The sequence below is a fragment of the Pseudomonas sp. TH07 genome, assembly GCF_016651285.1.
In the GTDB taxonomy this organism is placed as follows: domain Bacteria; phylum Pseudomonadota; class Gammaproteobacteria; order Pseudomonadales; family Pseudomonadaceae; genus Aquipseudomonas.
Genome location: NZ_JAEKED010000001.1, coordinates 3,173,944 through 3,286,392 on the forward strand (window position 1 = coordinate 3,173,944; position 112,449 = coordinate 3,286,392).

Annotated in this window: 102 protein-coding genes and 2 tRNA genes (1 of these 104 only partly in view); 59 read left to right on the forward strand and 45 right to left on the reverse strand. The window is 62.3% G+C overall.

What is annotated here, in order from left to right; all coding sequences use genetic code 11:
- The 5 genes from JFU57_RS14790 to JFU57_RS14810 form a co-directional block, all read right to left on the reverse strand.
- Positions 1–1,226 carry the beginning of a TonB-dependent receptor gene (locus JFU57_RS14790; protein ID WP_201129810.1) on the reverse strand. The gene continues 1,339 nt to the left of window position 1, outside the view, so only the first 1,226 of its 2,565 coding nucleotides appear in the window; its start codon is at positions 1,224–1,226; its stop codon lies beyond the left edge, outside the window.
- Positions 1,227–1,345: 119 nt separating this feature from the next.
- Positions 1,346–2,311: a FecR family protein gene (locus JFU57_RS14795; protein ID WP_078473127.1), complete on the reverse strand. Its 966-nt coding sequence runs from the start codon at positions 2,309–2,311 to the stop codon at positions 1,346–1,348.
- Positions 2,308–2,844 carry an RNA polymerase sigma factor gene (locus tag JFU57_RS14800; protein ID WP_078473128.1) on the reverse strand — a complete coding sequence of 179 codons (537 nt, stop codon included), beginning with the start codon at positions 2,842–2,844 and terminating at the stop codon, positions 2,308–2,310. Before JFU57_RS14800 ends, JFU57_RS14795 begins: the two co-directional genes overlap by 4 nt.
- A 175-nt stretch (positions 2,845–3,019) precedes the next feature.
- On the reverse strand, positions 3,020–4,603 hold the full coding sequence (locus tag JFU57_RS14805; protein ID WP_201129812.1) for a rhodanese-related sulfurtransferase: 1,584 nt from the start codon (positions 4,601–4,603) through the stop codon (positions 3,020–3,022).
- Positions 4,600–5,229, reverse strand: coding sequence for a cysteine dioxygenase family protein (locus JFU57_RS14810; RefSeq protein WP_201129814.1), 630 nt, complete (start codon positions 5,227–5,229; stop codon positions 4,600–4,602). Before JFU57_RS14810 ends, JFU57_RS14805 begins: the two co-directional genes overlap by 4 nt.
- A gap of 415 nt (positions 5,230–5,644) precedes the next feature.
- On the opposite strand from JFU57_RS14810, the gene JFU57_RS14815 reads away from it, so the two are divergent.
- The 5 genes from JFU57_RS14815 (at position 5,645) to JFU57_RS14835 (ending at position 11,069) form a co-directional block, all read left to right on the forward strand.
- Positions 5,645–6,862, forward strand: coding sequence for an acyl-CoA dehydrogenase family protein (locus JFU57_RS14815; protein ID WP_201129816.1), 1,218 nt, complete (start codon positions 5,645–5,647; stop codon positions 6,860–6,862).
- Positions 6,859–7,797 carry a D-isomer specific 2-hydroxyacid dehydrogenase family protein gene (locus JFU57_RS14820; RefSeq protein ID WP_201129818.1) on the forward strand — a complete coding sequence of 313 codons (939 nt, stop codon included), beginning with the start codon at positions 6,859–6,861 and terminating at the stop codon, positions 7,795–7,797. Before JFU57_RS14815 ends, JFU57_RS14820 begins: the two co-directional genes overlap by 4 nt.
- A 105-nt stretch (positions 7,798–7,902) precedes the next feature.
- Complete coding sequence (locus JFU57_RS14825; RefSeq protein ID WP_201129819.1) at positions 7,903–8,712, forward strand: class II aldolase/adducin family protein; 810 nt, start codon at positions 7,903–7,905, stop codon at positions 8,710–8,712.
- A 10-nt stretch (positions 8,713–8,722) separates the two neighbouring features.
- Positions 8,723–9,691, forward strand: coding sequence for an ABC transporter substrate-binding protein (locus JFU57_RS14830; protein ID WP_020297460.1), 969 nt, complete (start codon positions 8,723–8,725; stop codon positions 9,689–9,691).
- Between the two features lie 184 nt (positions 9,692–9,875).
- The gene (locus JFU57_RS14835; RefSeq protein ID WP_201129821.1) at positions 9,876–11,069 is read left to right on the forward strand and encodes a dipeptidase; all 1,194 of its coding nucleotides are present in this window, start codon (positions 9,876–9,878) and stop codon (positions 11,067–11,069) included.
- Between the two features lie 13 nt (positions 11,070–11,082).
- Here JFU57_RS14835 and JFU57_RS14840 read toward each other — a convergent pair whose 3' ends face one another.
- Both JFU57_RS14840 and JFU57_RS14845 read right to left on the reverse strand, forming a co-directional pair.
- Positions 11,083–11,835, reverse strand: coding sequence for a hypothetical protein (locus JFU57_RS14840; protein WP_201129823.1), 753 nt, complete (start codon positions 11,833–11,835; stop codon positions 11,083–11,085).
- On the reverse strand, positions 11,829–12,845 hold the full coding sequence (locus JFU57_RS14845) for a MarR family transcriptional regulator (protein ID WP_201129825.1): 1,017 nt from the start codon (positions 12,843–12,845) through the stop codon (positions 11,829–11,831). Before JFU57_RS14845 ends, JFU57_RS14840 begins: the two co-directional genes overlap by 7 nt.
- Positions 12,846–13,156: 311 nt before the next feature.
- Here JFU57_RS14845 and JFU57_RS14850 point away from each other — a divergent pair, with 311 nt between their 5' ends.
- From JFU57_RS14850 to JFU57_RS14895, 10 genes are all read left to right on the forward strand, one after another.
- On the forward strand, positions 13,157–14,734 hold the full coding sequence (locus JFU57_RS14850) for a flavin monoamine oxidase family protein (protein ID WP_078473135.1): 1,578 nt from the start codon (positions 13,157–13,159) through the stop codon (positions 14,732–14,734).
- A gap of 90 nt (positions 14,735–14,824) precedes the next feature.
- A complete protein-coding gene (locus JFU57_RS14855; protein WP_078473136.1) occupies positions 14,825–15,322 on the forward strand; it encodes a RidA family protein in 498 nt (165 codons plus the stop codon).
- Between the two features lie 25 nt (positions 15,323–15,347).
- Complete coding sequence (locus tag JFU57_RS14860) at positions 15,348–17,816, forward strand: TonB-dependent receptor plug domain-containing protein (RefSeq protein ID WP_078473137.1); 2,469 nt, start codon at positions 15,348–15,350, stop codon at positions 17,814–17,816.
- Between the two features lie 87 nt (positions 17,817–17,903).
- A complete protein-coding gene (locus JFU57_RS14865; protein ID WP_201132121.1) occupies positions 17,904–18,818 on the forward strand; it encodes an aliphatic sulfonate ABC transporter substrate-binding protein in 915 nt (304 codons plus the stop codon).
- A 280-nt stretch (positions 18,819–19,098) separates the two neighbouring features.
- Positions 19,099–19,875: a 2OG-Fe(II) oxygenase gene (locus tag JFU57_RS14870; RefSeq protein ID WP_020297454.1), complete on the forward strand. Its 777-nt coding sequence runs from the start codon at positions 19,099–19,101 to the stop codon at positions 19,873–19,875.
- A 3-nt stretch (positions 19,876–19,878) separates the two neighbouring features.
- Positions 19,879–20,628 (forward strand): tRNA-dependent cyclodipeptide synthase, encoded by a 750-nt coding sequence (locus JFU57_RS14875; protein WP_020297453.1) that lies wholly within the window; start codon positions 19,879–19,881, stop codon positions 20,626–20,628.
- A gap of 160 nt (positions 20,629–20,788) precedes the next feature.
- A complete protein-coding gene (locus JFU57_RS14880; protein ID WP_201129827.1) occupies positions 20,789–22,231 on the forward strand; it encodes an MFS transporter in 1,443 nt (480 codons plus the stop codon).
- A gap of 63 nt (positions 22,232–22,294) precedes the next feature.
- A complete protein-coding gene (locus JFU57_RS14885) occupies positions 22,295–22,639 on the forward strand; it encodes a YegP family protein (RefSeq protein WP_020297451.1) in 345 nt (114 codons plus the stop codon).
- A 197-nt stretch (positions 22,640–22,836) separates the two neighbouring features.
- Positions 22,837–23,481, forward strand: coding sequence for a hypothetical protein (locus JFU57_RS14890; protein ID WP_201129829.1), 645 nt, complete (start codon positions 22,837–22,839; stop codon positions 23,479–23,481).
- Positions 23,481–24,014, forward strand: coding sequence for a hypothetical protein (locus tag JFU57_RS14895; protein ID WP_201129831.1), 534 nt, complete (start codon positions 23,481–23,483; stop codon positions 24,012–24,014). The genes JFU57_RS14890 and JFU57_RS14895 overlap by 1 nt, the downstream gene beginning before the upstream one ends.
- A 68-nt stretch (positions 24,015–24,082) precedes the next feature.
- Here the strand turns inward: JFU57_RS14895 and JFU57_RS14900 are convergent, their stop codons facing one another.
- Together JFU57_RS14900 and JFU57_RS14905 are read right to left on the reverse strand one after the other, a co-directional pair.
- A complete protein-coding gene (locus tag JFU57_RS14900; protein WP_201129833.1) occupies positions 24,083–24,970 on the reverse strand; it encodes a dihydrodipicolinate synthase family protein in 888 nt (295 codons plus the stop codon).
- Positions 24,971–24,999: 29 nt separating this feature from the next.
- Complete coding sequence (locus tag JFU57_RS14905; RefSeq protein WP_078473143.1) at positions 25,000–25,782, reverse strand: aldolase; 783 nt, start codon at positions 25,780–25,782, stop codon at positions 25,000–25,002.
- Between the two features lie 159 nt (positions 25,783–25,941).
- On the opposite strand from JFU57_RS14905, the gene JFU57_RS14910 reads away from it, so the two are divergent.
- On the forward strand, positions 25,942–26,481 hold the full coding sequence (locus JFU57_RS14910) for a helix-turn-helix domain-containing protein (protein ID WP_020297446.1): 540 nt from the start codon (positions 25,942–25,944) through the stop codon (positions 26,479–26,481).
- A 184-nt stretch (positions 26,482–26,665) separates the two neighbouring features.
- On the opposite strand, the gene JFU57_RS14915 is transcribed toward JFU57_RS14910, so the two are convergent.
- The gene (locus JFU57_RS14915) at positions 26,666–27,685 is read right to left on the reverse strand and encodes a DUF4917 family protein (protein ID WP_078473144.1); all 1,020 of its coding nucleotides are present in this window, start codon (positions 27,683–27,685) and stop codon (positions 26,666–26,668) included.
- Between the two features lie 148 nt (positions 27,686–27,833).
- On the opposite strand from JFU57_RS14915, the gene yiaY reads away from it, so the two are divergent.
- The 7 genes from yiaY (at position 27,834) to JFU57_RS14950 (ending at position 34,725) form a co-directional block, all read left to right on the forward strand.
- Positions 27,834–28,982, forward strand: coding sequence for an L-threonine dehydrogenase (gene yiaY, locus JFU57_RS14920; RefSeq protein ID WP_201129834.1), 1,149 nt, complete (start codon positions 27,834–27,836; stop codon positions 28,980–28,982).
- A 149-nt stretch (positions 28,983–29,131) separates the two neighbouring features.
- On the forward strand, positions 29,132–29,866 hold the full coding sequence (locus JFU57_RS14925) for a hypothetical protein (protein ID WP_201129835.1): 735 nt from the start codon (positions 29,132–29,134) through the stop codon (positions 29,864–29,866).
- Complete coding sequence (locus JFU57_RS14930) at positions 29,859–30,629, forward strand: hypothetical protein (protein ID WP_242487387.1); 771 nt, start codon at positions 29,859–29,861, stop codon at positions 30,627–30,629. The genes JFU57_RS14925 and JFU57_RS14930 overlap by 8 nt, the downstream gene beginning before the upstream one ends.
- Positions 30,630–30,873: 244 nt before the next feature.
- A complete protein-coding gene (locus tag JFU57_RS14935) occupies positions 30,874–31,512 on the forward strand; it encodes a LysE family translocator (protein ID WP_078473148.1) in 639 nt (212 codons plus the stop codon).
- Positions 31,513–31,617: 105 nt separating this feature from the next.
- Positions 31,618–32,964 carry a sensor domain-containing protein gene (locus JFU57_RS14940; RefSeq protein WP_201129838.1) on the forward strand — a complete coding sequence of 449 codons (1,347 nt, stop codon included), beginning with the start codon at positions 31,618–31,620 and terminating at the stop codon, positions 32,962–32,964.
- 243 nt (positions 32,965–33,207) lie between these two features.
- Positions 33,208–33,711: a DUF4142 domain-containing protein gene (locus JFU57_RS14945; protein WP_020297438.1), complete on the forward strand. Its 504-nt coding sequence runs from the start codon at positions 33,208–33,210 to the stop codon at positions 33,709–33,711.
- Positions 33,712–33,816: 105 nt separating this feature from the next.
- Positions 33,817–34,725: an SDR family oxidoreductase gene (locus JFU57_RS14950; RefSeq protein WP_201129840.1), complete on the forward strand. Its 909-nt coding sequence runs from the start codon at positions 33,817–33,819 to the stop codon at positions 34,723–34,725.
- A gap of 45 nt (positions 34,726–34,770) precedes the next feature.
- Here JFU57_RS14950 and JFU57_RS14955 read toward each other — a convergent pair whose 3' ends face one another.
- Complete coding sequence (locus JFU57_RS14955; protein ID WP_020297437.1) at positions 34,771–35,181, reverse strand: low affinity iron permease family protein; 411 nt, start codon at positions 35,179–35,181, stop codon at positions 34,771–34,773.
- A 205-nt stretch (positions 35,182–35,386) separates the two neighbouring features.
- On the opposite strand from JFU57_RS14955, the gene JFU57_RS14960 reads away from it, so the two are divergent.
- Together JFU57_RS14960 and JFU57_RS14965 are read left to right on the forward strand one after the other, a co-directional pair.
- On the forward strand, positions 35,387–36,478 hold the full coding sequence (locus tag JFU57_RS14960; RefSeq protein ID WP_201129842.1) for a type I restriction endonuclease: 1,092 nt from the start codon (positions 35,387–35,389) through the stop codon (positions 36,476–36,478).
- A gap of 209 nt (positions 36,479–36,687) precedes the next feature.
- Positions 36,688–37,461, forward strand: a complete 774-nt coding sequence (locus JFU57_RS14965) for a GNAT family N-acetyltransferase (protein WP_201129844.1) — start codon at positions 36,688–36,690, stop codon at positions 37,459–37,461.
- A 21-nt stretch (positions 37,462–37,482) separates the two neighbouring features.
- Here the strand turns inward: JFU57_RS14965 and JFU57_RS14970 are convergent, their stop codons facing one another.
- From JFU57_RS14970 to JFU57_RS14990, 5 genes are all read right to left on the reverse strand, one after another.
- Positions 37,483–38,259: an AraC family transcriptional regulator gene (locus JFU57_RS14970; RefSeq protein WP_078473153.1), complete on the reverse strand. Its 777-nt coding sequence runs from the start codon at positions 38,257–38,259 to the stop codon at positions 37,483–37,485.
- A 93-nt stretch (positions 38,260–38,352) separates the two neighbouring features.
- Positions 38,353–39,597, reverse strand: a complete 1,245-nt coding sequence (locus JFU57_RS14975; RefSeq protein WP_201129846.1) for an NAD(P)/FAD-dependent oxidoreductase — start codon at positions 39,595–39,597, stop codon at positions 38,353–38,355.
- On the reverse strand, positions 39,594–39,827 hold the full coding sequence (locus tag JFU57_RS14980; protein ID WP_201129848.1) for a (2Fe-2S)-binding protein: 234 nt from the start codon (positions 39,825–39,827) through the stop codon (positions 39,594–39,596). The genes JFU57_RS14975 and JFU57_RS14980 overlap by 4 nt, the downstream gene beginning before the upstream one ends.
- On the reverse strand, positions 39,824–40,945 hold the full coding sequence (locus JFU57_RS14985; RefSeq protein ID WP_201129850.1) for an FAD-dependent oxidoreductase: 1,122 nt from the start codon (positions 40,943–40,945) through the stop codon (positions 39,824–39,826). Before JFU57_RS14985 ends, JFU57_RS14980 begins: the two co-directional genes overlap by 4 nt.
- Positions 40,942–41,874: a 4-hydroxyproline epimerase gene (locus JFU57_RS14990; protein ID WP_201129852.1), complete on the reverse strand. Its 933-nt coding sequence runs from the start codon at positions 41,872–41,874 to the stop codon at positions 40,942–40,944. The genes JFU57_RS14985 and JFU57_RS14990 overlap by 4 nt, the downstream gene beginning before the upstream one ends.
- Positions 41,875–42,173: 299 nt before the next feature.
- Between JFU57_RS14990 and JFU57_RS14995 the strand changes: the two genes are divergently transcribed.
- A complete protein-coding gene (locus JFU57_RS14995) occupies positions 42,174–43,187 on the forward strand; it encodes an Ldh family oxidoreductase (protein WP_201129853.1) in 1,014 nt (337 codons plus the stop codon).
- 159 nt (positions 43,188–43,346) lie between these two features.
- Here JFU57_RS14995 and JFU57_RS15000 read toward each other — a convergent pair whose 3' ends face one another.
- Together JFU57_RS15000 and JFU57_RS15005 are read right to left on the reverse strand one after the other, a co-directional pair.
- Entirely contained in the window at positions 43,347–45,515 is a 2,169-nt protein-coding gene (locus JFU57_RS15000; RefSeq protein WP_201129854.1) for a TonB-dependent receptor, read from the reverse strand.
- 176 nt (positions 45,516–45,691) lie between these two features.
- On the reverse strand, positions 45,692–46,072 hold the full coding sequence (locus tag JFU57_RS15005) for a hypothetical protein (protein WP_078473160.1): 381 nt from the start codon (positions 46,070–46,072) through the stop codon (positions 45,692–45,694).
- A 457-nt stretch (positions 46,073–46,529) separates the two neighbouring features.
- On the opposite strand from JFU57_RS15005, the gene JFU57_RS15010 reads away from it, so the two are divergent.
- On the forward strand, positions 46,530–46,871 hold the full coding sequence (locus JFU57_RS15010) for a YXWGXW repeat-containing protein (protein ID WP_201129855.1): 342 nt from the start codon (positions 46,530–46,532) through the stop codon (positions 46,869–46,871).
- A 78-nt stretch (positions 46,872–46,949) separates the two neighbouring features.
- Here the strand turns inward: JFU57_RS15010 and JFU57_RS15015 are convergent, their stop codons facing one another.
- Complete coding sequence (locus tag JFU57_RS15015) at positions 46,950–48,146, reverse strand: DUF1501 domain-containing protein (protein WP_201129856.1); 1,197 nt, start codon at positions 48,144–48,146, stop codon at positions 46,950–46,952.
- A gap of 33 nt (positions 48,147–48,179) precedes the next feature.
- Positions 48,180–49,718: a DUF1800 domain-containing protein gene (locus JFU57_RS15020; protein ID WP_201129857.1), complete on the reverse strand. Its 1,539-nt coding sequence runs from the start codon at positions 49,716–49,718 to the stop codon at positions 48,180–48,182.
- 491 nt (positions 49,719–50,209) lie between these two features.
- On the opposite strand from JFU57_RS15020, the gene JFU57_RS15025 reads away from it, so the two are divergent.
- Positions 50,210–51,988, forward strand: coding sequence for a sensor domain-containing phosphodiesterase (locus JFU57_RS15025; RefSeq protein ID WP_201129858.1), 1,779 nt, complete (start codon positions 50,210–50,212; stop codon positions 51,986–51,988).
- A gap of 18 nt (positions 51,989–52,006) precedes the next feature.
- Here JFU57_RS15025 and JFU57_RS15030 read toward each other — a convergent pair whose 3' ends face one another.
- From JFU57_RS15030 to JFU57_RS15070, 9 genes are all read right to left on the reverse strand, one after another.
- The gene (locus tag JFU57_RS15030; protein WP_201129860.1) at positions 52,007–52,924 is read right to left on the reverse strand and encodes an SGNH/GDSL hydrolase family protein; all 918 of its coding nucleotides are present in this window, start codon (positions 52,922–52,924) and stop codon (positions 52,007–52,009) included.
- 148 nt (positions 52,925–53,072) lie between these two features.
- Positions 53,073–53,480 (reverse strand): type II toxin-antitoxin system HicB family antitoxin, encoded by a 408-nt coding sequence (locus JFU57_RS15035; RefSeq protein WP_020300448.1) that lies wholly within the window; start codon positions 53,478–53,480, stop codon positions 53,073–53,075.
- Between the two features lie 34 nt (positions 53,481–53,514).
- Positions 53,515–53,697: a type II toxin-antitoxin system HicA family toxin gene (locus JFU57_RS15040; protein WP_078473166.1), complete on the reverse strand. Its 183-nt coding sequence runs from the start codon at positions 53,695–53,697 to the stop codon at positions 53,515–53,517.
- Between the two features lie 315 nt (positions 53,698–54,012).
- A complete protein-coding gene (locus JFU57_RS15045; RefSeq protein ID WP_201129862.1) occupies positions 54,013–54,555 on the reverse strand; it encodes a hypothetical protein in 543 nt (180 codons plus the stop codon).
- 495 nt (positions 54,556–55,050) lie between these two features.
- Positions 55,051–55,124, reverse strand: a tRNA-Gly gene (locus tag JFU57_RS15050).
- 165 nt (positions 55,125–55,289) lie between these two features.
- Positions 55,290–56,174: an alpha/beta fold hydrolase gene (locus JFU57_RS15055; protein ID WP_078473168.1), complete on the reverse strand. Its 885-nt coding sequence runs from the start codon at positions 56,172–56,174 to the stop codon at positions 55,290–55,292.
- Positions 56,175–56,504: 330 nt separating this feature from the next.
- Positions 56,505–57,197 (reverse strand): pseudouridine synthase, encoded by a 693-nt coding sequence (locus JFU57_RS15060; RefSeq protein ID WP_201129864.1) that lies wholly within the window; start codon positions 57,195–57,197, stop codon positions 56,505–56,507.
- A gap of 32 nt (positions 57,198–57,229) precedes the next feature.
- Positions 57,230–57,448 carry a cysteine-rich CWC family protein gene (locus JFU57_RS15065; protein WP_020300453.1) on the reverse strand — a complete coding sequence of 73 codons (219 nt, stop codon included), beginning with the start codon at positions 57,446–57,448 and terminating at the stop codon, positions 57,230–57,232.
- Positions 57,441–58,928 carry a sensor domain-containing diguanylate cyclase gene (locus tag JFU57_RS15070; protein WP_078473252.1) on the reverse strand — a complete coding sequence of 496 codons (1,488 nt, stop codon included), beginning with the start codon at positions 58,926–58,928 and terminating at the stop codon, positions 57,441–57,443. Before JFU57_RS15070 ends, JFU57_RS15065 begins: the two co-directional genes overlap by 8 nt.
- Before the next feature lie 236 nt (positions 58,929–59,164).
- On the opposite strand from JFU57_RS15070, the gene JFU57_RS15075 reads away from it, so the two are divergent.
- A complete protein-coding gene (locus JFU57_RS15075) occupies positions 59,165–59,398 on the forward strand; it encodes a hypothetical protein (protein ID WP_020300455.1) in 234 nt (77 codons plus the stop codon).
- A gap of 260 nt (positions 59,399–59,658) precedes the next feature.
- A complete protein-coding gene (locus tag JFU57_RS15080) occupies positions 59,659–60,081 on the forward strand; it encodes a hypothetical protein (RefSeq protein WP_201129866.1) in 423 nt (140 codons plus the stop codon).
- A gap of 62 nt (positions 60,082–60,143) precedes the next feature.
- Here the strand turns inward: JFU57_RS15080 and JFU57_RS15085 are convergent, their stop codons facing one another.
- Complete coding sequence (locus tag JFU57_RS15085; RefSeq protein WP_020300457.1) at positions 60,144–61,256, reverse strand: enoyl-CoA hydratase/isomerase family protein; 1,113 nt, start codon at positions 61,254–61,256, stop codon at positions 60,144–60,146.
- A gap of 133 nt (positions 61,257–61,389) precedes the next feature.
- Here JFU57_RS15085 and ung point away from each other — a divergent pair, with 133 nt between their 5' ends.
- Positions 61,390–62,082, forward strand: coding sequence for a uracil-DNA glycosylase (gene ung, locus JFU57_RS15090; RefSeq protein WP_020300458.1), 693 nt, complete (start codon positions 61,390–61,392; stop codon positions 62,080–62,082).
- A gap of 14 nt (positions 62,083–62,096) precedes the next feature.
- Here the strand turns inward: ung and JFU57_RS15095 are convergent, their stop codons facing one another.
- The 5 genes from JFU57_RS15095 to JFU57_RS15115 form a co-directional block, all read right to left on the reverse strand.
- A complete protein-coding gene (locus tag JFU57_RS15095) occupies positions 62,097–63,134 on the reverse strand; it encodes an AbrB family transcriptional regulator (protein WP_201129868.1) in 1,038 nt (345 codons plus the stop codon).
- Complete coding sequence (locus JFU57_RS15100) at positions 63,127–64,641, reverse strand: tripartite tricarboxylate transporter permease (protein ID WP_201129870.1); 1,515 nt, start codon at positions 64,639–64,641, stop codon at positions 63,127–63,129. Before JFU57_RS15100 ends, JFU57_RS15095 begins: the two co-directional genes overlap by 8 nt.
- A 1-nt stretch (position 64,642) precedes the next feature.
- Positions 64,643–65,101 carry a tripartite tricarboxylate transporter TctB family protein gene (locus tag JFU57_RS15105; RefSeq protein ID WP_078473176.1) on the reverse strand — a complete coding sequence of 153 codons (459 nt, stop codon included), beginning with the start codon at positions 65,099–65,101 and terminating at the stop codon, positions 64,643–64,645.
- Positions 65,102–65,159: 58 nt separating this feature from the next.
- The gene (locus JFU57_RS15110) at positions 65,160–66,146 is read right to left on the reverse strand and encodes a Bug family tripartite tricarboxylate transporter substrate binding protein (protein WP_201129872.1); all 987 of its coding nucleotides are present in this window, start codon (positions 66,144–66,146) and stop codon (positions 65,160–65,162) included.
- Positions 66,147–66,219: 73 nt separating this feature from the next.
- Entirely contained in the window at positions 66,220–67,512 is a 1,293-nt protein-coding gene (locus tag JFU57_RS15115) for an OprD family porin (RefSeq protein ID WP_201129874.1), read from the reverse strand.
- Between the two features lie 233 nt (positions 67,513–67,745).
- On the opposite strand from JFU57_RS15115, the gene JFU57_RS15120 reads away from it, so the two are divergent.
- On the forward strand, positions 67,746–68,417 hold the full coding sequence (locus JFU57_RS15120; RefSeq protein ID WP_201129876.1) for a response regulator: 672 nt from the start codon (positions 67,746–67,748) through the stop codon (positions 68,415–68,417).
- The gene (locus JFU57_RS15125) at positions 68,410–69,795 is read left to right on the forward strand and encodes a sensor histidine kinase (RefSeq protein WP_078473179.1); all 1,386 of its coding nucleotides are present in this window, start codon (positions 68,410–68,412) and stop codon (positions 69,793–69,795) included. The genes JFU57_RS15120 and JFU57_RS15125 overlap by 8 nt, the downstream gene beginning before the upstream one ends.
- A 28-nt stretch (positions 69,796–69,823) precedes the next feature.
- Here JFU57_RS15125 and JFU57_RS15130 read toward each other — a convergent pair whose 3' ends face one another.
- Both JFU57_RS15130 and ygfZ read right to left on the reverse strand, forming a co-directional pair.
- Positions 69,824–70,645 (reverse strand): HDOD domain-containing protein, encoded by an 822-nt coding sequence (locus JFU57_RS15130; RefSeq protein WP_201129878.1) that lies wholly within the window; start codon positions 70,643–70,645, stop codon positions 69,824–69,826.
- 37 nt (positions 70,646–70,682) lie between these two features.
- Entirely contained in the window at positions 70,683–71,624 is a 942-nt protein-coding gene (ygfZ, locus tag JFU57_RS15135; protein WP_201129880.1) for a CAF17-like 4Fe-4S cluster assembly/insertion protein YgfZ, read from the reverse strand.
- 150 nt (positions 71,625–71,774) lie between these two features.
- Between ygfZ and JFU57_RS15140 the strand changes: the two genes are divergently transcribed.
- Both JFU57_RS15140 and JFU57_RS15145 read left to right on the forward strand, forming a co-directional pair.
- Positions 71,775–72,029 (forward strand): FAD assembly factor SdhE, encoded by a 255-nt coding sequence (locus JFU57_RS15140; RefSeq protein WP_017127583.1) that lies wholly within the window; start codon positions 71,775–71,777, stop codon positions 72,027–72,029.
- Positions 72,013–72,465 carry a protein YgfX gene (locus tag JFU57_RS15145; protein ID WP_201129883.1) on the forward strand — a complete coding sequence of 151 codons (453 nt, stop codon included), beginning with the start codon at positions 72,013–72,015 and terminating at the stop codon, positions 72,463–72,465. The genes JFU57_RS15140 and JFU57_RS15145 overlap by 17 nt, the downstream gene beginning before the upstream one ends.
- Here JFU57_RS15145 and nadB read toward each other — a convergent pair.
- Positions 72,434–74,050, reverse strand: a complete 1,617-nt coding sequence (gene nadB, locus JFU57_RS15150; protein ID WP_078473183.1) for an L-aspartate oxidase — start codon at positions 74,048–74,050, stop codon at positions 72,434–72,436. The genes JFU57_RS15145 and nadB overlap by 32 nt on opposite strands.
- Before the next feature lie 570 nt (positions 74,051–74,620).
- Here nadB and rpoE point away from each other — a divergent pair.
- The 4 genes from rpoE to JFU57_RS15170 all read left to right on the forward strand — a co-directional run bounded on the left by rpoE (position 74,621) and on the right by JFU57_RS15170 (position 78,464).
- On the forward strand, positions 74,621–75,202 hold the full coding sequence (gene rpoE / locus JFU57_RS15155) for an RNA polymerase sigma factor RpoE (protein WP_019692537.1): 582 nt from the start codon (positions 74,621–74,623) through the stop codon (positions 75,200–75,202).
- Positions 75,203–75,233: 31 nt separating this feature from the next.
- Positions 75,234–75,821 (forward strand): anti sigma-E factor RseA C-terminal domain-containing protein, encoded by a 588-nt coding sequence (locus tag JFU57_RS15160; RefSeq protein ID WP_078473184.1) that lies wholly within the window; start codon positions 75,234–75,236, stop codon positions 75,819–75,821.
- Positions 75,822–75,829: 8 nt separating this feature from the next.
- Positions 75,830–76,789, forward strand: a complete 960-nt coding sequence (locus JFU57_RS15165) for a MucB/RseB C-terminal domain-containing protein (RefSeq protein WP_201129885.1) — start codon at positions 75,830–75,832, stop codon at positions 76,787–76,789.
- A 247-nt stretch (positions 76,790–77,036) separates the two neighbouring features.
- The gene (locus tag JFU57_RS15170) at positions 77,037–78,464 is read left to right on the forward strand and encodes a DegQ family serine endoprotease (protein WP_043230965.1); all 1,428 of its coding nucleotides are present in this window, start codon (positions 77,037–77,039) and stop codon (positions 78,462–78,464) included.
- Between the two features lie 76 nt (positions 78,465–78,540).
- Here the strand turns inward: JFU57_RS15170 and JFU57_RS15175 are convergent, their stop codons facing one another.
- On the reverse strand, positions 78,541–79,974 hold the full coding sequence (locus JFU57_RS15175; RefSeq protein ID WP_078473188.1) for a M48 family metalloprotease: 1,434 nt from the start codon (positions 79,972–79,974) through the stop codon (positions 78,541–78,543).
- Between the two features lie 97 nt (positions 79,975–80,071).
- Here JFU57_RS15175 and JFU57_RS15180 point away from each other — a divergent pair, with 97 nt between their 5' ends.
- A complete protein-coding gene (locus tag JFU57_RS15180; RefSeq protein WP_078473189.1) occupies positions 80,072–80,311 on the forward strand; it encodes a sulfurtransferase TusA family protein in 240 nt (79 codons plus the stop codon).
- A 41-nt stretch (positions 80,312–80,352) separates the two neighbouring features.
- Positions 80,353–81,423 carry an AI-2E family transporter gene (locus JFU57_RS15185; RefSeq protein WP_201129887.1) on the forward strand — a complete coding sequence of 357 codons (1,071 nt, stop codon included), beginning with the start codon at positions 80,353–80,355 and terminating at the stop codon, positions 81,421–81,423.
- A 54-nt stretch (positions 81,424–81,477) separates the two neighbouring features.
- Here JFU57_RS15185 and JFU57_RS15190 read toward each other — a convergent pair whose 3' ends face one another.
- Both JFU57_RS15190 and JFU57_RS15195 read right to left on the reverse strand, forming a co-directional pair.
- Complete coding sequence (locus JFU57_RS15190; RefSeq protein ID WP_201129898.1) at positions 81,478–81,951, reverse strand: peroxiredoxin; 474 nt, start codon at positions 81,949–81,951, stop codon at positions 81,478–81,480.
- A 10-nt stretch (positions 81,952–81,961) separates the two neighbouring features.
- Positions 81,962–82,522 (reverse strand): glycine cleavage system protein R, encoded by a 561-nt coding sequence (locus tag JFU57_RS15195; protein WP_020300479.1) that lies wholly within the window; start codon positions 82,520–82,522, stop codon positions 81,962–81,964.
- A gap of 327 nt (positions 82,523–82,849) precedes the next feature.
- On the opposite strand from JFU57_RS15195, the gene dapA reads away from it, so the two are divergent.
- The 6 genes from dapA to JFU57_RS15225 all read left to right on the forward strand — a co-directional run bounded on the left by dapA (position 82,850) and on the right by JFU57_RS15225 (position 87,580).
- Positions 82,850–83,728, forward strand: a complete 879-nt coding sequence (gene dapA, locus JFU57_RS15200; protein ID WP_078473192.1) for a 4-hydroxy-tetrahydrodipicolinate synthase — start codon at positions 82,850–82,852, stop codon at positions 83,726–83,728.
- A gap of 17 nt (positions 83,729–83,745) precedes the next feature.
- The gene (gene bamC / locus JFU57_RS15205) at positions 83,746–84,861 is read left to right on the forward strand and encodes an outer membrane protein assembly factor BamC (RefSeq protein ID WP_078473193.1); all 1,116 of its coding nucleotides are present in this window, start codon (positions 83,746–83,748) and stop codon (positions 84,859–84,861) included.
- Between the two features lie 4 nt (positions 84,862–84,865).
- The gene (locus JFU57_RS15210) at positions 84,866–85,624 is read left to right on the forward strand and encodes an MBL fold metallo-hydrolase (protein ID WP_020300482.1); all 759 of its coding nucleotides are present in this window, start codon (positions 84,866–84,868) and stop codon (positions 85,622–85,624) included.
- A 28-nt stretch (positions 85,625–85,652) separates the two neighbouring features.
- On the forward strand, positions 85,653–86,366 hold the full coding sequence (gene purC / locus JFU57_RS15215; RefSeq protein WP_078473194.1) for a phosphoribosylaminoimidazolesuccinocarboxamide synthase: 714 nt from the start codon (positions 85,653–85,655) through the stop codon (positions 86,364–86,366).
- Positions 86,367–86,449: 83 nt separating this feature from the next.
- Positions 86,450–86,539, forward strand: a tRNA-Ser gene (locus JFU57_RS15220).
- 144 nt (positions 86,540–86,683) lie between these two features.
- A complete protein-coding gene (locus JFU57_RS15225) occupies positions 86,684–87,580 on the forward strand; it encodes a LysR family transcriptional regulator (protein ID WP_201129900.1) in 897 nt (298 codons plus the stop codon).
- On the opposite strand, the gene JFU57_RS15230 is transcribed toward JFU57_RS15225, so the two are convergent.
- Positions 87,577–88,992, reverse strand: a complete 1,416-nt coding sequence (locus tag JFU57_RS15230) for an amino acid permease (RefSeq protein WP_201129902.1) — start codon at positions 88,990–88,992, stop codon at positions 87,577–87,579. The genes JFU57_RS15225 and JFU57_RS15230 overlap by 4 nt on opposite strands.
- A gap of 247 nt (positions 88,993–89,239) precedes the next feature.
- On the opposite strand from JFU57_RS15230, the gene JFU57_RS15235 reads away from it, so the two are divergent.
- The 12 genes from JFU57_RS15235 (at position 89,240) to JFU57_RS15290 (ending at position 109,022) form a co-directional block, all read left to right on the forward strand.
- Positions 89,240–90,043, forward strand: coding sequence for a phytanoyl-CoA dioxygenase family protein (locus tag JFU57_RS15235; protein ID WP_078473201.1), 804 nt, complete (start codon positions 89,240–89,242; stop codon positions 90,041–90,043).
- A 210-nt stretch (positions 90,044–90,253) separates the two neighbouring features.
- A complete protein-coding gene (locus tag JFU57_RS15240; protein ID WP_201129904.1) occupies positions 90,254–90,976 on the forward strand; it encodes a GntR family transcriptional regulator in 723 nt (240 codons plus the stop codon).
- Positions 90,973–91,761: an SDR family oxidoreductase gene (locus tag JFU57_RS15245; protein WP_201129906.1), complete on the forward strand. Its 789-nt coding sequence runs from the start codon at positions 90,973–90,975 to the stop codon at positions 91,759–91,761. The genes JFU57_RS15240 and JFU57_RS15245 overlap by 4 nt, the downstream gene beginning before the upstream one ends.
- Positions 91,762–91,856: 95 nt before the next feature.
- Positions 91,857–92,789 carry a 3-keto-5-aminohexanoate cleavage protein gene (locus JFU57_RS15250; protein WP_201129908.1) on the forward strand — a complete coding sequence of 311 codons (933 nt, stop codon included), beginning with the start codon at positions 91,857–91,859 and terminating at the stop codon, positions 92,787–92,789.
- A 74-nt stretch (positions 92,790–92,863) separates the two neighbouring features.
- Positions 92,864–94,201: an MFS transporter gene (locus JFU57_RS15255; RefSeq protein ID WP_201129909.1), complete on the forward strand. Its 1,338-nt coding sequence runs from the start codon at positions 92,864–92,866 to the stop codon at positions 94,199–94,201.
- 256 nt (positions 94,202–94,457) lie between these two features.
- Entirely contained in the window at positions 94,458–95,996 is a 1,539-nt protein-coding gene (locus JFU57_RS15260; protein ID WP_201129910.1) for a hypothetical protein, read from the forward strand.
- 81 nt (positions 95,997–96,077) lie between these two features.
- Positions 96,078–96,998, forward strand: coding sequence for a LysR substrate-binding domain-containing protein (locus tag JFU57_RS15265; RefSeq protein WP_078473203.1), 921 nt, complete (start codon positions 96,078–96,080; stop codon positions 96,996–96,998).
- 81 nt (positions 96,999–97,079) lie between these two features.
- The gene (locus tag JFU57_RS15270; protein ID WP_078473204.1) at positions 97,080–98,270 is read left to right on the forward strand and encodes a low temperature requirement protein A; all 1,191 of its coding nucleotides are present in this window, start codon (positions 97,080–97,082) and stop codon (positions 98,268–98,270) included.
- Between the two features lie 501 nt (positions 98,271–98,771).
- Positions 98,772–99,680, forward strand: a complete 909-nt coding sequence (locus tag JFU57_RS33260) for a hypothetical protein (RefSeq protein ID WP_242487385.1) — start codon at positions 98,772–98,774, stop codon at positions 99,678–99,680.
- A 1,365-nt stretch (positions 99,681–101,045) separates the two neighbouring features.
- A complete protein-coding gene (locus JFU57_RS15280; protein ID WP_207202196.1) occupies positions 101,046–102,689 on the forward strand; it encodes a ShlB/FhaC/HecB family hemolysin secretion/activation protein in 1,644 nt (547 codons plus the stop codon).
- Between the two features lie 75 nt (positions 102,690–102,764).
- Positions 102,765–105,797: a two-partner secretion domain-containing protein gene (locus tag JFU57_RS15285; protein ID WP_201129911.1), complete on the forward strand. Its 3,033-nt coding sequence runs from the start codon at positions 102,765–102,767 to the stop codon at positions 105,795–105,797.
- A 351-nt stretch (positions 105,798–106,148) separates the two neighbouring features.
- Complete coding sequence (locus tag JFU57_RS15290; RefSeq protein WP_201129912.1) at positions 106,149–109,022, forward strand: two-partner secretion domain-containing protein; 2,874 nt, start codon at positions 106,149–106,151, stop codon at positions 109,020–109,022.
- Positions 109,023–109,132: 110 nt separating this feature from the next.
- On the opposite strand, the gene JFU57_RS15295 is transcribed toward JFU57_RS15290, so the two are convergent.
- From JFU57_RS15295 to JFU57_RS15305, 3 genes are all read right to left on the reverse strand, one after another.
- Positions 109,133–110,071 carry a LysR family transcriptional regulator gene (locus JFU57_RS15295; RefSeq protein ID WP_201132125.1) on the reverse strand — a complete coding sequence of 313 codons (939 nt, stop codon included), beginning with the start codon at positions 110,069–110,071 and terminating at the stop codon, positions 109,133–109,135.
- A gap of 166 nt (positions 110,072–110,237) precedes the next feature.
- Entirely contained in the window at positions 110,238–111,149 is a 912-nt protein-coding gene (locus JFU57_RS15300) for a DMT family transporter (RefSeq protein WP_201129913.1), read from the reverse strand.
- Between the two features lie 16 nt (positions 111,150–111,165).
- Positions 111,166–112,350, reverse strand: coding sequence for a cyanate transporter (locus JFU57_RS15305; protein WP_078473209.1), 1,185 nt, complete (start codon positions 112,348–112,350; stop codon positions 111,166–111,168).
- Positions 112,351–112,449 lie beyond the last annotated feature (99 nt).

Consider the following 112,449-nt stretch of genomic DNA (forward strand, 5'->3'; position numbering starts at 1 on the left):
TCGATCCACGGGTTGTCCAGCGGGGTGTATTCGTATTTGGTTTGCCAGGTGGTATCGACCGTGTTGCGCTGGGCCAGGTAACGCTTGGTGGCACCGTCATAACCGAAGCGATTGATGTCGGACTGGCTTGGCGGCGACGGGTAACTCTTGGCCGAAAACGGCGCGAAGATATCGCTGTCGGAGCGCATGTAGGTAAAGCCCAGGCGGTGCTCGTCGGTCAGTTGCATATTGAGTTTGTACAGCTCGCCCTCCAGGTCCTGGGCGGTGTTGGGCAGGCGCTTGGGGTTGACCGGGTAGACGTTGCGCGGGTCGGCCTGGGCGCTGGCCATTTTCATGTCGTCGCCGTCGCGCTTGGTCCAGTAGGCCAGCACGTCGAACCGACGGTCCTCGGTGCGGCCATACACGGCCGAGGTGTAGGCCTGTTCATGGCTGTTGCTGCTGTAGCCGTACTTGACCATGGCCCCGACATCGCGGCCTTCCTGCAACAGGTCCGGAGCGTCCTTGGTTTCCATGCGGATGGTGCCGCCAAAGCCGCCGTTGCCGGTCTGGGGCGAGTGCGGGCCTTTTTCCACTTCGACGCGCTTGATCATTTCCGGCTCGATGAAGATCGAACCCTGCTGATAACGCTCGAAGCCGCTCTTGGTCGCACCGTCGACGCTCATCGGGACGTCTTCGGCATCCCCCAGGCCCCAGATGTTGACGGTCTGGCCACCGGGCTTGAGCGAGCCGCCGAGAGTCACGCCGGGCAGGGTGTTGATCAGGCTCGGGATGTTGTTGGCCAGGTGGCGGTCCATTTCTTCCTGGTTCAGGGTCGAGCGGCCGACGGTGGCCGCATCCACTTCCTGGCCATTGCCGATCACACTCATGGCCCCCAACTGCAACGCCGAACCGCTGGTGCTGCTGTCGTTTTCAGCGGGGCGCACGACGTAGGTGTTGTCGACCTTGACCAGGCTGAAGTTACTGTTCTTGAGCAGCGCGCCAATCGCCGCCTCGGGGCTGTAGTCGCCGTTGAGGGCCGGGGCCTTGATGTTGCGCAGCAGCTCTTCGTCGAACAGCAACTGGATCTTCGCCTGTTGCGCGATCTGGCTCAGCGAGCTGGCCAGTGCCTGTGCCGGCAGCTGGAAATGGATCGACTCGGCCTGGGCTTGCAGGCTGAACGCCATGCAGACCGCCAGCAGAGTTGGACGGGAACAAACGAACTGAAGATGCTGATGCACGCGAAACATGACTTCCCCCCGGTATGGCAACAAAGGCCAAAAGCACCGCAATGACGGCGCAGACGGGAAGAAGACGCGGCGCTGGAAAAAAACCTCATATGCGAATGCAAAATATTCGCATATGAGTTTCAGGGACGGGCTTCGATGCGAATCTTGCCATCGGCCAGGGCCACGGTGCGCACCGGTATCAGCGCTGGCAGGGCCTTGATCAAGGCGTCCGGATCGTTGATGTCGAGGTTGCCCGACACCTTGAATGCGCCCAGGGCGCCGTCTGCCAATTGCACCGGCTGGCGGCGGTAGAGGTTGAGTTCGTCCACCAGGCCGATCAGCTCGCGGTTGCGAAACGCCAGGCGTCCGTTGCGCCAGTCGGCCACGTCATCGCTGGCCAAGGTCTGGCGTTGCAAGGTGCCCTTGGCCAGGTCATAGATGGCCTGTTGCCGGGCGCCGAGCAGGGTGTTGTCGGCCGGGTTGCCGTCCGGCGTGAACGCCACCTGGCCGTGGGCGACGCTGACCACCAGCTGCCGCTGGCCACGTCGCACATCGAAGGCGGTGCCGACCACGCGCACCTTGGCCTCGCCGGCGTGCACCCACAACGGGCGTTCCTTGTCGGGAGCGACCTCCACATACAACTGGCCCTGGTCGAGGTAGATCTCCCGTTGGTGGGCGCTGAAATCGATGCGCAAGCGGGTGTTGGCGTTGACGTACAAGGTGCTGCCATCGGGCAGGTTCAGGGTGCGACTGCCCTTGGCCTGGGCCGCGACCTCCTGGGTGTACGCCGACTGCGGCGTGCCCAGGTTCAGCGCCAGTACCGCGCACACCAGGGCCGCAGCCACGGCCAGCGCCGGGCGCCAGAGCGGCGTCTTGCGCACCGGCAACGGCACCGGGCGGTTGAGTTGCTGGAGCTCGGCAAGGTCGGCCCACAGTTGTTCGAATTCGGCATAGGCCCGCGCATGCAACGGCTGTGCAACCCAGGCTTCGAAGCTGCGACGGGTGTCGCGGTCGGGGTCGTTGCGGTTGCGTGCAAACCAACTGGCGGCCTGGGCATCGATGCTGTCGCTGTCGATGTCACTGTGTGTGCCGGGAAGGCGGGTCATTCGGGCTGCTCCTTGCCGTGTGCTTGTTGAAGGCGCTGCTTGCAGTGCAACAGGGCAGAGGCGATGTGTTTTTCCACCATGCTCAATGAAATCCCCATGCGCTCGGCGATCTGCGCCTGACTCAGGCCTTCGAAGCGGTGCAGCATAAGGGCTTCTCGCCGGCGCGGCGAGAGTTCTGCCAGGACGTCTTTCAACTGTTCCAGTCTCTGCAGGCGTTGGGCGGCGGGCAGTGGCTCGTTGTGTTCATCGGCCAGCGGCTCGCTGTCGCTGCCGATTTCGCCGTGCACGCCATGGCGAACCTGCTGGCGTCGCCAGTGATCGCGCAGCAGGTTGCGTGCCATCTGAAACAGGAAGGCACGGGGTTGTTCGACTTTGGCCTGGTCGCGGTAGTCCAGCCATTGGGTGAACACGTCCTGGGTCATGTCCGCCGCGTCGCTGGCGTTGTCCGTGCGCTTGCGCAGGAAATGCAGGATGTCCGCATAAAACCCGCGAACGGTGTCAGCCGACATAGGGTCGGGCTTGAGACGAGACATGGATACCCTTCTGGACAACGCAAGGACGCGAAAGCCGCGAATGATATCGAGAATTATTATTATTTGTCATTTTTTATCAGGGCTGCCCGTCATGAGGGCATCGAGCCATGGGCAGGCGGCTCGGGGAGGAGCGCTGAACAGCCGGTCAAGCGACCGGCTGGACACAGTGTTTGTCTCAGATCACAAAAAAGCCATGGGTCGCATCACGCCCCAATTGCGCCACCAGTCCGTATTCCCAATCCAGGTAACCCTGCATGGCTTCGCGTGGGTTGTCGGTGCCCTCGTAGGGCCGGCGATAGCGGTCGATGCGTGGCGCGGCCAGATGCTGGCGGCTTTCTTCCACGGGCAGGCCGGCGGCGATCCAGGCCGTGGTGCCGCCCTTGAGCACAAATACCGGACGCCGGGTCAGGGCTTGCAGTTCGGGCACCACAAAGCGCGCCAACAGGCTGCTGCCACAGGTCAGGACAAAGCGCTGCGGTGCATCGATGCCGGCCAGGGACTCGGCCAGTTGGCTGCGCAGGGCCCACCAGGCCCCGGGAATGTGGCGCTGCACGTAGTTGGCGCTGGCGGTGAAGTCGAGCACCAGGGTCCCGGGCGTTTCCAGCCACTGGGCCAGGGTCTGCGGGCTGATTTCCTCGGCCACGGGCACGGCGGGCAAAGGGGCCTGCCAGGCTCCGGTTTCACTGAAGTCGGCCGCTTGCAGGCCATCGAGCACCGCCACCTGCCAACCCATTTGCGCCAGCCACGAAGCGCTCATGTTGGCGCGCACGCCGTCGTCATCCACCAGCACCAGCCGCGCGCCGCGCACGCTGGCGACGTGGTCGGTCTCCTGTACCAGCTGGCCGCCAGGGGTGGAGCGGGCGCCGGGTAAATGGCCATCGGCAAACTCCTCCGGGGTGCGCACATCGAACAGGTAGGTGGTGCGCTGGCTGTCGGCTTGCCACTGGTGCAACTGGGTACGGTCGATGCGCGCCACCTCGGCCTGGTCGGCCACGGCCCGTGCCGACTGTTGCGCCAGGGCCTGGTTGCCCGGGGTGGCGGCCTTGAAGCGGCGCTGCTGCCCGTGTTCCAGGCGCTGCCCGGCCAGGGTCCAGCCGATGGTGCCGTTGCGCAGGGCCGCCACCGGGTTGGGGATGCCGCCGTTGACCAGGGATTGGGTGCCGATGATGCTGCGGGTGCGCCCGGCGCAATTGACGATGACTTGGGTCTGCGGGTCGGGCGCCAGTTCGCGCACCCGCAGCAGCAATTCGGCACCGGGGACGCTGGTGCTGCCGGGGATGCTCATGGTCTGGTACTCGTCGAAACGCCGTGCATCGAGCACCACCAGGTCAGCCTTGGCGTCGAGCAGGGCCTGGACTTCCTCGGCCGCCAGCGACGGCGTGTGGCGCTGCGCATCCACCAGTTCGCCGAAGGATTTGCTCGGCACATTGACGTCCTTGAACAGCTCGCCGCCCGCCGCGTGCCAGCCGTCAAGGCCGCCCTCGAGCAGCGCCACATCGTGGTAACCCAGGGCTCGCAGGCGTTGCGCGGCCAACTGCGCCAGGCCTTCACCCTGGTCGTAGACGGTGATCGGCGTGTTGCTGCGCGGGATGCGCGCGTACACCTCCAGCTCCAGTTTCGACAGCGGGATATTGGCCGCGAACAACGGGTGGGCTTCGGCGAAGGGGGCTTCTTCACGGACGTCGAGCAGCGCCAGTTCCTGGCGGTCGAGCAGGGCCTGGCGGATCTGGGCGTGGCTGCGGGTGGGGAAATCGGTCATTGCGGGGGCTCCTTCGACAGGTCCCAGAAGTTTGGCAAAAGGCTGTTGGAGTAGCCGGAGATAAAGGGTTTTTCAGTGCCGTCCAGGCCATACACCGCCCGTTTGACCGCGCCGATATTGGCCCCGTAGACGTGGATGCTGATGGACACCTGGTCGGCATAGGCATTGGCCACCTGATGGATATCGCCGATCTGCGGCGACACCGCTTCCACCTGCCCGGGTTCCAGGCGCAGTGCTTCGCCCGCCGCTTGCAGGCGGCCATCGGCCTGGCGCGCGAAGCCCTGGGAGTACTCGGCACCGCGCAGCATGCCGATCAGCCCCCAGACCCGGTGATCGTGAATCGGCGTGCGCTGCCCCGGGCCCCAGACAAAACTGACGATGGAAAAACGCTGCAGCGCATCGGCGTGTAACAGGAACTGCTGGTAGCGCTCGGGGTCCGGCTGGGCGAAGGCTTCGGGCAGCCAATCGTCATGGCTGACCAGCTCGCGCAGCAGGCGTGCGCCGTGGTCCAGGATCTGTGCCTCGGGAGGCTGCTGTTCAAGCAGTTGCGCCAGTTGCTGGACGAACAGCCGCAGGCGTCCCAGGTTGGCCGGGGCGGGTCGGGCGGTTAATGCGTTGTGGGGCATGGGCTCCCTCCGTGGAAGCTGGAAAGTTCGAGGCGAACGACCGCTGTGCGCTAGAAGGTATTATTCTTTTTGGGTATTTTTCCAGTGATTTATTATGCTAAAAAAGAATGAATATAGATGATTTTCAAGGTTCTGCCGGAACCCCAGGGCGCCGTGCCGCGCAACGCCGGCTCATGGCCCGCAAGCGCCGGTTGATTCATCCGCTTATTGCATATCTAAAATTAGGATAAATGCATTTTTTGTATATTAAGTTAGAACCAAAACGAATTTCACGAGGGTTTTTTATGTAGTTAGCATGGGGCTCAACGCGTCGAAAAAGGGAAGTCGAGATGCCCGCGCAAGCCCCCCATTACTCAGTATTGTCCGCATTCCTGCCAGGTTCCGTGCATCGGCAGCGGTCGCGCAGGAGCCACCCATGAGCCTTTCTACCGTGGCCCAGCGCCCGCCGGCGGGGCCGCAGGTGGCGTTATCCCACGCCGGCCTCGACTCGCCTGAATTCGCCGAACTGCTGCAAAACCTGTCCAGCGAGTTTGCCGCCAGTGCCGCGCACTACGACCGGCACAGCGAGTTTCCCCATGCCAACCTGCAGCGCCTGCATGAACATGGCTTGCTGGCCCTGACCGTGCCGCGCCAGTTGGGCGGCAGCGAGGCCAGCCTGGCCCAGGCACGGCGGGTCATTAGCGCCGTGGCCCGGGGTGAGCCGTCCACTGCCCTGGTGCTGGTGATGCAATACCTGCAACACACGCGCCTGCAACACAACCAGGCCTGGCCCCTGCACCTGCGCCAGCGTGTGGCGCGGGAGGCCGTGGAGTCGGGGGCGCTGATCAATGCCCTGCGGGTCGAGCCAGACCTGGGCACCCCGGCTCGTGGCGGCTTGCCCGGGACCCTGGCACGCCGCGTTGAAGGCGGCTGGCGTATCAGCGGGCGCAAGATTTATTCCACCGGGATCCCCGGCCTGACCTGGCTCTCGGTCTGGGCCCGCAGTGACGACGCCGAGCCGCAAGTGGGCACCTGGCTGGTGCACCGCGAGACCTCGGGGATCAGCGTCGAAGAAACCTGGGATCACCTGGGCATGCGCGCCACCGGCAGCCACGACGTGATTTTCGATGAGGTGTTCGTGCCCCTGGAGCAGGCGGTGGATATCCAGCCGGCCAACGTGCCGCGCCCGTCCGAGCTCGACAGCAATGGGGTGCTGTGGCTGGCAGTGCTGCTGTCGTCGATCTATGACGGGGTGGCCCGCGCCGCGCGCGACTGGCTGGTGACCTGGCTCGCCGAGCGCACACCGGCCAACCTCGGCGCGCCGCTGGCGAGCCTGCCACGTTTTCAGGAGTTGATCGGACGCATCGACGCCCTGCTATTGAACAACCGGGTGCTGCTGGATGCCGCCGCCGAAGGGCGGATCGCCCCGGGTGAGGCGACCCAGATCAAGTACCTGGTCACCAGCAACGCCATCAGCGCCGTCGAACTGGGTATTGAAGCCATTGGCAATCCGGGGCTGGCCCGGGGCAATCCGATCGAGCGCCATTACCGCGACGTGCTCTGCAGCCGGATTCATACCCCGCAGAACGACGCGATCCTCAGCGCCGCCGGGCGTGCCGCGTTTGCCTTGCCCGCCCGGGGAGCCCAGGCATGACCCGTATCGCCAGCCAGCTGGACGCGGCCTTCAATGCCCGCCTGCGGGTGCTGCTGCCGGATGTCGAGGTGCTGGAGTTGCCCCGGGGGCTGCCCCAGGCGTTGCCGGTGGATGTGCGGGTCTTGCTGGCAGCGCCCCATGGCGATTTTCGCGATGCCGTGGAGCCGCCAGCGGGCTGGCCCTTCGGCTTGCAGTTTGTGCAACTGGTGACCTCGGGCCTGGATTATTTTCCCCGCTGGCTGTTCGACAGCCTGCCAGTGGCCAGCGCCCGGGGTAGCACCGCCGAGACCATCGCCGAGTTTGCCCTGGCCGCGATTTTCGCAGCAGCCAAGCAATTGCCCCAGGTGTGGATCGAGGCTGCCGAGCACTGGCAGCAACGTCCGCTGGCGGCGGTGGCGGGCAGCACCCTGGGCCTTTTCGGCTTTGGCAGCATCGCCCAGAGCCTGGCACCCAAGGCCCAGGCGCTGGGCATGCAGGTGCTGGCCCTGCGTCAATCGACGCGGCCGTTCGAGGTGCCGGGGGTGCAGGCGGTGGCTGATTTGCAAGAGCTGTTCGCCCGGGCCGATCACCTGGTGCTGGCGGTGCCGCTGACTGCGCAGACGCGGCACATCATCGATGCCCGGGTCCTGGCCTCGGCCAAGCCGGGTTTGCACCTGATCAATATTGCGCGCGGGGCGTTGATCCAGCAGGCGCCGTTGCTGGCGGCCCTGGATTCGGGGGCGGTCGCGCTTGCCAGCCTGGACGTCGCCGACCCTGAGCCGTTGCCGGCCGGGCATGCCTTTTATCGCCATCCGCGGGTGCGCCTGTCGCCCCATACCTCAGCCAATTCGCCTCAGGTCTATCTGAATATCGCGCAGTTGCTGGTGCGCAATATCCAGCGTTTTGACCAGGGGCTGGAGCTGGAGAATCGGGTGGAGGTGGGGCGTGGGTATTGAACTGGGCAGTTGCGGATCTTCAGCGGCCAACTGGGCCCGCGCAGCCTGGCGAGGCTCGTCAGCGGCTACGAGGGGCGTGGAATTTTTTGCAGGGGGAGAGCGGGCATGACGGCATATAAGCGCCCGGCGGTGTATGACTTGCCGCGCCAGGGGCACACGGTGTTGCGTTGGGATCAGCCGCCGCAGCAGGCGACGGTCGAGCTGGAGCGGGTGCAGCGCAAGCAAAGCCTGGCGGCGGCGTTCCGGGTGTTTGCCCGGCACGGTTTCGACATGGGTGGCGCGGGGCATATCACCGTGCGCGACCCGGGGCGGCCGGATCATTTCTGGGTCAACCCGGTGGGGGTGTATTTCGGGCATATACGGGTGTCGGACCTGCTGCTGGTCAACCCCCTGGGCGAAATTGTCGAAGGCGAGGGCGCGCTGAACCTGGCGGCCTTTGCCATCCATGCGGCGCTGCACGAAGCGCGCCCGGAAGTGGTGGCCGCGGCCCACGCCCATTCGCTGTACGGCAAGGCCTGGTCGAGCCTGGGGCGCCTGCTGGATCCGCTGACCCAGGACGCCTGCGCCTTTTATGAAAAGCACGCGTTGTTCGACCAGTTTTCCGGCGTGGTGCTCGACAGCAGCGAAGGCGCGCGCATTGCCCAGACCTTGGGCCAGCACCCGGCCTTGATCCTGCAAAACCATGGCCTGCTGACCGTGGGCCAGACCGTGGAGGCCGCGGCCTGGCGTTTTATCGCCATGGACAACGCCGCCCAGACCCAGCTGTTGGCCGAGGCTGCCGGTACGCCGCGGCCGATCCCGCCTGACGTGGCGCGCCACACCGCACGCCAGGTCGGCACCGAATTCGGTGGCTGGTTCAGTTTTCAGCCTTATCACGCGCGGATCTTGCGTGATGAGCCGGACTTTCTCGATTAAGGATGTGCCCATGCAGCGTCGTCGTTTTCTCCAACTCTCGGCCCTGGCCGGCCTGGCCAGTGTCGCCGGCGGCATGCCGCGCTTGAGCCTGGCGGCCCCGGACCTCAGTGGCGTGACCCTGAACGTGGCCACCTACAAGGGCGCGGCGCCGACCTTTTTTCCCGAGGCCGGCATCGAAACCCCGCCGTACAAGGTCAAGTACGCCGAATTCACGGGCGGCAACCTGAGCTTCGAGGCACTGGTCAGCGGCACGCTGGATATCTCGCCGATGAGTGAGATCCCGCCGATCTTCGGCATCAAGAACCACGCCCCGGTCAAGTTGATCGCGGTGCTCACCGGCGACGTCAACAACCAGGCGTTCCTGGTGCCAAAGGGTTCGACGGTACAGTCGGTGGCCGAGCTCAAGGGCAAGCGCATCGGCTATATCCGCTCCACCAGCTCGCACTACTTCCTGCTCAAGGCCCTGAAGGAACAGGGCCTGGGTTTCGACGACATCATCCCCCTGGCCCTGACTCCCCAGGACGGCTTTGCCGCGCTGCAACATGGCGCGCTGGATGCCTGGGTCAGCTTTGGCTATTTCATCCAGCTCGCCGAGTTGCGCGCCGAGGCCCGGGTGCTCAAGACCGGGCAGGGGTATTTGTCCGGCAACTACGTGATTGCGGCGAACCAGGCGAGCATCGCCGACCCGCTCAAGCACGCGGCGATCACCGATTACATCCTGCGCGAGTACCGCGCCTGGCAATGGATTGCCAGCCACCCGGAGGAGTGGGCGAGCAAGAGCGCGAAGATCCTCGGCATGCCGCGTGAAGTGTTCCTGGCCCAGTACCGGGCCCAGAGCGGGCCACGGATTTTGCAGCCGGTGGACGACGCGGCGGTCAAATCGCAGCAAGACGTGGCCGACCTGTTTTTCGAAGCCGGCGTCCTGCCCCAGGCGCTGGACGTCTCCGGCCTGTGGGACCGCAGCTTCCGCTGGAGCTGAACCCTCGCCACCGGTAGCCGCGTGCCAATGACCTGTAGCCGCTGCCGTGCCTGCGAGGCTGCGCTGTCCATCCATAACGCCGCGTATCTGTCCTGCATATTCCGGCGCTTGAGAGGGCCAGCGCAGGCTCTGCAGCGGCTACGGGAGTACGTCTATCCATTCCCCCAAGGCCACGGAGGCCTCGATGTTTGCCCACTCTCTTTTAGTGCTCGCGCTGGCCAGCCCCCTGGCCCTGGCCGCTGAAACCCCGCTGCAACTGCACCAACGCCTGACCGTCCTCGACAGCCACCTCGACACCCCGATGCAACTCGCGCGCCCGGGTTGGGACATCACTCAGCGCCACAGTTTCGCGGCCGATTTGTCCCAGGTCGACCTGCCCCGGATGCGCGAAGGTGGCCTGGACGGCGGCTTCTGGGCGGTCTTCACGCCCCAGGGCCCGCTGACTGCCGAAGGCCGGACCCTGGCCAGCGAGCACGGGCTGGCGGTAATCACGCGGATCCGCGACCTGATCGCCGCGCACCCGGCGGAGTTCGCCCTGGCCCTGCGCGCCGAAGACGTTCCAGCGATCGTCGCCCGTGGGCAGCGGGTGGTGTTTATCAGCATGGAAAACGCCGAGCCCCTGGCCGCCGACCCCCAGCGCTTGCAGACCTACCAGCGGCTGGGCCTGCGCATGCTCGGCCTGGTGCATTCGGCCAATAACGACTTCGCCGACTCGGCCACGGCCCTGCCGCAATGGCGCGGCCTCAGTCCGGCAGGGCGCGAGCTGGTGGGCGAGGCCAACCGCCTGGGGATCCTGCTGGACGTGTCCCATGCTTCGGATCAGGTGTTCGATCAGGTGCTGGCGCTGTCCACGGCGCCGATCATCGCTTCCCACTCCAGCAGTCGGGCGATTACCCCCCACCCGCGCAACCTCGATGACCGACGCCTGCGAGAGCTGGCGGCCAAAGGCGGGGTGGTGCAGGTCAACAGCTTCGGCAGTGACCTGATCCAGCGCCCGCCCAGCCCCGAGCGCGACAAGGCCCTGGGACCGCTGTACCGCGAGTTTCGCCTGGCGGCAAGCATGAGTCCGGAGCAGGTCGCCGACCTCGCCGCGCGTATCCGTGAGGTCGAGGCGCGCTACCCGCAACCCCAGGCCAGCCTGGACGACTACATGCAGCACCTGCTGCACATCCTGCAAGTGGTAGGCCCCGAGCATGTCGGCATCGGCGCCGACTGGGACGGTGGCGGTGGGGTCGAGGGCCTGGCGGACGTCACCCAACTGCCGCGGATCACCGAGCGCCTGCTGGCGGCGGGGTACGGCGAGCAGGACCTGGTCAATATCTGGGGCGGCAACCTGTTGCGGGTTTTGACGGCGGCCCAGGGCAGGGCGGTTCGGTAGAAGGGCTTCTATTTCAGGTCAAATGGAAGGCCTGTTTTATGCGCAGGATCGTTTGTGGCAGATCTTCAGCCAGTCCCAAGGCCGCCGGATCTACGTCCTGCCCGGACAACTGAAGCAGAAACTGCTGCAAGTCCTCGGCTATCTGGCCGGGAAGTATCGTGGAGCTGGGTGCAAGGAGGACTGATAGACCGAGGATATCGTTGCGGTGTTTGCGAATGCTCCTGCTGTCGACATGTTCGCCCTGGCCCTGTCGCTCGCTCATGTTCAGCCAGGCGTGGGCCTTGAGAGGAATCAGCCGATCCGCTCCGATGTGGGTGATGGCGTCGATCTGCTGCTTGCCTGCGATTAAAAAGTCGTAGTACTCATCGTCGAGCAAGATAGCGGACAAACTTGAGACGGCTTCGTCGATGGGAATAGGCGTCAGGATTGCGCCTTGCGCAAGGTCGATTCCTGTGGGGCTGCGTGAGAAGAGTTCGATCTGCGCAGGAAAGCTGCTATCCGCCGGCGTCATGAAACGGTAGAGAACCGGCTGTTGGTTGCTGCGTTGCTTGATCTGATAATCGCCCGCCCGGATGAACTCCCAGAAGCGCCTGGCAAATGCACCGTCCAAGGCTTCGATGATAAGGACAAGGTCCAGATCCTTGGTGGCTCTGAACGCCTGGCCGGCTTGCTCCATGCTCAAATAGGCGGCTACGCCTCCGATCATCACGTAGCGATCTGTGTAGTCGGCAAAATACTCACGAAAGCGGTCCAGTCCCCTTACCATTTCATGTCTCCTTCAAGTTGGCTCAAGCCGATCTGTATCCGTTCATCCTTGCTGTCCTGCAAGCTCAGGATCAGCGAGAAAGGATCGACGTAAGGAACCGCCCAAGCATAGACGGTGGGGTCGTAGGACCAGATCTGCAGGGCACAGGCGGCTTCCTCGGGAGCCACTTCGGTGATGGGCTCCGCTGCGTTTTGCAGGGCGTTCAGGGTTTCACTTGAGCAGGCATAAATGGCCAGCCAGGGTTCGACCAGCAGGGTCTGTCGGGCCAGTGCCGATTCGCCGGCGAGCAGCAGTGGCTGTCCATCCAGTAGGGGGACCCGGTTTAGCCACAGGGTCCTTTTGACCGGGGAGCGCATGTGCTTTCTGGCGTTTTGCCAGAGTTGTCGAGCTGGAACATGGATTTCGATGTGCTGCTGCTTGTCCGCCTCAACGGTAATCAACCCCAGTCCCTTCAGCTCTTTGACGGCACGGGAAATGGTCATTTTCGAGTACTTGAAAGGCTGGCCCAGCGTGGCCTGGGATAACTGTAGGGAATGCTTCCAGTCGTTCATCAACAGGTGAATCACCATGGCCTGGGTCGCCGGGCTCATGAACTCGGTCTTTTCCTGGCGGGCACGAAAATACTCGCGCAGGTCCAGACCCAGTTCCGGGATGAACAACTGATTTCCCGGCACGATGAATTGCACGCCCCGTTCGATCAGGCGCTTGCGCTCATAAGAGGCCAGGGTCTCGGTGACAAAGACCAGTGGGGACTCGGTCAATTGGCGCAGCGCATCCATGTGCTTTTTTACGTCCGGGAGGCTGACCGAACGCTGCTGGTTTTCCAGCAGGACAATGCAGGTCTGTCCCAACAGAGTCATCTGCAGAATGAAATAGCTACTGTTGAGGTAGTACGGCAGACGCGAGGTCTGGTCCCAGCCGCTGAATGTTGGGGAGTCGCCGAGCACCGTCTCGATATAAGAGGCCAGAGCAGGCAAGTAAGGGGCGGCTAGCTGCAGTTCGGGATTCATGATGCTACCTCTAACATGATTTGTGAACGGTATCATTGATGGTGTTACTGTTCAATAATTATGTTATTTGTGTCTTTCGGTCCTGCCACACTGTCTTCGAGCCGCATTCTCTCCTGGCAGGGCTCTGCATGCGCCTTTCGCAGTATTCTCTCGCCAAGATATGAAACAAAGTAATATTTGCATATGCTTAAAATGTATTTCTCTTATTAAAGTGCTCCCCCTAGGATGGCTTCCCATAGACCCAAGTGACTGATCGTAGCGCTGGGCTATAACCGAATGCACTATCCATCCGCCAGGCAGGGAGCCCTTGCATGCCGTTGACCAGAAGACAATTGATCGCCCGAGTGGCCGCCGTCGGTGGCTTGCAGGCCGCCAGTGCGGTGATGGGCATGCTCGGGGTGAGCGACGGGGCGCAGGCTGCTGAAGAGAACTACGCCGCGCTGCCGACGGCCAGTGTCGGCCACGGTGCCAGCGTGGTGGTGATCGGCGCCGGTATCGGGGGCCTGGTCAGCGCCTACGAGTTGAAGAAAGCCGGGTTCAAGGTGACCCTGCTCGAAGCCCGGGAGCGGGTAGGCGGGCGCAACTGGACGGTGCGTCGCGGCGATCGGGTCGAGTACACCGATGGCAGCGTGCAGGTGGCGGATTTTGCCGATGGCTTCTACCTCAATGCCGGCCCCGGGCGCCTGCCCAGCCACCACCAATTGATGCTCGGCTATTGCCGCGAACTGGGGGTGGAGCTGGAAGTGCTGGTCAACACCAGCCGCAACGCCTTGGTGCGGCCGGACCTGAACCAGCCGGCGCTGCAGATTCGCCAGGCGGTCAATGACAGCCGTGGGCACTTCTCCGAGCTGCTGGCAAAGGCGGTCAATCGCAATGCGCTGGATCAGGAACTCAGCCCCGCCGATCGCAGCAATCTGCTGAGTTTTCTCAAGACTTGGGGCGACCTCTCCGACAAGCTCGAATACCTGGGTTCGGCCCGTTCCGGCTATAAGGTCTGGCCCGGTGCCGGTGACCAGTTGGCGCAGAAGAATGACCCGCTGCCGTTGCAGACCCTGCTCAATCCGGCGCTGACCACCGCGCTGATGATCGACGAATACCCCGAATTCTCGCCCACCATGTTCCAGCCGGTGGGTGGCATGGACCGCATCCCCGAAGCCTTTGCCCGACAGTTGCAGGGCCAATTGCGCCTGGGCGCCGAAGTGCTTGGCATCCACAACCAGGCCGAGGGTGTCGAAGTGGCGTATCTGGACAAGCGCAGCGGCCGCCAGCAGAGCCTGCGCGCCGACTACGTGATCAGTTCCCTGCCGCTGCCGTTGCTGGCCAAGGTCGAAAACAACCTCAGCACCCCGGTGCGCCAGGCCATCGCCCAGGTGCAGTTCGGCTACGCGAACAAGGTGGCCTGGCAGTCGCGGCGCTTCTGGGAAAGCGACTACCAGATCTACGGCGGCCTGTCCTTTATCAATCAGGAAGCCTCCGGTCTGTGGTACCCCAGCGGCGGCTTCAACCAGGCCGAAGGGGTGCTGGTGGCGGCTTACAACAATGGCGAAACCGCGCGCAGATTCGGCGAACGAAGCCTGGCCGAGCAGATCGAGATTTCACGCCAGGCCGTTGAGCTGCTGCACCCCGGCCACAGCCATGAACTGCGCAAGCCCCTGGCGATTGCCTGGAGCAAGATCCCCTACAACCTCGGGCCCTGGATCAACCACGCCGTGGCCGAGCCCGATTACCAGTTGCTGAACCAGGCCCAGGGCCGGGTCTACCTGACCAGCGACGGCCTGGCCCACAGCGGCGTCGGCATCTGGCAGGAAGCCGCTGCCGGCGCAGCGCGGCGCGTAGTGCGCCATTTATTCGAGCGAGCGCAAAGCTCGCCACTCAAGCAAACGGCCTGAAAAAGCCGCGCTTTCATCAAAACAGCAGTCACTGATTTGCCAGGTAGCGGACCTCCGAGGCTGGCATTAAATAACCTTGGAGCGTCTGTCATGCCTTTTAAAAAAGCCTTGTTGGGGTTGGGGATCGTTTTTGCCGCGAGCAGCAGTTGGGCCGCGTCCATCGAGCGTGTGCCGTCGACCTATCCGAATTCGCCGATCCTGCAATCGGTGACCTTGCCCGCCGGCACCGAAGTGACCTACCTCTCCGGCCTGCTGCCGGACCCAGTCGACCCCAAGGCCGGCAAGGAGCAGATCCGCGCCGCCGGCAATACCGAAACCCAGACCCGCGAAGTGCTGCACAAGGTCGAGTCGATCCTGGCCGGCAAGGGCCTGAAGCTGGGCGATGTGGTGCAACTGCGGATCTACCTGGTGGGCGACCCGGCCCTGGGCGGCAAGCTGGATTTCGATGGCCTGCAACGGGCCTTCCGCGAGTTCTTCGGCACTGAAAAACAGCCGCTGAAACCGGCACGAACCACGGTGCAGGTAGCCGGGCTGGTATTGCCCGGGGCCTTGATCGAAGTCGAAACCGTTGCCGCCAGGTCGCACTAAGCGCCGCTCAAAAGGATCTTCAGCCATGCGTTCCAACTTGCACAAAACCCTCGTCGGCGTGGCGCCGCTCAGCTTTGGCCTGCTCGGCCTGACCTTGCCGCCCAACGTCCTGGCTGCCGATGAAACCCTCGGCACCGTAGTGGTCACCGGGGTTCGCGGCAGCCAGCAGCGCACCGTCACCGACAGCCCGGCGCCGATCGATGTGATCGACAGCGAACAACTGCGCACCATCGGCCAGAACGGCCTCAAGGAAATGCTCGCGCGGCTGCTGCCGTCGTTCAACGTGCCGACCATCAACGGCGGCGGCACGGCGTTCCTGGTGCGTGGCGTCAGCATGCGCGGCCTGGGCGGCGACCAGGTACTGGTGCTGATCAACGGCAAGCGCCGGCACAACTCGGCCCTGATCAACAACGGCGCGCGGGTCGGCAACGCTTCGGTGCCGGTGGACCTGGACCTGATTCCCACCGCCGCCATCGAGCGCATCGAAGTGCTGCGCGACGGCGCGGCGGCGCAATACGGTTCGGACGCGATTGCCGGGGTGATCAACATCATCCTCAAGCGCAATGCCGAGGGCCTGACTTCCGACACCAGCCTGGGCCAGTACTACGACGGCGACGGCACCACCGGCCATGAAGCCTTCAACTGGGGCAACAAGCTGGGGGAGAACGGGGGCTTCTTCAACCTGTCGTGGGACGCCAAGATCCAGGAACCCTACGAGCGCTCCAGCGCCGCCACAGGCCAGCTGTATTTCAACCAGGCCGATGGTTCCCCCGACCCCCGTGAAAGCAATCGCCAGGGCTGGGGCACCGAGTACGGCCTGGGCCGCGACCGCACCACCAGCGTCGCCTACAACGCCGAACTGCCGTTGCAGGACGACCTCAAGCTGTATTCGTTCTCGACCCTGAGCTACCGCAACAGCAACAAGGACCTGGGCCACCGCAAGCCCACCGACATCACCAGCCTGGCCGGCGTGCCGAACGCGCCATACCCCAATGGCGGCCAGGCGCGGCGCGAGATCCACGAGACCGACTTCCAGGTTGCCGGCGGCGCCAAGGGCCTGGCCGGCGGCTGGGACTGGGACCTGTCGAGCACCTACGGCAAGGACCGCGGCGTGCTGGACACCGCCAACAACCTGAACATTTCCAACGGCCCCTACGGCCAGCACGACTTCCACCTCGGCAACCTGGTGTTCGACCAGTGGACCAACAACCTGGACTTCTCCCGGGCCCTGGACATCGGCTGGAGCAGCCCGCTGGAAACCTCCTTCGGCCTGGAATACCGGAGGGAGAAATACGCCCTCGAAAGCGGTGAACCCAACTCCTACAACTACGGCAGCTACGTGCCCAATGTCGGCCCGTTCGCCGGGGTGCGCCCGGACCCGGGGCTGTTCTCGGTCAACGGCACCACCCCGGAGGACGCCTACAGCCTGGAGCGTCACAGCGAAGCGGCCTATGTCGATTTTGGCCTCAATATCACCCCCAACTGGTATGTCGGCGCGGCCGGGCGCTACGAGAAGTACAACCTCGGGGTCGGCGACACCACCAGTGGCAAGCTCACCACCCGTTATGAGTTCATCCCCGGGTATGCGGTGCGGGCGGCGGTGAGCAACGGCTTCCGCGCGCCGTCCCTGGCCCAGAGCGTGTTCTCCACCACCAGCACCGTGACCCAGTTCGGCGCGGGCGGCACCACCACCTCGGTGCGAACCAAGCAGATGCGCCCCAACTCGGCGGAAGCCGTGGCCCTGGGTGCCCGCGACCTGGAGCCGGAAACCTCGCGCAACTACAGCCTGGGCTTTACCGCCGAACCGGCCGAGCGCCTGCGCCTGACCGCCGACTTCTACCTGATCGACATCGACAAGCGGATTCTCCAGACCGGCCTGCTGCAAGGCACCCAGGTCTCGCAGATCCTGGTGGAAAACGGCCTGTCGCCGAACCTGGCCGGGCAGTACTACACCAATGCCGCCGACACCCGGACCAAGGGCGTGGACCTGGTGGCCGACTACAGCCAGTCGTTCGGTGAATACGGCACGGCGAAGTGGAGTGTTGCCTACAACCACAACAAGACCACCATCCGTGATCTGGCCGACACCCCGGCGGCCCTGGCGCGGCTGGGTTCGAACTATGTGCTGTTCGACCGCCAGCAGCAGATCGACCTGACCAAGTCCACGCCCAAGGACAAGTGGATCCTGTCGACGAACTACAAGGTCGGCGACTGGACCACCAACCTGCAATTGACGCGTTTTGGCGAGTACACCGAAGGATCGAACATTCCGGCCAACGACCGTACCTACAGCGCCAAGTGGATCACCGATATCGATGTGGCCTACGACGTGACCAAGAACCTCACCGTGGCCCTGGGCGCCAACAACCTGTTCGACGAGTACCCGGACAAGATCGGCCTCAAGGCGTGGGCCGGGACCTATGAGTACGGGATGTTTTCGCCGTATGGGCTGGGCGGTGGTTATTACTACAGCCGCGTCAGCCTGGCGTTTTAAGGGGTGGGTATGCAGCGGGGTGTGCGTGCTGCGTTGCGGTGCCTGGCCGGGCCGGCGCAGCCTCGCGGGCTCGGCAGCGGCTACAGGATGCTGTTGCTGATTCTGTGTTTGCTGGGCACCGCAGCCCAGGCCGACAACCGGTTGCGGGTCTCCAGCCAGAAGCAGTCGCTGAAGATTCTGCTGCAGGCCGCCGGCGAGCTGGAGCAGGTGCCGTACCCGATCGAATTCGCCTCCTTTGCCGCCGCGGCACCGACCGCCGAGGCACTGTCGGCGGGGGCGGTGGACATCGGTGCCCTGGGCGATGCGCCCTTTGTGTTTGCGGCGGCGGCCGGGGCGGCGATGAAGACCGTCGGGGTGATCAAACTCAAGGTCACGCCGACCGCGGTGGCAATCGTGGTCAACCAGGATTCGCCCCTGACCGACGCCGCCAGCCTCAAGGGCCGGCGCATCACCACTACCCGCGGTTCCATCGGCCATTTCCTGGCCCTGGCGGCCCTGCGCTCGGTGGGCCTGCATGGCACCGATGCGCAGTTTATTTTCCTCCAGCCCGGCGACTCGCGCAGCGTGCTGGCCAACGGTCAGGCCGATGCCTGGTCGACCTGGGACCCCTACACCAGCATGGTGCAGATGGCCGGTGGAACCCGGGTGATGATCAGCGGCGAGGGCTTGTTCGCCGGGCATATGTTGCTGGTGGCCAGCGATCAGGCTATCCAGGACAAGGCGCCGCAGATCGACGATTTTCTGCGGCGCCTGGCGCGGGCCTATGTCTGGGCCGACCAGCACCAGGAAGAGTTCTCCCGGATCCAGGCGGTGTACAGCGGCCTGCCGGTGGAAATCCACGAACGTTCCAATCGTTATTCACGACCGCAACGGATCGCCATCGGCCCGGCGGTGATCGAGGACGTCCAGCACACCGCCGATCTGTATCGCGAGGAGGGCATTATCCAGAGCACATTCGATGCACCGGCCTACTTTGATGACCGCTTCAATGAAGTGAAGTAAGAAGATGAAGCTTTCATTAATTAAGTTCGGGAGTTTTGCTGTTATGTGCGGCGATTGAAGTTATTTGGTCATGCGCTCTTAGTGTATTTGAAAGTACGTTGTTGCTCGGCCTGTGAAGGCTGTTGCAGGGCCTTTTGCGCTCTTTTTTCAATACATTTTTAAGTTTGGATAATAGAGGTAAAGGGTATTTCACAACGGACTTTTTGCTGACTAAGGTGGCTTTGCAACAAAATATTACGTTGTTCTCTTCGCACTACTTCCAGGGAATAAGGGAGCTTGCATGTTTACAGTCATTACTGCCGATCAACTTGAAGCACGGCATATCCTCGATGTCGTGGAGAAGCGCTCTTATGGGGTGCAGCTCAAAGGTTTCTGCCCACCGGATACCTTGCAGGTGGCGCGCGATCATCTGTACCAGCACGAGCTGCGCAGCGCCTTCAGCGAACAAAAGGAATTCGTGCGCATCGGCAAGGCCTACATCGAAATCCAGGACGAGCAGAGCCGCGCCGAGTACCACGCCCAGGCGCTGGGCAATATCCGCAAGATCCGCCAGGTGTTCCGCCCGCTGGCCTCACCCATCGACGAGTTGCGCCTGTTGCTGGACGAAGTCTGGCCCCAGGGCGCGCACCTGTTGCAGGTGGACGGGCAGAAATGCTTCGTCGGCATCGCCCGCTTCCAGGGCAGCGGCGTGGACCTGACGCCGCACACCGACAACCTCGAACGCAATGCGCCCGAGGGCCATAGCCAGCCGCTGCTGAGCCAGCTGTCGACCAACATTTACCTGGAGATACCTGAAGACGGCGGCGAGCTGGAGATCTGGGGCATCGAGCCCGACGAGGAGGAATACAACCGCCTGCGCGGCGAGCGCGCCTACGGCATCGAACGCCACCTGCTGCCGCCCCCGGATTTTGTGATCAAGCCGGAACCGGGCGACCTGATCCTGCTCAACCCACGGCTGATCCACGCGGTCCGCCCTTCGGCGAGCAGCACCCGGATCACCCTCGGCGTCTTTATCGGTTTTTACGGCGAACACCAGCCTTTGGCCTACTGGAGCTAACCCATGAGCAACGTGCAGGAAATCAACCTCAAGGCCTACTTCAACAAGGGCGGCGAAGAACATGAGTTCGAAGGCAAGCGTGTGGTGCTGGCGGTCAGCGTCGGCCAGGAATACCACGAGGACCAGAAGCTGCGTTCGACCATTCACCTGATCAATCAGTCCGGCTTCAGCCACGTCAAAGTGGTGGTGGCCGACACCTTGCAGCGCCACAACAAGCACGGCAAATCCCCGGGCGAAGCGCTGTCGGCCTCGATCCGCGACGGCGATGCCTGGCTGGCGCGCAACCAGAGCATCCTCGATGGCCTGCGGGTGCCGTACCAGATCACCCGCTGGAACCAGGAACTGGCCAGCGACCACTACGCCGAACTGCGCCAGCAACTGAACCTGGTCTACCACGAGCGCCACGAACTGCGCGAAGCGATTGAAAGCACCATCGCGGTGTTTACCGATCGCCTGCGTCTGCGGGACGAACACGCCGACATCGAGCGCGCGGCGGCCCAGTGCCGCGAATACATCCTCGAGGAAATCCCGATCATCCTGCCGCTGTGGGCGGCCGAGGGGTATGACTACGTGCTGTACCCGCAGCAGATGACCGCCGCCATGGCCACCAGCCGCGACCTGTTGATCGAGCCCCACAGCCCGGACCGGGTGCGCTGGCTGCCGCTCAAGTTCAAGAAACGCGGGATCCCGATCCCCTTCACCTTGCCCGGCGTCATCCACCCCAACTGGTCCAGTGGAGCCATCGCCATCTAGCCCCAACCTGCAACCCGCAATCTGTAGCCGCTGCCAAGGTACGAGGCTGCGCTGGCCCTCAGCCCCCGGACGATCTCGGCCCAACCGCCCATCGTCCAGCCCAGGGTCCGGCCGGCCGCAGCGGCAGCAGATTTCCATGATTTTTCGTTAAGGAGTTTCCATGAGCGTTTTTGCGCAACAGCAACGCAAATGGTGGGCACTGCTCGGAGTGAGCATTGCCAGTTTTCTCGGGTGTGTCGATTTCACCATCGTCAACACCGCGCTTCCTGCACTGCAAACCGACCTCGGCGCCTCGGTCGACAGCCTGCAATGGGTGATCAACGGTTTTATCCTCGCCCTTTCAAGTTTCATGGTGCTGGTGGGGCGCCTGGCTGATCTGCATGGGCGCAAGCGCGTGCTGTTTATCGGCCTGACGGTGTTTGGCCTGGCGTCATTGGCGGCCGGGCTGGCCAGCCGGATCGACGGCCTGATCGTCGCCCGGATCGTCCAGGGCCTGGCCTGCGCGGTGCTCTACACCGCCTCGGGGGCGATTGTCTCCAGTACCTTCGACAGCGCCGAACAGGGCAAGGCGTTTGGCGTGCTGTTCGGGGTCAACGGCGTGGGCCTGGCCATCGGGCCGGTGCTTGGCGGTGTCATCACCAGCGCCTTTGGCTGGCAGTGGATCTTCCTGATCAACGTGCCATTCGTGCTCCTGAGCCTGGCCATTTGCAGCGTCAGCGTCGACGAATCGCGGGCACCCGCCAGCGGGGCACGCCTGGATTGGCTGGGGGCGCTGCTGTTGCTGATCGGCTTGCCGAGCCTGGTGCTGGTGATTGTCCAGGGCGCGGCCTGGGGCTGGGGGTCGTCGACCACCCTGGCGCTGATCGCCATTGCCGTATTGGCCCTGGCGGCCTTTGTGGCGGTGGAGCAACGGGTCGCGGCGCCGATCATCGACCTCAAACTGTTCGCCAACCGGCGCTTTGTCGCCGGAGTCTTGGCCAGCTTTGGCCTGGCGGTGTTCTATTGCGTGGCGTTCTTTGTCATGCCGCTGTACCTGGCGTTGATCCGTGGCGAAAGCGTGCAGGCCAGCGGCTGGCTGCTGCTGCCCACCACCCTCGGCGTGGCCGTGCTCTCGCCCCTGGTGGGACGCCTGGTGGACCGCAAGGGCCCGGCGCTGCTGATCAAGACCGGGTTGCTGTTGTTTGTGCTGTCGGCGCTGTTGCAGGCCGGTTTCGATGGCCAGACCTCGCTGCCGTACCTGTTAGCCGCCTTTGTGATCATGGGCCTGGGCTGGGCGAGCATTCTCGGGCCATCGACGGTACTGGGGATTTCCTCGGTGCCCCAGGAGGTCGGCTCGGTGGCCATGGGCTCGCTGATGACCTTGCACAACGTCGGCGGCGGCCTGGGTCTGGCGTTGGGGGTGGGCCTGTATCACCACTTTTCCGCGACCCCGGTGGACGATGGGCACGCTGCCTTTCTCAACGGTTACCGCGCCGTGATGCTGTTTCTGGCCGGTGTGACCCTGGCGGTGTGGGCGGCGGTGAGTGTGCTACTGCGCCAGCGTCAACCCCAGGGTCTGGGCGTGGTGGAGGAGGGCGCGAGGGGGGTGAGGGCGGGTGGCTAAAGTTTGGCCAGGGTCTTTACTCTCAAGGCACCTTCACTGCCTGATCACCCAAGGAGCACGTTTATGTCCGGATGGTACGAGTTGAGCAAAAGCAGCAATGGCCAGTTCCGTTTTGTCCTGAAGGCGGCCAATGCCGAAACCCTGCTCACCAGCGAGCTGTATACCACCCGCAGCGCCGCCGAAAATGGCATCGCTGCGGTACGCACCAACAGCGCACTGGATGAGCGCTACGAACGCAAGACCACCAAGGACGGTCATCCGTACTTCAACCTCAAGGCCGCCAACCACCAGGTCATCGGCAACGGCGAGGCCTATTCCTCCAGCGCTGCGCTGGAAAAAGGCATCGCCAGCGTCAAGGCCAATGGCCCCGTCGGTCCGATCAAGGACAAGACCGCGCCAGCGCTGTAGGCCGCGTCCTTACAGGCTCGCCGCTCCCAGAGGCGGCGCAGCCTGGCTGTCTTCGAGATAAACCGTCAGCGGTTTGACGACCGAATTATGGCGAAATGCTATCGCTTGCTTTATCCTCCGCGCCCGTCACAGGGGAGTGGGGATGCCTGGTGCCCTGGCTGACGTTATCGATCATCGTCCAAGGGACCTGCGACCTCATGATTCGCCCTCTCGTCTTACTCTCCGCGCTGCTGGCCCTGAGCGGCTGCTACAGCCTGTCTCCCACCAAAATTGCCGACAGCATGAACCCCGACCCGCAGTCGGGCGTGGCTTATGTGGTGGGTGTGGTCGGTATCTGGCCGCAGGCTTTGTACACCGCCAACGAACAGATGCTGCTGATCCGTCCACGGGGTGGCGACGGTTTTGCCACCGCGCGTCTGTACAACCAGTTCTATGCCCGTACCCCACGTGATGTGCGCGAGACCTGGCACGGCATCGGCAGCCTGTTCGTGATGCCGCTCAAGCCCGGGCGCTATGAGATCTACAACCTGCATTTCGATCGCGGCAACGCCACCTCCTGGAGCCGTGAAGACTTCTCCATCCCCCTGGAGCTGGAAGCCGGCAAGGCCTATTACGTCGGTGATTTCCGCGCCGGGTGTCTGTCGGCTGGTGGCGCCAAATGCATCTTCCTGCACAGCGATCATCTGGAGCGCGATGCCGCCCTGGTGCGGGCCAAGTACCCGCAGGTGCCAAGCCTGCAACGGGTCGACCTGGAGAAAATGGAAGAAGCCACGCCGTTGATCGTCAAGGAGCAGGGGCCCAAGGCCTCGATGCTTAAAGCCATGCTGTCGGGAGACCTGTGATGCGCAGTACGTTTTGCTTGTGGGTGCTGCTGATGCTGGGCCTCGGCGGATGCCAGACCACTCACAGCCTCAAGCCGGCCGAGGTCGATTACCGCCAGTCGCTGCCGCCGATCAATGTCAGCGTGATCGGCCCCATCCCCGGTGCGCTGATCCGCAATGAACTGCGGCGCCGTGGCACCTTCGAACAGGTGCTCGATGGCCACAGCGCCAAGGGCTACAACGTGATCGTGGCGGCCAACAGTGATTACTTCGGCTGGCAGAATATCCCCCTGGGCCTGCTCAGCGCCCTGACCCTGTTTATCGTGCCGGCCCCGGCTACTTGGGACAGCCAGGTGGTTTTCCATGTCAGCCGTGGCGACCAGCCGCTGGCCAGATACCTGATCAGCAATCACACCAGCTCCTGGCGCGGCTGGGTCAATCTCGATGGCGGCCAGTACCCGCACGTGCAGCGCATCACCGATGACTTTATCGCGCAGATGCTCAAGGACCCGATCTTCAAGCCGATGCCGGCGGCGGCGTTGAACAGCCACTGAGCAGTGGCTGGCCATCGCCCAGGCAAAAGCCCGAGCGCAGATGCGCCCGGGTTTTTTTCGGCCTGGATTCAACCCAGGGTGTTGAGCAACTGCCGCAACTGGTGGCGCCCGGCGTCGTCCAGGGCAAACAGCGGCCGGCGCGGCTCGCCGACGGGCAGCCCGGTCAGCTCCAGGCCGGCCTTGATGGTGGTCGGCAGGCCGCCCTTGAGGATGAAGTCGAGCAACGGCAACTGGCGGTAGAACAGCGCGCGGGCCTGGTTCAGGTCGTTGGCCAGCACCGCCTGGTACAGCGCCAGGTTGAGCTCGGGGATCAGGTTCGGCGCGGCGGTGCACCAGCCGGCGGCACCGGCGGCGAAGGCTTCCAGAGCCAGGGGATTGCAACCGTTGTAGAACGGCACCTGGCCTTCACCGAGCAATTGCAGCTGGTGCATGCGCTGGATGTCGCCGGTGCTCTCCTTGACCATGGTCACGTTTTCCACGGCGTGGAAGATTTTCAGGATCAGCTCCACCGGCAGGTCGGTGCCGCTGGTGGCCGGGTTGTTGTAGAGCATGATCGGCACGCCGATGCTGGCGCCGATGGCCTGGTAGTGGGCGAGAATTTCCGCCGCGCTGAGTTTCCAGTACGACGCCGGTAGCACCATCACCACGTCGGCGCCGTGGCGCTCGGCAAAGCGCGCGCGACGCACGGCCTTGGCGGTGGTCAGGTCGGACACGCTGACGATGGTCGGTACGCGCTTGGCCACGTGGCGGATGCTGAACTCGCTGACCTGGTCCCACTCGGCGTCGCTCAGGTAGGCGCCTTCGCCGGTGCTGCCCAGGGGCGCGATGGCGTGCACGCCGCTGTCGATCAGGCGGTCGATGGAGCGACCCAGGGCGTCCAGGTCCAGTTGTTCGCCGTTGGCGCTGAAGGGGGTGATGGTGTAGCCGATGATGCCGTGAATGCGTGGGGTCGACATGGGGTCGCTCCTTTAATGTCCGGGTGGTTTCAGTTCAGGCAATCGGCGTGCTGCTTGAGGTTCTGCCGAGCGTAATAGTTGAAGGCGGCGGCGTGGCGTTTGGGCCGGGAAATCCAGTCATGGGCTTCGCGCCCCAGTTCCGGAAGGATCGGCTTGATGCGGCCGGCGGCCATTGCCAGCAGCTGCAACTTGGCCGCACGCTCGATCAACTGAGCGATCACACAGGCCTCCTCGATGCTCGCACCGCTGGACAGTTGGCCATGGTGCGAGAGCAGGATGGCGCGCTTGTCGCCCAGGGCCGAGGCGATGATTTCGCCTTCCTCATTGCCCACCGGCACCCCCGGCCAGCCTTCGAGAAACGCGCAATCTTCATACAGCGGGCAGAGGTCCATGTGCGACACCTCGAGCGGCACTTCCAGCATCGACAGCGCGGCGACGTGGGTCGGGTGCGTGTGGATGATGCAGTTCACATCCGGCCGCGCACGGTACACCCAACTGTGGAAGCGGTTGGCCGGGTTGGGCATGCCGTGGCCTTCGAGCACCTCCAGGTCTTCGTTGACCAGCAACAGATTGCCGGCGGTGATTTCGTCGAAACCCAGGCCCAATTGCTGGGTGTAGTAGGTCCCGGGTTGCGGGCCGCGGGCGGTGATCTGCCCGGCCAGGCCGGAGTCGTGGCCGTTCTCGAACAGGATGCGGCAGGTCAGGGCCAGCTTTTGCCGGTCGGTCCACGTATTATCCGCCAGGGTGTTTTGCATCTGGGTCAGCGCCTGCTTGACCAGTTGCTCTTTGGGTAGTGCTAATGTCTTGGCCATATCGGTGTCCTTTACTGAGTCTTTTGGACGTCGGATTTGCCAGCCCCCGCTGCTCGCAAGGTCGTTGGGTTAAAGCAAATGACACTAAAGAGGCTATATGACACTTTGTGTCATTGGCAAGCACAAATCGTCGCCTCCTCAATGGATTAACCGCTCTACATGTCTATCCGTTTGAAATTACTCAGAAAAAAACTTGGCGTGACTCTGGAGGCCCTGGCTGAAAAGTCCGGGATGACCAAGAGTTACCTGTCCAAGGTCGAGCGCGGGCTGAACACGCCATCGATTGCCGCGGCGCTGAAATTGGCCAAGGCATTGAACGTCAAGGTCGAGGAACTGTTCGCCGAAGACGCCGTCAGCCTCGACAGCTACAGCCTGGTACGCAGCGACCAGCGCCAGTCCCTGGCGGCCGGCGACCAGCCGGGATATGCGGTGCTGGCCCATCAGGTCAGCGAGCGCAGCCTGTTGCCGTTCATCATTTATCCGGCCAGGGAGTTCAGCGACAAGACCTTCAAGGAGCACCTGGGGGAGGAGTTTCTGTTTGTCCACGAAGGCCAGGTCGAAGTCGACTTCATGAACGAACGGGTGCTGCTCAATCGCGGCGACGCCCTGCACTTCAACGCCCAGAAACCCCACCGCATCCGCTCGGTGGGCGAGGTCCAGGCGCAGTTGCTGGTGGTGGTGCATAGCGGGGAGCAGTAGCGACCTGCATGACACACAACGCCGTCGTTGAGCGTTGTAGCCGCTGCCGAGCGTGCGAGGCTGCGCAGGCCATCTGCAACGACCTCCATTTGCCTGACGCCTCACGGCGCCGGTAAGGGCCAGCGTCCGAACGCGGCCCCGAGCCTGCGGCAGCGGCTACAGGGGTATGCGCGGGGTTACGCATTCAACGTTCGACAGGCACCGACAGTTTCGGATTGCCCAGCGCATGGCTCTTGGCATCGAAGAAACGCAGCGTCACGTCCATGCCGTCGAACAGCGTGGCGTAGTGGCGTTTCTGGTGCTGGATAAAGGCCTTGCTGCGCGGGTGGATCGAGATCGCCAGGGTCTTGCTCCCGGATTGGCGGATGGCTTGCACCAGGTGGTTGTCCTGGGGGCCGAGGTTGTGGCCGAAGATGCACAAGGCGTCGCCGTGGCCCAGCAGTTGCTCGTAGCAGAACGACAGGTAATCGCTGCTGCGAATGGTCTTGAGCTTGTCTGCCAGCGGCCCTTCGGTGACGAACAGCGGCACGTCATCCAGGGTCTTGATGGTGTTGTTGATGGCGAAGCTGCCCAGCAGCGTGCCCTCGGTGGAGGTCAGTTTGCGTGCGCTGCCGTCGACGTTGCGCACCAGGTGCAGGCCCCCGTGCAGGTACAAAAAGCGCGTGTCGCTGCTGGCGGTATCGCGCACATCGAACATCGGTTCGCTGCCGTGGAACAGGTCGTCGATACCCGGGTTGTCATGCTGGATCGCCCAGTAGTTGAGCAGGTCGTAATTGGTGGTGAACACCGTGCGATAGCGGCGCAGTTCCTGATTGATCAAGGCCAGGCTCGCCGGTTGCACCAGGCGCCAGGGGATGTGCACCGCGTGCACGGTGTTGATCAGCGCTTCCTTGATCGCGTAGTAGCGATTGCGCGGCGCTGCCGAACTCACGGCCAGGGCCTTGTTGACCCGGCTGGTGGTCTTCAGGGCGCCGAGCACCTGTTCGAAGCTGCGGGTCTGCAGGGCGTCGAACACACTCAGTTCGGACTGGCTCAAGGGTTTTTCTTCGACGGTGCGCGCGTTTTCGAACAGCGAGTCATAGGCGAAATCGTCCCAGACCGCACGGCTGGCACCATTGCCGATCAGCAGCCCGGCAATCGGCGTGCTGGCGCGCAAGGCCTCCCAGTCTTCAAGGTTGGCGTCAAATTCCTGGAAATCCATCATCGCGGGTCGTCGTCTCAAGGCACAGGGCGCCGACTTTATCACGACCGACTGTTGAGCCAGGTCAAGATCGGCGGTGACCGATGGGTCGATCCTGTAGGCATTTGCTGAATTGGCGTTTCGCAGTTCGGCCCAGCCAAGAGGATTTTCCATGAGCAGCACGTTTTTTATTCCCGCGGTCAACGTCATGGGCATTGGCTGTCTCGACGAGGCCATGAGCGCGATTCGCAACTACGGCTTTCGCAAGGCGCTGATCGTCACCGATGCCGGCCTGGCCAAAGCCGGGGTGGCGAGCATGATCGCCGAGAAGCTGGCGATGCAGGACATCGACTCGCTGGTGTTCGACGGCGCCAAGCCCAACCCGAGCATTGATAACGTCGAACAGGGCCTGCTGCGCCTGCGCGAGGGCAACTGCGATTTCGTGATTTCCCTGGGCGGCGGTTCGCCCCATGACTGCGCCAAGGGCATCGCCCTGTGCGCCACCAATGGCGGGCATATCCGCGACTACGAGGGCGTCGACCAGTCGGCCAAGCCGCAGCTGCCGCTGATCGCCATCAACACCACCGCCGGCACTGCCAGCGAGATGACCCGCTTCTGCATCATCACCGACGAAGCGCGCCACGTGAAAATGGCCATTGTCGACCGCAACGTCACGCCGCTGCTGTCGGTCAACGACCCGGCGCTGATGGTCGCCATGCCCAAGGGCCTGACTGCCGCCACCGGCATGGACGCCCTGACCCACGCGATCGAAGCCTATGTGTCGACTGCGGCCAACCCGATCACCGACGCCTGTGCGTTGAAAGCCATCGACATGATCAGCAACAACCTGCGCCAGGCGGTGCACGACGGCTCCGACCTCACGGCCCGGGAGAACATGGCATACGCCCAGTTCCTCGCCGGCATGGCCTTCAACAATGCCTCCCTGGGTTTCGTGCATGCCATGGCGCACCAGTTGGGCGGGTTCTATGACCTGCCCCACGGTGTGTGCAATGCGGTGTTGCTGCCCCATGTGCAGAGTTTCAACGCCTCGGTCTGTGCCGAACGCCTGACCGATGTGGCCCACGCCATGGGCGCCGACATTCGCGGCTTCAGCCCGGAAGAGGGCGCCCAGGCGGCCATCGCCGCGATTCGCAGCCTGGCACGGGACGTGGACATCCCGGCCGGCCTGCGCCAGTTGGGCGCCAAGTTGCCGGACATCCCGATCCTCGCCGCCAATGCCCTGAAAGACGCCTGCGGCCTGACCAACCCTCGGGCGGCGGACCAACGGCAGATCGAAGAAATCTTCCGCAGCGCCTTCTGATCCGCTGACCCCGCACCCCACGCCGGCCCCTGAACCTCAGGGGCTGGCCTGCCCTCACACTCCCTGGCCTGCACCATTGAAAGCAACCGGCTGAGCGGCGATAGTGCGCCGCCGAAACGGGCTTTTTTGGGTAACGCAGGGAGCAGGCAATGATCTTCAACCACCCTTTGCTGACAGGCCTGGCCGCCAGCGGCCTGCTGCTGTTGGCCAGCCAGAGTCACGCGCAATGCCAGGAACCGCCGCTGCCACCGGGCACCCTGGGGTACACGGCGTGCAAGGATTGGCCGGCCCAGGCCGGGGTGCAGATCCGCGCCCTGGCCACCGCGCCCGATAACGTCACGGGCGAAGCGCAGGCCGGCCTGTTCGACCTGCTCGTGACCCTGGTCGATGCGGGCAGCCAGCAGGTCAAGGCGTCTTACACGCAGACACAAGCCATCAGCTCCGATGCCGTGGCCTTCGATGGGTTGTCCGTGGACACCGCGCGTTATCAGGTGGGCGAAGGTGTTCGCGCCTTCGGCGTTCGCAGCCATTTCAGCCACGAGTCGATGTACAACCCGTTCGCCAGTGAAAACCTCTCGCTGTTCGTGGTCCAGGGACAAGCACTGCGCCCGCTGCTAAGCGACCTCAACGTGTATCAGTACGGAGGCGAAAGCGAAGGTCGCTGCCAGGGCCAATTCAGCACCCGCAAACGTACCCTGGCCATGGCCACCACCCGCAGCCACGGCTTCGCCGACCTGATCGTCAAGACCTCTGTGGTCAAGCGCCAAGCCACCCAGCGCGGGGACCAATGCCTGGAAAAAAACAGCCCGCCACAGGTCAGCCAGGTCACCCTGCGCTACGACGGCCAACGCTACGTGGTGCCCCAGGGCCTGCGTGATGAATGAACATTTTCAAGAGGTGTGGATGAACATGAAGCGGTTTTGCCTGCGTGGCGTGATCGCGCTGGGCCTGTGTGGCGTCGCCGTCCAGGCTGCGGCCGAATGCCGAGCCAGTGCCTATTCCGGGGCCGAGGTGCTGTATGAGGTGTGCAAGGACTGGCCGGCCTACCCCGGCACCCGAATCACCGGGCAGGCGCGGTTGGAGCATCCGCAACAGGCCTTGCCGCCCGAAGAGCCCGGCAGCTATGAGCTGCAGCTGGCGCTGGTGTCCAGCCGCGACGGCAGCGTCCAGGCGTCTTACTCCCTGCCTGCGGCGATTCTTTCCGACACCAGCACCTTCCGTGGCCTGGGCATCGACACGGCGCGCTATCGCTTGAACGAGCAGGTGCGGGCCTTTGGCATCCGCAGTTTTTTCGAAGGCACCTCCCGCGCCAACCCCGATGGCGAAACCTGGCTGACCCTGTACGTGCGCGATGGCAAGACGCTGCGTCCGATCCTGGAGAAGCTGGTGGTGGAGTCTTCCAGTGGCGAATGGGATACCCGCTGCAACGGGCATTTCTCCGACAGCAAAAGTACCGTGGCCGTGGCCAAGACCCGCAGCCAGGGGTACGCCGACCTGATCGTCACCACCGTGGCCACCGACAGCGAAGCCCTTGAGCAGGGCGACGATTGCACCACGGCCTCCAGCCATACCCGTACCGCCACCACCACCTTGCGTTATGACGGCCAGCGCTACAGCGTGCCCCCAGGTCTGAAGGCCTGGCGCTGAGGGCTGCGGCGAACCCATGCGTGGTGCCTGCCCGATCCACGGCCGGCTCGCGGTGGCGCTGGCGCTCGACGCCGAGGTCGGGTTGATGCCCCAGCCCGAGTCGCGAAGGAGGGCGTTGCGGTCTACCGATCGGACTTGGTCTTTTGATCGAACCGGCTGGTGATCAGCGCCAGGCTTCGTGCAGAATCCCCCCCTTGATTCTGTGCCAGGCATTGTCTGCGGGGCACATTGCGGAGTTTTGTCGATGACTGCATCACTGTTGCTGGCCGTGCTCGCTTCCGGCTTTATCTATGGCATCACCCCCGGCCCGGGCGTGCTGGCGGTGTTCGGCATTGGCGCCGCCCGGGGCCGACGGGCCGGGGCCGGGTTTCTCTGCGGCCATCTGCTGGGGGATGTGGTCTGGTGCAGCACCGCGCTGGTCGCCATTGTCGGCGCCCGTGAGATCGGCAGCAGTGCCTTTGATGTACTGGGCGTGCTCAGCGGCCTGTACCTGTTCTGGCTCGGCCTGCGTGCGATCCGCACCCGCAGTACCGGCAGCGACGCCCCCCAGGGCGCGGCGCGGCAACCGTTCTGGCACGGCATTCTGTTCGGCCTGACCAACCCCAAGGCCTACCCGGTGGCGGTGGCGACCTTTACCGCACTGCTCTCCAGCCGCGCCGAGCTCTTGACCTGGTCGATGCTGCCGTGGCTGATTCTGCTGAGTTTCCTGGGCGGTGTGGTGGCCTACGCGATCCTGATCGGCGTGGTCGGTGCCCGTCAGATACGCACCCTGTACCAGCGCCATGAGCTGGCTATTACGCGGGTTTGCGGAGTAATGTTCATCGGCTTCGCCATCAATGCCCTGGTGCATGCGCTGCCGGGGCTGATCAGCAACAAGGGATAACCGCGCTGCAAGGCTGCAGCAGCGAAGCGTCAGCGGCCGATGCCGTTTGACCAGGCCCAGGGATTGATACTCGGCGTTTCATTTGCAAGGCAGTCCCTTTCCCTGATGGCAACCAAGAATTCAGCGCCTCTGGCCAGCTTTATCGACCTGTTGCTGGATGCCGTGTGTGCGGTGGACAGCAACGGCCGCTTCGTCTTTGTCAGCGCCGCCTGCGAGCGGATTTTCGGCTACACCCCCGAAGAGCTGGTGGGCACTGCCATGATCGAACTGGTGCACCCGGCAGATCGCGAGCGCACCCTGCAGGCCGCGCGGGAGATCATGGCCGGGGTGCCGATGCCCAATTTCGAAAACCGCTACCTGCGCAAGGATGGGCGCATCGCCCATATCCTCTGGTCGGCGCGCTGGTCGGAGGTCGATCAACTGCGCATTGCCGTGGCCCGGGATATCACCGAGCGCAAGCTGGCCGAGTCCAGGCAGGCTGCGCTGTATGCGATTTCCGAAGCGGCCCAGGGCGCCGAAGACCTGCTCGGCCTGTTCCAGCGGGTGCATCGGATCATCGGTGAATGGCTGCCGGCACTGAATTTTTCAGTGGCCCTGCAGGACCCGCACTCCCAGGCCATGAGCTTTGCCTACCATGTCGACCCCAGCGAGCAGCAGCCGGAACGCACGGGCAGTTTCACCGGCCGGGTGTGTGCCGAAGTGATCCGCAGCGGCCTGCCGTTGCGCCTGACCCCAGACTCCGGCGAGCCGCTGCCGGAGTCTTTCCCACCCATGCCGGAGCCGGACAGCACGTGCTGGCTCGGGGTGCCGCTCAACTCGCAGAAAGGCACCATCGGAGCGCTGGTGGTCAGGAGCGCGCCGGGCGAACGCTATACCGAACAGGACCAGGAACTGCTGCAGTACGTCTGCGCCCAACTGACCACCGCCATCGAACGCCAGCAGTTGCAGGCCCGCCTGCAATACATGGCCGAATACGACCAGTTGACCCAGTTGCCCAACCGCGAGCTGCTCAAGGAGCGCCTGCGTCATTCACTGGCCCGGGCCCGGCGCGAATCGGGGCGCATGGCCCTGCTGTACATCGACCTCGACCAGTTCAAGCAGGTCAACGACACCTACGGCCATGCCGTCGGCGACATGCTGCTGCAGGCCGTTGCCAACCGGCTCAAGGGCTGTGTGCGTGAGTGCGATACCGTGGCGCGGATCGGCGGCGACGAGTTCGTGATTCTGCTTGAAAGCATGCAGGCGGCCGCGGACGCCGACACCGTGGCCGACAAGATCTGCCAGGTGCTGGGCGACCCACTGCGCCTGGACGGCCACTCCCTGAGCATCCGGCCCAGCATCGGCATCGGTCTGTACCCCGAGCATGGCCTGGAAGAACAGTCACTGTTCAAGCACGCCGACGACGCGATGTACCGGGCCAAGCGGGCGCGCAAGGCCCACTCCCGAGCGTGATTGCCGCCTACTGAAGCACCTTGCCCGAGGTGGCTGGCACCTGCACCTGGGGCCCATCCTGTGTCCGCGGTTCGCGTGGCGATCGGCAGGTGTTGGCCGGCGCGGCCAGGCACCGTTCGTCGCGGCAAGGGGGATTTTTCTAAACCTTTGTCGCCGCGAAATTTCACATGCCGTACAGGCGGCACTACCGAGTCGCGTTATCACACCCTGAGTTGTTCACCCCTGAGTAAGGAGGGCGAAACCATGAGCCGCATGGCCAACCCATTACGCACTGCCAGCCTGGCACTGCTGCTGAGCCTGGGCGCGACCAGCGCCTTCGCGCAGTCGCCAGCCGCATTTATCGACGACGCCTCGGCCAAGGGCATCGCCGACATTGAAGCCAGCCGCATGGCGCACCAGAAAACCTCGTCCAAGGAGGTCAAGGACTACACCATCGTGGTGATCAATGACCGCACCACAGCCAACCAGCACCTGGCCAAGATCGCCAAGCAACTGGACCTGCCGGTGGCGCCCCGTGAAGAAGTGCTGAGCAAGGCCAAAACCATGATGCCGCAGGTGCCCGAAGGCGAAGCCTTTGACGCCGCCTACGCCGCCAGCCAGGTCAAGGCCACTGAAGAAGCCATCGAGCAGATCCAGCAGCAGGCCCAGACCAGCGAGGTTCCCGAGCTCCAGGCGTTTGCCGAGGAAACCCTGCCCAAGCTGGAAAATCACCTGCAAATGGCCCGGGCCCTGCAAGCCAGCCGTTGATTTCCTGAGGCCTGCGGGTGAGCCGCCTTGGCCGCTCACCCGCGACCTGTTCCAGGCCCCCAGCCCACTGTCAGATTTTGATCAGCCCTTCCAAGGAGACCGGCGATGTCGACTCAACACGTGCGCAATCAGTACGAAATGCAAAACCCCCTGACCCAGTACCCGCAGCCGAAATTTCCCGATCAGCCACAAACCGCCCCCGGTATCGACCAGGACATGACGCCCCGGCCGGACCACGGTGAGCAGAGCTACCAGGGTTTTGGCCGACTCAAGGGACGCAAGGCGCTGATCACCGGCGGCGACTCGGGCATTGGTCGGGCGGCTGCCATTGCCTATGCCCGGGAAGGCGCGGATGTGGCGATCAACTATTTGCCCGAGGAAGAGCGGGACGCGCGCCAGGTCATCGAACTGATCCAGGCCGAGGGGCGCCAGGCAGTGGCGCTGCCCGGCGATATTCGCGACGAAGCCTTTTGCCTGGAACTGGTGCGCAGCGCCCATCAGCAACTGGGTGGCCTGGACATCCTGGTCAATGTGGCGGGCAAGCAGGTGGCGCAGCAACACATCGCCGAACTCAGCACCGAGCAGTTCGACGCCACCCTGAAAACCAACGTCTACGCCATGTTCTGGATCTGCAAGGCGGCGTTGCCGCTGATGCCGGCCGGGGCCACGGTGATCAACACCGCGTCGATCCAGTCGTATCAGCCCTCGGCCACCTTGCTCGACTACGCCACCACTAAGGCGGCGATCGTGGCCTTCACCAAGGCCCTGGCCAAACAAGTGATCGAGCAGGGGGTCCGGGTCAACGCGGTGGCACCCGGTCCGATCTGGACCGTGCTGCAGCCCAGTGGCGGCCAGCCGCGGGAGAAAATTCCCGAATTCGGCCTGCAAACCCCAATGAAACGCCCCGGCCAACCAGCAGAGTGCGCGCCGCTCTATGTGCTGCTGGCGTCCCAGGAGTCGAGCTACATCACCGGCGAAGTGTTCGGCGTCACCGGCGGCAATCCACTGCCATAAGCCCCAGCGCTTCGGGGCCGGTCGCCGGCCAGCCCCGGGGCGAATTCAGCACTGATTCAAATCGGTCTTGCGACCGTCTTCGGCGCCCGAGGCGTCGAGGTTGAGGGAATCGCCACGGCCGATTTCCTTGTACTGGCTGCGCAGTTTCTCCAACTGCTTGAGGTCCAGCCCATCGAGGCTCAGCACCGCGTTGTGCGCATCCTGGGTGGCGCGCAGCAACTCATCGATCTTGATATGCAAAATGTCGTTGTCGCGGTTCTGGGTGTTCTGGATCAGGAACACCATCAGGAACGTGATGATGGTGGTCGAGGTGTTGATGATCAGCTGCCAGGTGTCATTGAAATGGAAAATCGGCCCACTCAGCCCCCACAGCACAATCAGGCCGACCGCCACCAGAAACGTCTTCGGGCTCCCGGCCCACATCGACAACGATTGCGAGATCTTGGAAAACTTCATGAGCGGATTCCTTATCAGAATGGACCTGAGCTTCTGACCGCAGCGCGGTGGCGGAATTTCTTTTAACTGCGCGAGGCCTAGCGGCCCTAGGTTGCAGCGCTATATGAGGGGAAATCTTTCTTTGTGACGATTTGTGTCTAGTATCAGTTGGCCGGCAAATTGCCAGCATGTTCATACACGGATCGGAAAAGGTAAGAGGTCATCCATGGAATTCTTCGAAAAGTTAGCCAGTCTCGCTGCCAAGGTGCGTTTGCAAGCAGCTGCCATTCAAACTGAGGAGGCGACAAAAAATGCCTTTGTCATGCCTTTCATCAGTACGGTGCTGGGATATGACGTATTCGATCCAACGGAAGTGACCCCTGAGTTCGTGTGTGACATCGGGACCAAAAAAGGCGAAAAAATCGATTACGCCGTTATGAAGGAAGGTGAAGTCCAGATCCTGATCGAGTGCAAAAAGATCGGCGAGCCTTTGCATATCAATCATGCCTCGCAACTCTTTCGCTACTTTCACGTGACCAGTGCGCGGATATCCATTTTGACCAATGGTCAGGTCTACAAATTTTTTACGGACCTGGATGCGCCGAACAAGATGGACGAGAAACCGTTTCTCGAACTCGACCTGTTGGATATCGATGAGTACGCGGTGCCGGAACTGACAAAACTCACCAAGTCAGCCTTTGATGTCGAGTCGATCATCAATGCAGCGGGGGAGTTGAAGTATGTCAGTCAGATTAAAAAGGTCATCGCTTCGCAGGTCAGCAAACCCGACGACGACTTTGTCAAAGTCTTTGCTTCGCGGGTCTATGACGGGGTGATTACCCAGAAGGTTCGCGAGCAGTTTTATGAGCTGACGAGAAAGGCCCTGGGGCAATTTCTCAATGACCAGATCAACGATCGGCTCAAGTCGGCAATGAGTGGCGCGATTCAACCGCCGATTGCTGTCATGGCCACTACCGGGAGGGCTGCTGGGGGCGCGGAGGAAGAGGAACTCGACCAGATCGAGGACAAGGTGTTTACCACCTTGGAGGAACTGGAGGGTTACCACATCGTGCGTGCAGTAGTGCGTTCTGTGGTCGATGCCAAGCGCATTGTGCAGCGAGATACCCAGAGCTACTTCGGCATATTGCTCGATGACAACAACCGCAAACCCATCTGCCGCCTGCATTTCAATCGCTCACAAAAGTACATCGGGATTTTCGACCAAGACAAAAATGAAACCCGCCATCCGCTCAACTCCATCGATGATATCTACGAGTATTCGGATTCCCTGAAAAAGACCATCGGCTATTACGAATAACGCCGGCATTGCTCCTGACGCCTGCAACGGGCGTCAGGGATGAGCCTGGTGGATATTGGCAACTCTGGGGTTCAGCAGTTGAACTGCGCTTACAGATGAAAATACTTCTTCGCACAATAAAACAGGGCAAGGCTGGAATCGCCCTGGCTGCGGGCTTACCGTGTGGCCTGTCGCGCCGATGATGGGGTGACGGTTTCAGGGAGGCAGGCATGAGGTCCAGCGCGGATACTTCGGTTATCGAGCTTTATCACCAGGCGGAGGATGATTTCTTCGTCGCCATTTCCCAGTTGTATCGACAGTTCGGCAGCAGCCTCAGCGCTTACTGCACCGGGGTCGAGGCCAGCAGCCTGAACCTGCTGCTGGTGAAGCAGGCCGACCCCGAGCTGGCGTCGCAGCTGGCCCAGGGCATCGACTTTCTGCAACGCACGCAGATGCCGTTCTGCGTGGTGGTGCGTGACACGCTGGTGGCGCAGGTGCATGAGCAGTTGCAGCAACAGCAGCTGCTGGCGAGCGACCAGACCACCTGCATGCACCTGGACCTCACAACCTGGCAGGCGGCGGGGACGGCCCCCAGCCAGGTCGATATCCGTTGCTCCGACCAGCACCTGGATGACTGGTCGCGGCCGGTGGCGAGTGCTTTCGAGTCGGGCGAGGAGGGCATTGGCCAATACCTGGCACGGCATCGGGCGGCGCTGGCGGCGGGGCGCTCGCTGCGCCATTTCAGCCTGTATGTCGAGCAATTGCCGGTGTGTTCGCTGACCTTGTCCCTGGGGCCTGGGGTGGCCCGGCTCGATGACATCGGCACCCAACGCGAGTACCAGCATCGGGGTTATGCCAGTGCATTGATCCAGCACGCCCTGGCGTATGCCAAGGTCGAGGGCGCGCAGTGTTGCGTGCTTGAGGCTTCGATCGATGGTTTGTCGATCTACCGTCGGGCGGGCTTCGCCACCCTGTTTGAATACACCACCTTTTGCCGCGAGTGACAGATCACCCGGGCCCGCTGGCTAGCGTGTGGCGTTGTGGCGAAATTGCCGTGGGCTGATGCCGGTCAGAGCCTTGAACTGGCGGCTGAATGCGCTGTGGTCGGTGTAGCCGCATTGCAGCGCCACCTCGGTAATGGGCAACTCGCCCAGCAGCAGGCGCGAGGCGTGTTCCAGGCGTGCCTTGTGAATCATCTGCCGTGGCGTGAGGTGGAAGATGCGCTTGCAGTAGCGTTCCAGCTGGGCAATCGACAGGTCGGCAATCTCGGTCAATTGCTCGAGGCGGATCGCTTCGCTGTAGTGTTCGCGGATATAGCGGTCCACTGCTGCCAGGCGTTCATAGGCCGGGTGGGTATCGTGGGCCGCCTGCAGGTCGAGGGAGATGCCGGCCATGCCGATGATCTGCCCCGCGCGCCCGTGCAGGGGCAATTTGTGGGTCAGGCACCAGCCGGGTTCGCGGCTGCCGTACAGGTGCAGTTCCAGTTGGCCCTTGATGCTGATGCCGTGGCGCAGCACCCGTTGGTCCTGCTCGGTATAGACCGGGCCGAGCACCGCCGGGAATACCTCTGCGGACGTCTTGCCCAGCAGCGGCTCAATGTTCTTGAAGCCGCAGCGCTGGGCCAGGGTCAGGTTGGCGATCAGGTAGCGGGCCTGCAGGTCCTTGATGAAAAACACCGCGTTGGCAATGGTGTCGAGCAGTGGTGCAATCAGCGCCATGCTGCCCAGCAGGCTCTCGATGTCTTCGGGGCGCTGGCGCGCCAGGGCTGCGGGCAGCCGGTGCAGGGTGGCGGGTTCGATCATGCTGCCGTTCCTTGAATGACCTGGCTGTCAGCCGCTGCTCATTATGGCGAGGCACCGGGCTGTGGCAAGGGCGGCGATCCGCATGCCGCTCGGCTAGCGCTTGAGCAGAGTCCCGATGCGCGCCGGCACCAGGGGCGTGCGGGGACGGGGCGGGTCCCAGCCGAACAGGGCTTGCGCCGCCGTGGCGCAGACCCGGCCCTGGCAGGCCCCCATGCCGCAACGCGATTGCAGCTTGGCGGCGGTCCAGCCGGGTTGCTTGGCAATGGCGGAAAAGGCCACGTCTTCGCAGCGACACAGCAGGGTATCCGGGCGCGCCAGTTGCAGCACCTCTGGCCGCAAGGTGAAGGCGCTGCGAACCTGATCGGCAAACGCCTGCCAATGCTGGCGCCGCTGACTCAGCGCCGCCGCGGCGGCGTCCTGGCCACTGGCGACCAGCCCGGCGATTTCGCCTTCGATCAGCGCCAGCTCGCTGCCGCCGACCCCGGTGCATTCACCCGCCGCCAGGACCCCGGAGACATTGGTGCGTTGCTGGTGGTCGACAGCGATGGCGTGCTCATGTAACTGGCAGCCCAGGTGGCTGGCGAGCAGGGTGTTGGGCACCAGGCCAAAGCCGCAGGCCAGACGCTCGCAGGGCAGTTCAAGGGTGCGCTCGCCCTGGCGGATGCGCACCGCTTCCAGCCGTTGCTCGCCCAGGGCTTCCAGTACATGGGCATTGCTGCGATAGGCCGGGGTGGCCAGGGTCAGGGCCTGGCGGATTTTGCTCGGCCAGCGCCACAGGCCCGTGGCAAAGCCGGCCAACGCAGCGCTTGGCGCCTGTTCCAGGACCCGGATCACCCGGGCGCCGGCCTGGCGCGCACTGGCGGCGCTGGCCAGCAGCAGCGGGCCGCTGCCCGCCACCACCACGCGCTCACCGCGCAGCGGCAGGCCGTTTTTCAGCAGCGCCTGCAAGGCCCCGGCCCCCGTGACCCCGGGCAGGGTCCAGCCGGGGAAGGGCAGCAGCAACTCACGGGCGCCGCAGCACAGAATCAGTTGTCGGTAATCGATGATCCAGGCGTGTTCGGCATCCTCCAGCAGCAGCGCCTGAGGGCCGGCGGCGCCGATGATGCGGGTGCCGCTGAGGTAGCGCAGTTGCGGCGAGTCCAGCACCGTGAAGCGCTCGCGCACGGCCGGATCGAGCCGGGTGTCCGGGCCGTTGCGCCAGATCTGCCCACCGGGGCGCGGATTGTCGTCGATCACCACCAGCGAGGCGCCACTGCGGCTGGCGGCCTGGGCGGCGGCGAGACCGGCCGGGCCGCTGCCGACGATCAGGATGTCGCAGTCCAGTCGTTGTTCGGTCATAGGCTGCGCTCCACGTGCATGCCTTCGCGGCACAGGGTCTGGCACGCGAGTTGGCGCCGGCCGTCGATGGTCATACGGCATTCCTGGCAAATGCCCATGCCGCAGAACGGCGCGCGCGGGGCACCGCTGCATGAGCGGCGAGTGCGCTCATCGCCGCTGTGGGCCAGGGCCGCGGCGACGGTCAGGCCATCGCGCACGGTGAAGGCCTGATGCTCGAGGTAGATGATCATCGCGGGTCTCCGGTCAATACGCCGAAGCGTTCGGGCAAATAGGGACGAGGGTCGATGGGCGATGTCTCGCCGAGCATCAGCGCTGCCAGCACGCGCGCGCTGCCGGGGGCGGTGGTCACGCCCAGGCCTTCATGCCCGAGGGCCAGCCACAGGCCTGCTTGTCTGGGGTGCTGGCCCAGCAGCGGCAAGCCGTCGGGGCTGGCGGCGCGAAAGCCGGTCCAGGCGCGAATGCCGTTGAGTTCGGCCAGCGCCGGCAGGTAATCCACCGCCCGTTGCAGCATGGGCGCGAGTACCGCCGGTTCGACAGCCGGGTCCAGGGTGTCGAACTGGCGCGACGAACCGATCAGCAATTGCCCGGTGGGGCGCGGCTGCACGTTGAACGCCACCGAGGTGCCGTCGCTGGCGTGGGCGCTGGCGGCATAGCCCAGTTCCACCAATTGGTGCGTGACCTGGCTGGGGTAGCGATCGGTGATCAGCAGGTGGCCCTTTTTCGGCCGCAGGGGCAATTCGGGCAGCAGTTGCCGGGCGGCAAAGCCGTTGGCCAGCACCACGTACTCCGCGTGGAGCACGCGGCCATCGTCGAGCTCGACCCGATTGGCCGCGACCGCTGTCACCGTGGCGACCTGGCGACTGATGCTTGGGTGGTTGTGCAGCAGCCAGCTGGCGGTGGCCGGTGCGTAGAGGATGCCGTCGCCGGGAATCTTCAAGGCGCCGCCCAGCCCCTTGCGGAGCATGGGTTCGAGTTCGGCCAATTGGTCTGCACCGAGCAGTTCGCCGGCCACCCCATGTTCGGCCAGGGTTCGTTGCTTGCTGCGCGCGAGGTCCATTTCCCCGGCATCGGCCGCCAGCCACAGAGTGCCGCAATTGCGATAGGCGCAGGCGGCCGGCAGGTGCTCGCGCAGTTGGTTCCAGAGGCCTATGGAGTAATGACTCAGGGCCAGTTCGGCGGCGTTGTCGTCCATCGCCACCAGGTGGCCCATGCCGGCGCCGGTGGCGCCACCGCTGGCGTTGTCCAGCACCTGCACCCGCAAGCCGCGCCGGGCAAATTCATGGGCACAGGCGGCGCCGATGATCCCGGCGCCGATCACGATCACATCGGCCTGGGCCGCTTGGGTCACGGCAGGATGCCCCAGCCGAAGGGATCGTCGGCCTGGATCAGCAGGGTGGCTTCGGCACTGATATGGGCGGTGCCGCGAATGGTCGGGATGATCTGTTCGCCGGTCTGCTCATAGTGGGCGCTGAACTGGCTGCCGATCACGCTGGCCTGGCGCCAGGTAGCGCCGGGGGCCAGTTTGCCGTCGGCCGCCAGGCACGCCAGCTTGGCGCTGGTGCCGGTGCCGCAGGGCGAGCGGTCATAGGCCTTGCCGGGGCACAGCACAAAGTTGCGGCTGTCGGCATCGGGGTCGTCGGCGAACAGTTCGATATGGTCGATCAGCCCGTCGTTGGCGCCGCGGATTCCGGCTGCCTCCAGGGCTTCGCGCACGGCCCAGGTGTACTGGGTCAGGGCTTCGACGTTATCCAGGGCAATGCGCTGGCCATGGTCGCTGATCAGGAAGAACCAGTTGCCGCCCCAGGCGATATCGCCATGGATCCGCCCGTGCCCGGGCACGTCCAGCGCCACAGCCTGGCGATGGCGGTAGGCGGGGACGTTGCGCACGCTGACCGAGAGGTCGTCGTGCAGTGTGGCCTCGACGGTGCCCACCGGTGTTTCGATGCGGTGCACGCCAGGTTCGATGCGCCCCAGGTGATGCAGCGAGCGCACCAGGCCGATGGTGCCGTGGCCGCACATGCCCAGGTAACCGCTGTTATTGAAGAAGATCACCCCGGCACAGGCGTCGGCCGCCTGCGGCTCGCACAGCAGCGCGCCCACCAGCACGTCGCTGCCCCGAGGTTCCAGGGCGCAGGCGGTGCGCCAGTGGTCGTGCTCGCGTTGCAACAGCGCCAGGCGTTCGGCCATCGAGCCATTGCCCAGTTCGGGAAAGCCGTCGATAACCAGGCGAGTGGGTTCGCCCCCTGTGTGTGAATCGATGACGGTAATTCGTTTCATGGCATCACCTGGCAAGAAAGGCCTACAGAGTGAGCCGCGATCGGGTGTGGTCGCTTGTGGGTTTTCATCGCTGCTGATGACGAAATCGGCATAGTTTCAGGCTCGGGCCGACACCTCCCCATCGAGCCAGGGTCTGTGCTGATTTCGTCACTGATAGGGGCGAAAAGGCTCAAGCCCGTTCTGGGGGAAACGGCGACCCTGTGTCTTTTGCTGCATTCGCCGGCTCACGCGAGCCCCGCTCATCACGGCGCCCTGGTCCCTAGGCCGGGACCACCGTTCCCAGGTCATGAGGCCCTGCCATGTCTGAACACATCACCTTGTCATTGGATCAAGTCCACGCCCTGTCGCTGCAGGTGCTGGCCCGCCACGGGCTGTCGGAGGCCCACGCGCAGGCGATTGCCGAGGTGGTGACCCAGGGCCAGCGCGATGAGTGCCACTCCCATGGCGTCTACCGCTTGCTCGGCTGCGTGCGTTCGGTGCGCGAAGGCAAGGTCGACCCCCAGGCCGAACCCAGCGTGCGCCACATCAGCGCCGGGGTGCTGGAGGTGGATGCGCATTACGGCTATTCGCTGCTGAGTTTCAAGACCGGCGTGCCCTTGCTGGCCGAAAAGGCCCGCAGCCAGGGTATTGCGGCGATGGTGATCAAGCGCTGTTTTCACTTTTCGGCCTTGTGGCCAGAAGTCGAGGCCGTTGCCGCCACCGGGCTCGTGGGGCTGGCGATGAACCCCAGCCACAGTTGGGTGGCCCCGGCGGGCGGCAAGCAGCCGGTGTTCGGCACCAACCCCCTGGCCTTCGCCTGGCCGCGACCGGGCGGCAATCCGTTTGTGTTCGACTTTGCCACCAGCGCCATTGCCCGCGGTGATATCGAACTCCACGCCCGCCAGGGCAAGCCCATCCCCGAGCACTGGGCCATAGACGCCCAGGGCCAGCCCACCACTGATGCCAAGGCAGCGTTGCAGGGGGCCATGCAGACTTTCGGCGGGCACAAGGGCTCAGCCTTGGCAGCGATGATCGAGTTGCTGGCCGGGGCACTGATCGGCGACCTCACCAGCGCCGAGTCCATGGCGTTCGACGAAGGCGTCGGCGCTGCGCCTTGCCATGGCGAGTTGATCCTGGCGTTCGATCCCAAGGTGTTTCTGGGGGCGGATTACGAGCAGGGCCTGGCCCGTGCCGAAGGGTTGTTCCAGGCGATCACCGGGCAAGGCGCGCGCCTGCCTTCGCAACGGCGCTTCGAGGCGCGGGAGCGAAGCGAGCGACACGGGGTGCAGATTCCGCAGGCGTTGTATCGGGATATTCAGGCGTTGCTGGGGTAGCGCAAAGATCGCCCGTAGCCGCTGCCGAGCACCGAGAGGCTGCGCTGTCCCTAACAGACGCCGGTAAACCGGAAGATTTATATCGCTTATCAGGGCCAGCGTCCGAACGCCGCCCGAACCTGCGGCAGCGGCTACAGGTTGCGAGGCAACAGTGGGGTTTCAGAACCGCAGGTTAGCGGTCATTTCCGCCGAACGACCGGGTGCCACGGTGGCGAAGATGCCGACGTGGGAGGCGTCGTAGAGGGTTTCGTCGGTCAGGTTCAGCACGTTGAATTGCAGGTCGAGGTTTTTGTTCACCCGGTACGCGACCATGGCGTCGTAACGCCAGTAGGCATCCAGGCTCTTGAGGTTGGCGTCGTCCACATAACGCTTGTCCATGTAGGTGGCGCCGCCGCCGACCTTCCAGCGCTCGGTGAGCATGTAGGTACTCCACAGGCTGGCGCTGTTGGGGGCGATGAACTTGGAGCGGTTGCCGTCGAAGTTCGCCGTGGAATCAGCGTATCGGGTGGTTTTTGCGTCGAGGTAGGTGTAGCCGGCCATCACTTCCCAGCGCTCGCTCAGGTGCCCGGTAGCGCCGACTTCAAAGCCTTGCACCTCGTTATTGCCGGTCAGGGCCACTTCACCGGTGACTGGGTCGTAGGAGCGGGCGTTGGTTTTCTCGGTCTTGAACACGGCGGCGGTCAGCGACAGTTTTTCGTCGAGCAGGTCCCACTTGGTTCCCAGTTCCAGGCTGCGGCTTTTTTCCGGATCCAGGTTCTGGGCTTTCAAACCACCCCCGGCAGGACCGTCGGCACCGCCAGATTGCCCGGCGGTTTCCCCGGACGGGTTGAACGAGGTGCCGTAGCTCAGGTAGATGCTGGCGTAGTGCACCGGCTTGAACACCAGGCCGGCCTGATAACTCCACAGGTTGGCGCGGTTGCTCTGTGTGGCATTACGCGCGTGGTAGTTGTCGTAGCGCAGCCCCAGGTTCAGGTCCCACTGCTCGTGCAGGGCCAGGGTGTCCATGGCATAGAGTGCGCGGTTGTTGTGCTTGACCACCGTATGGCTGCCGTCGCCGGCCGGCACCGGGGTATAGCGGGCATGCGTGTCGGGGTCTGCAAGGTTGCCTTTGTCCGGGTTGCGCACCGAGCCATAGCGCGCCATGTTGTCGATACGCTCGCGGGAGAACTCGACCCCGGCGCTGTAGCTATGGCCGATGGCACCGGTCTGGAACTTGCCGAAGACATCGGTCTGGTTGATCAGTGAGGTGTTGACTACATTGCGCGCGCGGGAGGCAAGCATCACCTGGTTGCTTTGTTCCTGGGCCGGGGTGTCGATAAAGGGCCGGGTCATGATGTAGTCCTGCATGCCGCGCCCGCCACGGGTGGTGTTGCGCAGGGTCAGGTGTTCGTTGAAATCGTGCTCCAGTTGCAGGCTGCCCTGGTCGCTTGAGGTCTTGCGGAAATCGCGGCCGGTGAAACCGTAGAAGTTGTCGCGGTCGACCTTGGCCGGCTTGTTGCGGCTTGGCGAAAACGGGTGGCCCAGGTCGGGCATGTCATCGCTCTGCATGTGGTAGTAGCTGAGGGTGCCGCGGGTGTCGGTATTGAGGCCGAAGGAGAAGGTGGGGGCGATGCCCCAGCGGCTGACTTCGACATGGTCGCGGCCCGGGGTGTCGGCTTCGTGCTTCATCGCGTTCAGGCGCAGCGCCATGTTCTGCTCAGGCAGGTATTGGTTGATGTCGAGGGTGCTGCGGCGCAGTTGGTCGGTGCCGAGCTTGAGGCTGCCGGCGATGAAGTCTTCCTGCTGGGCGGTCTTGCTTACCAGGTTGATGCTGCCGCCGGTCGAGCCGCGTCCGGAGTAGGCCGAGCCCGGGCCCTTGAGGATCTCGACCTGCTCGATATTGAAGACTTCGTGGGTCATGCGGCCGACGTCACGAATGCCGTCGATCATGATGTCGGTGCTGGCCTCATAACCTCGAATGAAGGGGCGGTCCCCCAGTGGTGTACCGCCCTCGCCGGCGCCGAAGGTAATGCCCGGTGTGGTGCGAAGGGCGTCGGCCAGGGACGTCACGGCACGATCCTGCATCAGGCTTTCGGTAATGATGGTGATCGACCTGGGGGTCTCACGCAGTGGCGCGGTGAATTTCGGCGAGCTGGCGCTATCGCGCTTGTAGCCTTCACGGTGCTCGCCGACCACATCGGTCGCCTCCAGGGTCAGTGCCGGCGAGGAGCGTTTCTTGCCTGAGATCGATTCGTTGGCTTCGGCTGCGACACCGACCTGGCTGGCGGCCATCAGCCCCAACGAGGTGGACCACAGGCGCCAGGTTTGCGAGCGGGTTTGCTTGGACATTCAGAGTGCCTCCATTTATTTGGAAGCGATTCTCATCTGCACTTAGGGGCCAAACAATCAGACGAATCTGATCAGTGCCAGCCATGAATCTGTAAATGATTCTGCGCACTCTTGGCCAACCAGTGGCGCGTGGCTGGCGCTCGATCCAGGTCCATCAACGTGCCTTTGGTGGGGGATCAGGGCACCAGGTAATGGCCCATGCGCCACAGAGCCAGCCAGGTCAGGCCGGCGATCACTGCCAGCAGTTGAAAGCTGGTGATCAGGTACTTGAGCCCCAGCGGGAAGCGCTTGTAGTCCTTGACGTTGAGGCCGCCATTGCGCAGGAAGGTGTGGGGCAGGGCGAACAGGCTGCCAATGCAGGTCAGCATGAAATAACGGCTGAGGGGGTCGTTGCCCAGAAGTGGTTTGCGCACCAGCACCGCGCGGCAGCGGCTGAGGTGGGCGAGCATTTCGTCGAGCTTGAAGCAGGCCAGGTAAACCTGAATGGCCAGGGACAGGAACCCCGCCAGAAACACCAGGATCCATCCAGCGCTATAGATGTGTGCGGTACTGCTCATATTGATCGGATCACCTCATCAGTGCTCCTGCCTGGGAGGGCCCACCCGGTTTGTACCCCTGCCTCGTCGATGTTGGGTCGAGCGGTTGGCAGGGAGAGGCACTCAATCAGGCAGCGGTATCAGATGCGGCATCAAGCTGGCCGCACCTGGAAGGGCGTTCTCTCGGGCGAGCGCGCCGTGGCTGAATTGCGATGGCGGACCATAGCAAAAATTATGCCAATTTTAAATGGCTGGAAGCGGCGAGTTCGTTACCAAGTGTCTGCGCGGGGGTGTTTGGCCGCTGATCGGATGCACCTGTCCGTGCGCCTCACTTTCAGCGGCCGGGGTGTCTGTCGGCATCAGGTTCAGCAATCAGACAGTTCGCAGCTGTTACAAGATTTATACCCGGCAGGAGCAGGGTGGAAACAAGGGGGCGTTGTTACACAGAAGTCTTGGCCATTGGCGCCGAGGAGGCAGCATGGTGTTACGTTACGCAGCTTTGCTGGCGGTGGTCGTGATGGCCTCCGGGTGTGTCCAGGAACGGGTAGTGCATGAGCGGCGGGTGGTCGAGCGTCCGCCGCCGACCCAGTACGTCGAAGTGGTGGCGCCACAGCCGCCGCCGGAGCGCGTCGTCGAGGTCGAGCCCATGGGCCGCTCGGGTTACGTCTGGTCGCGCGGCTACTGGCATTGGGACGGTCGGCGCTACGTCGCCGTGCATGGTCACTGGGAACCGGTACGCGCCGGCTATCGCTATGTGCACCCGCATTGGGAACAGCGCAACGATGGCTGGCATCTGCGGGTCGGGGCCTGGGTCAACTGAGCCCAGGTTGGGCGTGAGCAAAAAAGGCGATCCCGGGATCGCTTTTTTTGTGCCTGCGCACCGGGCGACAGGCTCGCCTCAGACCAGTTGCAGGGCGTTGGGCCGGGCTCCCGGGAATACCGTTTGCACCTGGGCCGCAGACAGCCCCCAGGTCCCCGCCAGCACGCCGCCGAGCAGGTCGCGGTAGTTGTTGAGCACTGGGTAATCGCGGTTTTGCAGGAGGCTTTGCGGGTTGACCGCGACTTGCTCACCGGCGATCCGCCCACCACGCACATGCCCGCCGAGCACCCAGTACACCGTGCCGTGCCCGTGATCAGTGCCCTTGGCGCCGTTTTCGCGGAAGGTCCGCCCAAACTCGGAAACCACCACCACCGTGGTCTGCTGCCAGTGCGGCCCGAGGGCGTCGGCAAAAGCTGCCAGGCCCTGGCCGAGGTTGGCCAGGTTGCTGGCCAGCGGGCCCCGGGTACTGCCCTGGTTGACGTGGGTGTCCCAGCCGCCGACATCGACGAAACCCAATCGGTATTGATCGCGCATCAGGCTGGCCATGCGCCGGGTCTGGGTGGCGAAGTCCTGGGCATTGGCCGCGCCGCGATTGGCCGCGAGCATCTCGGCCTGTAACTCCCGGGAGACTTTCTGCCTCAGTTCCAGGCCATCGGCGGCCGAAGCGGCATAAGGCGTGTCTTTGTACATGGCCGAAAGAATCGCCGCCTGGCGATCGTCAAAGGCCGGCTTCGACACGCCGCGCAGTGACAGGTTGGGAATGTCCCTGGCGCCCTGGAAACTCAGGGGCATTGCATCGGTGAAGGCGATGGGCGCGCTGTCCGGCATCAGTCGTGCCAGGCGGCCGAGAAAACCCGAGTCGTAGCCCCCGCGTTGCCGGGTCGGTTCGCCGGATTCGATGTTGTCCTGGGTTTCGAAATGGCTGCGGGACATATCGTCGGTGCCGGCAAAGGGCACGAAGGCTAATTGCTTGCGTTGCCACAGTGGGTAGAGCGAGTCGCGCAGCACCGGGTTCAGGCCCCAGTGGCCGTCCAGGGCAATGGCGCTGTCGGGGTTGGCGGGGTCCGGGCGGGCAATCGCCAGGCTGGGCCGAGACTCGTAATAAAAGTCGCTGGCGTAAGGCACCAGCAGGTTGTTGCAGTCGTAGCCACCCCGGAGAAACACCACCAGCAGGCGTGGCGTGCTGGCGGGAGCGGCAAATAATCGGGCGGAAAACGACAGGCTTGGCAGGGCGGCGCTGGCGATAGCGGCCAGCAGCAATTCTCGACGGTTCATGGCGGCTCCTGATCAGGTCTGATCGGCTGGCAGTCAACGATTGTTGAAGTCGGGCGAGGACAGCAGGAAGGTGTTCCATTCCTGCGGCGAGACGGCCTTGTCCAGGGCATCGCGGGTTGCCCGGGAAAGGCGCGGCGCCATCGCCTCGTAGAACAACGGGGTGGTGATCAGCGGGAAACCGGGCCCGGCGACTGTGCTGCCTTCGGCGGTGAACAACTTGTTGTCGCCTCGGCCGATGGCGCGGGCGATCTCGAAGCGCTTGGACATCTGCCCGGAACTCGACCAGGCGCTGGCCACCAGCGGCCAGCCATCGGGCGTGACCCGACCGAACAGCGGTTGGCCCAACTGGTTGAGCCAGTTGATCAAAGGCCGGGCATTGGCCAGAGGTTTGCCGTCGTAGGCCAGGCGTACGGCGGAGATCACGAATTGCTGCGGATCCTTGAACTTGCCACCGGCACTGTGCAGCAGTTCGGGGGCCTGAAACAGGGTGCGCATTACCTGGGCGATATCGCCGTCGCTGTCTTCAAAGGTCTTGGCCATGCGTGCCACCAACGCGGGCGGTGGGCTGTCGGCGACGAAGTATTCGGCCAGGCGCTGGGAGATAAAACGCGCGCAGGCAGGCTGGCGTGTGATCAGTTCCACGGCCTGGGTAATCTCGTCGAAACCGCGGCCCTTGACCGGCTGTCCCAGCAGCAGCTTGTCGCTGAAGTCATGGCGTCGCGGGTTGAATTGAAACAGGCCTTGTTGCACCAGCAGCGCTTGCAGCCGTGGCGGAAAATTTTGCGGCCGACCGTCCAGCGGAGTCAGGCCGGCACCGGTAAGAATCAGCGCCAGTTGCTGGACGTCCTGCTGGCTGTAGCCGGCGCCGACGCCCAGGGTGTGCAGCTCCATCAGTTCGCGGGCGTAGTTTTCATTGACCTTGCCCTTGGCGTTTTGTGCGTTGTCGAGGTATTGCAGCATGGCCGGGCTTTTCAGGGTGGCCAGCAGCAGGTCCTGGAAGCGCCCCAGGGCGTGGGGGCGAATGGCGTTTTCGACGTAATCGGCACTGAGGATCCGCACCTGGCCCTTGCCCTGGAAGACGCTGAAGTGGTTGAGCCAGAACACCACCAACTGCTCCTTGAGCTGGTTGGGGCCATAGATCGCGTGCAGCAGCACGCCAGCGCGCGCCTGCTCGGCCAGGGCATTGGCCTGCTGCTGGTCGGCCTTCCGGGCTGCGATTTTGGCGTCGCCATCGGGCAGGGCCTTGAGCTGCTCCTGACGCTCCTTGTAGTTTTGCAACAGCTCCGCCGCCGGGGTGGTCAACGCCGGGTAGCTGCGCAGCAGATCATTGATCGGGGCCGGCAGCGGGTCGTTGATCCGGTCGGCCAACTGGGCCTCCAGCAGGCCCTGGCGCCCGAGGCTGTGCAAGCGTTTGAGGTTGGCGGCGTCGAGGTCGAAACCGTCGCGCCGCAGCCATGCAATATCGTCCGCGCTCAGGGCCGCAGGCTGGCTGGCCAGGGCCAGGGTGGGGAGTATCAGCAGCAGGCAGGCCGTTCGGCTCAGGGCCTGCTTGATCAGTAATGGCACATGCATAGTAGGCCGTTCCCAGGCTGGAGAAGACATCGACACCCGCCCGTTCAGTGTCTACCTCCCGGGCTGACGCGTTGCTGAAGATCGACTATTTATTTACGTGCGTACCGGGGCTTGAGTAACGCCTCGGCAAGGCGGGTGATTGGTTGCTCCATAAGCGTCAGGCGCCAGATTGAAATACGGCTTGTTTGATGCAGGGCACGGTTTTCAAGGCGTTGCCGGTTTTGACGGTGTTGCGCCAAGGATTTTTCAGCCGGCCCGGGCTCTGGCGAAGGGTCTGGAACCTGTGTTTCAGGCCTGTGCCCCAGGGGCGGAAAAAGACCGTCGGTCCGACGGACGGAATTGGCAAGCTTAGGTGACTGCGGCATCCTGTCGGCTAGTATCGCAATGCCATTACCGCAACACTATTGCTCCCCTTTCCCAGTGCCAACCTGGCACCCCTGCGAGATAGGTTTTTGTCGTGAAAATCCGCTTATCCCTGTCCAAGCGCTTGTATGCCCGATAAGGCTCTGGCCGAGGAGCAGCGGCTGGCTGCTCTCTATGCTCTGGAATTGCTGGACACTGCCCGTTGCGAGAATTTTGATCGGATCTGCCGTATGGCCGCCGAGTATTTCAAGGTGCCCATGGCCCTGATTACCCTGGTGGACCGTGACCGGCAGTGGTTCAAGTCACGGGTGGGGTTCACGGTCGATGAGACCCCGATCGAACAGTCGTTCTGCGCTTACACGGTGAATGCGCGGGAGGTGTTCGAGGTGGAGAACGCCTACCGCGATGTGCGTTTTTTCAATAACCCGCTGGTCACCGAGGAGCCGGGCATTCGCTTCTATGCCGGCGCGCCGTTGCTGACGTCCTCGGGGCATGCGATTGGCAGTTTATGCGTGATCGACAAGTCGCCACAGCAGCTCAACGCTGCCGAGCGTCAGCAGCTGCGTGACCTGGCCTCGATGGTGATGGAGCAGATCGAGCTGCGCCAGCGCCTGCGCCGCCTTGACCCGGTGACCGGCCTTCCTAATCGCGAGCAGTTCCAGAGTGACCTGCTGGACCTGGTCGAGCAGCATCCCGGCGAAAAACGCGTGCTGGTGCTGATCGACGCGGTGGACATGGCCCTGGCCCACGAGTTGACACTGGCGATGGGCATGTCGCCGTTCGAGACCATCGTTCGTTTCGTGGCGCAGCAGTTGCAGAATTACCTGGGGCGCCACGTGCGGATTTATCACGTGTCGGTCAAGCGCTTCGGTTTCCTGCTGCCGGCGGGCACAGCGAGCCTTGATCAGTTTCTCGATGCCCTGGTCAGCCGCCTGCGGCGACGGCCGCCGAAGCTGGATCTGCCGATCGTGCCAGGTGTCTGTGCCGGCACGGTGGAGTTCGGCATCGACTCGCCATCGGTCCAGGATGCGTTGCGCAAGGCCATGTTCGCCCTGGAACTGGCGAACATGCGCCGCACGTGCTGGGCCCACTACGATGTGGTGCGCGACCAGGCGTATCGCCGGGCATTCAACCTGGCGTCGGACATCAACGAAGCCCTGGAAACGGGCCAGATCTACCTGATGTTCCAGCCGCGCTTTGCCCTGCCTGATGGGGCGCAGGTCAGTGCCGAGGCGCTGATCCGCTGGGAGCATCCGCGCCTCGGCCTGATCTCGCCGGCCGAGTTCATTCCGGTGATGGAGCGCAACGCGCTGATCCACCGCGTCACCCATTGGGTGATCGATGCGGTGTTGAGCAAGTTGCAGTGCTGGAGCCTGACCCAGGTCAGCAAGCTGTCGATCAACCTGTCGCCCAAGGACTTTGAAGACCAGGACATCGCCGAAGTCCTCAGGCATGCCTGTGAACGCCACGGCATCGACCCGCAGCGGCTTGAGGTGGAAATCACCGAAGGCGCCTGGTTGCGCTCCAACCCGCGGGTGCTGGCGCAACTGACCAAGATTCGTGAGTTGGGCATGGACGTGGCCATCGATGACTTCGGCTCCGGTTACAGCAACTTCGCCTATTTGCATCAGATCCCGGCCAATGTGGTGAAGCTCGACAAGTCCATGGTCACCGACATCGAAAGCAACGCGCAGCACCAGAAAATCACCCGTTCGGTGATCAGCCTGGCCCGCGAACTGGGTTACCGCACCGTGGCCGAAGGCATCGAAAGCTTCAAATGCCTGCAGATGTTGCGCTCATTTGGCTGCGACGAGGCCCAGGGCTATTTTCTCGCCCGGCCGATGCAACAGGAGCGGTTCCTGGCCTGGAGCGGGGCTGATCGTTTCCCCCTGGGCCGGGGCTTTTAAGGGCTGCTGCCGGGGCGCTTATTGGGCCTGGCCCAGCGCCTTGGCCATGGCCTTACCGGCCAGGGCATGGACCTTGCGGGTCGGGTGCCATTCATCCCAATAGAAATAGGCATCTGGCCGGCTGCATGCGGTTTGCACTTGCGGGTAGGTCGGCTGGCACGGTTGATCGAGCTGGCTCAGGCCTTCTGCCGCCGCGTTGCGGCGTAAACGGTCGCTGAAGGCGATGTGGTCGAAGTAGGTGATATCGACTCCCCATTGCTTGCCATCGGCAACCAGCCGGCCGGGCAATTGTTGTTGCAACAGTTGCTGATAGGTTCGGGCCTGCTCGGCCTGGCCGCCAGCGACCACCGCCGGGCCATGGCTCAGGTCGGTGCTGCCCACCACCATAAAATGCCTGGCCCCGGCCTTGGCCAAGCGGCCGACGGCACTGCGGATATTGTCGATGCTGCTGGCGGCCAGATCGGCGATAGGTTCCTTGTGGGCGAAGTCGGCGTATTCGAAGAAGTCGTTGGCGGAAATAAAGATGAAGTACAGCGCCAGGGGATCAGCCTTGCCGCCCTTGGCGCTGGTCAGGTAGGCATCGATCTGCCCGGAAACACCGGTGTCGCGGTAGGGCGTCATCCAGGCGTAGTAGTTGTTGTGGCCACTTTTTGCGCCGCCGACGGCGAAGTCACTCAGGGCCAGATCAAGCTCCTGGGCCAGCACTTCCACAGCGGTCGGGCCATTGCTCCAGCGCCCCTTCCAGTACAGATCACCGGGCAGGCGCTGGGCGTCCTTGACCTGCTGCGCCAGCATCTCCCGGGTCAGTTGGTCGCTGGCACCGTTATCGGAATAGCTGTCACCGAAGGCGTAGAGGTGATCGAACCGGGGGCTGGCCAGGCAACTGCCGGCGGCCAGCGAGAGGACAAGCAAGGGGGCGAGCAGGGAAGGGCGCATGGGCGAGGTCTACGGTAGGAGGCGAGGTTTTATCCTAGAAGGTTCTGCCCCCGCCCCTGCGCTGGTTACGACCTGGGCGTAGTTGTGCTCGCCGGGAGGTATCCGCCGGCGACACGTGCCGGTGGCGGTCCGCCGGCGTGCCGAGTGCTCAAGCCTGCTGCAACACCTTGAGCGCGGCAGAAGCCAGGAACCCCGAGCGGCTTTTTTCCTCGGGGTGATGCAATACATAGTCGTCGATGCGGTTCAGAAGGTAGCCGGGCAGGGTGATGTTGAGCTTCTGGGCCTTGCCCAGGTATTTGTGTACATCGATATCGATCAGCGCCCAGGTACAACCGGCGTACTGCGGGTTGCTGGCATGCAGGGTGACCTTGTTCGCCACCGGTATGGCGGCGCCGGTTTCGGCGAGGATCTCGAAGTGGCCTTCGATGGCTTCGCGGGCCATGGCCATGGCATCGTCCAGGTCATCGCCGGCCGAAAAACAGCCGGGAATATCCGGTACTTCCACGCCCCAGGCGTGTTGCTCATCACCGCTGGAAATCGCAATCGGGTACAGCATGAGTCAGGTCCTCCCTAGGCGCTGCTGGCTGGAATCACATCAGCAGCGCCTGTTTCAAAATACTGATGGCGGTTTTTTTCAGCAGGTCCTTTTTCGGATGAGGGATCGTCACCACCCCGGGTTTGCTCGGGTGCCTGAAGTGATGGTGGCTGCCTCGAATACGCACCAGGTACCCGCCATCCGCAACGATCTGACCGATCAGATACCGACTGTTCACAGCACCTCCTTGTGGTGTGAGTGGTGGTTGCTGTACCCACAAAATATTAATGATCAACACCATAACTACTGCGCCTTGTAGCGGGCAGTTCAAGGGTAGGCAACTTCCGGCGGGGACGGCTGCTGGCTGTATTGCCGAATCCTTCATGGCGGGCGCCATGGACAGGGGCGTGGGTCACGGCGGCTCAAGGCGCGAAGCGGCCGACCGGATCAGGTGCAGCCGCTGGAGGAGGCGGGGAGTTGGGGCAGATCAGCCAGGGCCGCGTTTTTCACTGCGCGGTGCTGGCTGACTCAAGGCCGATGGCGGGCGCTGTTATCAGTTGGCCTCGCCATCCAGTACGTACCGGAGCACCGGCTTCAGTGCATCGAGGCTGGGGGCGGAGCGCGCCAGTTCTTCCGGGTTGCTCCAGGGGTAGTTGAGGTCCGACAACCAATCCATCACGGCCGGCAGGTCGCTAGCGGGCAGGGTTTCCATGTGTTCGATGGTGATGGTCAGGTGCTCGACGCGTTTCGATTGCCCGTGGAAGCGCCACTGATACAGGCCGCAGCCAACCCGCACCTGCCCGGTGCTCTTGTCGGACATGCCCACCAGCCAGGTGCAGTCGAAGGTCTCGGCATCGGCCTGGGGCGGGCGGCCCAGGCAGAAGGTGTAGACGTTCTCGAACGTCTGGCCGAAGCGACTGACCAGCACCTCGGCAATGCCCTCCAGGCCTTCGACATGGGGCGGGAATGAAATCGAACCTGTTTTCACCACCATGTCCAGTACGGCCTGGGGCATAAAGGCCGAGTTGAGCAGGTACGGACGATTGCCATCCTTTGCCAGCACGTAGTTTTGAATGGAAAGACGAGCTGTGTTCATTGCGTGTCCTGAGGTGGGGGGAAATCAGACGGCTAGCGTGGTCGCTCGGCCGTTTTGGCGAGCGCTATTACAACGCGTGGATGGCAGGACAGCAATCGATCCAGGCGCACAAAATGGTCGAAATCCGGCGGGTCGCTCCAGACCCCCCAGTTCATCAGCCCTCCACGTGCAATCAGTTTTCTTGAAGCGATGGGTTCAGCCCTTGGGGTTGCTGCTATGCGTCGCCAGTAAACGACGCGCCCACGCCCTAGCCCGAGTGTTGCCGCCATCGGTGAAGCAATCACGGATATGAACATCCATGGGTGGCAATTCAAATGCCCCGAGCCGTTTTAAGTGCGCAGTGCATGGCTTGCGACTGAGAGGCGAAAGACTCAGGCCGCGTTCGAGAGCAGTGGTGGTTGTGTTGCGTCACGTGGATGAACCCTGAGCAGGGCTGCGTGACGGTCTCGCTCTGTACCCGGCAGATTTCAGGGGAGCAGCGAGTTAGAAGAGAAGTGGAGCGGGTGAAGGGAATCGAACCCTCGTTATCAGCTTGGGAAGCTGGAGTAATGCCATTATACGACACCCGCTCGGAACGGCTGACTTTGTACCAGATGTGGCAACGGATTTGAAGTTTTTCTTTGCAGAACCTGCATTTGCGTGAAATGCCAGCGAGCAGTCTATCGCGGGCAAGCCGGCTCCTGAGGCGGCGGTGAGCGGCTCAGGAGTGGGGGCTTGCCTGCGATGACGCTGTTTCAGATCGCCAGTGCATGGTGGTCCTGTACGTAGTGATAGCGCGCACGGCTTTCGTGCTGTGAAGGCTTGAGGAAGCCCATGAGTGCCTGGCGGCTGTCTCGGCACGCAGCTTTATGCTCCATGTCGAGGAAGTGCCCGGTGGCCTGGATGGTGCTGAAGCTTGAGTGCTGCACGTGGTTGGCGAAGAGCTTGGCATCACTGGCCGCGGTGTACTCGTCCCACTCGCCGTTCATGAACAGCACCGGCACGTCGATGGCTTTTGCCGCCTTGAGGTAGCACAGGCGATCGCTGTTGAGCACGTGGCTGATATGAAAATGCATCTGCCCGTACTCGTGTTCGGCCAGGGTGCTGACGTGCCGGTAGTTGAAGCGCTTGAACAGTGATGGCAGGTGCTTGCCGATGGTGTCGTTGACCAGGTGCCCGACCCGATGACCGTCGCGGCTGCCGAGGTAATCGACACCGCGTTCGAGGTAGTCGCGCATCGGTTCGTTGATCACCGGCGAGAACGAACTGATCACGGCCTTTTCGATGCGCCGTGGGCGGTGCGCCAGGGCCACCAGGGTGGCGGCTCCACCCCAGGAAAAGGACATCACGTGCTCGGCGGCAAAGTGGTCGATCAGCTCCAGCAGGATCTGCCCTTCGGCTTCCTTGGTGAGCATTTTTTCATGGCGGTTGTGGGCCTTGGAGCGACCGGCATAGGGCTGGTCGTAGAGCACCACATTGAATTGCGGGTGCAGGTTTTTCACCGTCTGGGCAAACGACGCAGTAGTGGCCATCGAGCCGTTGACCAAAATGATGGTCTTTTCTGCGGCGTCTGCGCGATAGAACTCCGTGTAAACCCGATACTGACCCTGTATATCCAGCACAGCGATTTCTGGCCTCATGTCATAAGACTCCTGGCAAGCGGGTATGCGCGCAATAGAGCTTGCACGTGATTTGTGACAGGTAGGCATACGCCTGGGAATCTTGGGGGGCCCATGTCGATCCGGTAAGGCAGGTCGACGGGTGTTGTTATAGGCGGGCATCTGCCGGTGGGAAGGCGGAGCCTGAGGGCTCACTGCCGGCAAAAGGTTTCTTAGAAGTATGGTGGTGACTCATCGGTCACATTTTGGCCGACGGTCTGATTCAAGCAGGCCGAGGACGAACCCGCAAGTGCCGCCGGTAAATTGTTCGACACGTTCTGCCCAATGGTCATTCAGGCCCGGGAGCAGTGCTCAGACCTGGTTGATTTCGGCCTCGGTCAGCGCCCGGTACTGGCCGGGGGCAAGCGCGTCGTCCAGAACCAGCGGCCCCATGCGTTCGCGGTGCAGGCGCACGACTTTGTTGTTGAAGTGGCCGAACATGCGCTTGACCTGGTGATAGCGCCCTTCGACGATCGCCAGGCGTGCACGGCGTGGGCCGAGGATCAGCAATTCGGCGGGCTGGGTGGTGAGGTCTTCGAAGGCGAAATACAGGCCCTGGGCAAAGGTGCTGATGTACTCGGGGCCGAGTTCCTGTTCGGTCTCGACGTAATAGACCTTTGGCAGTTTGGTCTGCGGCTGGGTCAGGCGGCGGGACCAGCTGCCGTCGTTGGTGATCAGCAACAACCCCGTGGTGTTGTAGTCCAGGCGCCCGGCGATGTGCAGGTGTTCCTTGTCCGGTTCATCCAGCAGATCGAGCACGGTACGGTGCTCCGGATCGCGGGTGGCACTGACGCAGCCCGCAGGTTTGTGCAGCATGAAATAGCGCGGTGGGGTCCCGGCCTGGAGCAACTCGTCATCCAGTTCCACGCGGCTGAACTCTCGCACCTGTGCATGGGGATCGCTGACCGTCAGCCCGTCGATCCTGATGCGTTTTTGCACCAGCAGCAGGCGTACCTGTTGGCGGTTGAAGCGCGGCAGGTTACTGAGGAATCGATCAAGGCGCATGGACAGGTGCAGGTCGGCAAGGGGCGGGCATTTTACTCGATAGGCCGGGCGGCTGCTTGCAACTGGGCTTCGACCTGGGCACAGCGCGGGCACAGGCAGGACAGATTGCGCAGCTCCGGCGGCAGGGCCTGGAGCACCGCCGGGTCGATGCTGACGCCGTAGCACCAGCAGGCCTTGGTCGCGCTGCGTGGGTCGGCCAGGCTGCAGTCGTTGCGTGCGCCGCAGGCCGGGCAGAGTTCTGGTTTATTCATGGTTGGGGTCAGGCATTTCCACGCAGGTTCGGTTGCGGCCAGTGTGTTTGGCCCGGTACATCGCCTGGTCGGCGCGCGACAGCAGGCCATGCAGTGTGTCGTCGGTGTGCAGGGTGGTCAGGCCGATGCTGACCGTCAGCTGCAACTCATGGTGTTCATAGGTATAGCGCCGCTGTTCGATCAGCAGGCGGATCTTCTCGGCGATTTTCAGGGCGGTCTCGCTGTCGGTGTCCTTGAGCAACACGATGAACTCTTCACCACCCCAGCGGCAGATGATATCGGATTGACGCAGGCAGCTCTCCAGGTCCCGGGCGAAACCGCGCAGGACCTGATCGCCGGCCATGTGCCCGTAGTTGTCGTTGAGGTGCTTGAAGCGGTCCAGGTCCAGCAGCAGCGCGCTCAGCGGCTTGGGCTCGCGCTGGGCTTCCTGGATGGCCTGGGCCGCCAGCAGGTCGAAGCCGCGCCGGTTCGGCAGGCCGGTCAGGCTGTCGAGGGTGGCCTGGGTTTCGATCCGACGCTGGTAGCGACCGACGACCCGGCTCAGCAGGGCTGCCACCACCAGGGTCACCAGCAGGCAGATCAGCAGGTTGAGGTAAAGCGACTGGCGGATTTCGCTGAGGGCGCCGTCCTCGCGCTTGTCGACGAACAAGTACCAGTTCAGCTCGGGAATAAACCGCACATTGAGAAAGTGACCCTGGCCCTGGGCCAGGTATTCGTAGCTGCCACTGTGGGGTTTGGGCAGCTTGGCCTGCAGTTCTTTCATGCTTTCCAGGTCGTGCAGCGACTGCCCGGCCCGGGCCCCTTGAGGGCCGCCGTCAGCCCCGGTCAGGACAATGCGGCCAAAGGTGTCGACGAAATACACACTGCGCTGATAGCGCTGCTGGTACTTGTCGATGAGCTTGATCACCGCGTCGACGGTCAGGCCGACGCCGGCCGCGCCGATGAAGTTGTCCTGGTAGTCGTGGACCTTGTAATTGATGAAGAAGGTCAGACTGTCCTGATTGGCCAGGTCCGGGTCGACGTTGATCTCGTACGGGGTCGTCATATCACGCACGCGAAAGTACCAGGCGTCGCGGGGTTCGTCGGTCTTGATCTTCTTCAGCACGCCCTTGGCCTGGTAATAGGTCAGGGTGCTGTTGGACACGAAGAACGCGGTATAGGCGCCGTAGTGGGTCATGACCTCGTTGAGGTAGCGGGTCATCTGCCCCGGGTCATGTTCGCCGGCCACCACCCAGTCCCGCATGAAGGTGTCGCGTGCCATCATCGAGGAAATCAGGATTGGCCGTACCAGGTCTTTCTGAATCTCCGAGTACACGGTGTCGGACGTCAGCGGCAGCTCGGTATTGACGATGTTGTCGCGGATTGAGGTGCGCGAGGCGTAATAGCTCAAGAAGGATGTGGCGAGGAAACCGCACCCGAGCAAGACAATCAGCGTGATGATCAACGAGCGTTGTGAATACAGCGGCGAGCGGAGCGGCATGACGATTCCGTTGGCGATGACCGGTGCACGCATTCTAGTGGCACTGCCCGGAAATAACTGCGTCATTTATTGGCGGGCCCCAGGCCCTTCTGCGCAGCGCAAATCCACTTGTCGGAGACCTGGAGCCACTGGGCACCGGGTCGAATTTTTACGGTCTTAAACAGTGTCAGCCCTGCTGTTTCGACTGACGCCGCCCAGCGTCGCTGGTGTGGCTTCCCGCGGTCCAGGAGGCCGCCATGTTGCGTCGAATGCTGTTTGCCATTGTGCTCGGATCGAGCCTGTCTGCGTGCGTGCCGTACTACGTCGGGCCGGGCTATTACCGCACGGACGTGTACAGGGTGCCGGCGCCTTATTACTACGGTTACTCCCCGTATGACTATGGCGGCTATTACGGCCCACGTTATTACCACCCGTACTACGGGGGATACGGCCCGCACTATTACGGCGGATACCGCCGCGGGCACCATTAGGTCACAAGAGTCGTCAGTGCGGTCATGGCCTGAATGGACGCCGGTCGCGATCAGACTGCTCCTTGAAAGTAGCGGCGCTGTGCTATCAGGCGCCGCTTTTTTTATGCTCCGCTGAAAGGCCTGGGTGACTTGTATCAATGTATTGCATGTGTCGCACCAGATTCGGTTTTCGCGGTCAGATGCCTCGTCAGTCAGAACATTATTTGACTGCCGCCGGCCAGCGTCGCTGGCATGGCTCTTTCGCGGTCCAGGAGGCCGCCATGTATCGTCGACTTCTACTCACTGCGTTCCTGGGTTTGACTCTTTCTGCGTGCGTTCCCTATTACGACGGAGGTTCCAGCTACTACAGTTCCGAGGTCTACAGCACGCCGGCGCCGGCCTACTACTCCGGTGGTGGCTACTACTCGTCGGGCCGCAGCTATTCCGCGCCGCGTTACTACCAACCTGCGCCCAGGTACTACCAGGCGTCGCCGCGCTATTACCAGCCGGCCCCACGCTATTACCAGGCCCCGCCACGAGCAGCGTACCGGCCTTATCCGAACGGTGGCTGGGACGGCCATAACCGTCAGAACTGGGGCGACGGCGGCGGCCATGGCGGGCGCGATAACCGCGGTGGGCGTGGCGATCATGATCGTGGAAACCATGATCGCGGCGACAACGGCCGAGGCGGCCACAACCGCTGAACCCACAATGAAAAAGCGGCGCATTGAGCGCCGCTTTTTTTTGCCTGCCGGTCGTGCCGGGGTTAGTAGTCCGACAGGTCCGCCAGCGGGTGCCGGCCCTCCCAGGCCTTGTGAAAATGCGCCTCGACCACGGCATCGGGCACCGTATTGATGTCCGGCCAATGCCAATGCGGCTTCTGGTCCTTGTCGATCAACCGTGCTCGTACCCCTTCGCTGAACTCCGGGTGCCGGCAGCAGTTCAGGCTCAGGGTGTACTCCATCTGAAACACCTGGGCCAGGGACAGATGGCGCGCCCGCCGGATCTGTTCCCAGACCAGGTGCGCAGTCAGCGGGCAGCCCTCGCTCAGGGTCTTGGCCGCGCGGCTGAACAGGCTGTCACTGTGCTCGCGCAGTTGGCTGATGGCGCGCCAGGCGCAGCGTACATCGCTGACATCCAGCCATTGGTCGATCTGCGGCCGGCGCGGCAGCCACTGGGCCTCGGGCAATTGGGCCACGGCTTCCTGTTGCAGGGCCTTGAGCAGGCTGTTGAGCTGCATGGGCGTCTGCTCCTGCCAGTTCAATTGCAGCAGGCCTTCGACCAGTTCTTCTTGCTGTTCGTCCAGCAGGAAGCGGTCGGCGAGGTCAAGATCGAGGGCATCCCGGGCGTTCATATGGGCACCCGTCAGGCCCAGAAACAGGCCGAGCTTGCCCGGCAGCCGCGAGAGGAACCAGCTGGCGCCCACGTCCGGGTACAGGCCGATGCTGATTTCCGGCATGGCCAGGCGGCTGCTCGGGGTGACAATGCGGATGCTTGCGCCCTGCAACAGGCCCATGCCGCCGCCCAGCACATAACCATGGCCCCAGCAGATCAGCGGCTTGGGGTAGGTGTGCAGGCGGTAGTCGAGGCGGTATTCCTCGGCAAAAAACTGCCCGGCCAGGGCCGGGACTTCGCCCGGGTGCGCCAGGCAGGCCTGGGCCAGGCTGCGCACTTCGCCGCCGGCGCAAAACGCCTTGGCGCCGTTGCCGCGCAGCAGCACACAGACGATTTGCGGGTCTTTGGCCCAGGCATCGAGGCGTTCGCCCAAGGCCTGGATCATCGGCAGGGACAGGGCATTCAGGGACTTTTCGGCATCCAGGCTGGCGATGCCAATGCGCGCGCCATCGGTGCCGGTCAGCTCTTCGAAGTGCAGATTCATCGTGACCTCGATCAGAAAATTGAAGGTTGAGTATGATCCCAGTCCTGAGAAAGTGCTGGTTCTGCGTCAGACCAATTGACAAGCCCGGACGGCTTTCCTAGGGTGCGCCCATTGTTTTTCTGCGGGTACCCCCATGACCTCCGACGACCGTATCAAACTCGAACCGAGCTGGAAGGAGGCGCTGCGTGCCGAATTCGAACAGCCGTACATGGCCCAGCTGCGCGAGTTCCTGCGCCAGGAACACGCCGCCGGCAAGGAAATCTATCCGCCGGGCCCGATGATTTTCAACGCGCTCAACTCCACCCCGCTGGACAAGGTCAAGGTGGTGATCCTCGGCCAGGACCCGTACCACGGCCCGGGCCAGGCCCACGGCCTGTGCTTCTCGGTGCAACCGGGGATTCCCGCGCCGCCGTCGCTGGTGAACATCTATAAAGAGCTCAAGCGCGACCTGAACATCGACATTCCCAACCACGGCTACCTGCAAAGCTGGGCCGAGCAGGGCGTGCTGATGCTCAACACCACCATGACCGTGGAGCGCGCCAACGCCAACGCCCATGCCGGCAAGGGCTGGCAGTTCTTTACCGATCGGATCATCGAAGTGGTCAGCGAGCACCAGCCGCACCTGGTGTTCCTGCTGTGGGGCGCCCATGCCCAGGGTAAGCAGAAACTGATCGACGCCACCAAGCACCTGGTGCTGACCTCGGTGCACCCATCACCGCTGTCGGCCTATCGCGGGTTTATCGGTTGCGGGCACTTCAGCCGTACCAACAAATACCTCGAGCAAAATGGCGAGACCCCCATCGAGTGGCGCCTGCCGCCCTTGTAAGCCTGGGTTGCCGGTCAGTCGAGGTCCGGGTCTTTGTTCCAGTGCCGGAACAAAGGCTCTGCCAGAAACAGCACAAACAGCAAGCGCATCACCTGCATCGCCGTCACCAAGGGCACCGACAGTTGCAGGGTCTCGGCCGTCAGGCTCATTTCCGCGATACCACCGGGCATCATGCCCAATGTCAGCGAGCGCAGGTCCAGGTGGGTCAGGGCGCTCAGGCCCAATGCCGCAAGGCTGGCGATGAGCATGGTCAGTGCCGTGCCCAGCAGGGTGCGGCCCAGGAACGAGGGCGCGCGCCGAAAGAACTGGCGATTGAAGTGACAGCCCAGGCCGCTGCCGATCAGCCATTGGCCCATCTGGCTGGCACCGTCGGGCAGACCGATGTGCAGGTTCCAGCTGATACTCACGGTGGCCGCCACCAGCAGCGGGCCGAACAGCCAGGGGTTGGGCTGGCGCAGGCGCTGCCAGATCCAGGCGAGCAGGGCGCCCGCCGGAAACAGTAACGCCAGCCATGGCCAATCGACCGTCGCCGGATGCGCCTGCGGCACACCCTCGCCGAGCAGGTACTTGAAGGCCGCCGGCACGCACAGCACCACCGCCAGCACCCGCAGGCTTTGCCCGGCCGCGACGCGACTGAGCACCGCGCCATTGCGCGCCCCCAGGTTGACCATCTCCCCGGAGCCGCCCGGCATGCTGGAGAAGAACGCCGTGGCCCGGTCCTCCCCGGTACGCCGCATCAACCACACACCCACCACTGCCGACAGGCTGGTGACCAGCGCGCCGAAGAAGATCAGGCCGAAGTGGCTCATCACCTGCTCCATCACCACCGGGGTGAAGTGCAGGCCGATGCCGATGCCCACCACCCATTGCCCGCATTTGCGGCCGCCGGGGATTTCCGCCAGTTGCCAGGGCGTCAGGCAGCGCACCAGGATGATCGCCAGCAACGAGCCGACCATCCACGGCAGCGGCCAGCCGATCTGGCTGGCGAGGTAACCCCCCACCAGCCCGACCAGTGGGGTTCCCCACCACTGTTTGAAGCTGACCTCAGACATCGGCCACGGCACGGCGCTGCACGGAACGCTTGCGCCAGATGCGCAGGATCGGCATCAGCAGCATCACGGCCGTGAGAATCCACACGCCCAGGGTGATCGGGCTCGACCAGAGGATTTCCAGCGCACCGTTGGAAATCGACAGCGCCCGGCGCAGGTTCTGCTCCATCAGGCCGCCGAGGATAAAGCCCAGCAGTACCGGCGACAGCGGGAAGTCCAGCTTGCGCAGGATGTAGCCGAAGATACCGATGCCCACCATCAGGAACAGGTCGAAGGTGGTGGCGTGCACCGCGTAGACGCCGATCCCGGTGATGATCGCGATCACCGGCACCAGTGCCCAGTTCGGCACGGCAAGGATGCGGGTGAAGATGCGGATCATCGGGATATTGAGGATCACCAGCATGATGTTGGCGATAAACAGCGAGGCGATCAGGCCCCAGACGATATCCGGTTGTTGCTGGAACAGCAGCGGGCCGGGGGTGATGTTGTACAGCGACAGCGCGCCAATCATCACCGCGGTGGTGCCCGAGCCCGGCACGCCGAGGGTCAGCATCGGCACCAGGGCGCCGCAGGCCGAAGCGCCGATGGCGGTTTCCGGCGCCGCCAGGCCGCGCATGTCGCCTTGGCCGAAGGTGCCTTTAGAGCCGGCGATGCGTTTTTCGGTCATGTAGGCCACGGCACTGGCCAGGGTCGCGCCGGCACCCGGCAGCACGCCCATGATGAAACCCAGCAGGCCGCAGCGGATGTTGACCACGAACACCGCCGAGGCCTCCTTGACGTTGAACATCATGCGCCCGGTGGCCTTGACCGCTTCCTGGCCACGGTGGGTTTTCTCCAGCAGCAACAGGATCTCGCTGATGGAGAACAGGCCCAGCACCAGCACCACGAACTGAATGCCATCGGTGAGGTGGATGTTGTCGCCGGTGAAGCGGTAAACGCCGCTGTTGGCATCGATGCCGACACTGGACAGGAACAGGCCGATCAGCGCGGCAATAAAGGTTTTCAGCGGCCGATCACCGGCCATGCCGCCCAGGCAGACAATGGCGAACACCATCAGCACGAAATATTCCGCCGGGCCGAAGGCGATCGCCCATTTCGCCAGCAGGGGGGCAAACAGCACCATGCCGCAGGTGGCGATAAAGGCGCCGATGAACGAACTCCAGGCCGACAGTGACAACGCCACGCCCGCCAGGCCCTTGCGGGCCATGGGGTAGCCGTCGAGTGTGGTCATCACGGTGGAGGCTTCACCCGGGATGTTGAGCAGGATCGAGCTGATCCGGCCGCCGTACTCGCAGCCCAGGTACACCGCTGCCAGCAGAATCAGCGCCGACTCCGGTGGCAGGCCGAGGGCAAACGCAATCGGGATCAGCAGCGCCACACCGTTGATCGGGCCCAGGCCCGGCAGCAGGCCGACCACGGTGCCGATCAGGGTGCCGCACAGGGCTGTCACCAGGTTGTACGGGCTCAGCGCGACGCCGAAGCCCTGGCCCAAATAGCTGAAAGTATCCATATCAGTTCTCCAGAACTTCAAGCAGGCCGAGGGGCAGCGGTACATCCATGGCTTTGTCGAACAACAGATACAGGCCCACGGCCATCAAGCTGACGATGACCACGCTGGGCCACCAGCGGCCGCCATACAGACGTGCCATCGGGATGCCCACCAGCATGCTGCTGAGGATGAAACCCAGGGGTTCGAAGGTGCCGGCAAACACGATCAACAGCGTCACGCAGACGCCGATCTTGATCAGGGTTTCGCGGTCCAGCGCCGGTTCCTCTTCGGTGTGCTTGGTCGGTTGCGGGCGAAACAACATGTAAATCAGGCCCAGGCTCATCAACCCCAGCATCAGCAGGGGAAAGGCCCGGGGCCCGACCGGTTCGTAGGAAAAAGCCGCCTGGTACGGCCAGGCCATCAGTGCCAGACCGGCACAGGCCAGCAGCAACACCGAGGCAAAAATGCGTTGTAAGAGCATGGGGAACTCCTGGGCCCGGCCCTCGATGGGCGAGGGCCGGGCGGCTAGACCGGGACGATCACTGGATCAGGCCGAACTCTTTGGCCAGGGTCTTGTAGTCGGCGACCTGTTTCTTGACGTAGGTGTCGAGCTCCGGGCCGGTCAGGGCGAACGGGAACAGCTCGCGCTGGTCACGCAGCTTGGCGAACTCTTCGGACGCCAGCAGCTTGTCGAAGGCGTCTTTCCACCATGCGTAGTCTTCGTCGCTGACTTTTGGCCCCAGGTAGAAGCCGCGCACTACCGGCCAGACGATGTCGTAGCCCTGCTCCTTGGCGGTCGGGATGTCTTTCATTTCCGGCTCGTCCAGGCGCTGATCGGAGAACACCGCCAGCAGCCGCATGTCGCCGGCGAGAATGTGCGGCATGGAGTCGGAGATGTCGGTACTGCCGACCTGGATATGCCCGCCGAGCAGGGCGGTGGCGATTTCACCGCCGCCTTCCAGGGCCACGTAGCGCAAGTCGCGCGGGTTGATCCCGGCGGCCTTGGCGATCAGCGCGGTCTGCATCCAGTCCTGGCTGCCGACGGTGCCGCCGGAGCCGATCACCACTTTGCTCGGGTCTTTTTTCAGGGCCTGGACCAGGTCGTCGAGGTTCTTGTAGGGCGAATCGCTTTTGACCGCGATCGCACCGTAGCTGGTGCCGACGGCTGCCAGCCAGCGCACCGCGCTTTCATCGAAGCGCCCGAATTTGCCCTGGGCCAGGTTCAGCAGCGAGCCGCTGGACCAGGCCACCAGGGTCCCGGCGTCGGCCGGGCGCTGGGCCACCACCGCGTTGTAGGCCACCGCACCGACGCCGCCGGGCATGTAGGTCACGCGCATCGGCTTGGACAGCAGTTTTTCGTTGACCAGCGCGCTTTGCGCCAGCTTGCAGGTCAGGTCGAAGCCGCCGCCGGGGGAGGCCGGGGCGATGCATTCCGGGCGCTTGGGTTCGGCACCGGCGGCCAGCAGTTGGCCGGCGAACAGCATGCAGCCGGCGGCGAGGGCGAGTTTACGCAGTGATAAGTCCATGATCGTCTCCACAGGAGTTGTTGTAGGTATGCCAGGGCCGTCCTCGACCCTGGTGTGTTAACTGAGAGGCCAATTACCAGAGGGCCACGCTGTAGCTCACCAGCAGCCGCACTTCATCGGCGTCCCGTGCCGAGTAGTTGGAGCGGTAGGTGGCATTGCGCAGGCGCACCGCGACGTCCTTGAGGGTGCCGCTTTGCACCACGTACTTGATCTCGGTGTTGCGTTCCCATTCCTTGCCGGTGTCGCCGTTTTTCAGGGCGATGTTGTCACCGCTGATGTAGCGGCTCATGAAGCTCAGGCCGGGGATCCCGAGTTTGCCGAAGTCGTAGTCGTAGCGTGCTTGCCAGGAGCGCTCCTGGGCGCCGGCAAAATCGTTGATCTGCACGAAGTTGACCAGGTAGGGATCGCTGCCATCGATGTAAGGGAAGGCGCTGTCGCCGGACATGTGCTGGTAGCCGGCGCTGAGCTTATGCCCGTTCAAGGCATAGCTCACCAGGCCGTTGAGGGATTTGTTGTCGATCTTGCCGCCACGGGCCTGGCCCTGGTCATCACTGATGGCTGCGCGCAAGTCGGCGGCAAAGGTGCCAGGGCCCATGGGCCGCGACGCCACCAGGCCGAGGAAGTGTTGTTTGTAGACCTCGCCGAGCTGGGCGAAGTGGTAGCTGCCGGTGATCTTGTCGGTGAACTTGTAGTCCAGGCCGCCGAAATCGAAATGCTTGCCCTCGGCGGTGCTGCTGAAGCGGCTGTTCTTATTGTTGAGGGCGATGTTTTCGTAGTTGCTGTCGTCACGGTCCTTGGCGCGGGACAGGCGACCACCGGTGAAGGTCAGGTTCTTGATTTCCCTGGAGGTCAGCAGGCCGCCTTCAAAGGTCTGGGGCAGGATGCGTCCGTCGTTGGGCTTGAGGATCGGCAGTTCGGGGATCAGGCTGCCGACTTTCAGCTCGGTGGCCGAGATCTTCATCTTGCCGGTCAGGCCGAGCTTGGAGTATTCGTCGGCTGCGCGGCCATCATCGTGGGTCGGCAGCAGGCCGGTGCCGGTGCGGTCGGGGCTGGAGTCGAGCTTGATGCCGAGCATGCCCAGGGCGTCCACGCCGAAACCGACGGTGCCCTCGGTGTAGCCCGATTGCAGGTTGAGCATGAAACCCTGGGCCCATTCGTCGCGTTTGGATTGCTGGGCGCTGGTGCCGTCGCGAAAGTCGCGGTTGAAGTACATGTTGCGGGTTTCGAGGGTGGCGCTGCTGTCTTCGAAGAACGCGGCCTGGCCAAGCGGCGAAAAACCGGCGAGGGCGGCGGCACTGGCAAGGGTGGTCTGGCGCAGAAGGGAAAAACGAACAGGCGGGCAAGCCTGAGGCTGCATGGACAGCATCGTGTGGTACTCCGTTATTGTTCTTATTGGCGAAAACGCTTCGAGGCGTTTTTCGGGCAAGCGGCCGTGACGGCCACGGCAGTCGGGACTGTCCGTGGCAGGACTCTAATGGGCCAACCTTTCGCTAACCTTTCAGCGGACTTTCAATGTTTTCGGGCTTCACAGCGGCGGTTGCGGCTGTAAACTCCGCGCCAAAGAGTGGCGTCGACCCTCCCCGAATGAGGTAGCAATCCATGCGCGTTCTGCTTGTCGAAGACCATCTGCAACTGGCGGAAAGTGTCGCCCAGGCGCTGAAAAGCATCGGCCTGACGGTGGATGTGCTGCACGATGGCGTGGCAGCGGACCTGGCCCTGGGCAGCGAGGAGTACGCGGTGGTCATCCTCGATGTCGGCCTGCCGCGCATGGACGGTTTCGAGGTACTGGCGCGCCTGCGCAGCCGCGGCAAGAACCTGCCGGTGCTGATGCTGACTGCGCGCAGCGACGTCAGGGATCGGGTCCATGGCCTGAACCTGGGGGCCGACGATTACCTGGCCAAACCCTTCGAACTCACCGAGCTTGAAGCGCGGGTCAAGGCCCTGCTGCGGCGCAGCGTGCTCGGCGGCGAACGCCAGCAGCGCTGCGGGGTGCTGGTCTATGACCTGGACACTCGGCGTTTCACCTTGGGCGATGAGCTGCTGACCCTGACCTCCCGCGAGCAGGCGGTGCTCGAAGCCCTGATCGCCCGTCCGGGACGGGTGATGAGCAAGGAGCAACTGGCGGCCCAGGTGTTCGGCCTGGATGAAGAGGCCAGCCCCGACGCCATCGAAATCTACGTCCACCGCCTGCGCAAAAAACTCGATGGGCATGCGGTGGCCATCGTTACCTTCCGCGGCCTCGGCTACCTCCTGGAAAGCCGCGATGCATAAGCCCAGCAGCCTGCGTTGGCGGTTGTTGTGGAACCTGGCGCTGCTGTTGGTGGTGCTGATGCTGGCCAGCGGGTTGAGTGCCTACTGGAACGGGCGCGAGGCCGCCGACACCGCCTATGACCGGACTCTGCTGGCCTCGGCGCGGACCATCGCCGCCGGATTGTCCCAGCGCGACGGCAGCCTGAGTGCCAATGTGCCTTATGTGGCCCTGGACACTTTTGCCTACGACAGCGCCGGACGTATCTACTACCAGGTCAACGACATTCACCAGCAGTTGATCTCCGGTTACGAAAACCTCCCCGGGCCGCCGCCGGGCACCCCGCGTACCGATGATTATCCGGCGTTGGCGCGGTTCTACGATGCCTCCTACCTGGGACAGAACGTGCGTGTGGTCAGCCTGCTCAAGGCGGTCAGCGAGCCGAACATGAACGGCATGGCGGAAATTCGCGTAGCGGAGACCGACGAGGCGCGTGAAACCATGGCCCGCAGTCTGATGGCCGACACCTTGCTGCGCCTGGGGATGCTGGCGATTGGCGCGCTGGTGCTGGTGTGGTTTGCCGTGAGTGCCGCCCTGCGTCCGCTGGAGCGCCTGCGCAGCGCGGTCGAGGAGCGTCAGCCTGACGACTTGCGGCCCTTGCCGTTGGTGGAGGTGCAGCGCGAGTTGTGGCCGCTGGTGCGGGCGCTCAACCATTTCACCGAGCGCCTGCGCGGCCAGTTCGAGCGCCAGGCGCAGTTTATCGCCGATGCTGCCCATGAGTTGCGCACGCCGTTGGCGGCGCTCAAGGCGCGGCTGGAACTGGGCCAGCGGGCCACGGATCCGCAGACCTGGCGCGCCACTCTGGAAAGCGCGGCCCAGGGCACTGACCGCCTGACCCACCTGGCCAATCAGCTATTGTCCCTGGCGCGCATTGAAAACGGCGCCCGGGCGATTGCCGAGGGCGGTGCGCAGTCGCTCGACCTCAGCCAACTGGCCCGCGAACTGGGCATGGCCATGGCACCCCTGGCCCACGCCCGTGGCGTGGCCTTGGCCCTGGAGGCCGACGAACCGGTGTGGCTGCGCGGTGAGCCGAGCCTGCTCAATGAGCTGCTGAGCAACCTGGTGGATAACGCCCTGGCCCACACCCCGCCAGGCGGCAATGTGATTTTGCGTGTGTCGCCGCCAGGGGTGCTGGAAGTCGAGGACGACGGCCCGGGGATCCCCCTGGAAGACCGGGATCGGGTGTTCGAACGCTTCTACCGGCGTAATCAGCAGGTGGCGGGGTCCGGGCTGGGCCTGGCGATCGTCGGCGAAATCTGCCGCGCACACTTGGCACAGATCAGCCTGCACGATGGCGCGCAACGGGGCTTGAAGGTGCGGGTGAGTTTTATCGCGAGCTAGCCTGTTGCGCTGAGCGTCGCCGAGCCGATCAGTACAGGAGCGAGCGCGACTCTTCCAGGTCGCGGCACAGCACTTCATCGTCCAGGTCGATTCCCAGTTTCTTGAACGCCGGCACCTCAGAGACGTCAATGCGCGCCAGGGGATGGTCGGTGCCTTTGTGGCAATACAGGGTGGCCACCTGGACCAGGTCGATATAGTCGAGCTTGGTGGAGTCGCGTTGCAGGTTCAGGTATTGCCCGGGCACCAGGGCCAGTTTTTCCGGGAAATCCCAGACCTTGAGCAATTTATCGCCCAGCAGCGGATGAATATGTTCGATCACGTGGTTCAGGCTGACCGGATCGGCCAGCAGCTCGTAGTGGTCTTCGGCGTAGGTCAGGATCGGCAGCACGCCGATCTGGTGCACCAGGCCGCCCAGTGCCGCCTGGTCCGGCTTGAGCTGAGAGTAGCTGCGGCACAGTGCGTAGCTGATACCGGCGACTTCCAGGCTTTTGCGCCAGACATCGCGCATCTTTTTTTCGACCACTTCGGAGCGGGCGTGGAAAATCTGCTCCATGACCAGGCCGATGGCCAGGTTGCTGCTGTAGTTGACGCCCAGGCGGGTGATGGCCGTGTGCAGGTCGGTGACTTCCTGGGTCGCGCGCAACAAGGGGCTGTTGACCACTTTGATCAGGCGCGCCGAGAGCGCCGTATCGCGGCCAATCACTTTGCTCAGGGTGCTGACGCTGATCTCCGGATCTTCAGCGGCCCGGCGAATCTGCAGGGCCACCTCCGGTAACGTTGGCAGAACCAGGTCATCGTTATCGATGGCCTCAACTAAATCCTGTTGGACCTTATCCGCCAGCTTGCTCATTTCTGTTCTCTAGGGTGTTGCCAAGGGGTGCTGACGATCAGCGCTGGATCTCGCGATCACGGTCCAGTTGGTACGGTAAATCGAGCAGTTGCAGGCCTGGCCCTTCAAGTGTCCCGAGGTGGATGTCACCCCCCTCTGCGGCTTCGGCTTGCAGCACCGCCAATAGTTCAATCTGTTGCTCGGCCCGTGCGGCAATCACCACTTCACCAATGGAACTGCCATGGGTCGGGGAGAATAGCGGGGTGCCCGGTTCAGGTAGGTCGCCGGCCGGCAGGCAGAGGCGATACAGGCGGCGCTTGAGCTTGCCCAGGTATTGCATGCGCGCGACGATTTCCTGGCCGGTGTAGCAGCCTTTCTTGAAGCTGACGCCGCCGATGGCCTGCAGATTGAGCATCTGCGGGATAAACAGCTCGCGAGTGGCAGGCATGACCTGGCCGATCCCGGCGCGGACCTGGCCCAACAGCCACTGGTTGAGCTCGCCTTCAGGCAGTTGCGCCGCCAGTTGGCCGCGCAGGGTGTCGGCCTGATCGGCCGGGGCCCATAATTCGGCGCGCCCGGGGGAGACCCGCACCGCGATCAAATCGTTATTGCGCACCAGGTTGCCGGCTTCTTCGCCAAGCTCAAGGCCCAGGCTGAGCAGGGCGGCACCGGCATCGCCCAGGCCGAAACGCACCCATTGGGCGCTTTCATCGCTGAGTTTGGCTTTGGAAAACACTGCGTACTTCTTCAGGTCCGCCAGTTGCGGCTCCAGCAGCTCGTGGGCCATGGCCAGCAACACCCCGTCACCTTGCAGCAGGATGCGAAAGCTGGACTGCATGCGGCCTTTTTGCGTACAGCGGGCTCCCAGGCTGGACTGGGTGTCACTGAGGTAATTGAGGTTGCAGGTCAACTGGCCCTGAAGGAACTTGCTGGCGTCAGGGCCGCGTACGGCGAGGATGCCTTCGTGGGACAGCGTGCAGAAAAAAGCGGAATCAGCCATGAGTCATCGCAGGGTAATAGGGTCTGGGGCACATCATAAGGGGGCGCCCCTGAAATGGGTAGTTCACAAAAGGTCGGTGGTGCCCGACCAAAGCCGACTGTTCTCGCCTTCTTCGGGCTGTATACTTGCGCTCTATTTGAGGAGCGCTCCATGGTCGAAGATGTTGAACTGAATCGCCTCTACTGGCACAGCCGTCGCGGCATGCTTGAACTAGACGTGTTGCTGGTGCCGTTCGTGAAGGAGGTGTATGCCCATCTCAATGATGTAGACCGCGAATGCTATCGCAAGCTGCTCGAATGCGAGGATCAGGACATGTTCGGCTGGTTCATGGAACGCAGTGAGTCTGAAGACCCGGAATTGCAGCGCATGGTTCGCATGATCCTGGACCGTGTCCAGCCCAAGTAGCGCCTTCGAATGCCGCTGGCGCGCCTCTCGGCGCTTGCTGGCGGCTTATCTCCTGGCCCAGCTGATTGCGTTGGGCTCGCTGCTGGTACTCGATATTCCCGTCTGGTCCTGCATCACTGCATTGGCGGCTTGCCTGGCTCATGCCGGCTGGGTCGTGCCGCGGCAGATCCTCCTGAGTCACCCCCACGCGTTCACCGGTTTGCGCCGCAATGTCGAAGGCTGGCAGCTATTCAATAGCGCGCGAGGCTGGCAGCCGGTGCAATTGCGTCCGGACAGCCTGGCCTTGCCGATGATGGTCGTGTTGCGGTTTCGCCTGCGGGGCGAGCGGCGCGTGCGTTCGCTCTGCGTGCCCCATGATGCGCTGGCGCCGGCCAACCACCGGCGTTTGCGGGTGCGGCTCAAGTTCAGTCGGCGTAGGTGGGCGGCAGCAGAATAGTGTCCAGCGCCTCGGGCAGCATCTGCGGGTAGTCGAGGGTGTAGTGCAGGCCGCGGCTTTCCTTGCGCGCCATGGCTGACAGAATCATCAGCTCGGCGACCTGGGCCAGGTTGCGCAGTTCGATCAGGTCGCGGCTGACTTTATAGTTGCTGTAGAACTCATCGATCTCGTCCAGCAGCAGCCGTACCCGGTGCTGGGCCCGTGCCAGACGCTTGTTGGTGCGCACGATACCCACGTAGTCCCACATGAAGCGCCGCAGCTCGTCCCAGTTATGCGCAATGATCACGTCTTCATCGGAATCCGTAACCTGGCTGGCATCCCACACGGGCAGGGCCGCGGGGACTGATATTTGCGGCAATTGCGCAAGAATGTCGGCCGCGGCCGAGCGAGCGTAGACAAAACACTCCAGCAGCGAGTTGCTGGCCATGCGGTTGGCACCGTGCAAACCGGTGAAGCTGGTTTCGCCGATGGCGTACAGGCCCGGGACATCGGTGCGGCCCTGTTGGTCGACCATCACCCCGCCGCAGGTGTAATGCGCCGCCGGTACCACCGGGATCGGCTGCTTGGTGATGTCGATGGAGAACTCCAGGCAACGCTCATACACCGTCGGGAAGTGGGTCTTGATGAACTCTTCCGGCTTGTGGCTGATGTCCAGGTACACGCAATCGATGCCCAGGCGCTTCATCTCATGGTCGATGGCGCGGGCCACGATGTCCCGTGGTGCCAGCTCGGCCCGTGGGTCGAAACGCTGCATGAAGCGTTCGCCATTGGGCAGCTTGAGGTGGGCGCCTTCGCCACGCAGGGCTTCGGTGATCAGGAAGCTCTTGGCTTGGGGGTGGTACAGGCAAGTAGGGTGGAACTGGTTGAATTCCAGATTGGCCACCCGGCAGCCCGAACGCCAGGCCATGGCGATGCCGTCACCGCATGCACCGTCCGGGTTGCTGGTGTACAGATAGACCTTGGCTGCGCCGCCGGAGGCGAGGATCACAAAGCGTGCGCCGTAGGTGTCGACCTCGCCGGTGCCGCGGTTGAGCACGTAGGCCCCCAGGCAACGATCACCTTCCAGGCCCAGGCGTTTCTCAGTGATCAGGTCGATGGCGACCCGTTGTTCCTGCAATTCAATGTTCGGTCGCAGCCGCGCCTGGGCCAGCAGGGTCTTGAAAATGGCCGCGCCGGTGGCATCGGCGGCGTGGATGATGCGCCTATGGCTGTGACCGCCCTCGCGGGTCAGATGGAACTCGAAACCGCCGTCTTCAGTGCCGGACTGCTCGTCACGGGTAAAGGGCACGCCCTGGTCGATCAGCCACTGGATGGCCTCGCGGCTGTGCTCGACGGTGAAGCGCACCGCGTCTTCATGGCACAGGCCGCCGCCGGCATTCAGGGTGTCTTCGACGTGGGACTCGACGGTGTCGGTGTCGTCCAGTACCGCCGCGACGCCGCCCTGGGCCCAGAATGTCGAACCATTGGCCAGGTTGCCTTTGCTCAGCACGGCAATGCGCAGATGGGCAGGGAGGGTCAGCGCAAGACTCAGGCCGGCAGCGCCGCTGCCAATCACCAGAACATCGTGTTGAAACTGTTGGCTCATTAGGAGTATTCCGCTCAAAGCGACCCAGATTGGAGATGGCACAGTGATGCCTGGTTCGGCAAATCAGGGCGGCCACACAGCCCACTAGTATATAGAGGGGTGGATCGGCACAATAGCCGAGCCTTCGTGGCATTGTGAGACTACGGTGACCAGAAGAGGGGTATTTGCAGCTCATGTTCGCCAGGTCGTTTTGCGGCCGATTTACCGCTGTGGCGACTGTATCGAAGATGTAGCACCCTTTTTCTCTTCACGGTTACACAATGTTCGTTCTGCACGGCTATAAAGATTGGGAACTTTTGCCAAGGGCCCAAACTCAATAGAAGGTTGCCTGAAAGAAGGGACAGCGTCGGCGACATGCAGGGCTTGAGTCACGGTCCTTGCCGCTGGAATCGACGACAGGATTATTCGCGCAGCCGGCCTTGCCCGCGCTGCGTTTTTCGTGCGTGCCAAATCAGAGCCCGCAGGAAACTTGCTTGGAGGGGGAGAACTTTTGCGAAAAGCCCGAGTCTATGTTTGCAAGCCTGATCGATTAGTGATGCAAGCTTCCTCCGAGCTTATCGAGGAGTGTTCATGCTAACCCAGGAAGAGGATCAGCAGCTGGTCGAACGCGTGCAACGCGGCGACAAGCGAGCGTTCGATCTGCTGGTGCTGAAATATCAGCACAAAATTCTCGGGTTGATCGTGCGATTCGTGCACGACACCCATGAAGCCCAGGATGTCGCACAAGAAGCCTTTATCAAGGCTTACCGTGCACTTGGTAATTTCCGCGGTGACAGTGCGTTTTATACGTGGCTGTACCGTATCGCCATCAACACGGCGAAAAACTATCTGGTTTCACGCGGCCGACGGCCGCCGGATAGCGATGTCAGTTCTGAAGATGCGGAGTTCTACGACGGCGATCATGGCCTCAAGGATCTTGAGTCTCCAGAGCGGGCGCTGCTGCGGGATGAGATCGAAGGCACTGTCCATCGAACCATCCAGCAACTTCCAGAAGATTTGCGTACAGCTTTAACTTTACGTGAATTCGATGGTCTGAGTTACGAGGACATTGCGAGCGTCATGCAATGTCCGGTGGGTACCGTGCGCTCCCGGATTTTCCGCGCTCGGGAAGCCATCGATAAAGCCCTGCAGCCGTTGTTGCAGGAATCCTGAGACAGCGGCGACAGCCAAGAGAGGAACCGCCATGAGTCGTGAAGCCCTGCAGGAATCGCTGTCCGCAGTGATGGATAACGAAGCGGACGAACTGGAATTGCGTCGGGTGTTGAATGCCGTCGACGAAGTTGAAGCCCGTGAAACCTGGGCTCGTTATCAAATCGCTCGGGCAGCCATGCACAAGGAACTGCTGCTTCCACGTCTGGACATTGCTGCGGCCGTTTCTGCCGCACTGGCTGACGAAGCCGTGCCGGCCAAGGCCTCCCGCAGTCCATGGCGCAGCCTGGGCCGCCTGGCCGTTGCTGCCTCGGTAACTGTGGCCGTGCTGGCAGGTGTTCGCCTGTATAACCAGGACGAGATTGCTGGTGTTGAACTGGCTCAGCAATCGGGTCAGCAGACCCTGGCTGTTCCACAAGTCAAGGGCCCTGCGGTCCTGGCTGGCTACAGCGAAAGTTCCGAAGCCACCGGTCCTATGGCCAACGGCGTGTTGCAAGGCCAGCAAGGCTGGCATGATCAGCGCCTGCCAAGCTACCTGCGTCAGCATGCGCAACAAGCTGCCCTCAAAGGCACTGAAAGCGCGCTGCCTTACGCTCGTGCAGCAAGCCTGGAAAACCGCTAAGGAGGATCATGCGCGCCATACCTCTACTTACGCTTCTGCTCAGTGGCTGGTTTGTAGTTCCAGCCCATGCCGATGAAGCCCAGGACTGGTTGCAGCGTCTTGGGCGAGCGGAGCAGCAGCAAAGCTTTCAGGGCACCTTTGTATACGAGCGTAACGGTAGTTTTTCTACCCATAACATCTGGCATCGCGTCCAGGATGGTAAGGTCCGCGAGCGGTTGGTTCAGCTCGATGGATCCGCTCAAGAGGTGGTGCGCATCGACGGACGTACCCAATGTGTCAGCGGCCAGTTGGTCGCAGGCCTTGGAGACGCTCCGGACTCTGCCGCTCGCGCCCTCGATCCGCAAAAGCTCAAGAATTGGTACGACCTTGCCGTCATCGGCAAGTCGCGCGTGGCTGGGCGTCAGGCGGTCATCGTTTCGCTGACTCCCCGTGATCAACACCGCTATGGTTTCGAATTGCACCTGGATCGCGAGACCGGGCTGCCGCTCAAGTCGTTGCTGCTGAACGACAAGGGGCAGTTGCTCGAGCGTTTCCAGTTCACCCGCCTCGACACTGCCGATGTGCCGCAGGACAGCGAGCTGCAGCCCAGTGCTGAATGCCGCCCTGTCGTCATCAACAGCGACAAGGCTTCAGCGGTGAAAGCTGCTCAGGTCTGGCACTCGGACTGGCTGCCGCCAGGGTTCGAGCTGACCAGCAGCACCGCGCGCAAGGACCCGGACACCAAGTCCATGGTCAACAGCCTGATGTATGACGATGGCCTGGCCCGTTTCTCGGTGTTTCTCGAGCCGCTCAATGGCGCCGTGGTCACCGATACCCGCACCCAGCTTGGCCCGACCGTTGCCGTGTCCCGGCGCCTGACCACTCCGGAAGGCGAGATGATGGTCACGGTGGTGGGCGAGATCCCTATTGGTACCGCTGAACGGATTGCGCTATCCATGCGCTCCGACACGGCCAACGCCAAGCAGTGACAGACTGCCATGGCATTCACCAGACCCTTTATTGGTTGTGCAAGAGGTCAGCAATGCCCACTCCACAATTGAGAAGATGAAATGTTTGGTGAGCAATTTCATTTGCAAAAACCCGGTTTTTTTTCTATAGGTCAGAGCCCCTCGGTTCTGGCCTTGTTTGTCGTTCCCGGAACAAAAGTACCGGCGCTTGCCGCTCGCTACTTGTTGCTCCATATCGCTTAATCATGCTCGTTGTAACGGGAGCCGTATGTCGATACCACGCTTGAAGTCTTACCTCTCCATATTCGCCACCGTGCTTGTGCTCGGTCAGGCAGTTGCCGTGCAAGCGGCGGAACTGCCCGACTTTACGCAGCTGGTCGAGCAGGCTTCCCCTGCCGTGGTCAATATCAGTACCACGCAGAAGCTTCCTGATCGCAAGGTGTCCAACCAGCAGATGCCCGATCTTGAAGGCCTGCCGCCGATGCTGCGGGAGTTTTTCGAACGCGGTATGCCCCAGCAGCGCTCGCCCCGTGGCGATCGTCAGCGCGAGGCGCAGTCCCTGGGTTCGGGTTTCATCATCTCGTCTGATGGCTACATCCTGACCAACAACCACGTGATTGCCGATGCCGACGAAATTCTCGTGCGCCTGGCCGATCGCAGCGAACTCAAAGCCAAGCTGATCGGGACCGACCCTCGTTCCGACGTGGCCTTGCTGAAAATCGATGGCAAGGATCTGCCCGTACTGAAACTCGGCAAATCCCAGGACCTGAAAGCCGGCCAGTGGGTGGTTGCCATCGGTTCGCCGTTCGGTTTCGACCACACCGTGACCCAGGGCATTGTCAGCGCCATCGGGCGCAGCCTGCCGAACGAAAACTATGTGCCGTTCATCCAGACCGACGTGCCAATCAACCCGGGCAACTCCGGTGGCCCGCTGTTTAACCTGGCGGGTGAAGTGGTGGGTATCAACTCGCAGATCTACACCCGTTCCGGCGGCTTCATGGGCGTGTCGTTCGCCATCCCGATCGATGTGGCAATGGACGTTTCCAACCAGCTGAAAAGCGGTGGCAAGGTCAGCCGTGGCTGGTTGGGTGTGGTGATCCAGGAAGTGAATAAAGACCTGGCTGAGTCTTTCGGCCTGGACAAACCGGCCGGTGCCCTGGTGGCACAGATCCAGGATGACGGTCCGGCAGCCAAGGGCGGCCTGCAAGTGGGCGACGTGATTCTCAGCATGAACGGCCAGCCGATTGTCATGTCGGCAGACCTGCCGCATCTGGTAGGCGCGCTCAAGGCCGGTGCCAAGGCCAACCTCGAAGTGATCCGCGAGGGCAAGCGCAAGAATGTCGAGCTGACCGTTGGCGCGATCCCTGAAGAAGACAAGGAACTGGGCACCCTGGCCAAATCCGGTGTCGAGCGCAGCAGCAACCGTCTGGGCGTTGCCGTGGCCGAGCTGACCGATGAGCAGAAGAAGACCTTCGACCTCAAGGGCGGCGTGGTGATCAAGGAAGTTCAAGACGGTCCTGCGGCTCTTATCGGCCTGCAACCGGGCGATGTGATCACTCACCTGAACAATCAGGCGATCACTTCGACCAAGAACTTCACCGAGATTGCCCAGGCCTTGCCGAAGAATCGTTCGGTGTCGATGCGCGTCCTGCGTCAGGGCCGTGCCAGCTTCATCACCTTCAAACTGGCTGAATAACCTGCCGCGAAGGTTATCCGCCCCATAAAAAAGCCCGCCTTGAAAGAGGCGGGCTTTTTTGTGTGCGCCTGAAGCGTCAGCGCATCATGTCCTTGACCATTTGCTCCTGGTCCATCAACTCGCGCTGGCGGGCATCGATCCGTGAGGACAGCGGGAAGTTGCTGCCGGCGCGACGTTTGGCGAAGTCCAGCTGCTGGATGGCCTGACGGTAGTCACCGACCAGGGCGAAGTACTCGGCGCGGGCCTGGTGCAGGCCGATGGTATTGCCGGACAGGCCGCGAGTTTCCGCCACCATGTACCAGACGTCCGGATCGTCGGGGCGGCTCTTGAGCAGGCCTTCGAGGGCTTTTTCGGCGTCAGCGGCGCGGTTCTGCTTGAGCAGCAGGTCGACCCGAACCTGATTCAGCGGATAGTTGTTTGGGTATTGGGTCAGCATCCGGTCGACCCGGGCTTGTGCATCGGGCAGGCGGTTGTTGGCGATGTCCAGCTCGATCTGCGCCAGGTTATAGGTGATGTCGTTGGGCGATTTGGCCAGCAACTGCTTGAGGTTTTCCCGCGCGTCGTTCCATTGGCTGCCCTTGATCTGGGCGATGGCCAGGCCATAGCGTGCCACGTCGTTTTTCGGGTTTTCGTCGAGTTGGGCGCGAAAGCGTTTGGCTGCCAGGCCCGGCGAATCTTCGTACGTCAGTTGCACCCGCGCGCGAATCAGCTGATAGCGCATGCTGTCTTCGGTGCCGCCGGGCTTGGCCTGCTCGGCGCGGTTGCGGGTGTCGGCGATCCGCGATTCGGTGACCGGGTGAGTCAGGAGGAATTCCGGCGGTTTGGCATCGAAGCGGTACTGGCGCATCAGGCGTTCGAACATGCTCGGCATCGAGCGCGGATCGTAGCCGGCCTTCTCCAGGTTGAGGATGCCGATGCGGTCGGCTTCCTGTTCGTTCTGCCGGGAGAAGCGCCGCTGCTCCTGGATGGCTGCCGCCTGGGTACCGGCAATGGCGGCGATCCCGGCATCGCCGGCACCGGCCGCAGCGATCACGATGCCGGCCAGCAAGGCTGCCATCATCGGCACTTGCATGCGTTGCTGGGCTTCGACGCCTCGGGCGAAGTGGCGTTGGGACAAGTGAGCCAATTCGTGGGCCAGTACCGAGGCATATTCGCCCTCGGTCTGAGCGTTGAGGAACAGCCCGCCGTTGACCCCGATGATCCCGCCGGGTGCAGCGAAGGCGTTGAGTTGCGGACTGTCGATCAGAATGAATTCGAGACGCCGGTCATTGACCTGGCTGGTTTCCACCAGTTTATAGACACTGGTTTCGACGTAGTCCTTGAGCTGCGGGTCGTTGAGTTGCGCGACCTGACTACGGAGCAGGGCGAGCCAGGCGCGGCCCAACTGGTATTCCTGTTGCGGCGAGACAATGGCAGAACTGGCGTCACCGAGTGATGGCAGGTCGTCGGCGAAGCCCGGTGAGGCGAGCAGGCAAGCGAGCGTCAGCAGGGTAGGGCGCAAAAAAGTCATGCACAAAGCCTTAGTCGACAAAGAGTCTACTGTAGCCGGACACTTGGCCTGCGACCAGATATTCTAGGCAACTCAAACACATGACCGGAGTGCCCCGATGATCGACGCTGTAGCCCATGACGCCGAGCTGGATGCCAGCGGTCTGAACTGCCCGTTGCCCTTACTCAAGGCCAAGCTGGAACTCAATCGCCTGGCCAGCGGCGCGGTGCTCAAGGTGATTGCCACGGACGCCGGTTCGCAACGCGACTTTCGCACCTTTGCCCGTTTGGCCGGTCATACCCTGCTTCGTGAAGAAGACGAGGCCGGGGTTTATCGCTACTGGTTGAAAAAGGCCTGAGAGCCTCTCGCAATTGCCGTGCTGCTATTTAAGGATCATTGATGTTCAAGGTGTTACGCGACTGGATTCAGCGCTACTTCTCCGACGAGGAGGCTGTGGTGCTGGCCGTGCTGTTGTTCCTGGCCTTTACCGCGGTGCTGACCCTGGGCGGCATGCTGGCGCCGGTGCTGGCAGGCATGGTCCTGGCTTACCTGATGCAGGGACTGGTGGTCAGCCTGGAGCGCCTGCGGCTGCCGGGCGGCGCGGCAGTGGGGATGGTGTTTGCCTTGTTCATGGGGCTGCTGCTGGTGTTTATCGTGGTGGTGGTGCCCTTGCTCTGGCATCAGTTGATCACCCTGTTCAACGAGTTGCCGGGCATGCTCGCCAAGTGGCAGTCGCTGCTGCTGTTGTTGCCGGAGCGCTACCCGCATCTGGTGTCCGATGAGCAGGTGCTGCAGGCCATCGAAGTGGCGCGGGGCGAGATTGGAAAATTCGGCCAGTGGGCGCTGACCTTTTCCCTGTCCAGCTTGCCGTTGCTGGTCAACATCATGATCTACCTGGTGCTGGTGCCTATCCTGGTGTTCTTCTTCCTCAAGGACCGGGCAATGATCGGTCAATGGGTGCGCGGCTACCTGCCGCGCGAGCGCGCGCTGATCACGCGGGTGGCCCAGGAAATGAACCGTCAGATCGCCAACTACATCCGCGGCAAGGTGATCGAGATCGTGATCTGCGGCGGCGTGACCTACATTGCGTTTGTTGCTCTGGACCTCAATTACGCGGCGCTGCTGGCCCTGCTGGTGGGTGTCTCGGTGGTGGTGCCCTACGTCGGCGCCGTGGTGGTGACCGTACCGGTGGCGCTGATTGCCCTGTTCCAGTGGGGGTGGAGCGATCAATTCATCTACCTGATGGCGGTCTACGGCATCATCCAGACCCTGGATGGCAACGTGCTGGTGCCGCTGCTGTTCTCCGAGGCGGTGAACCTGCACCCGGTGGCGATTATCTGCGCGGTTCTGTTGTTTGGCGGGTTGTGGGGCTTCTGGGGGGTGTTCTTCGCGATCCCGCTGGCCACCCTGTTCAAGGCGGTGCTGGATGCCTGGCCACGGCAGGAGCCGGTGGTCGCGCCATTGCTTTGAAGTAATCGGGGTCAATGACGGGGCGGCGCAAATGGCCGCCCCGGGTGCTCAAGCTCAGGCCTTGTTCAGCGCCTGGGCGGCAGCCAGTACAGCATCGACATGGCCGGGCACTTTCACACCACGCCATTCCTGACGCAGTACACCGTCCTTGTCGATCAGGAACGTGCTGCGATCCACGCCCAGATACTCTTTGCCATAGAGCTTCTTCAGCTTGATCACGTCGAACAGCTGGCAGACGGCTTCGTCCTTGTCGCTGATCAGCTCGAAGGGAAACTCCTGCTTGCACTTGAAGTTTTCATGGGACTTCAGGCTGTCGCGGGAGACACCGAAAATTTCGGTGTTGGCGGCCTTGAATGCGGCGTACTGGTCACGAAAGCCCTGGCCTTCGGTGGTGCAGCCCGGCGTGCTGTCCTTGGGGTAGAAATAGATCACCACTTGCTTGCCCTTGAGTGCGGCAAGGCTGACGGTCTGCCCGCTGGTGGCTGGGGCTTCGAAATCGGCGATGGGCTGGTCGATAGCAACGGCCATGAAAGCTTCCTTACATTGGGTTCTGTGGGCGCCAAGGTTCAATCAGCGCATCGAGATTCATTGCGTCGGCGAAATCCAGGAACTGGTCGCGCAACCAGCTGATCTGGGTCCCGGCCGGCAAGGTCACGGTGAAGGTGGCATTGAGCATGGTGCCGCCGGTCTGCGGGGCCTGGTAGGTGTCGCAGGTCAGGTTCTCCAGTTCGACCTGATGGTCGATGAAGAACTGGCACAGCTCGTTGACGATGTCCGAACGGTAGGCAGAACTGACATAGGCGACATAGGGCAGGGCCTGGGGACGGTTCTCCAGGGCGGCGCTGCGCACCACGTTGACCGTGAAGGCATGCTTCTTGGCCAGCGAGGGCAGGCCGGTCTCGAGGCGCGCCAGGGCGTCCCAGCTGCCGGAAATCTGCAGGACCAGCGCACTGCACTCGCCATGGCGAGTCAGGCGCGAGGTCACCACGGCGCAGCGATTTTCATGGCTGGCGCGGCACAGGACGTTAGTCAGCTCCATGGGGTTGGCGCCGAGGGCACTGATGACAAGGAATTGTTCGCGAACTGTGGGGGTGGACATGCAGCATTCCTAAAGCGATGAGCGGTCGATACTTTCGTAGGCTCGCGTACTGGGCAAACGTCCGGATGCGTATTCAAAGTCCCGGAATCCGCAGGCTGCGACAAGCTCCACTAAAGAGGGAAGCGCTGGTCAGCCGCGCAGGACAGGGGCTTCGGATGCTGAAAAGGGAGGCAGGAACCCGGCGTACAAGCTTATCAGTACCGATCAAAGCCTGAAGGGTAGCGAAAACCATCGCCAAGGGGAATGGCGCAAGCACAGTACTTCGCTTGTGCAAGCATCTTGGCGCCAGTACCATTACCGCTCTCTTTTTCCGGCAGGAGCGGTTGCATGATTGCGGGCAGTATGGTGGCACTGGTCACACCCATGGATGCACAGGGTCGTCTCGACTGGGACAGCCTGAGCAAACTGGTGGACTTCCACCTGCAAGAGGGCACCAACGCCATTGTGGCGGTCGGCACCACTGGTGAGTCGGCCACCCTGGACGTGAACGAACACATTGAAGTGATTCGTCGCGTGGTAGCTCAAGTTGCAGGGCGTATTCCGGTGATCGCCGGCACAGGCGCCAACTCGACGCGTGAAGCGATCGAACTGACCACCAATGCGAAAACCGCCGGCGCCGATGCGTGCCTGCTGGTCACGCCTTATTACAACAAGCCGACGCAAGAAGGCTTGTATCAGCATTTCCGGACCATCGCCGAAGCTGTCGATATCCCGCAGATCCTCTACAACGTGCCTGGCCGCACCGCTTGCGACATGCAGGCCGAGACCGTGATCCGTCTGTCGACCGTGAAAAACATCATCGGGATCAAGGAAGCCACAGGCGACCTGCAGCGGGCCAAGGACATCCTGGCCGGTGTGAGCAGCGATTTCCTGGTGTACTCCGGTGATGACGCCACTGCCGTCGAACTGATCCTGCTGGGTGGCAAGGGCAATATCTCGGTGACCGCCAACGTTGCCCCGCGCGCCATGAGCGACCTGTGCGCCGCGGCCATGGCTGGCGACGCCGTCAAGGCCCGGGCGATCCACGAGACGCTGATGCCGCTCAATAAAACCCTGTTTATCGAATCCAACCCTATCCCCGTGAAATGGGCCCTGCACGAGATGGGCTTGATGCCGGACGGTATCCGTCTGCCGCTCACCTGGCTCAGTGCTGCCTGTCACGAACCGCTGCGGCAGGCCATGCGCCAGTCCGGCGTATTGGTTTAATTGAGGAAGTACTACGCATGAAGCGAATGGCCGGACTTTCCGCACTTGCCTTGATTATCTCCAGCACCAGCGGTTGTGGTTGGATTTGGGGCCCGGAAGGCTACTTCCGTGACCGTGGCAGCGACTACCTGGAAGCGCAACAGACAGCACCGATGCAATTGCCACCTGACGTCAAGACTGCCAAGCGCCTCGACCCGCTGTTGCCGATCCCGCGCAACGTGGCTGACGACAGCGTCAAGGGCGAGTACGTGGTTCCGCGTCCACAGCCGTTGTCGGCCGTGGCCGATGCCGGCGACTACACCCTGCAGAAAAGCGGCGACTCGCGTTGGGTCATGGCTCAGCATCCACCAGCTGAAGTCTGGCCCGTGGCAGTGCAGTTCTTCCAGGACAACGGTTTCCGTCTGGATCAGCAGCGTCCGCAGACGGGCGAGTTCAGCACTAGCTGGCAGCGTTCCGACGAGCTTTCGGCCTCCGTGGCCAAGCGCATGAGCAGCGCCGGTGTCGGCGCCGACAGCGAAACCCGCGTGCGGGTCCGCATCGAGCCAGGCGTGCAACGCAATACCAGTGAAGTCTACGTGGTCAGCGCCGAGCGTCCTGCCGGCAGCACAGCCGACGTCGAATTCACCAACCGTTCGGTCAATACCGGCCTGGATGCCGCGCTGGTCGACGACATGCTCGCCAGCATGAGCCGCATTTCGGAGAAGGGCGGTTCGGTGTCCCTGCTGGCTGCGCGTGATTTCGATACCCCAAGCCGTGTCAGCCTCAGCGAAGACGGCAGCGGCAACCCGGTGCTGAACCTGGGCGCAGACCTGGACCGTGCCTGGTCGAGCGTCGGCCGTGCCCTGGAGCAGGGCGAATGGCGGGTTGAAGACATCAACCGCAGCCTGGGCCTGTACTACATCAACCTCGCCGAAAAAGCCGAGAAGAAAAACGACGAGCCAGGTTTCTTCGGCAAGTTGTTCGGCAGCAAGCCGGCCAAGGAAGAAATCGAAGCTCGCGCCGAGCGTTATCAGGTTCGCCTGAGCAAGGTAGGCGAGAACGTCCAGGTCACCGTCGAGAAAAACATCAACACTGTGGCGCCGGCTGATGTGGCGCGCAAAGTATTGGGCGTGATTCAGGACAACCTGGGCTGATCAAATGCGTTTTGCCGTTCTCGGCAGTGGTAGCCAAGGGAATGGCACGCTGATAGTCAGCAATGACACCTATGTGCTGGTGGATTGCGGTTTCTCCTTGCGTGAAACCGAGCGGCGCCTGCTGCGCCTGGGGGTTCACCCCGCGCAGCTGAGTGCGATTCTGGTGACCCACGAACATGCCGACCACGTGCATGGCGTGGGTTTGCTGTCTCGGCGCTACAATCTACCGGTCTACCTCAGTCGCGGTACCTTGCGCGGGATGCGCAAGCCGGTTGAGGTCGCGGGTTTTTTGGCCGGTGGCGAGCAGTTGCAGATCGGTGCGTTGAGCATCGGCGTGATCGCCGTCGCCCACGACGCCCAGGAACCTACGCAATTTGTCTTCAGTGACGGTCAGCGGCGCTTTGGCCTGCTGACCGACCTGGGGTCTTACTGCGCCGGCGTGCTGGAGGGCTACAGCGGCCTGGATGCCTTGATGATCGAGGCCAATCACTGCCGTGACCTGCTCGCACGTGGGCATTACCCGACCTTTCTCAAGCAGCGGGTCGGTGGGCAAGAAGGACATCTGAACAACCACCAGGCCGCAAACCTGGTGGCCGAGTTGGGCTGGCAAGACCTGCAACACCTGGTCCTGGCTCATCTGAGCAGCAAGAACAACCTGCCGCAGCTGGCCCGGCAATGTTTTGTCGACACCCTCGGGTGCGACCCGGACTGGCTGCAATTGGCCGATCAAGATTCAGGGCTCGACTGGCGACACATCGCCTAGCCCACCTACCTAGCAAGCGGAGCCCATCATGGAAAAACGTGAAGAACTCTACCGCGGCAAAGCCAAGTCGGTTTACAAGACCGACGACGCCGACCGCTTGATCCTGCTGTTTCGCAACGACACCTCGGCGTTCGACGGCAAGCGCATCGAACAACTCGACCGCAAAGGCATGGTGAACAACAAGTTCAACGCCTTCATCATGCAAAAACTCGAAGCGGCCGGCGTGCCGACTCAGTTCGACAAGCTGCTGGGCGACAACGAGTGCCTGGTGAAGAAGCTCGACATGATCCCGGTCGAGTGTGTGGTGCGTAACTACGCTGCCGGTAGCCTGGTCAAGCGCCTGGGCGTGGAAGAGGGCATCAAGCTCAATCCTTACACCTTCGAACTGTTCCTCAAGGACGACGCCAAGGGCGACCCGTTCATCAACGAATCCCACGTCGTGGCATTCGGTTGGGGCACTGCCGAGCAACTGGTGCGCATGAAAGAACTGTCGCTCAAGGTCAACGAAGTCCTGAGCAAACTGTTCGACGACGCCGGCCTGCTGCTGGTCGACTTCAAACTTGAATTCGGCGTGTTCCGTGATGGCTCCATCGTCCTGGGCGACGAGTTCAGCCCGGACGGCTGCCGCCTGTGGGACAAGGACACCAAGAAGAAGATGGACAAAGATCGCTTCCGCCAGGGCCTCGGTGACGTTATCGAAGCCTACGAAGAAGTCGCCAACCGTCTTGGCGTACCGCTTTAACCGACGCAAGCATCTGATAGCACGGAAAAATTTCGCCTAGGGGGTTCGCTTCCGGCAAAAGTGTTGTTATGATGCGCGCCGTTGGAGAGATGCCAGAGTGGCCGAATGGGACGGATTCGAAATCCGTTGTACCTTCACCGGTACCTAGGGTTCGAATCCCTATCTCTCCGCCATACATAGAAAAGCCCCTGAAACCTTTGGTTTCAGGGGCTTTTTCGTTTCCGGATTCTAGTAAAACGCCCTGTCAGGAGTACCACCTTTGAGCGGACATGGCCTGGGGTATCATCGGGCAAAACGATAATAAGGATACCCGGCCGATGATTGGTTTTACCTTCCGCCAGCTCGAATACTTTGTGGCCGCCGCGGAGCAGGGCAGCATCAGCGCCGCAGCTCGGGCCATGCATATTTCCCAACCCTCGGTGTCCCTGGCCATTTCGCAGCTGGAAGCGATATTGGGTGAAAAGCTGTTTCATCGTCAGGCCAGCCGCGGCCTTGATTTGAGCCCGGCCGGACGCAAACTGCTGGAGCAGGCGCGGGAGATTTTGAGCAAGGCGGGGGCCATGGGTGGCGTTGAGGATGAGCAGGCCGGCTTGCGCGGGACGCTGAGCCTGATCTGCTTCCAGGACCTGGGACCGTACTTTGCCCCGCGCTTGCTGGCGGGGTTTCGCCAGTTGCACCCCGAGGTCAGCATCACCCTGTTTGAAACCGATCTGGCCGGGGTCAACCGCCGCCTGAGCGACGGCAAGGCCGAGCTGGCGCTGACCTATGAGGTCGGGCTCGACCCGCATATCGAGACCCGAGTGCTGGCGCGGCTGGCGCCTTATGCGCTGCTCCCGGCCGACCACCCGTTGGCGCAGCAGGAGCAGGTGTCGTTGGTGGACCTGGCCGACGAGTGCCTGATTCTGGAAGATATCGCCCGGACCCGTGAGTATTTCCTGTCGTTGTTCTGGGCCTGCGATCTGCAGCCCAGGTCACAGCAACTGACCCAGACCTTCGAAATGCAGCGCGGGCTGGTGGCCCACGGTTATGGGGTGGCGCTGTCCTGTACCCGCCCGGTGGGGGATTGCAGCTATGACGGTCGGCCCTTGGCCTGCCGCCCCCTGGTGGAGGCGGTCAGTCCGCAGTCGGTGGTTCTCGCCCAGTCCAGTGCGATGCCGGCGTCGCGAGTGGCGCAGGCGTTCCTGGATTGGGCGATCGAGCAGTTTCCCGCCTAGGGTTGCAGACGTGAGGCGCTGGCCTTGGGCTGTATGCCGAGCAGCTTGTCGTGGCGCGCCAGGCACAGCCAGTAGCCGACCGACAACAACGCCAGCCAGGCGATGCCGACATAGAGCGCCATCCGCGTGTCCGGGAACCAGGCCAGCACGCCGAAGATAAACAGCATGAAGACGATCGCACAGGCCGGGCCCAGGGGCCAGAACGGCACCGGGAATTGCAGTTCGGCGATGTCCTGGGGGCTCATGCGGCTGCGCATCACAACCTGGGACAGCAGGATCATCAGCCAGACCCAGACAATCGAAAACGTCACCACGGCGGCCAGCATCAGGAACAGGTTTTTCGGCGCCAGGTAGTTGAGCAGCACGCCCAGCAGCAACGCGGCAGACATCACCAGTACCGTCATCCATGGCACCCCGAAACGCGACAACCGGGCGAAACTGGCCGGCGCCTGGCCATTGTTGGCCATGCCGTACATCATGCGCCCGGCGCTGAAAATATCGCTGTTGATGGCCGATACCGCCGCCGAGATCACCACGATATTCAGCAGGGTCGCGGCTGAGCTGATCCCCAGGCCGCTGAAGATCTGTACAAAGGGGCTGCCCTCGCCGCCGATTTTCGGCCAGGGGTACAGCGACATCAGGACCAGCAGGGTCAGCACATAGAACAGCAGGATACGCAGCGGCACCGAGTTGATCGCCCGGGGAATCGCCCGCTGCGGGTCCTTGGCTTCGCCGGCGGTGATGCCGATCATTTCCACTCCGCCAAAGGCGAACATGACCACCGAGAACGACGCGATCATGCCGCTCAGGCCATTGGGGAACAGGCCGCCATAGCTCCACAGGTTACTAATGGGCGCGGTGTGTTCAGCGGCATTCCCCAGCGTGATGCCAAAAATCAGCACTGTGGCACCGGCGACGATCATCGAGATAATCGCGGTGACCTTCAGCAGCGACAGCCAGAACTCCAACTCGCCAAACACCTTGACGCTGCACAGGTTCAGGGCACCGATAAAAAACACAATGCCCAGCACCCAGATCCAGGCGGGGGTGTCGGGAAACCAGAACCCCATGTAGACGCCGAACGCGGTGACATCCGCCAGGCACACCACCAGCATCGAAAACGCATAACTCCAGCCGGTCAGAAAACCCGAGAAGCGTCCCAGGTACTGGCTGGTGTACTGGCCGAAGGAGCCGGATACCGGGTTGCGCACCGCCATTTCACCCAGGGCGCGCATCATCATGTAGATGGCGGCGCCGCCGATCAGGTAGGCCAGCAATACCGAAGGCCCGGCCAGTTGAATGGCCGATGCGGAGCCGTAGAACAGCCCGGTGCCGATGGCCGAGCCCAGTGCCATGAAGCGAATGTGACGGGCATTCAAACCCCGCCGCATTGCAGGTCTTTTGTCGTTCATCCCAAGTAACTCCTGATTGTTTTTATTATTTGGCGATTAACTGCGGGTGATGAAGCGTAGGAAGTGACCTGCACTTTATTGATCTCAAGGCAATCGGCAGGTCATGGCTATTAACCGGTTAATTGCCGGGCCTGACAACAAGCCGGCCATACAAAGTACCTATAGTGACAAATAAGCAATTTATCGTTTACGGCAAAAGTTAAGCCCTCCAATACTGGGATTTATTACAACAAGAGAGGGCAGGCGGATGAACTCGGATATCGAACAGTTTCAACGTGACGGCGCCATCGTATTGCGCGGCGTATTCAGCGACTGGGTGGAACGCCTGCGCGACGGTTTCGAGCAGAACCTCGCCCAGCCCAGTGCCTTCGCCATCGAGAACGTGGGCAATGGTGAGCGCGGACGCTTTTTCGAGGACTACTGCAACTGGCAGCGCATCGCCCCGTTCAAGGACTTTGTCCTGAACTCGCCGGCTGCGGCCATTGCCGGCCAACTGATGCAGTCCCGGCAGGTGCAGGTGTTCCACGACCATATCCTGGTCAAGGAACCCGGCACCTCCAAAGCCACGCCCTGGCATCAGGACCTGCCCTATTACTGCGTGGATGGCCTGCAAACCGCCAGCTACTGGATCCCCCTGGACCCGGTGACCCGCCACAACACCTTGAGCGTGGTCTTGGGCTCCCATCGCTGGCCCAAGCCGGTGCGCCCGAAAAGCTGGGCCAGCAACCAGGACTTTTACGGCGCCACCGATGAGGTATCCGGCGAAAGTCGGTTCATGGACATGCCGGACGTGGACAACGGCGACTACCAGATCCTGTCCCCTGAACTGATGCCTGGCGACGCCGTGGTCTTCGATTTTCGCACCGTGCACGGCGCCGCCGGCAACATCGGCAACGGTCGCCGCCGAGCGTTCTCGACTCGTTTCATGGGCGACGATGTGCGCTACATCCAGCGCCCCGGGCGCACCTCGCCACCGTTCCCCGGCATTGACCTGAAAGATGGCGATCGCATGCGCGAGGACTGGTTTCCGGTGGTCTGGGAACAACGCTGAGCCACCTGCCGGGAGCCGTCTGACAGGCTCCCGGTAGTTATTTCAGCAGCGCTGCCAGGCATCGCACTGAGCGACTCAGGTGGACCTGCCTCTTGCACCGCTGATCTTAAAAAGCTGTTTTTGAGTCACCTTGGGTTGTTTTTTGGTTTGACATATTTGATTTGTGATCACGTATTGTCCGCCACAAGAACGACAACACAGGTTTGACTCATGACAGAAGGTCCGATTCGTCTTCCCTCCCTGCGTCAGGTGTCCCGCGATACCTTGCAAGATCAGGTCTATCGCCAGATCCGCGAAGCCTTGATGAGTGGCCGCTTCCAGCCGGGGCAAAAGCTGACCATCCGTGGCTTGGCCGAGGCCTTGGGCTCGAGCCCGATGCCGGTGCGCGAAGCCTTGCAGCGCTTGAGCGCGGAAAATGCCTTTGAAGTCACCGAAACCTCGCGCCTGCGAGTGCGGATGATGACTGTCGAGCGACTGCGGGAGATCCGTGATGCCCGGGTCGCGCTCGAAGGCCTGCTGGCGGAGAAAGCGGTACTGCTGCTGGACAGCAGTGATATCGCCGATATTTCCGATCTGTGCCGACAGATGCAAAAGGCCGCCGATGAGGTGGATGTGTCGCGTTACCTGTGGACCAACTTTGCCTTTCACCGACGGATCTATGGCGTCGCCCAGGCCGAGTTGACCATGGCTGCGGTGGAGAATTTTTGGCTGCACATGGGCCCCTGTTTTGCCTTGGTGGCCCCGGACCAGGCGCACCTGCAACGCTCCATGGAAGCCCACAACCGGATTGTCCAAGCCCTGGTCGCGCGTGACGGCGTTGCGGCGCGCGCCGCGGTGACCGATGACATCATGCAGGCGGCCGACTCGCTGTCCCGCCTGTTGGCCAGCAGCGAGCGCTCGCGGTCGGCTGTTTCGGCAGGTACTCGCGCATGAGCATTTTGCAGTTGTTGCAGCCTTATCCGGGGTTGCGCGTATTGATTTCCGGGGGCGCGGCAGGCATCGGTGAAGTGCTCGCCAGCGCCTATATAGAGGCCGGGGCCGAGGTCCATGTGTGTGATGTCAGCGACTCGGCCCTGGCCGCGTTTCGGGATCGGTTTCCGCAGGCGCTGGCGACCCGCGCCGATGTCGCGGACCCCCGGCAGATCGAAGCGGTGTTCCAGCGGCAGGTCGAGCACTTCAGTGGCCTCGATGTGCTGGTCAACAACGCCGGAATTGCCGGGCCGACCGCCGGTATCGATGCTATCAACGATGAAGACTGGACGCGTACCATCGACATCAACCTCACGGCGCAATACCGCTTTGCCCATCACGCGGTGCCGCTGCTCAAGGCCTCGGCCAATGCCCATCTATTGCATATCGCTTCGGTCGCCGGACGCCTGGGGTACGCCTGGCGCACCCCATATGCGGCGACCAAGTGGGCGATTGTCGGCTTGATGAAGTCCTTGGCCTCGGAACTGGGCGAAAGCGATATCCGGGTCAACGCCTTGCTGCCGGGGATTGTCGAGGGGCCGCGGATGGAGGCGGTGATTCGCGCCCGAGCCGAGCAGACCGGCGTCGCCCAAGCGCAGATGCGCGAAGAATACCTGAAGAAAATCTCCCTTAAACGCATGGTCACCGCGCAAGACGTGGCGGCGATGGCGTTGTTTCTCTGCTCGCCCGCCGCACGCAATGTCACCGGCCAGGCGATCAGTGTCGATGGCAACGTCGAGTACCTGTAGGCCATAGGAACGACCCGCCGGCCCGGTCGGCGGCGCATCCATTTCGTGCAGTACCCAGGATTTTTATCAATAAGAATAAAAGTCGGAGAATCGTCATGTCTAAAAAACGCCCTGTCATCATTACCTGCGCTGTTACCGGTGCGATCCACACCCCCTCGATGTCGCCTCATTTGCCGATCACCGCCCAGGAGATCACCGACGCCGCGATCGGTGCCGCCCAAGCCGGCGCGGCGATTGTGCATCTGCATGCACGGGACCCCGAGGACGGTCGCCCCAGCCAGGATCCGCAGCTGTTCCAGCAGTTTTTGCCGCAGATCAAGGCCGCCAGCGATGTAGTCATCAACCTCACGACTGGCGGCGCGCCGACCATGGGCGTCGAGGAGCGTCTGCAACCGGTGTTGCAGTTCAAACCGGAACTGGCGTCGCTGAATATGGGCTCGATGAACTTTGGCCTGTACGAGATGCTCAACCGCTTTACCGAGTTCAAGCACGACTGGGAGCGGCCGTACCTGGAGGAGAGTGATGATCGGATCTTCCGCAATACCTTTCGTGACATCGCCCATATCCTCAATGCCTGCGCCGAAAGCCGCACGCGGTTCGAGATCGAGTGCTATGACATCGGCCACCTCTACACCGCTGCGCATTTCCTTGAACGTGGCCTGCTCAAGCCGCCGCTGTTTATTCAATCGGTGTTCGGCTTGCGCGGCGGCATCGGGGGCCACCCCGAAGACCTGTGCCATATGCGCCGCACCGCTGACCGCCTGTTTGGCGATGACTATGTGTGGTCGATCCTCGGCGCCGGACGCGGTCAGATCCCGCTGGCGACCATGGGCCTGTCCATGGGCAGCCATGCGCGAGTCGGTCTTGAAGATTCGCTGTGGGACGGGCCGGGCCAACTGGCGGCGTCCAATGCCGACCAGGTTCGGCGTATCCGTACGGTGATCGAAGCCCTGGGCGGGCGCGTGGCGACCCCTGACGAAGCCCGGGAAATCCTCGGGCTCAAGGGGCGTGACCAGGTCGCGTTCTAGCCCCAGCCTGGTAACGCTGGCGGCGCCTGAGTCGCCAGCCCCATCCCGCACAACAACAAGAAAGGGATAAACCCATGAACACCTCGCCCCTCGGCGTTGCCCGCGATCAAGCGACGCTGAACACACTGATGTTCCTCAAACTGATGCCGCTGCTGATCGCGGCCTATGTGTTGAGCTTTCTCGATCGGACCAACATTGCCCTGGCCAAGCATCAGTTGGATGTCGACTTGGGCATTTCAGCGGCGGCCTATGGCCTGGGTGCCGGCTTGTTTTTCCTGACGTACGCGCTGTCGGAGGTGCCCAGCAACCTGATCATGCACAAGGTTGGCGCGCGGTTCTGGATCGCCCGGATCATGGTCTCCTGGGGTCTGATTTCGGCGGCCATGGCCTTTGTCCAGGGCGAAACTTCGTTTTACGTGCTGCGCCTGTTGCTGGGGATTGCCGAAGCCGGGTTGTTTCCGGGCGTGATGCTGTACCTGACCTATTGGTTCGACCGTGAGCAGCGCGCGCGGGCCACCGGTTATTTTTTGCTCGGGGTGTGCCTGGCCAACATCATCGGCGGGCCATTGGGCGCGGCGCTGATGCGTATGGACGGGATGCTCGGCTGGCACGGCTGGCAGTGGATGTTCCTGCTCGAAGGGCTGCCTGCGGTGTTTTTCGCCTGGGTGGTCTGGCGTCAATTGCCTGATCGCCCCAGTCGCGCGCCGTGGCTGACGGCCGAGGAAGCCCAGTCCATCGAACAGCGCTTGGCCCGTGAGGCCGATGAGGGCGCAGGGCAGGGCGGGCATTCGTTGCGCCACTGCCTGACACCGCAGATTCTGTTGGCGATCTTTGTCTACTTTTGCCATCAGATCACGGTGTATACGGTGATCTTTTTCCTGCCGAGCATCATCAGCCGGTACGGCGACCTGAGCACCATGAGCGTTGGTCTGCTGACCTCCCTGCCCTGGATCGCGGCCGCCATCGGTGCCGTGTTTTTACCGCGCTTGGCCAACAGCCCGCGCCGGGCGCGGCACCTGCTGGTCGGCGGGCTACTGGTCATGGCCTTGGGGCTGGGCATTGCCTCGGTTGCGGGGCCGGTGTTCAGCGTGGTGGGGTTCTGCCTGGCGGCACTGATGTTTTTTGTGGTGCAGGCGATCATCTTTCTGTACCCGGCTTCGCGGCTCAAGGGCCCGGCATTGGCCGGTGGCCTGGGGTTTGTGAGCGCCTGTGGCCTGCTGGGTGGCTTTGTCGGGCCGACGGTGATGGGCGCTATCGAGATGAGCACGGGCAATGCCATGAATGGCCTGAAGGTCATCGCGCTGGTGCTGGTGGTGGCGGCGCTGGCGGCCTTGCGTTTGCGGCAAGGCCAGGAGAGTGCCCGCCCCGCACTGGCAGCCGCCCCTCGGCAACCGCTACGCCCTGATGCGTGAGCGGTAACGGGCAAACCTTGAGTGGCTGAAAACACTTTTTCTTGAGCCGGTAGATCGTCACACTGCGCGCCTGCATGCCTGACGATTTATCGCGCGCCGCGCGCCACCGCGTTTGCCCGCGCCCTTAAGCTCATAGGAAAAATGGATGTTCTGTCACGCTTATCGCTCCCGCTTCAGTCGCGTCATCCCGCTCTTTGGTCGGTGCGGTGTGCCATTGTTTCGGCACTTTCCTGGCAGGCGATGGTGGCTCTGCGTTTTGCTGTTGACCCAGGCGCAGTGGCCGGCCCAGGCCGCTGAAGCGAGCAGCGACGGGCCATCGCCCGACGTGTTGGCGCAGCTGTATGTCGAGGCCTTTATCAATGACGACCCGGCGAGCTTCGCCCGCTTGAGTTCGGTCCAGCATTACGCCGATGCGGCAAAGGTGCGGGCCAATATGCAGGCCCTGGCCGAACGTGCCGCGTTGCGGGCCGCGCTGGAAAACCTCGGGGACTTTACCCGCAGCGCCATCAGCCGCAGCCCCACGCTTTCTGCCGATCAGGAAAAGCAGTTGCAGGCCCTGGCGCAAGCACAGGTCCGGGCGATTCGACAGGTTCAATGCAAGGTCACTGACAGTCAGGTCATGGCGGCGTGCTCGGCGGGCGATTCGCCCAAGGTCGAGGTGCACCTCGCCTGCCAGGTGCCGCAGATCCCGGCCTGGTCTGCGACTGGCGGTGGCCAGCAGGATCCGGTGGGGCTGGCGCAGCCGTATTTTGCCGCGCTCTCCAGTGTCTGGCAGGGGCCGGCCAGCAAGGTCTTGCCGGTGAAGCTGCGCCTGGACCGGTCGCAGGAAGAGCAGGGCTGGGAGCTGGACGCGTCCCACGACACGCGCGGGGTGATTGCCGCGATCAGTCGCAGCCTGAGCCCGGATGCCGGGCCCGAGAGCAGACGCACCTATATTCCCGGTGCGACCGACATGACTCTCAACCCTTGCATCTACACCAGCAGCTCGGACTTCAATAACCCGCTGATTCTGCTCAATGAGCGGTTCTGGGAGCACGCGACCCCGACGGATGTGGAGCAGGTGCTGGCCAGGTTCGGCGAGGCCTTGCCGCTGGTGTACGACACCGATGACGACACCACGGCCTTTCATGTGGCGCTCCAGGGCAAGGCCGCGCTGCCGGCCATGCAAGCCTTGCGCAAGCATCTGGCCCATATGCCGGGGCTTGAGGGGTTCCGCACGTCGCTGCTGAATGAGGCGATCAAGGCCCATAACCCGCCGGCGACCATCAAGTGGCTGCTGGATGAGGGCGCACCGGCCGACGAATATCGAAACGACGGCTCCATGCGCCCGCTGATCTACGCGATAACGGAAGGGGCAGATACGCAGACCATCGATCTGCTGGTGGCCGCCGGTGCTGATGTTTCCTACTACAACAACACCGACCATCCCGATCTGGATGCATTTCGTGCGGCGCTGGATACCGATCATCCCGCCGCCCGGCAGGCCATTGCCCGGCACCTGCCGCTGCCCGAGCATGGCAGCGAGTTGATGGAGTACGTGCTGGACCGGCTGTTCGTTGGCGTCCAGTACCGGCCGGAACGCCCCGATGCGGCCGGGGATATCTTGCCCATCTTTATCGAGCGCGGCATGCGCCTGGATGAGACCTACTGCGACACCTCCACCACCCGTCGCTACTCCTGCACCCCGGAGCAGCGCAGCAACCTGCTGGACATGGCACTTGAAATCGGCAACCCGGGGTTGATCGAGTTTTTCAAGAAAAAAGGCCTCAAGCCCCATCCCCCCGAGGGGCAATAGCCACGCGCAACTGTGCGTAGACGCCGATCCCGCGACCTCCCTACACTGGCCCCTGTGTTTTTTGGGGCTGGGGGAGCGCTGATGAATCGCAATGAGCTGCGTAAGGCGGACATCAACCTGATGGTGGTGTTCGAGACCCTGATGCTGGAGCGCAATGTCACGCGGGTGGCGGAAAAGCTGTTTCTTGGCCAGCCGACCATCAGTTCGGCGCTCAACCGCCTGCGGGCCATGTTCAATGACCCGTTGTTTATTCGCGTTGGCCATCGTATGGAGCCCACGGCCCGCGCCGAAGAGCTGATTGCCCATTTGTCGCCAGCGCTGGACGCCTTGTCGTCGGCCCTGAGCCTGACCCGTGATTTCGACCCTGCCAGCAGCACCATGACCTTTCGCATCGGCCTGTCCGATGACGTCGAGTTCGGCTTGTTGCCGCCGCTGCTGCGGGCCTTGCGCCAGGAAGCGCCGCTGGTGGTGTTTGTGGTGCAGCACGTGGATTACTGGCGCATCCCCGACCTCCTGGCTTCCGGCGATATCACCGTAGGCATCAGCCAGACCCGCGGCTTACCGGCCAATGCCAAGCGCAAGCTGTTACGGCATATCCAGCCCAGCGTGTTGCGCGCCGATGCCAGCAGCACCCCGCTGACCCTCGATGAATACTGCGCGCGGCCCCATGTGCTGGTGTCGCACACGGCCAATGTCAGCGGCTACGCCGATGAGTGGCTGGCGGAGATTGGCCGCAAGCGGCATGTGGTGCTGTCGGTGCCGCAATACAGTTCGCTGCCGGCACTGCTGGCCGGGACCGACCTGCTGGCCAGCCTGCCGGACTACACCGCCGCCGCCATGGCCGCCTCCGGGCACCTGTTCAATGAGCCGTTCCCGTTCAAGACCCCGACCCTGGACCTGTCCATGGTCTGGCTCAGCCATGTCGACACCGACCCGGCCGAGCGCTGGCTGCGCTCGCGCCTGGAAGCCTTCATGAGTGAGCGCGGCCTGCTGGCGCACTGATTCAGCCGCGGGCTTGCTGGCCCGTGGCGCGGCTGCTTTGCTGTGATGCAGGACCGGTGCACATTTCTGGCGGAGAACCCCATGAGCAAACCCCGTTCGCTGTTGCGTGGCCGTGGCAGTCTCGACAGCGGCAAGGTCGGCATGGTCGAGTTGTTCTTCGACCTGGTGTTCGTCTTTGCCGTGACCCAACTCTCCCATTCGCTGCTGGCGCACCTGAGCGTTGGCGGTGCGGTGCAGGTGGCGTTGTTGATGGTGGCGGTGTGGTGGGTGTGGATTTTCACCTCCTGGGTCACCAACTGGCTCGACCCGGAGCAACTGCCGATCCGCCTCGGCCTGTTCGGCCTGATGGTCGCCGGCCTGCTGCTGTCGTCTTCGATCCCCCAGGCCTTTGGCGAACGCGGGCTGCTGTTTGCCGGCGCCTATGTGTTCATGCAGGTCGGGCGTACCGCGTTTGCCATCTGGGCGGTACGCGGCGAGGCGCTGAACATGACCCGCAACTTCCAGCGGATCCTGGCCTGGATGCTGTTGTCAGCGCTGTTCTGGATCGGCGGGGCGCTGCTCCAGGGTAATCAGCGCCTGTTGCTGTGGGCGCTGGCGCTGCTGATCGAACTGGTCTCGCCCTCGTTGTATTTCTGGGTCCCGGGCTTGGGCCGCTCGACCCTCAAGGACTGGAACGTCGAAGGCAATCACATGGCCGAGCGTTGCGGGTTGTTTGTGATCATTGCCTTGGGCGAGTCATTGCTGGTGACCGGCGCGACTTTCGCCGAACTGGCCTGGAGCGTTCAAGGGCTGCTGGCCTTCGTGGTGGCGGTGCTGGGCAGCATCGCCATGTGGTGGGTGTATTTCGACAGCGGCGCCGAGCGCGCCCACCATCGGATCGCCCACTCCGACGACCCCGGGCGCCAGGCGCGCATCGCCTACACCTACCTGCACGTGCTGATTGTCGCCGGGATTATTGTCAGCGCGGTGGCCGATGAACTGGTGCTGGTGCACCCGGACCACGCCAGCGATGCCGGGATCGTCGCCATCATCGGCGGGCCCTGGTTGTTCCTGCTCGGTTGCGCGCTGTTCAAGTGGGTCATGGCCGACCGGGTGCTGCCGCCACTGTCGCACCTGGTGGGGCTGGTGCTGTTGTTGGGGTTGCTGCCGCCGGCCCTCAATCATCTGTTTTCGGCCCTGGTCCTGGGCTCGCTGACCACGGCGGTAATGGTGCTGGTGGCGGCCTGGGAGAGCCGGGCATTGCGCGATGACAGGGCGGCCACGGAGCATTGAGGCGGCGCGTTGAGCGTGCGCAGAAATATTCCGGCGTTGGCTGGTGTTGATTCCAGAACAAGGACGGGCTGAACCGGAAGCACGGGCACCGGGTGCTTTTTTTCATCGTCGGCTAACTGTATCGAGTCGTCGAGCGGCGCCTCTGGAAAACCGTTCGGTATGGGTCAATAGCACATTTTCCAAGGCCCAGCCCTGAATGGCGTCGGGTTAAAAAACGTCTGGAAATAGATAGAAAAAGTAGTGTGGCTTAATGCCTCGGGGATATTGTGTTGGTATTTTTTCTATCTGTTTCAGGGGCTTTGAAGTTGAGACTTGGCTTATATCAAGGTGGCCACGGAAGGATTAGCGTGTCACGTCCTTTTCGCTTGAGTCTGAGTATTTTTTATGAGGAACCTTCAGAGTGTATTAAGTTTTTTGTTGCTATTTGGATTGGTAGGGAATAGCCAGGCATCGCCTGTTGTCAAATTTACCTGCAGCTTGTCAGGGAATTATCAAGAGCGTATGAGCGTTCCCGGCACTATAAATATACCCAATGAAGCGACGCAGGGGACCGTGCTCTGGCGCTCGCCCACAACAAGGGGGGTGTTTTTATGCAAAAACACCCCTAATGGCCAATCGCATACGCTGGCGTACATACTCAATCCTAACAAAAACGTCGAGCCTCTCGGTCTCAATCTTGATTTGGGTGTTACCTACAATGGGAAGGATTATACGTGTCAATCTTCTTGTAATATAGAATTGAAGGCCATCTTGCCCAGCTGTACCGAAAACTGTCCTAATGTGCTTGTTCCCTTCAATTACAGTTTGTTCATCGTCAAAAAAACGCCGCCCGGAGATAATCAGGACGACGTCGTTACAGGGGTGAATAGCCACAAAGTACTTCAGTTGAGCGGCATGGATGCAGGCACGGATGACCCCGCTAAAATGTGGGGGCTTACCCTTGCAGATCTTCATCTAATAAAATATATAAAGTGTCCGATCACGGTAGGGTTTTCTACCCGGAATATTGATTTTGGTACTATGTCATCCGGAAGCGCCGCCGTTGGTAATGTGGCCAGTACTCGTGAAGTGACTCTTTTTGCCAATAAAGATACTTCAGGATTGTGCCGTGGTGATAAAACGGTGTTTAGCATAAACGCCTTTATGAAGGCTGCTCCCTTAAGTGCCGTAAATGCTGGCGAGAATTTGCTGATTCCCTATGGGGCTGATAATAAGCCCTTCGACTCGGTGGGCATTCAGTTGCTCAGAAACAAGACCGTCATCCCCTTTAACCAAGAAGCCACGATGTTCGAAGCGAGCAGCGAGATCTCGCGCAGTCAAAAGCTCGACGTCAACTTGATCTGGCGCACTGATCGACCAGTAGCAGGGAGGTTCAGAGGCGGGATCATCATGGAGTTTTACCATCGGTAGGGTGGTTTTTACTCGGTCTCGGCGCTCTGTACGATAAGTGATGATGTTGCCCGGCATGTGTTTGGGGCAGTCAACTCGTCTGAACGCCCCGAACTCGGGTTTGCGTTTCATATCGCATAACGGAACCGCAGGTTGCACTCGATGGTGATTAATGTGGTGGCGAAAGTGAGCTCTTTTTCATGAAGAGTAAGAGCGTATTTCCCAGTACTACCTAGCGGCCATAAATGTTTTGGCAGTTGCCAACCCTGAAGTACCTGCCATCGCGGAGCTAATCCTAACCATTGTGGATGAATTTTTATTTGTTGTTCAGTCGGTTATCGGTGAGTAAATAAGCTAGGACGTGCGACGTGTTGTCAGAAGGTGTCGTCATATTTCGTGGCGGTGATGATCGTTCGAAGCATTGTCCGGTTTTTGTTTTTTTCAGTTTAAGACGATCCTTATGGAAGAAGCTGTTTTTAAGTTGTTTTAATAGGGCTCGTGGTAAGTTTTGAGTTTTTTGAGGCCAATGGGTCAATTAAAAAACAGTAGCTTTATAGGCTCTATGGGTCGGCAGGTGCTCATGCTTTTTCGGGGTGTTGGGTTCGCTACGCTATTCAAGCTACAGGTCTTGTGGGTTGGGCTTATGTTGTTTGATGTTGAAAATTAAATCATAGGGGGATAGGCCTTTTAAGTCTTTGTGGTGACTTCTGGGACTACTCGGGCTGCATGGCTCTCTTTTATCTAGTAAACGGAAGATGGCATATTTCTCGTTGTCATCAGTAAAGCGCTTGGTATATGAAAAGTTGAAGCTGGCGTTTGGTCAGGATGGAAAACGTTCGGCTCTGTGGAAGGTGTAACGATTTAGGTATTTTATTGATTTTTTCAAACAAGAAGATTTGATCTGGATGACCGTAAGTTCATGGTGGGTTCGGGCGTTGTTATGCCGTCTGTCCGTAACATTTTCGTCGAGGTTGATAAAAGCTAATGGTTCGGGAAAGAGGTTTTTAAGTCTGCGGTACAACATTTTTTGTGAACTGAAGCTGCTTTGGTTTATGCGGTTCTAGTGGGTTTTTTATTTAACTTTTTGTGTTTGTTCAGTTGAATCTTGAACGTGTTGGGATCTGGTCATGTCGAGCGTTCAGCGCCGTCGGACATCCCGCTGCGGTCGGCTTATCGCGCGCATCAAGCTGGGCTGGTTAGGTCCTGCCTGTAAAGCAACGGATGGCTCAGATCAGTCGGCAGGTCACTACCAAATTGCGATAAACAGTGGGGAGAGGACGAGTGGAAGCGTTCGGTTGCAAGACTGAGGCTGGCAGGGACAAGCCATTTACTGGTCAATGGGGCGGGCGTGTCGAAGGGCCCAGGCAATGCTGGTCCCGAGGCAGTTTGGGTCTGCTGCTGGTGTTGCCGTGGGCCGCATCGGGGGCGGTGTATGTACCCAACGCGGGGCAAGTGATGCGTGATATCGAAGCGACGCAGCCGTCGTTGCCACAAACCACGGAACCTGAGTTGGACCTGCCAACGGTCGATCAACCGAGCGCGACGGCCCCAGATACCTCCGGGTTTCGTTTGCAGGTCAACGATTTTGTCATTGTCGGTAATCAGCAGTTCAGCAGCGAGGTGCTGCAACCCCTGCTGGCGGACTTGAAAGGGCAGGAGCTGGACCTGAACCAGTTGCGTGCGGCTGCCGAGCGTTTAACCCTCTATTACCAGGGGCAGGGGTACATGCTGGCCCGGGCCTTCCTGCCGGCCCAGGAGATCGAAGACGGTGTCGTACGCATCGAGGTCCTGGAGGGCCGTTACGGCCGTATTGAACTGCACAACCAGTCCCGAGCGCTGGACTCGGTGATTCGCGGTCCATTGTCGTCGCTCAAAAGCGATGCCGCGGTCTACAGCGACGATCTTGAGCGCAGCCTGCTGCTGCTGAGTGACCTTCCCGGCGTGCGGGTCAAAGGCACCTTGAGCGCCGGTGCGCACCGCGGAACCACCGACCTGCTGATCGATGCCCAGCCCGGCCCATGGGCCAGCGGTACCCTGGAGGCGGATAACTACGGCGGTTTCTACACGGGCGAGTATCGACTCGGGGGCAGCTTCAACCTCAACAACCCCTTGCGCCTGGGTGACCAGCTCAACCTGCGAGTGCTCGGCAGTGACGAGGATCAGCGCTACTACCGCGCCGCCTACAAACTTCCGGTAGGTCCCTGGTCGACGGGCCTGGGCATGGCTTACTCACGCATGAGCTATCAGTTGAGCAAGGACTTCGAGGTGCTGGAGGCCCATGGTCAAGCGAGTATCGGCAGCCTCTTTGTCACTCAGCCCCTGGTCCGCAGTCGTTCCTTCGACCTCAGCGCGCAGTTGCAGTACGAAGACAAGCGGCTGCGGGACGACATCGACCTGTTTGAGGCCAGCAGCAGCAAGCATGTCGAACTCTGGAGCCTAAGCCTCAATGGCAACCATCAGGACGGATGGCTTGGGGGCGGGCAGAACATTTTCTACCTCACTTATGGCAGTGGCCGTTTGAGCCTCGACGGACCACAAGACCAGTGGCGTGATCGCCTCACTGCTGGTACGGCCGGCGGTTTCCAGAAGATCAATCTCAACACCGCGCGGATGCAGTACCTGAGCCCGCGCTTTCAGCTCTATACCCAGCTCAATGCGCAGTGGGCGTCGTCCAACCTGGACAGCTCGGAAAAATTCGGCATTGGCGGTCCATTCGATGTGCGCGCCTATCCCCAAGGAACTGGCAGCGGTGACCAGGGCTGGCAGGCGAGCCTGGAGCTGCGTTACGCCCTGGCCCCCCGCTGGCAGCTCAAGGCGTTTGTCGACCACGGCGCGGTGGAGGTCAACAAACACCCCTGGACCCGTGAAGACAACCGTCGCCAGCTCTCGGGCGCGGGCCTGGGCGCCAGTTGGATCGGGCCCTCGCAGCAGATCAGCGTGACCAGCTCCTGGACGCTGGATAACAACAGTGAAGGCAGTGGCCCCGAGCGTACGCCTCGGATCTGGGCCGTCGCGACTCAGTATTTCTGAAGCCCTGTGTGCGCTTTGGAGGCGGTGCCGTCTTGCAGGACTGCAGGACGTTAATTAGAAAAGACAGGAGTTAACGTGAATAGAGTGTATGCATTGGTGTGGAATCAGGCCCTGGGCTGCTGGAACGTGACCCCCGAAGGCGCACGTCGCCGTCGGCGGGCAGGCAGTGGCAAAGGCCTGCTCGTGGCGGTGGCCAGTGTTCTGACAATCGGCGGGCTGCCATCAGCGTTCGCTTTGCCGAGCGGAGAGACGGTGGTATCTGGAACCGCGAATATTCTGACGTACGACAATCAGCAGCAGATGTCTATCAATCAGCACTCTGACAAGCTGATCCTCAACTGGAACGATTTTAATGTGGGCGGCGGCCAGACGCTGACCTTCAACCAGCCGAAGTCGACCTCCATCGCGTTGAATCGGGTCATAGGCGCTAACGGCAGTAATATCCAGGGCCGGATCAACGCCAACGGCCAGGTGTTCCTGATCAACCCTAACGGTGTGATGTTCAGCAACAATGCTCAGGTCAATGTCGGTGGCCTGGTGGCCTCGACGCAGGACATGAAAAACGCCGATTTCATGGCTGGCAACTACAAGTTTGCAGGCACTTCGACGGGCAGGATGATCAACGATGGATCCATCACCGCGGCTGATGGCGGGAGTGTGGCCCTGATCGGCAGAGTCGTTAACAACCAAGGCACCATCAAGGCGAAAAATGGGCGCATAGCCTTGGGTGCGGGCGACGGATTCACCGTCAGCTTCGACAGCAACAACCTGTTGGACCTGAAAGTCGATGCCGCTGCGATCGATGCGCTGGTGAGCAATGGCGGGCTGCTCAAGGCCGATGGCGGGCAAGTACTGATGACCGCCAAAAGTGCTGGCGCGATGCTTAATACAGTGGTCAACAACACGGGCGCCATCGAGGCCCTGACCTTGTCGAAGAAGGCCGGAAAAATCACCCTGGACGGTGGCGACGTAGGTGTGGTGGTGGTCGGCGGCTCATTGAACGCCAGCGCCCTGACAGAGATAGGCGACGGTGGCGTGGTCGAAACCAAGGGCGCCGTCACCCAGGTGCAACTGGCCGCTCGGGTCAATACCCAGGCGGGCAATGGCAAGACCGGAACCTGGAAAATCAGCTCCTCCGAAGTCAAGGTCAATCCAGTCTCCGCTCCACGTAACAACACCGTTTATGGCGATACCCTGGCGCATAACTTGGCCACCACCAATATCGAGTTGAGCAGCCGGGGAGACGTCACGGTGGACGGCGCAGTTTCCTGGGCCAGCGGCAATCATTTGAGCATTGCGGCCGATAAGAATATCCAGATCAACAACAGTCTCAAGGGCAGCGGCGGCGCAACCCGTATCCAGCTCAATGCCGGACAAGACATCGCGCTCAACAGCACGCTGGAACTCTCCGGGACCAACAGCAGCCTCGGCCTGGATTACGGCGGCGCCTATATCCAGGGCAAGGGTGGCAAGGTCACGCTGTCCGGCAGCGGCGCGGCGTTCGACTCGCAGGGTCAGCTGTACAGTGTGATTCAGAACGCCACTCAGTTGCAGGGGATCGGTAGCAGCCTTGGTGGCCGTTATGTACTGGGCAACGACATCAAAGGCAGTGGCAGCATCAAGACCATTGGTGGCAGCGCTGAGTTCAGCGGAACGTTCGATGGCCTGGGCAACACCATCAGCGGTTTCACTGTCAATACCGATGGCCCTTACGGTGGTCTGTTCGCCCGATCGTCCGGCAGCATCAGCAACCTCAATCTGGCGGGGATGACCATCTACGGCACGACCTCCAATGCCGGCTTCAGCTATGTCGGCGGGCTGGTGGGCATGAACCACGGGATGATCAGCAACGTTAATGCCACTAATCAGCGGGTCTACGCCAACAGCAATAATTACAACAATTTGGGTGGGCTGGTGGGCGTCAACTCCGGCGGCTCCATCGATCGTTCATCGGTGGCTGGTATTGTCAGCGGTAATGGCTTGACTCTCGCCGTCGGTGGCTTGGTGGGAGAAAACAGCAACAGTCCCAATCCGTTCGGCAGGGGCAGAATCTCCAATAGCCACACCAACGTACAGGTTCTTGGGACCATGCAGATCAGTCCCATTGGCGGTATGGGGGGGCTGGTAGGTCTCAACAAGAACGGTCTGATTACCGACTCGTCAAGTGCTGGAACGGTCGGGACCGGTTTCACCACGTACAAGAAAGACCCGAACTTCGGCGGGTTGGTGGGGTACAACCAGGGTGGCGAAATTAGGAAATCTCACTCCTCGGTCAACGTAGTGGGTTATGTCGCCAGTGTTATTGGTGGCCTGGTGGGCCTCAATGAGGGCTACATCACTGAGTCCAGCGCCTCGGGTACGGTCAGCGGCTTTGGAAGTATGGCTGCAGGTGGCCTGGTGGGCATAAACAGCTACGGCACTCTGGTCAACGTCAAGGCTTCCGGCAAGGTGGTTGATTCCTCCGGCGCCAATGTCGGTGGCCTGGTAGGCAAGAGCATTCGCGGCGCTATCCAATTCGCTGAAGCCACCGGTGCGGTTGTGGGCGGTAACAGCGCCAATATCGGTGGGCTCATCGGGCACAACATTTGGGGCACAACCTCGGAGGCTGCGGCTTGGGGCAAGGTAGATGGCGGAGCTCTAAGCAGTGTGGGTGGGCTGGTGGGTTACAACGAGGGCGACCTGTTATCGGTTGAAGCCCACGGTAAGGTCAATGCTGGTAACAGTAGCGCTGCTGGCGGTTTGGCGGGTACCAATAGCAACAAATCCTCGACCATTTTTTCTGCATCGGCCCACGGTGATGTTGCTGGCGGTAACCAGAGTTCTGTAGGCGGCCTGGTCGGGCAGAACAATGCGTGGATCAGCAACTCCTTGGCCACGGGCCAAGTGAGTGGCGGCAGTTATGCGCGCATGGGGGGCTTGGCTGGCTTGAATTTGGGCTCTGTTCGGGAGTCCGTAGCCAACGGCAAGATCAACGTCGTTCCGCGTAACTACCAGGCCTACGGCGGCCTGGTTGGCGTCAACTACGGCAGCCTGGCCCATAACACCGCATTGGGCTTGGCGGCCTCGGTGCCACCGGTTGGTATCAACCAGGGTGACATTCTTGAGTGATGGCTAGCTCCCGTTAAAGCAGGGCAATTGCAGCCCCTTGGTACGCCTGGCAGGTGCTGGGCGTATCGAGTCACGGTTGCTAGCGGATGCTTTTTATCTCGTGCCTTGTTTCTCCTCTTCCCTGATGGCCGCAAGCAACTGGCCATCGCGCTGCCACCCGATGCGTTGGCGCAGAACGCGTGCCATCTCACAGAGGACAGCGCAGTTCACTTTTACTTTTGTGTACTCACTGAGCGGTGTGCAGTCGGGGCTGTGTTTTGCCTGCTGCGTGCGCCTGTACAGCTTTTTTGAAAGCCTCCGGGCCTCAGAGGAAGTGCCGCTCAGGGCGTTTTTTTAATCAAAGGAGTGGTTATGAACAAGATTTATGCATGGGTGTGGAATCAGGCCCAGGGCTGCTGGAGCGTGACCCCCGAAGGCGCACGTCGTCGGCGGGCAGGCAGTGGCAAAGGCCTGCTCGTGGCAGTGGCCAGTGTTCTGACAATCGGCGGGTTGCCCTCCGCGTTCGCCTTGCCGAGCGGAGAGACGGTGGTATCTGGAACCGCGGATATCCTGAGGTACGACGAGCAGCAGCAGATGTCTATTAATCAGCACACTGACAAGCTGATCCTCAACTGGAACGATTTCAGTGTGGAGGGCGGCCAGACGGTGACCTTCAACCAGCCGCAGTCGACCTCCATCGCGTTGAACCGGGTGATTGGCGCTAACGGCAGTAACATCCAGGGCCGGATCAATGCCAACGGCCAGGTGTTCCTGATCAACCCTAACGGTGTGGTGTTCAGCAAGAGTGCCCAAGTCAATGTCGGTGGCCTGGTGGCCTCGACCCAGGACATGAAAAACGCCGATTTCACGGCTGGCAACTACACGTTTGCAGGTACTTCGACGGGCAAGGTCGTCAACGAAGGCTCCATCACCGCGGCTGATGGCGGTAGCGTGGCCCTGATCGGCAGAACCGTTGACAACCAGGGCACCATCACCGCGCAAAATGGGCGCGTAGCCTTGGGTGCGGGGGACGGATTCACCGTCAGCTTTGACAGCAACAACCTGTTGGACCTGAAAGTCGATGCCGCTGCGATCGATGCGCTGGTGAGCAATGGCGGGCTGCTCAAGGCCGACGGCGGGCAGGTGCTGATGACGGCCAAAAGTGCTGGTGCGATGCTCAATACCGTGGTCAATAACACGGGCGCCATCGAAGCCCTGACCTTGTCGAATAGGGCCGGTAAAATCACCCTGGACGGTGGCGACGTAGGCGTGGTCAAGGTTGGCGGTTCATTGAACGCCAGCGCGGCGATAGGGATGGGCGATGGTGGCGTGATCGAGACCAAGGGCGCTATCACTCAGGTGGAACGAGACACTCGGGTCAACACCACGGCAGGTTACGGCCAGACCGGCACCTGGAAAATCAGCTCTGCCGAGGTCAAGGTTGATCCAGTCTCCACCGCTGGGAGCAATACCATTCATGTCGATACGCTGTCGCGCAACCTGGCGACGACCGAGATCGAACTGGCCAGTAGCAAGGGCGACGTGGTGGTAAACGACGCTATTGTCTGGGACAGCGGCAAACGACTGATCCTTTCGTCGGCCAAGGACATTCACCTTGATAAAAACCTGAATGGCCAAGGGGACGGTACTCAGGTCCTGCTCGATGCCAAGGGCAGCATCAAGCTCAACAGTCATGTGCAGCTTTCCGGGATCTTCAGCAGTCTTGTGCTCAATTACGCTGGCAACTTTGTCTCGGGTACGAACGGTCGGGTGACCCTCGCTGGCAAAGGTGCCATGTTTGCCGCCAACGGTGCCGAGTACACCGTCATTCAGAACGCCGCGCAACTGCAAGCGATCGATAACAACCTGCAGGGGCGTTATGTCCTGGGGCAGGCCATCCACGGCAACGGCAACCTCCAGTCCATTGGTGATGGAAGGCAGGCATTCAGCGGGGTCTTCGAGGGGCTGGGCAACACCATCAGCGGCTTTGCCGTCGATACTAACGGCACCTACGGGGGCCTGTTCGCCAGGTCGAGCGGCAGTATCAGCAACCTCCAGCTCGCCTCGATGCGTATCAACGGTGCAATGTATGTCCCCGGTGCTTCTGTCAGTGTTATTGGCGGTCTGGTCGGGCTTAACAGTGGCAGTATCGCCAACGTCAGTGCCAGCGACTTTACGGTGGACGCCAACAGCCACCAGAAAAATATTGTCGGCGGGCTGGTAGGGATCAATTCCGGCGGCACCATCGATCATTCGTCCATGGCGGGGTTGGTGACTGGCAACCAATTCACCGTCGCAGCGGGCGGTCTGGTAGGGGAGAACACCCATAGCCTCGTCGCTACCGGCTCCGTGACCAACAGTTGGGCCAATGTCGATGTCCGCACGCCCATAGGTGTTTTTACCATGGGAGCGGCGGGCGGTATGGGCGGGCTGGTTGGCGTCAACAAGGGCGGAAGTATTGTCGATTCATCCAGCTTTGGCAGGGTTGGCCAAGATGCCAGTCGTGACAGTTACAGCGGCCTTAGCGTTGGTGGGTTGGTGGGTGTCAACCAGGGGGGCCGTATTGAGCGCTCTCGTTCATCAGCGGCGGTAATCGGCTATGTCAACGGCATAGCAGGAGGTCTGGTCGGCTCCAATCATTCCGGCGTTATCAGGGATTCTGAGGCTCGCGGCGTGGTAGTGGGTTACGGCTCAGCAACGGTCGGGGGCTTGGTCGGTTTGAATCAGAACAGCGTGTTATTCATGGTCAAGGCCAGCGGTTCGGTTGTGGGGCAAAACGATTCGAATATCGGTGGCCTGATTGGCAAAAACATAGAGAGCGATATCCAGCAGGCCGAGGCATCAGGCGGCGTGACAGGTCGTCGGGGAGCGCGTATTGGTGGGCTCATCGGCCATAACTTCGGTGGTATTACTCAGAACGTCATGGCCAGCGGTGATGTCCTGGCTGGCGACAATAGCGTTGTCGGCGGCCTGGTCGGACAGAACGAGGGCCGGATCATCAACGCCCTGAGCAGTGGCCAGGTCCGTGGCGGTAGGTTTGCCTCTCTGGGTGGTCTGGCCGGCTTGAACCTGGGCCATATTGCTCAGTCTTCAGCCTTGGGCCGCGTTATCGTCTACGCGAACATTGGCCAGAACTACGGCAGCCTGGCCGGTATCAACCGCGGTTCTCTGACCGATAACAAGGTTTCGAGCGAGTTGGCCCAGCTGCCGCTGGCCGGCATCAACGAAGGTGTAATCAGTTACTGATGAGGAGAACCCGCTGGTAGCGGGCTTGTAACTTCGGGTACGCCGTGGCCACAACCGGCGTGCCCGAACCCACCGTTCAACGCCGCTATTGGCCACTGAGCGGGCCGGGACTAGAGCAACCCCTGCTCGGCACACACCTTCACCACCTGTTCGCGAAACCAGGTGTTGGCCCGGTCCTGGTCGGTGATCGGGCTCCATTGCATATCCAGAGTGAACCCCGGCAGGCCGCTGGGGGGCGAGCAGTGGCTGAACAGGGTATCGCTGGCCAGCAGTGTCTGGATGCGGCGCGGCAGGGTCAGGATGAAGTCGGTGCCGGTAATCAGCTTCAGTGCGGCGCCGTAGCTGTTGGCCCGGGCGACGATCTGCCGTTTTTGGGCCTGGCTCGCCAGCCAGCCGTCGACCATGTTGCTGTCCGACGTCCAGGGCGTGGGGAACACATGACGGCGCTCGACAAACGCCTGCAGGCTGAAGCGCGGGTGCTGGGGCGCGCTGGCGCGTTTGTCGAACACGCACACCAGTTCGTCCTCCAGCAGCATCTGCGATTTGAAGTCGGCGTGGGTGCGGTGGAAGTTGGGTCCGAAGCAGATCACCAGGTCCAGCTGGCCGCTGCGCAGCTCCTCGGCGGGGATGTCGGTTTCCAGCTTGTGCACATTTACCGTCACCGGCAGGTCGGCGAAATCGAACTGCTTGAGCAGGCGCGGCAGAATCAGCAGCTCGAAATATTCCGGCGCGCAGATGTTGAAGGTCACGGCCTGGCGGATCGGGTCGAAGGCCTGGGCCCCGGAATGGCAGAGGTTGATGCTTTCGAGGATCTTCAGCACATGGCTGTACATGGTGCTGGCTTTGTAGGTGGGACGCATGCCGGTGCGGGTGTTGATGAACAGTTCGTCCTCAAAGGCGTTGCGCAGTTTTTTCAGGCAATAGCTGACGGTTGACTGGCTGACGCACAGGCTTTCCGAGACCCCGGTGACGCTGCTCTGCTCGTACACGGCGATAAACACCATGAGGTCCTGCATATCGAGCTTTCTAAGCAAGTTGCTGTTGAGCATCAGATCCATCTCGTTGAGCTTGGCGCCGGGTGAACGCAAGGGCGTCTGATGCTAACGCAGCGATGGAGCTGATTAAATGCCTGCTTTGGGGCAGGCGGACAGCAGAGAGACAAAACCTTCCGTGAACACGACCTGCGCAGGGTTGCGCAAGTCGTGCACGGCCGCTTCAGCCCAGGGCGGGCGTGCTGCGGCGGCTGAGCAGGATCAGGGCGAGCATGCCCCCCGCCACCAGCAGGGCACCGAGCAGCTCGGTCGGCAAAGGTGGCTGGCCGAGCCAGACCCAGTGGAACAGGGTCAGGAACAAGGTGCTGAGGTAGATGTAGGAAATCACCGTGGCCGGGGCGATCACGTCGATGGCCCGGTGCAGCAGCCAGAAGGTGGCGAGGGTGGCAAACAGGGCCAGGTAGATCAGCCACAGCAGGTCGTTGGCCGTCAGTTGCCCGGCGCTGCGCCAGCCACCGCTGAACAGGCAGAAGACCAGCAGAAACAGCGCCCCGAACAGCATGTTCCAGAAGGTCATGGCCGCTGGGCTGCGGCCTTTGAGGTGGCCGGCCTTGAAGCGTTGGCTCAGGGGCGAGTACAGCGCCATGGCCAGGCAGCCAAGGCCATAAACCGTCATCGCGTACAGCGAAGGCATGGCGTCGGGCCCGCTGCCCTTGACGATCAGCAGCACGGCCCCGGCCGCTGCGATCAGTGTCGGCAGCACCCGCTGCCTGAGGCTGTTGCCCGGCAGCAGGAACCCCTCGAACAGCAGGGTCAGTAGCGGCACCAGGGTGAACAGGGTCCCGGTGTTGACCGCCGAGGTGTAGCGCAGGGCTTCGAACAGCGAGCCAAAGTACAGCGCCAGCAGCAACCCCAGTACGCCATGGTCACGCAGCCCACCGCGGGTCATGGGTGTCGAGCCCTTGAGCAGCAGCAAGGGCAAAAACATCAACGCCGAAAACAGCAGGCGCAGACCGGTCAGCAGCACCGGGTCGATGCCCTGGCCGACCTGGGCAGCGGCGAAGAACGAGGCGGCGATCAGCACGGCCCAGAGCAGCATGCCGATATGGGCGCTGGTGAAGCTTGTGGGTTGCATGGGGGCGTCCTGTCGGTCAGTGAATGTGCCGGGCGTAATGCCGCGGGTCGAAGCGCAGCACCATCAGCAGCATCAGCGCCATGACCGCGGTCAGCGACCACCAGGCCCATTCGAAGCTCCCCAACTGATCGCGGATCATCCCCGCCAGCAGCGGCGAGAGGCCGGCGATCAGGTAACCGATGCCCTGGACGAAAGCGGTCAGGCCCCCGGCGCGGCGCGGGTTTTCCAGGTGGTCGAGGGACACGATCAGGCTCATCGGAAACAGCCCGCCAATGCCCAGGCCCAGCAGGCAAGGCCACAACAGGCTCAGGTGTTGCGGGCTGAGGATCAGGCCGCAGAAGCCGGCGATGATCAGCAGCAACAACACGCTGAGCACCAGGCGCCGGTCCTGGCTGCGGTTGGCAATGGCCGGGGTGATCAGCCCGGACACCACTTCCATGGCCGTGAGAAAGCCCAGCAGCAGACCGGCGTTCTGTTCGCTCCAGCCCTGCTCCACGTAATAGGGCGCCAGCCAGGCCAGCACGCAGGTGTAGGACGCTGTGCCGAGGCCGAAGAAAATCGCCAGCAACCAGGCCCGGCGATTGCCGAAGAACGACTCATTGCCCGCCGCCGCTGCCGGCAACCGGGGCATGGCGGAGCGCTGGGCGTACCAGAACAGCAGGGCCAGCACCGCCAGTCCGGCCCAGATCGCCAGGCCCAGGCGCCAACTGCCGCTGCGGCTCATCACCAGGGGGCCGAATGAGGCGGCGATGGCGGCGCCGCCCATGATCGAGGTGACGTACAGGCCCATGAACAGCGAGACATTGTGGGTAAAGCGTGACTTGATCAGTGCCGGCATCAACGACTGGATCAGGGCAATGCCGACCCCGGCCAGCACCGCGCTCAGAATCAGCTCGGCGGCGGAATCGAGGAACAGCCGCGACACCGTGGCCAGGCCAATGATCAGCAGTGAAATGACCACGGTGCGCTGGTCGCCCAGGCGCTGGCTGATGCGCATGCCGAAGAACATCGCCAGGCCCATGGCCATGACCGGGAGCATGGTCAGCAGCGAAGCGGCGGTGAAACTCAACGCAATATCGCCGCGTATTGCCGACAGCAACGGGCCGACGGCCGCCATCGACGGCCGCAGATTAAGGGCCACCAGAACCACACTGAGCATCAGCCAGACGGCGGGGCGGGTTGTCGCACGAACGTTTTCCATAACCAGACCTTGAGGGAACAGGGCCTGATTAGGCGGCGCCGGGCAAAAGAGGGCAAATCAGAAAGTCGGCCGGCTTATTTAAAAACTAAATAAGACGTC

What these genes read in the sequence shown, in the direction of transcription:
- JFU57_RS15095 (WP_201129868.1), bottom strand. Translation starts at nt 63,134, where the DNA reads ATGTCTGAGGTCAGCTTCAAACAGTGGTGGGGAACCCCACTGGTCGGG.
- JFU57_RS14975 (WP_201129846.1), bottom strand. Translation starts at nt 39,597, where the DNA reads ATGACCGAACAACGACTGGACTGCGACATCCTGATCGTCGGCAGCGGC.
- JFU57_RS15235 (WP_078473201.1), top strand. Translation starts at nt 89,240, where the DNA reads ATGAACTCGGATATCGAACAGTTTCAACGTGACGGCGCCATCGTATTG.
- JFU57_RS14885 (WP_020297451.1), top strand. Translation starts at nt 22,295, where the DNA reads ATGTCCGGATGGTACGAGTTGAGCAAAAGCAGCAATGGCCAGTTCCGT.
- JFU57_RS14805 (WP_201129812.1), bottom strand. Translation starts at nt 4,603, where the DNA reads ATGACCGATTTCCCCACCCGCAGCCACGCCCAGATCCGCCAGGCCCTG.
- JFU57_RS15130 (WP_201129878.1), bottom strand. Translation starts at nt 70,645, where the DNA reads ATGAGCAAGCTGGCGGATAAGGTCCAACAGGATTTAGTTGAGGCCATC.
- JFU57_RS15165 (WP_201129885.1), top strand. Translation starts at nt 75,830, where the DNA reads ATGCGCGCCATACCTCTACTTACGCTTCTGCTCAGTGGCTGGTTTGTA.
- purC (WP_078473194.1), top strand. Translation starts at nt 85,653, where the DNA reads ATGGAAAAACGTGAAGAACTCTACCGCGGCAAAGCCAAGTCGGTTTAC.
- JFU57_RS14960 (WP_201129842.1), top strand. Translation starts at nt 35,387, where the DNA reads ATGGAATTCTTCGAAAAGTTAGCCAGTCTCGCTGCCAAGGTGCGTTTG.
- JFU57_RS15225 (WP_201129900.1), top strand. Translation starts at nt 86,684, where the DNA reads ATGATTGGTTTTACCTTCCGCCAGCTCGAATACTTTGTGGCCGCCGCG.
- JFU57_RS15060 (WP_201129864.1), bottom strand. Translation starts at nt 57,197, where the DNA reads ATGCGCCTTGATCGATTCCTCAGTAACCTGCCGCGCTTCAACCGCCAA.
- JFU57_RS15300 (WP_201129913.1), bottom strand. Translation starts at nt 111,149, where the DNA reads ATGCAACCCACAAGCTTCACCAGCGCCCATATCGGCATGCTGCTCTGG.
- JFU57_RS15175 (WP_078473188.1), bottom strand. Translation starts at nt 79,974, where the DNA reads ATGACTTTTTTGCGCCCTACCCTGCTGACGCTCGCTTGCCTGCTCGCC.
- nadB (WP_078473183.1), bottom strand. Translation starts at nt 74,050, where the DNA reads ATGAGCCAACAGTTTCAACACGATGTTCTGGTGATTGGCAGCGGCGCT.
- JFU57_RS15115 (WP_201129874.1), bottom strand. Translation starts at nt 67,512, where the DNA reads ATGCTGTCCATGCAGCCTCAGGCTTGCCCGCCTGTTCGTTTTTCCCTT.
- JFU57_RS15195 (WP_020300479.1), bottom strand. Translation starts at nt 82,522, where the DNA reads ATGTCCACCCCCACAGTTCGCGAACAATTCCTTGTCATCAGTGCCCTC.
- JFU57_RS15210 (WP_020300482.1), top strand. Translation starts at nt 84,866, where the DNA reads ATGCGTTTTGCCGTTCTCGGCAGTGGTAGCCAAGGGAATGGCACGCTG.
- JFU57_RS14950 (WP_201129840.1), top strand. Translation starts at nt 33,817, where the DNA reads ATGTCGACTCAACACGTGCGCAATCAGTACGAAATGCAAAACCCCCTG.
- JFU57_RS14980 (WP_201129848.1), bottom strand. Translation starts at nt 39,827, where the DNA reads ATGATCATCTACCTCGAGCATCAGGCCTTCACCGTGCGCGATGGCCTG.
- dapA (WP_078473192.1), top strand. Translation starts at nt 82,850, where the DNA reads ATGATTGCGGGCAGTATGGTGGCACTGGTCACACCCATGGATGCACAG.
- JFU57_RS14905 (WP_078473143.1), bottom strand. Translation starts at nt 25,782, where the DNA reads ATGGCCAAGACATTAGCACTACCCAAAGAGCAACTGGTCAAGCAGGCG.
- JFU57_RS14845 (WP_201129825.1), bottom strand. Translation starts at nt 12,845, where the DNA reads ATGAATCCCGAACTGCAGCTAGCCGCCCCTTACTTGCCTGCTCTGGCC.
- JFU57_RS14970 (WP_078473153.1), bottom strand. Translation starts at nt 38,259, where the DNA reads ATGATCGAACCCGCCACCCTGCACCGGCTGCCCGCAGCCCTGGCGCGC.
- JFU57_RS15025 (WP_201129858.1), top strand. Translation starts at nt 50,210, where the DNA reads ATGCCCGATAAGGCTCTGGCCGAGGAGCAGCGGCTGGCTGCTCTCTAT.
- JFU57_RS14925 (WP_201129835.1), top strand. Translation starts at nt 29,132, where the DNA reads ATGATCTTCAACCACCCTTTGCTGACAGGCCTGGCCGCCAGCGGCCTG.
- JFU57_RS14820 (WP_201129818.1), top strand. Translation starts at nt 6,859, where the DNA reads ATGACCCGTATCGCCAGCCAGCTGGACGCGGCCTTCAATGCCCGCCTG.
- JFU57_RS14990 (WP_201129852.1), bottom strand. Translation starts at nt 41,874, where the DNA reads ATGAAACGAATTACCGTCATCGATTCACACACAGGGGGCGAACCCACT.
- JFU57_RS15070 (WP_078473252.1), bottom strand. Translation starts at nt 58,928, where the DNA reads ATGCCGCTCCGCTCGCCGCTGTATTCACAACGCTCGTTGATCATCACG.
- JFU57_RS14935 (WP_078473148.1), top strand. Translation starts at nt 30,874, where the DNA reads ATGACTGCATCACTGTTGCTGGCCGTGCTCGCTTCCGGCTTTATCTAT.
- JFU57_RS14910 (WP_020297446.1), top strand. Translation starts at nt 25,942, where the DNA reads ATGTCTATCCGTTTGAAATTACTCAGAAAAAAACTTGGCGTGACTCTG.
- JFU57_RS14995 (WP_201129853.1), top strand. Translation starts at nt 42,174, where the DNA reads ATGTCTGAACACATCACCTTGTCATTGGATCAAGTCCACGCCCTGTCG.
- JFU57_RS14795 (WP_078473127.1), bottom strand. Translation starts at nt 2,311, where the DNA reads ATGACCCGCCTTCCCGGCACACACAGTGACATCGACAGCGACAGCATC.
- JFU57_RS15245 (WP_201129906.1), top strand. Translation starts at nt 90,973, where the DNA reads ATGAGCATTTTGCAGTTGTTGCAGCCTTATCCGGGGTTGCGCGTATTG.
- JFU57_RS14940 (WP_201129838.1), top strand. Translation starts at nt 31,618, where the DNA reads ATGGCAACCAAGAATTCAGCGCCTCTGGCCAGCTTTATCGACCTGTTG.
- JFU57_RS15080 (WP_201129866.1), top strand. Translation starts at nt 59,659, where the DNA reads ATGTATCGTCGACTTCTACTCACTGCGTTCCTGGGTTTGACTCTTTCT.
- JFU57_RS14880 (WP_201129827.1), top strand. Translation starts at nt 20,789, where the DNA reads ATGAGCGTTTTTGCGCAACAGCAACGCAAATGGTGGGCACTGCTCGGA.
- JFU57_RS14930 (WP_242487387.1), top strand. Translation starts at nt 29,859, where the DNA reads ATGAATGAACATTTTCAAGAGGTGTGGATGAACATGAAGCGGTTTTGC.
- JFU57_RS15230 (WP_201129902.1), bottom strand. Translation starts at nt 88,992, where the DNA reads ATGAACGACAAAAGACCTGCAATGCGGCGGGGTTTGAATGCCCGTCAC.
- JFU57_RS15110 (WP_201129872.1), bottom strand. Translation starts at nt 66,146, where the DNA reads ATGGACTTATCACTGCGTAAACTCGCCCTCGCCGCCGGCTGCATGCTG.
- JFU57_RS15020 (WP_201129857.1), bottom strand. Translation starts at nt 49,718, where the DNA reads ATGCATGTGCCATTACTGATCAAGCAGGCCCTGAGCCGAACGGCCTGC.
- JFU57_RS15270 (WP_078473204.1), top strand. Translation starts at nt 97,080, where the DNA reads ATGAGCAAACCCCGTTCGCTGTTGCGTGGCCGTGGCAGTCTCGACAGC.
- JFU57_RS15265 (WP_078473203.1), top strand. Translation starts at nt 96,078, where the DNA reads ATGAATCGCAATGAGCTGCGTAAGGCGGACATCAACCTGATGGTGGTG.
- JFU57_RS14900 (WP_201129833.1), bottom strand. Translation starts at nt 24,970, where the DNA reads ATGTCGACCCCACGCATTCACGGCATCATCGGCTACACCATCACCCCC.
- JFU57_RS15120 (WP_201129876.1), top strand. Translation starts at nt 67,746, where the DNA reads ATGCGCGTTCTGCTTGTCGAAGACCATCTGCAACTGGCGGAAAGTGTC.
- JFU57_RS15000 (WP_201129854.1), bottom strand. Translation starts at nt 45,515, where the DNA reads ATGTCCAAGCAAACCCGCTCGCAAACCTGGCGCCTGTGGTCCACCTCG.
- JFU57_RS14870 (WP_020297454.1), top strand. Translation starts at nt 19,099, where the DNA reads ATGTTTACAGTCATTACTGCCGATCAACTTGAAGCACGGCATATCCTC.
- JFU57_RS14860 (WP_078473137.1), top strand. Translation starts at nt 15,348, where the DNA reads ATGCGTTCCAACTTGCACAAAACCCTCGTCGGCGTGGCGCCGCTCAGC.
- JFU57_RS14850 (WP_078473135.1), top strand. Translation starts at nt 13,157, where the DNA reads ATGCCGTTGACCAGAAGACAATTGATCGCCCGAGTGGCCGCCGTCGGT.
- JFU57_RS15100 (WP_201129870.1), bottom strand. Translation starts at nt 64,641, where the DNA reads ATGGATACTTTCAGCTATTTGGGCCAGGGCTTCGGCGTCGCGCTGAGC.
- JFU57_RS15240 (WP_201129904.1), top strand. Translation starts at nt 90,254, where the DNA reads ATGACAGAAGGTCCGATTCGTCTTCCCTCCCTGCGTCAGGTGTCCCGC.
- rpoE (WP_019692537.1), top strand. Translation starts at nt 74,621, where the DNA reads ATGCTAACCCAGGAAGAGGATCAGCAGCTGGTCGAACGCGTGCAACGC.
- JFU57_RS15290 (WP_201129912.1), top strand. Translation starts at nt 106,149, where the DNA reads ATGAACAAGATTTATGCATGGGTGTGGAATCAGGCCCAGGGCTGCTGG.
- JFU57_RS14945 (WP_020297438.1), top strand. Translation starts at nt 33,208, where the DNA reads ATGAGCCGCATGGCCAACCCATTACGCACTGCCAGCCTGGCACTGCTG.
- JFU57_RS14890 (WP_201129829.1), top strand. Translation starts at nt 22,837, where the DNA reads ATGATTCGCCCTCTCGTCTTACTCTCCGCGCTGCTGGCCCTGAGCGGC.
- JFU57_RS15250 (WP_201129908.1), top strand. Translation starts at nt 91,857, where the DNA reads ATGTCTAAAAAACGCCCTGTCATCATTACCTGCGCTGTTACCGGTGCG.
- JFU57_RS15160 (WP_078473184.1), top strand. Translation starts at nt 75,234, where the DNA reads ATGAGTCGTGAAGCCCTGCAGGAATCGCTGTCCGCAGTGATGGATAAC.
- JFU57_RS14840 (WP_201129823.1), bottom strand. Translation starts at nt 11,835, where the DNA reads ATGGTAAGGGGACTGGACCGCTTTCGTGAGTATTTTGCCGACTACACA.
- JFU57_RS14915 (WP_078473144.1), bottom strand. Translation starts at nt 27,685, where the DNA reads ATGATGGATTTCCAGGAATTTGACGCCAACCTTGAAGACTGGGAGGCC.
- JFU57_RS14855 (WP_078473136.1), top strand. Translation starts at nt 14,825, where the DNA reads ATGCCTTTTAAAAAAGCCTTGTTGGGGTTGGGGATCGTTTTTGCCGCG.
- JFU57_RS15035 (WP_020300448.1), bottom strand. Translation starts at nt 53,480, where the DNA reads ATGCTGTACCCGATTGCGATTTCCAGCGGTGATGAGCAACACGCCTGG.
- JFU57_RS15005 (WP_078473160.1), bottom strand. Translation starts at nt 46,072, where the DNA reads ATGAGCAGTACCGCACACATCTATAGCGCTGGATGGATCCTGGTGTTT.
- JFU57_RS14965 (WP_201129844.1), top strand. Translation starts at nt 36,688, where the DNA reads ATGAGGTCCAGCGCGGATACTTCGGTTATCGAGCTTTATCACCAGGCG.
- yiaY (WP_201129834.1), top strand. Translation starts at nt 27,834, where the DNA reads ATGAGCAGCACGTTTTTTATTCCCGCGGTCAACGTCATGGGCATTGGC.
- JFU57_RS15010 (WP_201129855.1), top strand. Translation starts at nt 46,530, where the DNA reads ATGGTGTTACGTTACGCAGCTTTGCTGGCGGTGGTCGTGATGGCCTCC.
- JFU57_RS15185 (WP_201129887.1), top strand. Translation starts at nt 80,353, where the DNA reads ATGTTCAAGGTGTTACGCGACTGGATTCAGCGCTACTTCTCCGACGAG.
- JFU57_RS14835 (WP_201129821.1), top strand. Translation starts at nt 9,876, where the DNA reads ATGTTTGCCCACTCTCTTTTAGTGCTCGCGCTGGCCAGCCCCCTGGCC.
- ung (WP_020300458.1), top strand. Translation starts at nt 61,390, where the DNA reads ATGACCTCCGACGACCGTATCAAACTCGAACCGAGCTGGAAGGAGGCG.
- JFU57_RS15030 (WP_201129860.1), bottom strand. Translation starts at nt 52,924, where the DNA reads ATGCGCCCTTCCCTGCTCGCCCCCTTGCTTGTCCTCTCGCTGGCCGCC.
- JFU57_RS14865 (WP_201132121.1), top strand. Translation starts at nt 17,904, where the DNA reads ATGCTGTTGCTGATTCTGTGTTTGCTGGGCACCGCAGCCCAGGCCGAC.
- JFU57_RS15065 (WP_020300453.1), bottom strand. Translation starts at nt 57,448, where the DNA reads ATGAATAAACCAGAACTCTGCCCGGCCTGCGGCGCACGCAACGACTGC.
- JFU57_RS15305 (WP_078473209.1), bottom strand. Translation starts at nt 112,350, where the DNA reads ATGGAAAACGTTCGTGCGACAACCCGCCCCGCCGTCTGGCTGATGCTC.
- JFU57_RS15295 (WP_201132125.1), bottom strand. Translation starts at nt 110,071, where the DNA reads ATGCTCAACAGCAACTTGCTTAGAAAGCTCGATATGCAGGACCTCATG.
- ygfZ (WP_201129880.1), bottom strand. Translation starts at nt 71,624, where the DNA reads ATGGCTGATTCCGCTTTTTTCTGCACGCTGTCCCACGAAGGCATCCTC.
- JFU57_RS15170 (WP_043230965.1), top strand. Translation starts at nt 77,037, where the DNA reads ATGTCGATACCACGCTTGAAGTCTTACCTCTCCATATTCGCCACCGTG.
- JFU57_RS14825 (WP_201129819.1), top strand. Translation starts at nt 7,903, where the DNA reads ATGACGGCATATAAGCGCCCGGCGGTGTATGACTTGCCGCGCCAGGGG.
- JFU57_RS14830 (WP_020297460.1), top strand. Translation starts at nt 8,723, where the DNA reads ATGCAGCGTCGTCGTTTTCTCCAACTCTCGGCCCTGGCCGGCCTGGCC.
- JFU57_RS33260 (WP_242487385.1), top strand. Translation starts at nt 98,772, where the DNA reads ATGAGCGTTCCCGGCACTATAAATATACCCAATGAAGCGACGCAGGGG.
- JFU57_RS14875 (WP_020297453.1), top strand. Translation starts at nt 19,879, where the DNA reads ATGAGCAACGTGCAGGAAATCAACCTCAAGGCCTACTTCAACAAGGGC.
- JFU57_RS14895 (WP_201129831.1), top strand. Translation starts at nt 23,481, where the DNA reads ATGCGCAGTACGTTTTGCTTGTGGGTGCTGCTGATGCTGGGCCTCGGC.
- JFU57_RS15255 (WP_201129909.1), top strand. Translation starts at nt 92,864, where the DNA reads ATGAACACCTCGCCCCTCGGCGTTGCCCGCGATCAAGCGACGCTGAAC.
- JFU57_RS15075 (WP_020300455.1), top strand. Translation starts at nt 59,165, where the DNA reads ATGTTGCGTCGAATGCTGTTTGCCATTGTGCTCGGATCGAGCCTGTCT.
- JFU57_RS15125 (WP_078473179.1), top strand. Translation starts at nt 68,410, where the DNA reads ATGCATAAGCCCAGCAGCCTGCGTTGGCGGTTGTTGTGGAACCTGGCG.
- JFU57_RS14815 (WP_201129816.1), top strand. Translation starts at nt 5,645, where the DNA reads ATGAGCCTTTCTACCGTGGCCCAGCGCCCGCCGGCGGGGCCGCAGGTG.
- JFU57_RS15055 (WP_078473168.1), bottom strand. Translation starts at nt 56,174, where the DNA reads ATGAGGCCAGAAATCGCTGTGCTGGATATACAGGGTCAGTATCGGGTT.
- JFU57_RS15045 (WP_201129862.1), bottom strand. Translation starts at nt 54,555, where the DNA reads ATGAACACAGCTCGTCTTTCCATTCAAAACTACGTGCTGGCAAAGGAT.
- JFU57_RS14800 (WP_078473128.1), bottom strand. Translation starts at nt 2,844, where the DNA reads ATGTCTCGTCTCAAGCCCGACCCTATGTCGGCTGACACCGTTCGCGGG.
- JFU57_RS15140 (WP_017127583.1), top strand. Translation starts at nt 71,775, where the DNA reads ATGGTCGAAGATGTTGAACTGAATCGCCTCTACTGGCACAGCCGTCGC.
- JFU57_RS15085 (WP_020300457.1), bottom strand. Translation starts at nt 61,256, where the DNA reads ATGAATCTGCACTTCGAAGAGCTGACCGGCACCGATGGCGCGCGCATT.
- bamC (WP_078473193.1), top strand. Translation starts at nt 83,746, where the DNA reads ATGAAGCGAATGGCCGGACTTTCCGCACTTGCCTTGATTATCTCCAGC.
- JFU57_RS15015 (WP_201129856.1), bottom strand. Translation starts at nt 48,146, where the DNA reads ATGAACCGTCGAGAATTGCTGCTGGCCGCTATCGCCAGCGCCGCCCTG.
- JFU57_RS14810 (WP_201129814.1), bottom strand. Translation starts at nt 5,229, where the DNA reads ATGCCCCACAACGCATTAACCGCCCGACCCGCCCCGGCCAACCTGGGA.
- JFU57_RS15190 (WP_201129898.1), bottom strand. Translation starts at nt 81,951, where the DNA reads ATGGCCGTTGCTATCGACCAGCCCATCGCCGATTTCGAAGCCCCAGCC.
- JFU57_RS14955 (WP_020297437.1), bottom strand. Translation starts at nt 35,181, where the DNA reads ATGAAGTTTTCCAAGATCTCGCAATCGTTGTCGATGTGGGCCGGGAGC.
- JFU57_RS15180 (WP_078473189.1), top strand. Translation starts at nt 80,072, where the DNA reads ATGATCGACGCTGTAGCCCATGACGCCGAGCTGGATGCCAGCGGTCTG.
- JFU57_RS15105 (WP_078473176.1), bottom strand. Translation starts at nt 65,101, where the DNA reads ATGCTCTTACAACGCATTTTTGCCTCGGTGTTGCTGCTGGCCTGTGCC.